Source organism: Solirubrobacter soli DSM 22325 (assembly GCF_000423665.1).
Taxonomy (GTDB): Bacteria; Actinomycetota; Thermoleophilia; order Solirubrobacterales; family Solirubrobacteraceae; genus Solirubrobacter; species Solirubrobacter soli.
Map to the genome: position 1 here is coordinate 1 of NZ_KE384072.1, position 108581 is coordinate 108581.

General features: G+C 71.5%; 121 protein-coding genes (1 of these 121 running past the window's edge). 37 read left to right on the forward strand and 84 right to left on the reverse strand.

Going from position 1 to position 108581, the window contains the following annotated elements; translation table 11 throughout:
- Positions 1-750: CGNR zinc finger domain-containing protein (locus tag G569_RS64990; protein ID WP_053227662.1), on the forward strand; the 750-nt coding region annotated here is incomplete at its 5' end.
- A gap of 64 nt (positions 751-814) precedes the next feature.
- Complete coding sequence (locus G569_RS0138805) at positions 815-2512, forward strand: hypothetical protein (RefSeq protein ID WP_028067392.1); 1698 nt, start codon at positions 815-817, stop codon at positions 2510-2512.
- Here the strand turns inward: G569_RS0138805 and G569_RS0138810 are convergent.
- From G569_RS0138810 to G569_RS55320, 7 genes are read right to left on the reverse strand one after another with little or no spacing between them, the layout of a single operon-like run.
- Positions 2499-4091: an AMP-binding protein gene (locus G569_RS0138810; RefSeq protein ID WP_053227663.1), complete on the reverse strand. Its 1593-nt coding sequence runs from the start codon at positions 4089-4091 to the stop codon at positions 2499-2501. The two genes, G569_RS0138805 and G569_RS0138810, sit on opposite strands and share 14 nt — an antisense overlap.
- Positions 4092-4095: 4 nt before the next feature.
- On the reverse strand, positions 4096-4839 hold the full coding sequence (locus G569_RS0138815) for an SDR family NAD(P)-dependent oxidoreductase (protein ID WP_028067394.1): 744 nt from the start codon (positions 4837-4839) through the stop codon (positions 4096-4098).
- Positions 4836-6677: a flavin-containing monooxygenase gene (locus G569_RS0138820; protein WP_028067395.1), complete on the reverse strand. Its 1842-nt coding sequence runs from the start codon at positions 6675-6677 to the stop codon at positions 4836-4838. Before G569_RS0138820 ends, G569_RS0138815 begins: the two co-directional genes overlap by 4 nt.
- Entirely contained in the window at positions 6674-7282 is a 609-nt protein-coding gene (locus G569_RS0138825) for a TetR/AcrR family transcriptional regulator (RefSeq protein ID WP_028067396.1), read from the reverse strand. Before G569_RS0138825 ends, G569_RS0138820 begins: the two co-directional genes overlap by 4 nt.
- Positions 7279-9243 (reverse strand): hydantoinase B/oxoprolinase family protein, encoded by a 1965-nt coding sequence (locus G569_RS0138830; RefSeq protein ID WP_053227664.1) that lies wholly within the window; start codon positions 9241-9243, stop codon positions 7279-7281. The genes G569_RS0138825 and G569_RS0138830 overlap by 4 nt, the downstream gene beginning before the upstream one ends.
- Complete coding sequence (locus G569_RS0138835; RefSeq protein WP_028067398.1) at positions 9240-11270, reverse strand: hydantoinase/oxoprolinase family protein; 2031 nt, start codon at positions 11268-11270, stop codon at positions 9240-9242. The genes G569_RS0138830 and G569_RS0138835 overlap by 4 nt, the downstream gene beginning before the upstream one ends.
- Positions 11270-11491: a hypothetical protein gene (locus tag G569_RS55320; protein WP_037502434.1), complete on the reverse strand. Its 222-nt coding sequence runs from the start codon at positions 11489-11491 to the stop codon at positions 11270-11272. The genes G569_RS0138835 and G569_RS55320 overlap by 1 nt, the downstream gene beginning before the upstream one ends.
- A gap of 99 nt (positions 11492-11590) precedes the next feature.
- Between G569_RS55320 and G569_RS0138850 the strand changes: the two genes are divergently transcribed.
- The gene (locus tag G569_RS0138850) at positions 11591-11833 is read left to right on the forward strand and encodes a hypothetical protein (protein WP_157592611.1); all 243 of its coding nucleotides are present in this window, start codon (positions 11591-11593) and stop codon (positions 11831-11833) included.
- A 703-nt stretch (positions 11834-12536) separates the two neighbouring features.
- On the opposite strand, the gene G569_RS0138855 is transcribed toward G569_RS0138850, so the two are convergent.
- The gene (locus G569_RS0138855; protein WP_169542347.1) at positions 12537-14117 is read right to left on the reverse strand and encodes a S1 family peptidase; all 1581 of its coding nucleotides are present in this window, start codon (positions 14115-14117) and stop codon (positions 12537-12539) included.
- Between the two features lie 98 nt (positions 14118-14215).
- Between G569_RS0138855 and G569_RS0138860 the strand changes: the two genes are divergently transcribed.
- Positions 14216-15439, forward strand: a complete 1224-nt coding sequence (locus G569_RS0138860; protein ID WP_053227665.1) for an alpha-hydroxy acid oxidase — start codon at positions 14216-14218, stop codon at positions 15437-15439.
- On the opposite strand, the gene G569_RS63390 is transcribed toward G569_RS0138860, so the two are convergent.
- The gene (locus tag G569_RS63390) at positions 15432-15596 is read right to left on the reverse strand and encodes a hypothetical protein (RefSeq protein ID WP_157592612.1); all 165 of its coding nucleotides are present in this window, start codon (positions 15594-15596) and stop codon (positions 15432-15434) included. The genes G569_RS0138860 and G569_RS63390 overlap by 8 nt on opposite strands.
- Before the next feature lie 136 nt (positions 15597-15732).
- On the opposite strand from G569_RS63390, the gene G569_RS0138870 reads away from it, so the two are divergent.
- On the forward strand, positions 15733-15972 hold the full coding sequence (locus G569_RS0138870) for a hypothetical protein (RefSeq protein WP_028067402.1): 240 nt from the start codon (positions 15733-15735) through the stop codon (positions 15970-15972).
- 239 nt (positions 15973-16211) lie between these two features.
- Positions 16212-16655 (forward strand): VOC family protein, encoded by a 444-nt coding sequence (locus G569_RS55325; protein ID WP_053227666.1) that lies wholly within the window; start codon positions 16212-16214, stop codon positions 16653-16655.
- Here G569_RS55325 and G569_RS0138880 read toward each other — a convergent pair.
- On the reverse strand, positions 16636-18117 hold the full coding sequence (locus G569_RS0138880) for an APC family permease (protein WP_028067403.1): 1482 nt from the start codon (positions 18115-18117) through the stop codon (positions 16636-16638). The genes G569_RS55325 and G569_RS0138880 overlap by 20 nt on opposite strands.
- Before the next feature lie 103 nt (positions 18118-18220).
- On the opposite strand from G569_RS0138880, the gene G569_RS0138885 reads away from it, so the two are divergent.
- Positions 18221-18676 carry a hypothetical protein gene (locus G569_RS0138885; RefSeq protein WP_157592613.1) on the forward strand — a complete coding sequence of 152 codons (456 nt, stop codon included), beginning with the start codon at positions 18221-18223 and terminating at the stop codon, positions 18674-18676.
- 172 nt (positions 18677-18848) lie between these two features.
- Here G569_RS0138885 and G569_RS0138890 read toward each other — a convergent pair whose 3' ends face one another.
- Together G569_RS0138890 and G569_RS63395 are read right to left on the reverse strand one after the other, a co-directional pair.
- Complete coding sequence (locus G569_RS0138890; RefSeq protein ID WP_028067405.1) at positions 18849-19535, reverse strand: 2OG-Fe(II) oxygenase; 687 nt, start codon at positions 19533-19535, stop codon at positions 18849-18851.
- 34 nt (positions 19536-19569) lie between these two features.
- Complete coding sequence (locus tag G569_RS63395) at positions 19570-20076, reverse strand: PadR family transcriptional regulator (protein ID WP_053227667.1); 507 nt, start codon at positions 20074-20076, stop codon at positions 19570-19572.
- Between the two features lie 57 nt (positions 20077-20133).
- Here G569_RS63395 and G569_RS55335 point away from each other — a divergent pair, with 57 nt between their 5' ends.
- From G569_RS55335 to G569_RS0138915, 4 genes are all read left to right on the forward strand, one after another.
- Positions 20134-21513, forward strand: a complete 1380-nt coding sequence (locus tag G569_RS55335; protein WP_037502437.1) for an MFS transporter — start codon at positions 20134-20136, stop codon at positions 21511-21513.
- Positions 21514-21577: 64 nt separating this feature from the next.
- On the forward strand, positions 21578-22507 hold the full coding sequence (locus G569_RS55340) for a LacI family DNA-binding transcriptional regulator (RefSeq protein ID WP_053227668.1): 930 nt from the start codon (positions 21578-21580) through the stop codon (positions 22505-22507).
- A 93-nt stretch (positions 22508-22600) separates the two neighbouring features.
- A complete protein-coding gene (locus tag G569_RS0138910; RefSeq protein ID WP_028067406.1) occupies positions 22601-22810 on the forward strand; it encodes a hypothetical protein in 210 nt (69 codons plus the stop codon).
- A gap of 41 nt (positions 22811-22851) precedes the next feature.
- On the forward strand, positions 22852-23865 hold the full coding sequence (locus tag G569_RS0138915) for a hypothetical protein (RefSeq protein ID WP_028067407.1): 1014 nt from the start codon (positions 22852-22854) through the stop codon (positions 23863-23865).
- Position 23866: 1 nt separating this feature from the next.
- Here G569_RS0138915 and G569_RS0138920 read toward each other — a convergent pair whose 3' ends face one another.
- The 5 genes from G569_RS0138920 to G569_RS66200 are packed head-to-tail and all read right to left on the reverse strand — an operon-like array spanning position 23867 to position 28723.
- Positions 23867-24466, reverse strand: a complete 600-nt coding sequence (locus G569_RS0138920) for a DUF5666 domain-containing protein (protein ID WP_028067408.1) — start codon at positions 24464-24466, stop codon at positions 23867-23869.
- Positions 24467-24482: 16 nt separating this feature from the next.
- Entirely contained in the window at positions 24483-25118 is a 636-nt protein-coding gene (locus tag G569_RS59985) for a hypothetical protein (protein ID WP_157592615.1), read from the reverse strand.
- A 2-nt stretch (positions 25119-25120) separates the two neighbouring features.
- The gene (locus tag G569_RS0138930; protein WP_028067409.1) at positions 25121-26338 is read right to left on the reverse strand and encodes an ABC transporter permease; all 1218 of its coding nucleotides are present in this window, start codon (positions 26336-26338) and stop codon (positions 25121-25123) included.
- Positions 26325-26999 carry an ABC transporter ATP-binding protein gene (locus G569_RS0138935; RefSeq protein ID WP_028067410.1) on the reverse strand — a complete coding sequence of 225 codons (675 nt, stop codon included), beginning with the start codon at positions 26997-26999 and terminating at the stop codon, positions 26325-26327. Before G569_RS0138935 ends, G569_RS0138930 begins: the two co-directional genes overlap by 14 nt.
- Before the next feature lie 38 nt (positions 27000-27037).
- Complete coding sequence (locus tag G569_RS66200) at positions 27038-28723, reverse strand: efflux RND transporter periplasmic adaptor subunit (RefSeq protein ID WP_169542348.1); 1686 nt, start codon at positions 28721-28723, stop codon at positions 27038-27040.
- 153 nt (positions 28724-28876) lie between these two features.
- Here G569_RS66200 and G569_RS0138945 point away from each other — a divergent pair, with 153 nt between their 5' ends.
- Both G569_RS0138945 and G569_RS0138950 read left to right on the forward strand, forming a co-directional pair.
- Entirely contained in the window at positions 28877-31078 is a 2202-nt protein-coding gene (locus G569_RS0138945) for a methyl-accepting chemotaxis protein (RefSeq protein ID WP_028067411.1), read from the forward strand.
- Positions 31079-31252: 174 nt separating this feature from the next.
- Positions 31253-32110 (forward strand): TIGR03560 family F420-dependent LLM class oxidoreductase, encoded by an 858-nt coding sequence (locus tag G569_RS0138950; protein WP_053227672.1) that lies wholly within the window; start codon positions 31253-31255, stop codon positions 32108-32110.
- Here the strand turns inward: G569_RS0138950 and G569_RS55355 are convergent.
- Complete coding sequence (locus G569_RS55355; protein WP_169542349.1) at positions 32107-33933, reverse strand: M1 family metallopeptidase; 1827 nt, start codon at positions 33931-33933, stop codon at positions 32107-32109. The two genes, G569_RS0138950 and G569_RS55355, sit on opposite strands and share 4 nt — an antisense overlap.
- Before the next feature lie 49 nt (positions 33934-33982).
- On the opposite strand from G569_RS55355, the gene G569_RS0138960 reads away from it, so the two are divergent.
- Genes G569_RS0138960 through G569_RS0138970 form a run of 3 tightly spaced genes read left to right on the forward strand, consistent with a single transcriptional unit; the run spans position 33983 to position 36804 of the window.
- Positions 33983-35377 carry an MBOAT family O-acyltransferase gene (locus tag G569_RS0138960; protein WP_028067413.1) on the forward strand — a complete coding sequence of 465 codons (1395 nt, stop codon included), beginning with the start codon at positions 33983-33985 and terminating at the stop codon, positions 35375-35377.
- A 30-nt stretch (positions 35378-35407) separates the two neighbouring features.
- A complete protein-coding gene (locus G569_RS0138965; protein WP_028067414.1) occupies positions 35408-36403 on the forward strand; it encodes a DUF459 domain-containing protein in 996 nt (331 codons plus the stop codon).
- 32 nt (positions 36404-36435) lie between these two features.
- Positions 36436-36804, forward strand: a complete 369-nt coding sequence (locus G569_RS0138970; protein WP_028067415.1) for a hypothetical protein — start codon at positions 36436-36438, stop codon at positions 36802-36804.
- Here the strand turns inward: G569_RS0138970 and G569_RS0138975 are convergent.
- Genes G569_RS0138975 through G569_RS63400 form a run of 4 tightly spaced genes read right to left on the reverse strand, consistent with a single transcriptional unit; the run spans position 36801 to position 39553 of the window.
- On the reverse strand, positions 36801-37715 hold the full coding sequence (locus G569_RS0138975) for an SGNH hydrolase domain-containing protein (RefSeq protein WP_028067416.1): 915 nt from the start codon (positions 37713-37715) through the stop codon (positions 36801-36803). The genes G569_RS0138970 and G569_RS0138975 overlap by 4 nt on opposite strands.
- Positions 37716-37727: 12 nt before the next feature.
- Entirely contained in the window at positions 37728-38198 is a 471-nt protein-coding gene (locus tag G569_RS0138980) for a carboxymuconolactone decarboxylase family protein (RefSeq protein ID WP_037502447.1), read from the reverse strand.
- A 39-nt stretch (positions 38199-38237) separates the two neighbouring features.
- Positions 38238-39173 (reverse strand): hypothetical protein, encoded by a 936-nt coding sequence (locus G569_RS0138985; RefSeq protein ID WP_157592616.1) that lies wholly within the window; start codon positions 39171-39173, stop codon positions 38238-38240.
- A 29-nt stretch (positions 39174-39202) separates the two neighbouring features.
- Entirely contained in the window at positions 39203-39553 is a 351-nt protein-coding gene (locus tag G569_RS63400; RefSeq protein ID WP_028067419.1) for a hypothetical protein, read from the reverse strand.
- A 14-nt stretch (positions 39554-39567) separates the two neighbouring features.
- On the opposite strand from G569_RS63400, the gene G569_RS0138995 reads away from it, so the two are divergent.
- Positions 39568-40011: a DUF3592 domain-containing protein gene (locus tag G569_RS0138995; RefSeq protein WP_028067420.1), complete on the forward strand. Its 444-nt coding sequence runs from the start codon at positions 39568-39570 to the stop codon at positions 40009-40011.
- Here the strand turns inward: G569_RS0138995 and G569_RS0139000 are convergent.
- The 24 genes from G569_RS0139000 to G569_RS0139115 form a co-directional block, all read right to left on the reverse strand.
- The gene (locus tag G569_RS0139000) at positions 39992-40951 is read right to left on the reverse strand and encodes a cation diffusion facilitator family transporter (RefSeq protein ID WP_037502450.1); all 960 of its coding nucleotides are present in this window, start codon (positions 40949-40951) and stop codon (positions 39992-39994) included. The two genes, G569_RS0138995 and G569_RS0139000, sit on opposite strands and share 20 nt — an antisense overlap.
- 12 nt (positions 40952-40963) lie before the next feature.
- Complete coding sequence (locus G569_RS0139005; protein WP_037502654.1) at positions 40964-42061, reverse strand: threonine synthase; 1098 nt, start codon at positions 42059-42061, stop codon at positions 40964-40966.
- 2 nt (positions 42062-42063) lie between these two features.
- Positions 42064-42960, reverse strand: a complete 897-nt coding sequence (locus tag G569_RS55360) for a hypothetical protein (RefSeq protein WP_053227674.1) — start codon at positions 42958-42960, stop codon at positions 42064-42066.
- Between the two features lie 39 nt (positions 42961-42999).
- Complete coding sequence (locus tag G569_RS0139015; RefSeq protein ID WP_028067423.1) at positions 43000-43398, reverse strand: VOC family protein; 399 nt, start codon at positions 43396-43398, stop codon at positions 43000-43002.
- 528 nt (positions 43399-43926) lie between these two features.
- A complete protein-coding gene (locus tag G569_RS0139020) occupies positions 43927-44349 on the reverse strand; it encodes an ester cyclase (protein ID WP_028067424.1) in 423 nt (140 codons plus the stop codon).
- 36 nt (positions 44350-44385) lie between these two features.
- Positions 44386-44967: a nucleotidyltransferase family protein gene (locus G569_RS0139025; RefSeq protein ID WP_028067425.1), complete on the reverse strand. Its 582-nt coding sequence runs from the start codon at positions 44965-44967 to the stop codon at positions 44386-44388.
- Positions 44951-45811, reverse strand: coding sequence for an XdhC family protein (locus tag G569_RS0139030; protein WP_028067426.1), 861 nt, complete (start codon positions 45809-45811; stop codon positions 44951-44953). The genes G569_RS0139025 and G569_RS0139030 overlap by 17 nt, the downstream gene beginning before the upstream one ends.
- Entirely contained in the window at positions 45808-48144 is a 2337-nt protein-coding gene (locus tag G569_RS0139035) for an aerobic carbon-monoxide dehydrogenase large subunit (RefSeq protein WP_028067427.1), read from the reverse strand. The genes G569_RS0139030 and G569_RS0139035 overlap by 4 nt, the downstream gene beginning before the upstream one ends.
- Complete coding sequence (locus G569_RS0139040) at positions 48141-48392, reverse strand: hypothetical protein (protein WP_028067428.1); 252 nt, start codon at positions 48390-48392, stop codon at positions 48141-48143. Before G569_RS0139040 ends, G569_RS0139035 begins: the two co-directional genes overlap by 4 nt.
- Before the next feature lie 4 nt (positions 48393-48396).
- Positions 48397-48819 carry an SRPBCC domain-containing protein gene (locus G569_RS0139045; protein WP_028067429.1) on the reverse strand — a complete coding sequence of 141 codons (423 nt, stop codon included), beginning with the start codon at positions 48817-48819 and terminating at the stop codon, positions 48397-48399.
- A complete protein-coding gene (locus G569_RS0139050; protein ID WP_028067430.1) occupies positions 48820-49323 on the reverse strand; it encodes a YceI family protein in 504 nt (167 codons plus the stop codon).
- Positions 49320-49763 carry a molybdopterin cofactor-binding domain-containing protein gene (locus G569_RS63405; protein WP_028067431.1) on the reverse strand — a complete coding sequence of 148 codons (444 nt, stop codon included), beginning with the start codon at positions 49761-49763 and terminating at the stop codon, positions 49320-49322. Before G569_RS63405 ends, G569_RS0139050 begins: the two co-directional genes overlap by 4 nt.
- Positions 49756-49899: a hypothetical protein gene (locus G569_RS63410; RefSeq protein WP_157592618.1), complete on the reverse strand. Its 144-nt coding sequence runs from the start codon at positions 49897-49899 to the stop codon at positions 49756-49758. Before G569_RS63410 ends, G569_RS63405 begins: the two co-directional genes overlap by 8 nt.
- The gene (locus G569_RS55365; protein WP_053227675.1) at positions 49896-51203 is read right to left on the reverse strand and encodes a vWA domain-containing protein; all 1308 of its coding nucleotides are present in this window, start codon (positions 51201-51203) and stop codon (positions 49896-49898) included. The genes G569_RS63410 and G569_RS55365 overlap by 4 nt, the downstream gene beginning before the upstream one ends.
- Positions 51200-52084, reverse strand: coding sequence for an AAA family ATPase (locus G569_RS0139070; protein WP_028067432.1), 885 nt, complete (start codon positions 52082-52084; stop codon positions 51200-51202). The genes G569_RS55365 and G569_RS0139070 overlap by 4 nt, the downstream gene beginning before the upstream one ends.
- Positions 52081-54444, reverse strand: a complete 2364-nt coding sequence (locus G569_RS0139075; RefSeq protein WP_028067433.1) for an aerobic carbon-monoxide dehydrogenase large subunit — start codon at positions 54442-54444, stop codon at positions 52081-52083. Before G569_RS0139075 ends, G569_RS0139070 begins: the two co-directional genes overlap by 4 nt.
- Positions 54441-54911, reverse strand: coding sequence for a (2Fe-2S)-binding protein (locus tag G569_RS0139080; protein ID WP_028067434.1), 471 nt, complete (start codon positions 54909-54911; stop codon positions 54441-54443). Before G569_RS0139080 ends, G569_RS0139075 begins: the two co-directional genes overlap by 4 nt.
- Positions 54908-55771, reverse strand: coding sequence for an FAD binding domain-containing protein (locus G569_RS0139085; RefSeq protein ID WP_028067435.1), 864 nt, complete (start codon positions 55769-55771; stop codon positions 54908-54910). Before G569_RS0139085 ends, G569_RS0139080 begins: the two co-directional genes overlap by 4 nt.
- Positions 55749-56303, reverse strand: a complete 555-nt coding sequence (locus G569_RS0139090; RefSeq protein WP_028067436.1) for a hypothetical protein — start codon at positions 56301-56303, stop codon at positions 55749-55751. The genes G569_RS0139085 and G569_RS0139090 overlap by 23 nt, the downstream gene beginning before the upstream one ends.
- On the reverse strand, positions 56303-56626 hold the full coding sequence (locus tag G569_RS0139095; RefSeq protein ID WP_028067437.1) for a hypothetical protein: 324 nt from the start codon (positions 56624-56626) through the stop codon (positions 56303-56305). The genes G569_RS0139090 and G569_RS0139095 overlap by 1 nt, the downstream gene beginning before the upstream one ends.
- Positions 56623-56883 carry a hypothetical protein gene (locus G569_RS0139100; RefSeq protein WP_028067438.1) on the reverse strand — a complete coding sequence of 87 codons (261 nt, stop codon included), beginning with the start codon at positions 56881-56883 and terminating at the stop codon, positions 56623-56625. The genes G569_RS0139095 and G569_RS0139100 overlap by 4 nt, the downstream gene beginning before the upstream one ends.
- Entirely contained in the window at positions 56880-57155 is a 276-nt protein-coding gene (locus G569_RS0139105) for a hypothetical protein (RefSeq protein WP_028067439.1), read from the reverse strand. The genes G569_RS0139100 and G569_RS0139105 overlap by 4 nt, the downstream gene beginning before the upstream one ends.
- Positions 57152-57397 (reverse strand): hypothetical protein, encoded by a 246-nt coding sequence (locus G569_RS55370; protein ID WP_037502456.1) that lies wholly within the window; start codon positions 57395-57397, stop codon positions 57152-57154. The genes G569_RS0139105 and G569_RS55370 overlap by 4 nt, the downstream gene beginning before the upstream one ends.
- 1 nt (position 57398) lies before the next feature.
- Positions 57399-58277, reverse strand: coding sequence for an FAD binding domain-containing protein (locus G569_RS0139115; RefSeq protein WP_028067440.1), 879 nt, complete (start codon positions 58275-58277; stop codon positions 57399-57401).
- Positions 58278-58357: 80 nt separating this feature from the next.
- Here G569_RS0139115 and G569_RS0139120 point away from each other — a divergent pair, with 80 nt between their 5' ends.
- Together G569_RS0139120 and G569_RS0139125 are read left to right on the forward strand one after the other, a co-directional pair.
- A complete protein-coding gene (locus G569_RS0139120; protein WP_028067441.1) occupies positions 58358-59335 on the forward strand; it encodes a LysR family transcriptional regulator in 978 nt (325 codons plus the stop codon).
- A gap of 7 nt (positions 59336-59342) precedes the next feature.
- On the forward strand, positions 59343-59789 hold the full coding sequence (locus G569_RS0139125; protein WP_028067442.1) for a nuclear transport factor 2 family protein: 447 nt from the start codon (positions 59343-59345) through the stop codon (positions 59787-59789).
- Here G569_RS0139125 and G569_RS0139130 read toward each other — a convergent pair.
- Positions 59786-60214 (reverse strand): DoxX family membrane protein, encoded by a 429-nt coding sequence (locus G569_RS0139130; RefSeq protein ID WP_028067443.1) that lies wholly within the window; start codon positions 60212-60214, stop codon positions 59786-59788. The two genes, G569_RS0139125 and G569_RS0139130, sit on opposite strands and share 4 nt — an antisense overlap.
- A gap of 92 nt (positions 60215-60306) precedes the next feature.
- On the opposite strand from G569_RS0139130, the gene G569_RS0139135 reads away from it, so the two are divergent.
- From G569_RS0139135 to G569_RS0139145, 3 genes are all read left to right on the forward strand, one after another.
- A complete protein-coding gene (locus G569_RS0139135) occupies positions 60307-60942 on the forward strand; it encodes a helix-turn-helix transcriptional regulator (protein ID WP_028067444.1) in 636 nt (211 codons plus the stop codon).
- Between the two features lie 77 nt (positions 60943-61019).
- On the forward strand, positions 61020-61499 hold the full coding sequence (locus tag G569_RS55375) for an ester cyclase (protein WP_053227676.1): 480 nt from the start codon (positions 61020-61022) through the stop codon (positions 61497-61499).
- A gap of 71 nt (positions 61500-61570) precedes the next feature.
- Positions 61571-62074 (forward strand): hypothetical protein, encoded by a 504-nt coding sequence (locus G569_RS0139145; RefSeq protein ID WP_157592619.1) that lies wholly within the window; start codon positions 61571-61573, stop codon positions 62072-62074.
- A 3-nt stretch (positions 62075-62077) separates the two neighbouring features.
- Here G569_RS0139145 and G569_RS0139150 read toward each other — a convergent pair whose 3' ends face one another.
- The 4 genes from G569_RS0139150 to G569_RS55380 are packed head-to-tail and all read right to left on the reverse strand — an operon-like array spanning position 62078 to position 66151.
- Entirely contained in the window at positions 62078-62545 is a 468-nt protein-coding gene (locus G569_RS0139150; RefSeq protein WP_028067446.1) for a (2Fe-2S)-binding protein, read from the reverse strand.
- A gap of 10 nt (positions 62546-62555) precedes the next feature.
- Complete coding sequence (locus tag G569_RS0139155; RefSeq protein ID WP_028067447.1) at positions 62556-63941, reverse strand: GMC family oxidoreductase; 1386 nt, start codon at positions 63939-63941, stop codon at positions 62556-62558.
- A 9-nt stretch (positions 63942-63950) separates the two neighbouring features.
- Positions 63951-64712 (reverse strand): DeoR/GlpR family DNA-binding transcription regulator, encoded by a 762-nt coding sequence (locus G569_RS0139160; RefSeq protein WP_028067448.1) that lies wholly within the window; start codon positions 64710-64712, stop codon positions 63951-63953.
- Entirely contained in the window at positions 64709-66151 is a 1443-nt protein-coding gene (locus tag G569_RS55380; protein ID WP_053227677.1) for an APC family permease, read from the reverse strand. Before G569_RS55380 ends, G569_RS0139160 begins: the two co-directional genes overlap by 4 nt.
- 143 nt (positions 66152-66294) lie before the next feature.
- On the opposite strand from G569_RS55380, the gene G569_RS0139170 reads away from it, so the two are divergent.
- The 4 genes from G569_RS0139170 to G569_RS55390 are packed head-to-tail and all read left to right on the forward strand — an operon-like array spanning position 66295 to position 69522.
- Positions 66295-67281, forward strand: a complete 987-nt coding sequence (locus tag G569_RS0139170) for an SIS domain-containing protein (protein WP_169542350.1) — start codon at positions 66295-66297, stop codon at positions 67279-67281.
- Positions 67278-68132: an ROK family protein gene (locus tag G569_RS55385; protein WP_037502460.1), complete on the forward strand. Its 855-nt coding sequence runs from the start codon at positions 67278-67280 to the stop codon at positions 68130-68132. The genes G569_RS0139170 and G569_RS55385 overlap by 4 nt, the downstream gene beginning before the upstream one ends.
- A complete protein-coding gene (locus G569_RS0139180; protein ID WP_037502462.1) occupies positions 68120-68935 on the forward strand; it encodes a zinc-binding dehydrogenase in 816 nt (271 codons plus the stop codon). The genes G569_RS55385 and G569_RS0139180 overlap by 13 nt, the downstream gene beginning before the upstream one ends.
- Complete coding sequence (locus tag G569_RS55390; RefSeq protein ID WP_037502466.1) at positions 68935-69522, forward strand: molybdate ABC transporter substrate-binding protein; 588 nt, start codon at positions 68935-68937, stop codon at positions 69520-69522. The genes G569_RS0139180 and G569_RS55390 overlap by 1 nt, the downstream gene beginning before the upstream one ends.
- A gap of 161 nt (positions 69523-69683) precedes the next feature.
- On the opposite strand, the gene G569_RS0139190 is transcribed toward G569_RS55390, so the two are convergent.
- Positions 69684-70103, reverse strand: a complete 420-nt coding sequence (locus G569_RS0139190; protein ID WP_028067451.1) for a universal stress protein — start codon at positions 70101-70103, stop codon at positions 69684-69686.
- Between the two features lie 9 nt (positions 70104-70112).
- A complete protein-coding gene (locus G569_RS0139195) occupies positions 70113-70943 on the reverse strand; it encodes a helix-turn-helix transcriptional regulator (protein ID WP_028067452.1) in 831 nt (276 codons plus the stop codon).
- Positions 70944-71045: 102 nt separating this feature from the next.
- Between G569_RS0139195 and G569_RS0139200 the strand changes: the two genes are divergently transcribed.
- A complete protein-coding gene (locus G569_RS0139200; protein ID WP_028067453.1) occupies positions 71046-71792 on the forward strand; it encodes an SDR family NAD(P)-dependent oxidoreductase in 747 nt (248 codons plus the stop codon).
- Here G569_RS0139200 and G569_RS0139205 read toward each other — a convergent pair.
- Positions 71772-72521 (reverse strand): class I SAM-dependent methyltransferase, encoded by a 750-nt coding sequence (locus G569_RS0139205; protein ID WP_028067454.1) that lies wholly within the window; start codon positions 72519-72521, stop codon positions 71772-71774. The two genes, G569_RS0139200 and G569_RS0139205, sit on opposite strands and share 21 nt — an antisense overlap.
- On the reverse strand, positions 72508-73119 hold the full coding sequence (locus G569_RS0139210; RefSeq protein ID WP_028067455.1) for an FMN-binding negative transcriptional regulator: 612 nt from the start codon (positions 73117-73119) through the stop codon (positions 72508-72510). Before G569_RS0139210 ends, G569_RS0139205 begins: the two co-directional genes overlap by 14 nt.
- A 24-nt stretch (positions 73120-73143) precedes the next feature.
- Here G569_RS0139210 and G569_RS55395 point away from each other — a divergent pair, with 24 nt between their 5' ends.
- Positions 73144-73737 carry a TetR/AcrR family transcriptional regulator gene (locus G569_RS55395; RefSeq protein ID WP_053227678.1) on the forward strand — a complete coding sequence of 198 codons (594 nt, stop codon included), beginning with the start codon at positions 73144-73146 and terminating at the stop codon, positions 73735-73737.
- 233 nt (positions 73738-73970) lie between these two features.
- On the opposite strand, the gene G569_RS66205 is transcribed toward G569_RS55395, so the two are convergent.
- The gene (locus G569_RS66205; protein WP_084286219.1) at positions 73971-75275 is read right to left on the reverse strand and encodes a helix-turn-helix domain-containing protein; all 1305 of its coding nucleotides are present in this window, start codon (positions 75273-75275) and stop codon (positions 73971-73973) included.
- Positions 75276-75396: 121 nt separating this feature from the next.
- Between G569_RS66205 and G569_RS0139225 the strand changes: the two genes are divergently transcribed.
- Entirely contained in the window at positions 75397-76890 is a 1494-nt protein-coding gene (locus G569_RS0139225) for an aldehyde dehydrogenase family protein (protein WP_028067456.1), read from the forward strand.
- 42 nt (positions 76891-76932) lie between these two features.
- Here G569_RS0139225 and G569_RS0139230 read toward each other — a convergent pair whose 3' ends face one another.
- The 12 genes from G569_RS0139230 to G569_RS0139285 are packed head-to-tail and all read right to left on the reverse strand — an operon-like array spanning position 76933 to position 88044.
- The gene (locus tag G569_RS0139230; protein WP_028067457.1) at positions 76933-78315 is read right to left on the reverse strand and encodes an NAD-dependent succinate-semialdehyde dehydrogenase; all 1383 of its coding nucleotides are present in this window, start codon (positions 78313-78315) and stop codon (positions 76933-76935) included.
- Between the two features lie 34 nt (positions 78316-78349).
- Positions 78350-79705, reverse strand: a complete 1356-nt coding sequence (locus G569_RS0139235; RefSeq protein WP_028067458.1) for an aldehyde dehydrogenase family protein — start codon at positions 79703-79705, stop codon at positions 78350-78352.
- 13 nt (positions 79706-79718) lie between these two features.
- Positions 79719-80003, reverse strand: a complete 285-nt coding sequence (locus G569_RS0139240; RefSeq protein ID WP_028067459.1) for a hypothetical protein — start codon at positions 80001-80003, stop codon at positions 79719-79721.
- Between the two features lie 36 nt (positions 80004-80039).
- Entirely contained in the window at positions 80040-80855 is an 816-nt protein-coding gene (locus G569_RS55405; protein WP_053227680.1) for an aldo/keto reductase, read from the reverse strand.
- Positions 80856-80866: 11 nt separating this feature from the next.
- Complete coding sequence (locus G569_RS0139250; protein ID WP_028067460.1) at positions 80867-81799, reverse strand: substrate-binding domain-containing protein; 933 nt, start codon at positions 81797-81799, stop codon at positions 80867-80869.
- Positions 81796-82491, reverse strand: coding sequence for an ABC transporter permease (locus tag G569_RS0139255; RefSeq protein WP_028067461.1), 696 nt, complete (start codon positions 82489-82491; stop codon positions 81796-81798). The genes G569_RS0139250 and G569_RS0139255 overlap by 4 nt, the downstream gene beginning before the upstream one ends.
- A complete protein-coding gene (locus G569_RS63415) occupies positions 82491-83402 on the reverse strand; it encodes an ABC transporter ATP-binding protein (protein WP_053227681.1) in 912 nt (303 codons plus the stop codon). The genes G569_RS0139255 and G569_RS63415 overlap by 1 nt, the downstream gene beginning before the upstream one ends.
- Entirely contained in the window at positions 83381-84064 is a 684-nt protein-coding gene (locus G569_RS55415) for an ABC transporter permease (RefSeq protein ID WP_053227682.1), read from the reverse strand. Before G569_RS55415 ends, G569_RS63415 begins: the two co-directional genes overlap by 22 nt.
- Positions 84061-84390 (reverse strand): DUF2149 domain-containing protein, encoded by a 330-nt coding sequence (locus G569_RS55420; protein ID WP_037502471.1) that lies wholly within the window; start codon positions 84388-84390, stop codon positions 84061-84063. Before G569_RS55420 ends, G569_RS55415 begins: the two co-directional genes overlap by 4 nt.
- The gene (locus tag G569_RS55425; RefSeq protein WP_064750563.1) at positions 84387-85013 is read right to left on the reverse strand and encodes a MotA/TolQ/ExbB proton channel family protein; all 627 of its coding nucleotides are present in this window, start codon (positions 85011-85013) and stop codon (positions 84387-84389) included. Before G569_RS55425 ends, G569_RS55420 begins: the two co-directional genes overlap by 4 nt.
- On the reverse strand, positions 85010-86416 hold the full coding sequence (locus tag G569_RS59995) for a PKD domain-containing protein (RefSeq protein WP_028067462.1): 1407 nt from the start codon (positions 86414-86416) through the stop codon (positions 85010-85012). The genes G569_RS55425 and G569_RS59995 overlap by 4 nt, the downstream gene beginning before the upstream one ends.
- 2 nt (positions 86417-86418) lie before the next feature.
- The gene (locus G569_RS0139285; protein WP_084286220.1) at positions 86419-88044 is read right to left on the reverse strand and encodes a substrate-binding domain-containing protein; all 1626 of its coding nucleotides are present in this window, start codon (positions 88042-88044) and stop codon (positions 86419-86421) included.
- Between the two features lie 101 nt (positions 88045-88145).
- Here G569_RS0139285 and G569_RS0139290 point away from each other — a divergent pair, with 101 nt between their 5' ends.
- Positions 88146-88448, forward strand: coding sequence for a hypothetical protein (locus tag G569_RS0139290; RefSeq protein ID WP_028067464.1), 303 nt, complete (start codon positions 88146-88148; stop codon positions 88446-88448).
- On the opposite strand, the gene G569_RS0139295 is transcribed toward G569_RS0139290, so the two are convergent.
- Positions 88387-89073: a collagen-like protein gene (locus G569_RS0139295; protein WP_028067465.1), complete on the reverse strand. Its 687-nt coding sequence runs from the start codon at positions 89071-89073 to the stop codon at positions 88387-88389. The two genes, G569_RS0139290 and G569_RS0139295, sit on opposite strands and share 62 nt — an antisense overlap.
- A gap of 115 nt (positions 89074-89188) precedes the next feature.
- Positions 89189-89713, reverse strand: a complete 525-nt coding sequence (locus G569_RS0139300; RefSeq protein WP_028067466.1) for a PadR family transcriptional regulator — start codon at positions 89711-89713, stop codon at positions 89189-89191.
- A gap of 57 nt (positions 89714-89770) precedes the next feature.
- On the opposite strand from G569_RS0139300, the gene G569_RS66700 reads away from it, so the two are divergent.
- The gene (locus G569_RS66700) at positions 89771-90706 is read left to right on the forward strand and encodes a homing endonuclease associated repeat-containing protein (RefSeq protein ID WP_028067467.1); all 936 of its coding nucleotides are present in this window, start codon (positions 89771-89773) and stop codon (positions 90704-90706) included.
- Here G569_RS66700 and G569_RS0139310 read toward each other — a convergent pair.
- The 3 genes from G569_RS0139310 to G569_RS0139320 form a co-directional block, all read right to left on the reverse strand.
- Positions 90703-91470: an MBL fold metallo-hydrolase gene (locus G569_RS0139310; protein WP_028067468.1), complete on the reverse strand. Its 768-nt coding sequence runs from the start codon at positions 91468-91470 to the stop codon at positions 90703-90705. The genes G569_RS66700 and G569_RS0139310 overlap by 4 nt on opposite strands.
- 74 nt (positions 91471-91544) lie before the next feature.
- On the reverse strand, positions 91545-93725 hold the full coding sequence (locus G569_RS0139315) for a 3-hydroxyacyl-CoA dehydrogenase NAD-binding domain-containing protein (RefSeq protein ID WP_028067469.1): 2181 nt from the start codon (positions 93723-93725) through the stop codon (positions 91545-91547).
- Positions 93725-94942: an acetyl-CoA C-acetyltransferase gene (locus tag G569_RS0139320; RefSeq protein ID WP_028067470.1), complete on the reverse strand. Its 1218-nt coding sequence runs from the start codon at positions 94940-94942 to the stop codon at positions 93725-93727. The genes G569_RS0139315 and G569_RS0139320 overlap by 1 nt, the downstream gene beginning before the upstream one ends.
- 85 nt (positions 94943-95027) lie before the next feature.
- Between G569_RS0139320 and G569_RS0139325 the strand changes: the two genes are divergently transcribed.
- Positions 95028-95642 (forward strand): TetR/AcrR family transcriptional regulator, encoded by a 615-nt coding sequence (locus G569_RS0139325; protein ID WP_028067471.1) that lies wholly within the window; start codon positions 95028-95030, stop codon positions 95640-95642.
- Here G569_RS0139325 and G569_RS55435 read toward each other — a convergent pair.
- Together G569_RS55435 and G569_RS0139335 are read right to left on the reverse strand one after the other, a co-directional pair.
- A complete protein-coding gene (locus G569_RS55435; protein WP_157592622.1) occupies positions 95617-97086 on the reverse strand; it encodes a TIGR03118 family protein in 1470 nt (489 codons plus the stop codon). The two genes, G569_RS0139325 and G569_RS55435, sit on opposite strands and share 26 nt — an antisense overlap.
- A 131-nt stretch (positions 97087-97217) precedes the next feature.
- Positions 97218-97664 (reverse strand): nucleoside deaminase, encoded by a 447-nt coding sequence (locus G569_RS0139335; protein ID WP_028067472.1) that lies wholly within the window; start codon positions 97662-97664, stop codon positions 97218-97220.
- 126 nt (positions 97665-97790) lie between these two features.
- On the opposite strand from G569_RS0139335, the gene G569_RS0139340 reads away from it, so the two are divergent.
- The gene (locus G569_RS0139340) at positions 97791-98693 is read left to right on the forward strand and encodes a type IV toxin-antitoxin system AbiEi family antitoxin domain-containing protein (protein ID WP_028067473.1); all 903 of its coding nucleotides are present in this window, start codon (positions 97791-97793) and stop codon (positions 98691-98693) included.
- On the opposite strand, the gene G569_RS55440 is transcribed toward G569_RS0139340, so the two are convergent.
- Both G569_RS55440 and G569_RS0139350 read right to left on the reverse strand, forming a co-directional pair.
- Positions 98602-99210 (reverse strand): sugar phosphate isomerase/epimerase family protein, encoded by a 609-nt coding sequence (locus tag G569_RS55440; protein ID WP_053227684.1) that lies wholly within the window; start codon positions 99208-99210, stop codon positions 98602-98604. The two genes, G569_RS0139340 and G569_RS55440, sit on opposite strands and share 92 nt — an antisense overlap.
- Before the next feature lie 3 nt (positions 99211-99213).
- A complete protein-coding gene (locus G569_RS0139350) occupies positions 99214-100284 on the reverse strand; it encodes an FAD-dependent oxidoreductase (RefSeq protein WP_028067474.1) in 1071 nt (356 codons plus the stop codon).
- Positions 100285-100414: 130 nt separating this feature from the next.
- On the opposite strand from G569_RS0139350, the gene G569_RS55445 reads away from it, so the two are divergent.
- Complete coding sequence (locus G569_RS55445; protein WP_053227685.1) at positions 100415-101185, forward strand: universal stress protein; 771 nt, start codon at positions 100415-100417, stop codon at positions 101183-101185.
- Here the strand turns inward: G569_RS55445 and G569_RS0139360 are convergent.
- Positions 101176-102588 (reverse strand): GAF domain-containing sensor histidine kinase, encoded by a 1413-nt coding sequence (locus G569_RS0139360; RefSeq protein ID WP_169542351.1) that lies wholly within the window; start codon positions 102586-102588, stop codon positions 101176-101178. The genes G569_RS55445 and G569_RS0139360 overlap by 10 nt on opposite strands.
- 25 nt (positions 102589-102613) lie before the next feature.
- Here G569_RS0139360 and G569_RS0139365 point away from each other — a divergent pair, with 25 nt between their 5' ends.
- Entirely contained in the window at positions 102614-103264 is a 651-nt protein-coding gene (locus tag G569_RS0139365; RefSeq protein ID WP_028067476.1) for a response regulator transcription factor, read from the forward strand.
- Here G569_RS0139365 and G569_RS0139370 read toward each other — a convergent pair.
- From G569_RS0139370 to G569_RS64280, 3 genes are all read right to left on the reverse strand, one after another.
- Entirely contained in the window at positions 103250-103564 is a 315-nt protein-coding gene (locus G569_RS0139370; RefSeq protein ID WP_028067477.1) for a response regulator transcription factor, read from the reverse strand. The two genes, G569_RS0139365 and G569_RS0139370, sit on opposite strands and share 15 nt — an antisense overlap.
- Positions 103565-103735: 171 nt before the next feature.
- Positions 103736-104101: a hypothetical protein gene (locus G569_RS0139375; protein ID WP_028067478.1), complete on the reverse strand. Its 366-nt coding sequence runs from the start codon at positions 104099-104101 to the stop codon at positions 103736-103738.
- Between the two features lie 43 nt (positions 104102-104144).
- Positions 104145-104603 carry an AAA family ATPase gene (locus tag G569_RS64280; RefSeq protein WP_028067479.1) on the reverse strand — a complete coding sequence of 153 codons (459 nt, stop codon included), beginning with the start codon at positions 104601-104603 and terminating at the stop codon, positions 104145-104147.
- A 59-nt stretch (positions 104604-104662) separates the two neighbouring features.
- Between G569_RS64280 and G569_RS64285 the strand changes: the two genes are divergently transcribed.
- Positions 104663-105226, forward strand: a complete 564-nt coding sequence (locus tag G569_RS64285) for an LmbU family transcriptional regulator (protein ID WP_037502713.1) — start codon at positions 104663-104665, stop codon at positions 105224-105226.
- Here the strand turns inward: G569_RS64285 and G569_RS0139390 are convergent.
- Complete coding sequence (locus tag G569_RS0139390; RefSeq protein ID WP_157592623.1) at positions 105223-106038, reverse strand: hypothetical protein; 816 nt, start codon at positions 106036-106038, stop codon at positions 105223-105225. The two genes, G569_RS64285 and G569_RS0139390, sit on opposite strands and share 4 nt — an antisense overlap.
- Positions 106039-106141: 103 nt before the next feature.
- Here G569_RS0139390 and G569_RS0139395 point away from each other — a divergent pair, with 103 nt between their 5' ends.
- The gene (locus G569_RS0139395; RefSeq protein WP_157592624.1) at positions 106142-106855 is read left to right on the forward strand and encodes a hypothetical protein; all 714 of its coding nucleotides are present in this window, start codon (positions 106142-106144) and stop codon (positions 106853-106855) included.
- Positions 106856-106880: 25 nt separating this feature from the next.
- Here the strand turns inward: G569_RS0139395 and G569_RS55455 are convergent, their stop codons facing one another.
- Both G569_RS55455 and G569_RS0139405 read right to left on the reverse strand, forming a co-directional pair.
- Positions 106881-108362: a phytoene desaturase family protein gene (locus G569_RS55455; RefSeq protein WP_037502476.1), complete on the reverse strand. Its 1482-nt coding sequence runs from the start codon at positions 108360-108362 to the stop codon at positions 106881-106883.
- Positions 108355-108581: the 3' portion of a hypothetical protein gene (locus G569_RS0139405; protein ID WP_028067482.1), read on the reverse strand. 829 nt of this gene lie beyond the right edge of the window; the window shows 227 of its 1056 coding nt (coding positions 830-1056); its start codon lies off the right edge, out of view; its stop codon occupies positions 108355-108357. Before G569_RS0139405 ends, G569_RS55455 begins: the two co-directional genes overlap by 8 nt.

Below are 108581 nucleotides of genomic sequence, written 5' to 3' on the forward strand. Positions count from 1 at the left end.
TTCGGCCTCGACCACGCCCCCGGCGGCCTCGTCCTCGCCCAGGACCTCGTCAACACGTCGCTGATCGACCCGGCGATGGGCGTGCCCGACCTCCTCGCGACGGTCGAAGAGGCGCAGCGGTGGCTGGACGCCGCGCTGGCGGCGTGGGCGCGCGCGGCGCCCTGCGGCGCGGCGGCGCCCGGCGGCGCAGCGGCGCCCGGCGGCGCAGCGGCGCCCGGCGGCGCGGCGGCGCCCGGCGGCGCGGCGGCGCCCGGCGGCGCGGCGGCGCCCGGCGGCGCGGCGGCGCCCGGCGGCGCAGCGGCGCCCGGCGGCGCAGCGGCGCGCGGCGACGCGGCGACGCCCCGCGGCCCGCGCGCGGCGCCCGCCGGCGGGGCGGCGCCCGTCGTCACGCTCGCCGCGGCCGACCTCCCCCGCCTTCGGGCACTCCGCGAGGCCGTGCGCGCGGTCCTCCTCGGCGGCGACGCGGCCGAGGTTCCCTCGCAGATCGTCGAGCTCGAGCTCCGTGACGGCGTGGTCACCTACCGGGCGACCGGGGCCGGGTGGCGGGCGGTGGCGGCGCTCGTGCACGTCGAGCTCCTCCTCGCGCAGCACACGGGTGTGCTGGAGCGGTTCCGCAGCTGCGCGAACCCGGCGTGCGGCGCGGCGTTCTACGACCGCACGCGCAACGGGAGCCGCGTGTGGCACGACGCGAAGACGTGCGGCAACGTCATGAACCTGCGGGCGTCACGAGCGCGCCGCGCCCGTGGCTGACTACTGACCACTTTGCGTGGTTGCAGCGGAGGCGGGCATCGCGTCGCGTTGCTCACATGGAGGGATGTTCCGCGTCCTCTGCGCCATCGCCGTACTGGCCGTGGCGTTCGTCGCGGCGCCGGCGGCGGCCGCGGCGCCCGCGGACGACGCGGCGTCGATCGTCAGCGCGTTCGCCGCGCTGCCGCAGGGCGATGGCGGGAACGTGGTCGATCCGCTGCTCAAGGGCAACGCATACCCGTACTCGCAGGCGATGCTGGGCGAGGCGGCGCTGAGGACGTGGCGGCGGGATGGCGACCCGGCCGCGCTGGCGTTCGGCGAGCGGATGCTGCGCTGGGTGAGCGAGCACCCGTCGGGGCCGAAGCCGTCGTTCTTCGCGCTCGGTGCGACCGCCCGCGCCTTCGAGCTGCTGCCCACGAGGTCGCCGGTCCGCGACGCGGTCGCGCGCTGGCTGATCGCCTTTCCCGTTCCCACCCAGGAACTCGTCGACTACCACAGCAACAAGGACCTCGTGCTCGCTGAGGCGCTTACGACACTGTGCCGGCTCGCGTTGCGGCCGGATACGGCCGCTGTGTGCGCGACCGCGGCCCACCTGCTGGACGTCCATCTGACAGCGCGAGCCGCCGGCTACAGCGTGGGCCCTTCGGGCCGGCGGATGACGATCCTCGTCGACCCGCCGTACGCTCCGCCCGCCTACCAGCATCTGGTGCTCGGCTATCTCGCCCACATCGTCCAGAACGCGCCGCGGCACGACCGGGCGATCGAGCGTCAGCTCATCGCGGCGGCGCGCGGCTCGGTGGCGATCGTCGCGCCCGACGGGGACGCGGCCTATTGGGGCCGCTCGCAGGAGCAGTCGTGGGCGGTCGTGCTCGGCGCCTACGGACTGCGTGTCGCCGCGAGCCTGGACCGCGATCGCGCCGAAGCCGCGCAGTTCCGGAGCGTGGCGGACGCGATGGTCGGACGCTTCGACCGCGTCCACCGCGGCGGGCCGTACGGCGTCTGGATCGTCCCGGCGCTTCGCGAGGACCCTGCGTCGCGGCCGCCGGCGCTCGACGACTACGCGAACCTCGCCACCTACGCCGGGCTGACCGCGGTCGCCCTGACCTGGCTCGACCTGGCGCCGGTTGGTCGGGCGAACGGGCGCGGGCGACCGGTGGCGGCGGTGTTCGACGTCGGCGAGGACGCGTTCGCGACGGTGCGCCGCGGCGACGTCTGGTTCGCCGTACGCGAGCACTGGGCACGCGCGCACGACGGCGACCTCCGCTCGGACTTCGGCCTCCTGGCGGCGGAGCGGCGGGGCGCGGACGGCTGGCGAGCGCTCGTCGCCGTCCGACCGCTGACGGCGAGCGGCATGGACAGCGGCGGCCCGGTGCTGCGCACGCGGTCCGGGCAGGTCGGCTATCCCGATGGCACGGCACTGCGGGTGGACCGGCATCGGGCGGTCATCGTCACGGGCGGCTGGCGTGACGCGGGCGGTCGCCTTCTTCGCCGGGGAACGTTCCGCTTCAGCGCCGTCCCCGGCGGCGTGCGGCTCAGCTTCCCGGTGCGGGGCGGCGATCGGATCGAGTACTCCGTCTTCGGCGGCGCGCTCAGCGGCACCGCGGACGGCGTGAGGAGCGAGCGCGCGCGGACGACGGTGTCGCCGGGTGCCGTCACCATCGCGACCGCGGCCGGCTACGCCTCCGGCGACACCTCGAAGCTGACGCGCGGAACGCTCTCCGTGACCGCGCCGCGAACGGGGCGGCTCACCATCACGGTGCGGTAGTCACCCCGTGGCCGGACGCAAGCTCACGCAGGAGGAAGCGCTGGATCTTGCCGGTGGCGGTGAGCGGCCAGTCGGTGACGAACTCGATGTGGCGCGGGACCTTGAAGTCGGCCAACCGGCCCTTGCAGAACGCCGTGACCCCGTCGCGGTCGAGGTCGGCGCCGCGGCGCAGCTCGACGAACGCGAAGCCGACCTCGCCGAGCCTGGGATCCGGCACGCCGACGACGTAGGCCTGCTTGATCGCCGGGTGCTCGCTCAGCGCGCGCTCGATCTCCGCCGGGTAGGCGTTGGAGCCGCCGACGATGAACATGTCGGACTTGCGGCCGGTGATGGCGAGGTAGCCGTGCTCGTCGAAGTCGCCGAGGTCGCCGGTGTGGAACCAGCCGTCGGCGTCGATCACCGCGGCGGTCGCCTCGGGGTTCTCGTAGTAGCCCTGCATGACAAGGTGCCCGCGCACGCACACCTCGCCCTCCTCCCCCGCGCCGAGCTCGTCACCCGTCGCGGTGTCGACGACCTTGAGCTCGAAGTCGCTCACCGGGAAGCCGCGGCCTGAGGTGATGACCTCGGGTGGATCGTCGAGCTTCGGGATCGTGGTGATCGAGGTCGTCTCGGTCATGCCATAGACCGGGAGGATGCCCTTCATCCCGAGGCGGTCGACGATCGCCTGGATGACCTCCGGCGGGTTGTTGGCCCCGCCGATCCAGCCGGTCTTGAGCGAACTGACATCGGCGGTGTCGATCGCGTCGTGGTTCAGGAGGTCGATGAAGTGGGTCGGGATGCCGCTGAGCACCGTCACGCGCTCGCGCTCGATCAGGCGGAACGCCTCGGCGACGTCCCAGCGCTCCATCAGGATCATCGCGCCGCCGGTGATCAGTGGCGGCAGCACCCCGGTGCAGGCGCCGGCGATGTGGAAGAACGGCATGTGGTTCATCACCCGCGACGACGCGTCGATGTCCATCGCCTCGGAGATCGAGCACTCGTTGCGGAGCACGCGGCTGGAGTGCACGGCGCCCTTCGGGTAGCCCGTGGTGCCGCTCGTGTAGACGATGAAGCTCGGGTCGTCGTAGGCGATCGCGTCGACGTCGATCTCGGTCTCCGTCGCGTCGAGGAACGCGTCCCACTCGGGCGTGCCGATCACGACCACGTCGCGCAGCTCCGGCAGGTCCTCCTCACGCAATCGCTCGAGCATGGCGAGATAGTCGATCCCGACGAACTCCCCGACCATCACGAGCAGCTTCGCGTCGGACTGCCTGAGGATGTAGGCGACCTCCTCGGTCTTGTAGCGGGTGTTGACCGCGACGACGACCGCGCCGATCGAGTTCGCCGCCAGCCAGAGCAGGATCCACTCGATGTGGTTGGGGACCCAGACCGCGACGTGGTCGCCGCGCCCGACGCCCGCGGCGCGTAGCGCGCACGCCACCCGGGTCACCTCACGCTGGGTCTCCGCCCAGGACAACCGGCGGTCGCCGAACACGAGCGCGTCGCGATCCGGATGCGCGTCCGCCGTCAGCGCCAACTGCTGCGCCAGGGTGATCGGCCGCCACGGGTAGCGGTCGCCGGCCTCTCCTCGCACGATCATCGCGTCAGTACCCCTTGCCCGAGACCCACCCGCCGTCGACGCACAGCACCTGCCCGGAAACGTACTCCGCGCCCGGGCCGCAGAGGAACACCGCCGCGCCGTGCAGGTCCGACGTCTGTCCCCAGCGCCCCAGCGGCACGTTGTCGCGGATCAGCGCCGCGAACGTCTCGTCCTCGAAGTAGGTCGCGGTCAGCGAGGTCTCGATGACGCCCGGGCCGATCGCGTTGACGCAGATCCCCTTCTCTCCCAGCTCGAACGCCATCGCTTTGGTCATACCAATCACACCCGCCTTGGTGGTGCTGTAGGCGATTCGGTTCTTGAGCCCGAGGACGCCCGCGATCGACGCGATGTTGACCACCCGCCCGCCGGGCGCCATCCGCCTGATCACCGCCTGCGAGCAGATGAACGCGCCGGTGAGGTTGACGTCGAGCGTCCGCCGCCACTCCGCGAGGCCGTGGTCGAGGAACGCCGCCTGGTGGCGGATGCCGGCGTTGTTGACGAGGAAGTCGAGTTGCCCGAACTCGTCGTGGATCGACGCCACCGCCTCCTCGACGGCGTCGGCGTCGGTGATGTCGACCCCGAACCCGGGTCCGCCGAGCTCGTCCGCCGCGCGCTCGGCGCCCTCGGCGTCGACGTCCAGCACCGCGACCCGCGCGCCCTCGTCCACGAACGCGCCCGCGAGCGAGCGCCCGATGCCACCCGCCGCCCCGGTGATGATCCCCGCCCGCCCTTCAAGCTGTCGGCTCATCGGGCGACCTCCTTCCGCCGCGCGGCCTCGACGACGTAGTCATCGAGGTTCGCCGCGCGGGTCATGTGCCAGTAGTCGACGACGCGGAACGGCGTCGTCACGACGACGCGCCCGCGCGAGTTGCGGTAGTACGTCTCCATCGCCGGGTGCGTCCACACCATCCGCTCGTGCGCGGCGTCGACGCGCTCGTTGTAGGCGTCGTAGACATCCTGGCGAACCTCGATCGCGCCTGCGCGGGCCGCCAGCATCCGCTCGAGCAGGTCGAGGATGTAGTGCAGCTGCGCTTCCGCGCTGCCGATCAGCGACCCGCCGTGCCCCGCCTGCGTATTCGGCCCGTAGACCATCAGCAGGTTCGGGAACCCCGGCACGGTCGTGCCCAGGTAGGCGCGCGCGTCCTCGTCGTCCCACACGTCGTGCAGCGCGATGCCACCCCGCCCGCGGATGTCCATCGGCGCCAGGAAGCGCACGACGTCGAAGCCGGTTGCGCACACGAGCACGTCGAGCTCGACGCCATCGACGGCATGCGTGGTCACCGACGTGATCGGGTCGGTGATCAGCGTCACGTCGTCACGCCGCAGGGCCGCGTACCACCCGTTGTCGAGCAGGATCCGCTTGCCGAACGGCGGGTAGTGCGGCAGCACCTTCGCCATCAGGTCCGGCCGGTCGCCGAGCTGCGACTCGATGTAGCGCGTGAAGAACTCCCGGTGCCCGTCGTTGACCCGGTTGACCGAGCGCTCGGGATGCTCCCACGCCGGGTCCTTCTGCAGCGCCGGGTGGACCTTGTCGTTGAAGGTCCAGCCCGAGCGCAGTCGATACCAGCGGCGGTACAGGTCGACGTTGCGCATCAACCAGCGCTCGCCCTCGGGAACGGTCTCGTGGAACTGGTCGAATGGCGCCGCCCACTGCGGCGAGCGCTGGAAGACGGTGACGTGCGCCGCCTCCTCGCAGACCGCGGGCACCAACTGCATCGCCGACGCGCCGTTGCCGATCACCCCCACCCGCTTGCCCGCGAGTGAGAGGTCGTCGGGCCAGCGCGCGGTGTGGACCACGTCGCCCGCGAAGGCGCGCAGATCGAGCGCGGGCCACTTCGGCTTGTTGAAGCCGCCCACCGCGGTGATGACGACGTTCGCGCGCTCCTCCCCGGCGGAGGTGGTCAGCACCCACTCCTGCGCGTCCTCGTCGTAGTCCGCCCGGGTCACCTCCGTGTCGAAGCGGATCCGCTCGCGCACCCCGAACTGGTCCGCGAGGTCCTCGAGGTACTGGTGCAGCTCGTCGCGCAGCGCGAAGTACATCGTCCAATCACGCGGAGCGAACGAGAACGAGTACAGCGCGCTCGGCGTGTCGACGCCGGCGCCCGGGTAGTCGTTCTCGAGCCAGGTGCCGCCGACGGTCGGGTTGCGCTCGATGACGGCGTGCGGGATGCCGGCCTCGGCGAGCTTGATCGACGCGGCGATGCCCGAGACGCCCGCGCCCACGATGATCGCCCGGAAGCCTTCAGGCACCCGCTCCGGTGCGCGCGGCGGAGCGCCCAGCCCGAGCTCGTCGGCGATCATCGGCCCGTACTCGGGCGGGACCTCCTCACCCATCGCGACGCTGAGCATCCGCACCAGCTCCGGGTGCGACGGGCGCGGGAGGCGCGGCTCGCCGGCGCCGATCGCCACTTCCGCCGCCGCCCGGATCTCGGCCTGGATCGCCGGCGGCAGCCCGCCGTCGTGGTTGTCGTCGAGCCCCTTCTGGCGCGCCGGGGCGTACGGCGGGTGCAGCCACTTCTCGTCGCCCGTGTACATGACGAGCGTCGGGATCAGCGCGGGGATGTTCGCCTCGTCGAAGGCGCTCATCGCCGCAGTCCGTCCAGGATCATCTCGGCGTAGAGCTCCCCCACCTCGCGCTCGCCGCCGCGCGTGGGGTCGAACCAGTGGTACGTCCACATGGTCATGCCGACGATGCCGAACGCGACGACCTTCGGATCGCCGCGGTCGGCCAGCACGCCCTCGGCGATGCCGCGCTGGACGACCTCGATCACGTAGCCCTCGAACTCGTGCCGCTTGCGCAGCACCGCCGCGTAGCGCTCGCCCTCCAACTGGCGGCGCTCCTGGTAGAAGATCTCGATGTCGTTGCGCCAGCGGGCGGCGCCGACGACGAGGATGTCGCGCACGAGCCGGCGAACCAGCTCGTCGGCGGGCACGTCCGGCTCGGCCAGCAGCTCGCGCATGCGCTCGAGGTGGTAGTCGATGAAGCGGTCGTGGATCTCGTGCAGCAGCGCCTGCTTGGACGCGAAGTGGTGGTAGAAGCCACCCTTGGTCACCTGCGCGCGATCGACGATCGACTGGACGGACGTGGCATCGAACCCCGCCGTGCCGAACAGCTCGGTCGCCGCGTCGAGCAGGGCCTGCCGGGTGGCCTCCGGGTCGCGCGTCCTGCGTCGGGGCTCCGCCTTCGTCACTTCGCCCGCTGGGCCCGCGCCCGCTCGGTCGCCTCGACGTCGATCGTCAGGCCCTCCGGGTCGTGCTCGGGGTCGCCGACGATCACGACGCCATAGTCGCGCAAGGCGCCCTCGATCGTCACGTAGCCATCGCGCACGTCGATCTTGACGCGCTCCGGCTCGCGTTCGAGCGGGTCGCCCCACCCGCCGCCGCCGTTGGTCAGGTAGCGGAAGATCGTGTTCGGCCGGGTGTCCCACATCGGCACGCGGGCGAAGTAGAAGTACTCGCCGTCCGGGTCGGGCAGCTTCGTCTCCGGGTCCAGCGTTCCGGCGACCGGCGTGATGCCGTCGGGGGAGTCCTTGCCGGTGAGCGGGAGCTCGTGCCGCTGCGAGACGTCGAACGCCTCCGGCTCGATCACCCACGTCCCGCCCGTCGGCCCGTACTCGCCGCCGTTGACGCCTGTGCCGCTCGGCTTCTTCAGATGCAATGGCATCGAGAAGTGGTGCGACTCGCGCAGGAACATCGTGTCCTTCAGCACCGCCGCGCCGCCGCGGTTGTAGCCCGCGCCGCTCGTGTCCGGCGCGTACTCCTTTCGCAGCACGACCGCCGGCATGTCGGCCTCGATCGCCTCGGTCGCCGGGTCGAGGTTGTTGGCCAGGTAGAAGACCTGGTAGCTGTCGGCGTCGCCCTCGCGGGTCGCGCCCCACGGGCCGTGCTCGCCGCCGACCTGTGCGACGGACAGCCACGGCGTCCCGTCGTCGAGCGCGCCGTGGGCGTTGTGGATGCTCAGGGAGCCGAAGTCGCCGCCGACCGCGCGCTCGCCCATCGGCTTGTCGAGCGCGCGCAGGATCGCGTTCAGCAGCGTCTGCGAGCTCTCCCAGTAGAGGAAGATCGGGCCGTCCGGCGGGTAGGCGTTGGCGACGCTGGCCTCCGGCAGCACGATGTCGATGTCACGGTACGCCGCGCTGGTGAACGGCGAGCGCGGGTCGAACAGCATCTTGAACGCGACGCCGACCGCGGTCTTGGTGTCCAGCCAGCCGGCGTTGATCGTCGTCGGGGCCTGGCGCGAGGAGCCGGAGAGGTCTACCTCCACGCGGTGCCCGCGCTTGGTGATCTTGACCTTGATCGTATAGCCGCCCTCGGAGTCGTCGATGCCATCGGCGTCGAACATGTCCTCGGCCTCGTAGACCCCGTCCGGCAGCAGCTCGGTGATCGCCTCGCGCATCGTCTCGGCGGACACGTCGCACGCGTAGCGCATGCTGCCGTGCACGGCGTCGAGGCCGTAGCGGTCGATGGTCTCGGACAGCTGGCGCTCACCGAAGCGCAGGTTCTCGCAGATCGTCTTGATGTCAGGCAGCAGCAGGCCGCCGAAGCGGGCGTTGTCGAAGATCAGCGACCACGCGGACTTGACGGGCTTGTCGCGGCTGTAGAGCAGCTGCGGCGCGATCACCAGGCCGTTCTCGAAGACGTCCTTCTTGGTGCCGGCGAAGCCGCCGGGGACGACGCCGCCCATGTCGAGCATGTGCGCCTGGAGGTTGACGAAGCTGACGATCGTCCCGTCCTGGAACACCGGCCGGATGAAGCACACGTCGTTGACGTGGGTACCGATCCGGTACGGGTCGTTGACCATCAGGATGTCGCCCTCGTGCAGGTTCTCCGGGCCGTACTCGACCACGGCGGAGCGCACCGCGTCGGTCATCGTGCCGATGAACAGGACGAGCGAGTTCGACAACGCCGGCATCGAGTACTCGTGCTCGGGCGGGCCGGAGATCGTCGCGGCGAAGTCGTACCAGTCGCGCAGGATCACGCTGAACGCGTTGTTCAGCAGGCCCGTGCACATGTGCTGGACGATGTAGCGGTAGCGGCTGCCGAGCACGGAGGCCGTGAAGCGCTCGCACTGGTAGCGCTCCTCGAACTCGGCGTCGCTCAGCTCGCGGATCAGCTTGTTCGGCTGCTCGTACAGGAGCTCGGTGGCCGTCATGAGTTCCTCTCGATCACGATCTCGCCGTAGCGGCCGACGGTAGCGCGCTGGCCCGGGCAGACCTGGGTGGTGGAGAGCTCCTCGCGGATGATCGCCGGGCCCTCGATGACATCGCCGGACTGGAGCTTGGCGCGGTCGTACTCGCGCGCCGTCACCTCCTCGCCGTAGATGTACTTCAGGGTGATCTCGCGGCCGGCGTCGGGCGCGCCGCCGTTGCGGCGGTCGATCGGCGGGTAGGCGACCTTGTCGATCGGCACCTTGGCCTGCACGCGGTAGGTCACGCCCTGGACGGGCAGCGCGTCGAACCGGTTGCCCGTGCGCTGCTGGTAGGCGACGTGGAAGCTCTCGATCATCGTCTCGATCGCGTCGGCGTCGATGCGACCGCCGGGCACGTCGATGAACGGCGTCTCCCAGGTCTGGCCGACCAGGCGGGCATCCATCGAGCGCTCGAACTCGACGCCCTGCACGCCGTCGCCGAGCTCATCGCGCAGCCCCTCCTCCATCTGGGTGAAGAGGTCGTCGACGGCTTGCGCCGTGTCGTCGCTCAGCACCTGGTACGAGCTGCGGCTGTCGGCGTAGACGAGATCGCTCGAGAGCAGGCCGAGCGCCGAGAACAGGCCCGGGTGCGGCGGGACGATGACGCTCCGCACGCGGGTCTCGTCCAGCAGCGCGGGCAGCATCATCGGGCCGGCCGCGCCGAAGGCGAGCAGGCTGTAGTCGCGCGGGTCGACGCCGTGGCCGATCGAGATGTCGACGATGCCCTCGGCGATGTTGTTCAGGCCCATCCGGTAGGCGTAGGCGACGCGCTCGCCGAGGTCGAGGCTCGAGTCGAGCGTCTCGAACGCCTCGCGGGCGAGGTCCTTGTCGAGGGTCAGGCTTCCTCCCGCGAAGCGGCCGGGGTCGAGGATTCCGATGAGCAGGAAGGCGTCTGACATCGTCGGCTCCGTGCCGCCTTTGCCGTACGCGGCCGGGCCGGGGTCGGCCCCTGCGCTGCCGGGGCCGACCTGGATCTCGCCCGCCCGATTGATCGAGACGATCGAGCCGCCGCCGGCGCCCAGGGAGGAGATCTCGGTGGAGAGCGCGTTCACGACGAGGTCGTGCTCGAGCTCGAACGTCGTGTTCACGGTCGGCTGGCCGTCGGTGACGATGCTGATGTCACAGCTCGTGCCCCCGACGTCGGCGCAGAGCAGGTTCGGTTGCTGGATCCGCTCCCCGAAGTGGGCCGCGGAGACCGTTCCCGCCGCGGGGCCGGAGAAGACGACGCGGAACGGCGCCGCCATCGCGTGGTCGCGGGCGACGAGCTGCGCCGCGCAGTCGGCGAAGTTCAGCTGGCCGGGGAAGCCGAGGTCGGTCAGGCCGGCGGCGAGCCGGTCCGAGTACTTCGTGTAGATCAGCTTCATGAACACGTCGACGACGGTCGTCGACGCGCGCGGATACTCCTTCGCGAGTGGTGACACCTCGGCGCTGATGGAGACCGCCACGTCCTCGCCCAGCACCTCGTGGGTGAGCTGGCGCAGCCGCTCCTCGTGCTGCGCGTTGACGTAGGCGTTGATCAGGCAGATCGCGACGCCCTCCACGTTGCAGCGTTTGAGGACGGTCAGCTGCTCGCGGGCGTGGGCTTCGTCGAGCTCGATCAGCGTGTCGCCGGTCGCCAGCAGGCGCTCCTTGACGCCCCGCCGGAGGTAGCGCGGGACGAGCGGACGAGCCGCGTCCCCGAACGAGCGCCGCCACCCGGGGTCGGTCAACGCCTCCAGCGGCCGCCACGTGCGGCCCACGTCGAGGATGTCGCGATGACCCTCGGTGGTCAGAAAAGCGATCTTCGGAAGCTTGCGCGTGATGATCGCGTTCAGCCCCACCGTGCTGGCGTGGTTGAACACGGTCGCGTCCTGCACGCCCACTCGCTCCGCGCCGGTGAGCACCGACCGCTCGGTCTCGGTCCGCAGCGTCGGGACCTTGGTGGTGATGATCCGCCCGTCGCGGACCGCGACCACGTCCGTGAACGTGCCGCCGACGTCGACGCCCAGCATCAGACGGCGTCGATCAGCAGCTGGATCCCGCCGAGCAGCGGGCCGGGCTCACGCTTGACCGAGCACAGGCAACGCTGGCACTTGGTCACGTTCCACCAACCCCCTTCGGAGAGCACCGGATACGCCTGGAGCGCGGCCTCCCCGCACTCGGGGCACTCGCCCTCGACGTCCTCCCTGGGAACGTCCACGTGCTTTTCCGTCGGCCGCGGATACACCTGCATCAGCTCGCTCCTCCTTCATTCCGACCGGTCGGTATGTTCTAGCGCCGGGTCCCCGATCCGTCAAATCCCACGTGAGAGCGAGGCGAGGCCGCGACGTGTGTGGTGGGCGGGCGCGGCGCCGCGCGGGCGGCGCGGCGTGAGGCGGGCGGAGCGGGCGGCGCGGCGCGGGCGGCGCGGCGCGGGCGGCGCGGGCAGCGCGGCGTGAGGCGGCGCGGCGCGGGCGGCGCGGGCGACGCGGGCGACGCGGGCGGCGCGGCGCGGGCGACGCGGGCGGCGTGGCGCGGGCGGAGCGGCGCGGGCGGCACCCCGCGGCGCGGCGCGATCTCGGCCGGGGGTGGGTGACGAGAAGGTCCACATTGGACCCTCTCGTCACCCACCCCCAGCAATGCGCCAACTCGAACAGAACGAACGTGATCGATATGCCTTCACAGAGGCCACTACGAAGCACGATCAGCCAATAGCGCACCCAGGCGGCGCCGGCGAGCCGATCGCGCGCGACGCGGCGCGACGACGGCGGGCGTTCGCGAGCAGGGCCACCGCACGGGGGCGTCGCAGCGCGCGGCGCTGGGTGGCGCGGCGTGTGTGCGCGGCGGCGAGGCGCGGGGCGACAACGGCGGCTTGGGGGAGCGGCGCGGCCCGCAAGGCCGTCGCGGCGCGCGGCGGCGCGGCCGCAAGGCCCTCGCGGCGCGCGGCGACGGTGGCGCGGCGTGGTGCGCCGCGGCGAGGCGAGGCGCGCAGTGTGGTCCGCGGCGGCGAGGCGCGCGCCGGCGGGGCGCGCCGCGCGGCGTGGTGCGCCGCGGCGAGGCGAGGCGAGGCGCGCAGTGTGGTCCGCGGCGGCGAGGCGCGCGCCGGCGGGGCGTGGTGCGCGGCGTGGTGCGCCGCGGCGAGGCGAGGCGCGCGGTGTGGCGAGCGGCGGCGTGGCGCGCGCCGGCGGGGCGCGACGCGCGGCGTGGCGAGCGGCGGTGCGGCGCGCGGCTGCGAGGCGTGGTCCGCGGCTGCGGGGCGCGGGGCGCGGGGTGGCGTGCCGGCGGCCGCGTCGGCGCGGTCAGCCGTGGATCTTCAGGGAGCGGTGGCTCGCGGCGTACGGGACGCCGTCGGAGGTCAGTTTCGGGGCGATCACGGTGAGGCGGACGACTCGGGCGCGGGGGACGCGCGGGGAGTTCAGCCGCGTCAGGGCGGCGAGCTTGCGGTGCACGGACACGTGGCGGGCCTTGCAGGTGCGGCACTTGGCGATCCGCCAGCGCAGGGTCACGCGCTTGCCGATCAGGCCCGGCGAGGTGCGCAGGGCGACGCGCCAGAGGCCGTGCCAGCGCTTGACGGAGCGGGTGTCGACGAGGCTCGCGGACTTGCCGGCGACCACCCACGCCTGGCACGCGGAGCCGGCGACGAAGGTGGTCGTCGGGTCGGACTGGATGCAGACCTGGTAGCGGCCCGCGGGGAGCTTGGGGACGGTGACGGGCTTGGAGAGGTCGAGGCCGTAGGTGTTGACGACCGCGCCGGCGCGGTTGTAGACGACGAGGCGGGTGAGCGGGGCCGCCTCGTTCGCCCGCGACAGCGCGAGCACGCCGCTCGGCGCGACCTGCAGGCCGAGTCCGGGGTCGTACATCGTCACTGGGGCGGACGCGAGCGCTTCGGCGCTCCCGCCGGCGTTGCGGGCGACGACCACGCAGGTGATCGGGTGCCCGAGGTCGGCGGGCGCGGGCTTGTACGTGGCCGGGCCGGACTGCAGCAGCGCGCCGGTGTCGGCGGCGATGAAGTCGAACGACACCTGCGGACTGCCGGTCCAGGCGGGCGACTGGCACGTGAGGGGATCGCCGGGCGCGAGCGCCGCCCGCGTCGAGGCACGCGGGCCGATCGGCGGGTTGGGGTCACCGGCCAACCAGGAGGCGATCGCGGGGGCGGTGACGTCGATGTAGCCGGTGCGCTCGCCGGGGTCGCAGTCGGCCTCGTCGTCGTCGACGATGATCGACTCGACGCCGACCAGCTTGCCCCCGGCCACGAGCCCGCCACCGCTGTCGCCGAAACAGGTCGCGCCGGAGAGCGTCTGCCCGCACAGCATCGCCGGGACGCCGCTGACGCACCGGTAGGCGCGGACGAGGCCCTGGTCGAGCGAGTGCAGCCGGTCGTCGCGGGCGGTCTCGCTCGTCTGGCCCCAGCCGTACACCCGCCCCGGGCTCGCGGGAGCGGAAGCGAGCCCGATCGGGCGCACGGCGGCGCCGCTGACGTCGAACGGCGTCGCGACGGTCAGCACGGCGACGTCGTAGCCGCGCAGGGCGGGGTCGTAGCTGGGGTGCACGGAGATCGCGGACGCCCTGCGGGTCTGGATTCGCGACCAGTCGCCCCACAGGTGCCCGTCGACGATGCCCGCGACGACCGAGAGCGCTCCGGGCGGGCGCTGCTTGCCACGATCGAGAACGCAGTGCGCGGCGGTCAGGATGCGGTCGGCGGCGATGATCGTCCCGCTGCAGAGCGTCGCGCCCTCGCCGTTGACCGCGGACACGGACACCGACCACGGCGCCTCCTCGGGCGACGTGACAATGTTCCCGCCGACGATCTGCTTCGGCTTGCCCTGGGCGTGCGCCTGCGGCACCGCGCCGAGCAGCACGACGAGTCCAACCAGACACACCCATTGCTGAGCACTTCCCCACCTACGAAGCCCGCCCATCGGGACTACCGTAACCCGGCGCGGGGTGGCAGGTCAACATTCCGGGTACGCCCGAGGCCGTGAACGCGTTCACCGACCTCGTGCTCCGCCAGCTCGCGGCGGACCTCAAAACCGCCCCCGAGGCGCTCCGGCGGCGGTTTTCGGACGAGGGCCGCGCGGCACGCTGCCACACGATCGACGACCTGCGGGCGATGGCGAAACGAACCGTGCCCCAACCCGTGTTCGAGTACGTCGACGGCGCCGCTTGGGGTGAGGTCACGTACCGCCGCAATCGCACCGGTTTCGAGCGCTTCGAGCTGCAGCCGCGCATGCTCGTCGACGTCTCGGACATCGACATGGCCACGACGGCGCTCGGCCGCGAGATCGCGCTGCCGATCATCGGCGCGCCCACCGGGATGACCGGCCTCAATCACCACGACGGCGAAGGCGCGGTCGCGCGCGCCGCCCACGCCGCCGGGACGATCTACACGCAGTCGGCGCTCTCCTCGCTCTCGATCGAGGAGGTCAGCGCGGCGGCGCCCGGGCCGAAGTGGTTCCAGCTCTACGTGATGAGGGACCGCGGGATCGCCCGCGACCTGCTCGCGCGCGCCTCGGCCAACGGGTACGAGGCGCTCGTGCTGACCGTCGACGTCGCGGTCGCCGGCGTGCGTGAGCGCGACGTCCGCAACCGCTTCTCGGTGCCGCCGCGGCTGACCTTGAAAGCCGCGGCACAAGGCCTCACCCGCCCACGGTGGTCGGCCAACTTCATGGTCCGCCCACGGCTGACGACCGGCAGCGTCGGCTACGGCGGCGGCGCGGTCAGCCATGCGGCGTGGGTGAACAGCCAGTTCGACCCGACCGTGACCTGGGACGACCTCGCCACGTTCCGCGAGCACTGGGACGGCCCGTTGCTGCTCAAGGGCGTCATGCGCCCGGACGACGCCGTCAAGGCGGTCGAGCACGGCGTCGAGGGCATCATCGTCTCCAATCACGGCGGCCGGCAACTCGACCACGTCTCCTCGACGATCGAGGCGCTGCCGCCGATCGCGGACGCCGTCGCCGGCCGCGCCGAGCTCTACCTCGACAGCGGCATCCGCCGCGGCACGGACATCATCACCGCGCTGGCGCTGGGCGCGCGCGCAGTCCTGATCGGCCGGCCGCTCGTCTACGGCCTGGGCGCGGCGGGTGAGGCAGGCGCCCGGCGAGCGTTCGAGCTCCTGCGCGGCGAACTGGCCACGGCGCTCGCGCTCGCGGGCTACCCGCGGATCTCAGACCTCGGACCCGAGGCCGTCAAAGTCAGGTGAAGTCGCCGTCCTCGGGCTGCCAGTTGGGCACCCCGTCGGGGCGGTCCTCGTACTGTTGCTCCGCGAACTCCAGCGGAACCTGGGGTGAAGCGGCGTGGTGCGGGAAGGGCGGCGCGTCGTTGTGAGACGTGGCCGGCTGAGCTGATTCGGGAGTCATCACCCGACAAACCTTGAACGTCGCGGCGGCGGATCCGCGTTAACAACGGTGATGTCCCCCCGTGCGGGGGGTGCGACTCAGGAACCTCCAAGGGTCTTCGCAGGCCGCTCCAAGCGCCCGCGGCGAAGGTGGCGACATGACCAACGATCACCTTCGCCAGCGTCTTCCCAACCGGCGCTTCCGCCGGCTCTTCCCGGCCGCCGTGGCCGCGGTCACGATCGCCGCGAGCGCTCCGTTCGCCGCGTCCGCCCACGCCGACACCCACCCGCGCCCGAAGCCGAAGGCCGCCCACGTGGACTCGCCCGGCAAGATCCCGGCGACGCTGAAGGCGAGCACGATCCGCGGCGACGAGGTCGCGAGCGCGGGCGAGGTCTAGTCGCGGCGACGCGGACGCAGGGCGGGCGGCGCATCCGTGCGGCGGCGGGCACCGCGCGGGCGCTCGGGGGAGCGCCGGTAGCGGTCGAGCATGCGGCGCACCTCGTCCAGTTGCGGGGCGGGGCGCGAGGACTTGGGTTCAGGTGTCGGGTCGGGCACGGCGCGGGACTTACCCGGCGGCCCTGATTTTCACCGGGTTTCGTTTGTGAACTGACCACGGCATCCGGCAGACTGGCGGGAATGCGCCTGGATCACGGAGGTCTGCTGGTATCGGACGTCGAGCGCGCCGCCCGGTTCTATGTCGACGCGCTCGGCCTGGAGCGCATCCCGCGCCCACCGACGTTCGACACGCCGGGGGCGTGGCTGAACGTCGGCGAGCACCACCAGATCCACCTGATCGGCGAGACCGAGCCCGGCCGGGCGCTGCACATGAACCCGGGCCTCGACGGAGCCGAGATCGCGATCGGCTACGGCAACCACCTGGCGCTCGTGGTCGACGACCTGGACGCGGCCGTCGCGCGCGCCCGCGCAGCGGGCGTGGAGCCGGGCGGCGAGATCATCGCCCGCGGCGACGGCGTCCGCCGCACGTTCGTCACCGACCCGGACCGCAACATGATCGAGCTGATGGAGTTCGGCGTCCCCGTGACGGGCGAGGAGCCGCGGCTCACCGCCCCGCAGCGCTAGGTACCGCGTCCCCCGCCGGCGAGGTCCCCCGTGCGTAAGGGCGCCCGGCGAACATGTAGAGCAGACCCGAGCCGACGACGATCGCGCAGCCGATCACGACGATCCACTTGTCGGTCCACGCCACGTCGTCCCCGCCGCGCGGCCAGGCGAGGTTGAGCGCGCCGCCGACGCCGTAGACGAACGCCGCGATGTTCACCGGCCAGCCCCACCTGCCGAGCGTGAACTTGCCCTTCGGGACCCAGCCGCGCGAGCGGGCGATCAGCGCCGCCAGGACGACCAGCTGGAAGGCGATGTAGATGCCGGCGGCGGCGAACGAGATGACCTTCAGCAGCGCGCTGTCGGAGATGATCTCGGCGATCGCGACGATCGCGGCGGGCACGACGGCGGCGACGGTCAGCGCGACCGGCGGGACGTGGCGGGCGGGCGAGAACCGCGACAGCGCGTCGGATGCGAACACCATCTTGTCGCGGGCGTAGGAGTAGATCAGCCGCGAGGCCGCAGCCTGCAGGGAGAGCACGCAGGACACGAAGCTGATCAGGACGATCACCGTGATGATCTTCGAGCCGACGGTGCCGAAGACATCGGTCAACACCGCACCCACCGGGTCGGCCAGCTCGCCGCTGAGGATCGCGTTGAAGTCCGGCTGGGCGAGGATCAGCGCGCACGTGATGAGCAGGCTGGCGGCACCGCCGATGTAGATCGTGCGGCGCATCGCGACCGGGATCGTCTTGCCCGGGTCCGGGACCTCCTCGGCGACGTCGCCGCAGGCCTCGAAGCCATAGAACAGGTACAGGCCGAGCAGCGCGGCGGCGAGGAACGCGCCCAGGTAGCCGCCGTCGTCGCCCGTGCCGAGCCCGTCAAAGAGCACGCCGAAGTCGTGGTGGCGCTCGAAGAGCAGCAGCCAGAGGCCGACGAACAGCGCGCCGATCAGCTCGGCGACGAAGCCGGCCATCGCCACCCGCCCGAGCGTCCTCGTGCCGCTCAGGTTCACGAACAGCGCGATCAGCATCAGCGCGGCGGCGATGAGCACGGTCGTCGTCCGGCTCGGTGTGAAGTCGAACAGCGAGCCGATGAACGGCACCGCGCCGGTCGAGACGCTGGCGACGGTGGCGATCAATGCCCATCCGTAGATCCAGCCCGTGATCCACGCCCAGCGGCGGCCGATCAGCCGCCGCGCCCATGGATAGATGCCGCCCGCGACGGGGAACTGCGCGACGATCTCGGCGAACACGAGCGCGACCAGCAGCTGACCGAGCCCCGCGATCACGACGCTCCAGATCATCGGCGGCCCACCGGCTACGAACGCGAGCGCGAACGTCGAGTACACGCCGACCACCGGCGACAGGTACGTGAAGCCGAGGGCGAAGTTCTCCCACAGCCCCATCCGGCGCTCGAAATGACTCTCGTAACCGAGCTCCGCGAGTTGCGCGGCGTCGTCCGTCTGCACGCTGGTGGTCGTCATGTGCGGAACGCTACAACCCCCGTCGGACCCCGAATGGGACACCGATCAGGTGGGTAGTCCGCCTTCCTGTACATCGAACGGGAGGTTCGCAGTGCGGCGCTTCATGCTCATCGGTCTGATCGTCTCCACCGCGCTCGTCGCGGGACCCGTCACGGCCCGCGCGAGCGATGACTCGCTGCGCCAGGTCGTCAAGGACCAGGCGGCCCGGCAGATCAAGCAGGACAAGAAGTTCAGGGCGGCGGTCAAGAACATCAACAGCCGCGAGAAGGCCAAGAAGGCACGGACGGCCACGATCCGGCAGCAGAACTCGGTGGAGACGTTCCGCAAGGCCGTCCGCGCCGAGCAGGCCGACACCGATCAGGTCAAGGCCGGCCGCACCGAGTTGCTCGAGGGCCTGGCCATGTACAACCACGGCCTCGACAAGTTCCGGACCGCGTTGACTCAGGCCATCAAGACCAACGGCCGTGGCGGCGCCGCCTCGGCGCGGGCCGCGTTGAAGACGATCGACAAGGCGCTGGAGAAGGTCTCGAGCGCCGCGAAGAAGATCGGCGTCAGCTAGGGAGCCCGTCGGAGCATTCCGGTGCGCCCGCTGCGGCACATCCGCGGCGTCTCGCGCCACCCGCGCTGCTCACGGCCCAGAGGGCCGCATCGCGAGCGCGCTCGGGGTGGGCGGGCACGGCGTCACTGGCGGCTGCACCACACCGGTCGGACCGACCATGTCCGACGAACTCCTAACGAGCGTCGTGGAAGATCACGCCGAGCGCGGTCCGGCTCCCCGCCGTCACCGTGCTCACGCCGTGACGTAGGCCGACCTTGTAGTAGCCGCGCTTGCCGAGCTCCGGTCGCTCGCGGGTGGGGAAGATCACGAATGCGCCCTTGGGCGGGCGCAGCACGTGGGCGCGGCTCTGGGCGCGCGGGCGGTTCTCGAGCAGGACGAACTCGCCGCCCTCGTGCTCGTCGGTCAGCACGGTGAGGATCTGGAACGGGAAGTAGACGTCGCCGTAGAGGTCCTGGTGCAGCGCGTTCCAATCGCCCGCGCCGTAGCGCAGGATCAGCGGCGTCGGGCGTTCCTGGCCGGCCTCGCGGCAGCGCTCGATCAGCTCCGCGTGCCGCAGCGGGAACGTGTCGCCGCCGATCCGCTCCGCCCATGCGTTGGCGATCGGCGCCAGCCGCTCGTAGAACGCGACCCGCAGGCCGGCGATCGTCTCCGGGAGCGGGTGCGAGAAGTAGCGGTACCGGCCGTCGCCGAAGCGATGGCGGGCCATGTCGATCGTCGAGCGGAAGTGCCCGCCGTCGAACAGGCCGGCGAGCTCGGCGCTCTCGGCGTCGGTCAGCAGCGGGGCGGTCACGGCGAAGCCGCGCTCGTCGAGCTGCGAGGTCAGGTCATCCCAGTCAAGGGCCTCGACGCGTGCGTTCATACCCGTGCAACGCGACGGGCCGGCGATCCGTGAGCTACTTCGTGGCCTCGATCTGGTCGCGCAGCCAGGAGATCATCGCGGGGTCGACCCGGGCGGCGAGATCGAGCACCGGGCGGAAGCCGCCGGTCTTGCCCTCGGCGTCCAGCGCCGCGGCGAGGCGCTCCCGTTCAGCCGCCGCGGCCTCGACGAACGCGAGCTCCTTCTCGAGCACGACGCGGCGGTCCTCGGGGTCCAGCCGGAAGACCAGGAACCAGCGCAGCGCGGTCTCGTTGCGCTGGGCGCGGTTGGGCTCGGTCTCGAGCAGCCAGCGGCGCAGCTCGTCCTTGCCGGCGTCGGTCACGGCGTAGGTCTTCGAGCGCCTCGCGCCCTCCTGGACCACCTCCGCCAGGCCTTCGGTCTCGAGCTTGCCGAGCTCGGGATAGATCTGGCTGTGGCTGGCGTGCCACGCGTGCTGGAGCGAGCTGTCGAACCACTGCGTGAGCTCGTAGCCGGTGCACGAGGTGACGCTCAGCATCCCGAGGACGGCGTGGCGGAGGGACATACCTCGAAGTGTAATGACGAACTTGACATGTCGAATTCGACATGTACATTCCGACATATGACCGCTGATCTCTCCCCAACCCGTCGCCGCTGGCTGCTCGCCGCGGTCATGTCCGGCCTGCTCCTGGCGATGCTCGACCAGTCGATCGTCGGTACCGCGCTGCCGAAGATCGTCGAGACGCTCGGCGGGAACGACCTCTACGTGTGGGTCGCGACCGCCTACCTCGTGCCCGCCACGGTCATGCTCCCGATCTACGCGCGGCTCTCGGACCGCCACGGCCGCCGCAACCTGCTGCTCATCGGCATGGCGCTCTTCCTGCTCGGGTCCGGGCTCGCGGCGACCGCGCAGAACATGGAGCAGTTGATCGGCTACCGCGCGCTGCAGGGCTTCGGCGCGGGCGCGCTGGAGGGCCTGTCGTTCATCCTCGTCGCCGACCTGTACGCCGGCCGCCGCAACGCCGCGCTGCAGGGCGCGCTCGCCGGCTTGATGGGCATCGCCTTCATCGCCGGGCCGCTCGCGGGTGGCTTCCTCACCGACCACATCGGCTGGCGCTCGGTCTTCACCGTCAACCTCCCGATCGGCGCTGCGGCGCTCGCGGTGGTCGCGATCGTCCTCCCCGCCTCGGTCGGGCGCTCGGAGCGGCGCGGCACTCCGCTCGACCTGACGGGCATCGCGCTGCTGACCGCTGGTGTGGGCCTGCTGCTCGTCGGCCTCAACGAGCGTCATGTCTGGCTGATCGCGGGCGGTCTCGTGGTGATCTTCGGCTTCATCGCGGTCGAGCGTCGCGCGGTCGCGCCCGTGATCCCGCTGAAGCTGTTCGCGGACCGCAAGGTCGCCGCGATCATGATCGCCGGCGCGACCTCGACGTTCGGGCTGTACGCCGGCGCTCTGCTGCTGCCGCGCTACTTCCAGCAGGTGCGCGACGTCAGCGCCACCCACTCCGGCCTTCTGATCTACCCGTTGCTGATCGGCATCCTGATCTCGGTCAACGTCGCGGGCATGCTGATCTCCAAGCGGTTGGAGTTCCGCGGCACGGTGCTGGCGGGCGCGGGCCTGGCGGCGCTCGGCGCGCTCGGCTTCGCGACGTTCGACGCGAACACCCCCGACTGGCAGTCGCTGCTGTTCATGGCGCTGATGGGGCTCGGGATCGGGCCGGCGCTCTCGGGCCTGCAGATCGCGCTGACGCGCACGCTGCGGCCGCAGCAGATCGCCGGCGGCATGGGCGCGCTGCTGTTGCTGCGGCAGGTCGGCGGCGCGATCGCGCTGGCCGGAGCGGAGACGGTGTACCGCTCGAGCCTGCATTCGCACACGCCCGCGGTCTCGACCGGCACCGGCGTCCTGGCCATCGGCCTGGTCGGCTCGCTGATCGCCGCGCTGGCGCTCGCGTCGCTCCCGCGCGGCGCCGGCCGACTCCCCGCAATGGCCGTACCGGCGTGACTTCGCCGCGTCGCGCCATAGGATTGTCTGACAGGTGCAGACTGGACGTCCCAATGGCCGACGCGTGACGAGTGCGGATGTCGCCGCCGCCGCGGGTGTCTCTCGCGCGACGGTGAGCTACGTGCTCAACGGCGTCCACGGCCGGATCTCGGAGCAGACCCGCGCGCGGGTCTACGACGCCGCCGAGCGGCTCGGCTACGTGCCGAACGCGATGGCGAGCGCCCTGCGCGCGGGGCGCACAGAGATCGTCCTGCTCGCGCTGCCGTCGTGGCCGCTCGGCCCGGCGGTGGCGGAGTGGGTGACCGCCGGGGTGACCGAGTTCGAGCGGCTCGGCTACACGCCGCTCGTGCACTTCCAGCACATCGGGGACGTCGGGAGCTTCGCCCGGGCGTGCGACCGCGTGCGGCCGGTGGCGCTGATCGCGCCAGGCGCGGATCTCCCACCCGCGCGCGTGAGCACGCTGCGGGAGAACGGCACGCGGGCGGTGCTGGCGATCGCCGACCGCCCGCTCGAGCACGTGGCCACGTTGGTGGTGGACCAGACGCTCGTGGGTGAGGTCGCGGTCGGGTATCTGGCCGAGAAGGGACACACGGACGTGATCGCGCTGATGCCGACCGAGCCCGAGTTCACCGAGATCGGGGCCGAGCGGCTCGAGGGCGCGCGGCGGATCGAGGGTGTGACGATCCACCCGGTTCTCGCACCGTGCGACGCCGAGTCGATCGCCGCCAAGCTCCCGGACGGCCCGACCGCGCTGTACGCCTTCAACGACGAGTTCGCGCTCGCGGCGATCGAGGCGGGGTTCGACAAGGCGATCATCGGCACCGACGACAGCGCCGCCGCCCGCCGCACCAAGCTCACCACGGTCCGGCTCGGAGACCCGAGCCACTGGGGTCGGATCGTCGCCCGCCTGCACGCGACGATCGAGGGCGAGCCGGACGATCGCAGCGCGCTGTCAGAGCGCCCGCGGGTGGTCGAAGGCGCCACAACGATTTGAGCCGCCTCTGCTGGGCGGCTCACTTTCCGTATCGGCCGGTCCGCGCCCGAACTTGACCTTGCCGACCCCGACCACTCCGGATACGGTGCGTGTGTGAAGGAGCCGGAGTCACGATTCGGACCGGTCTCGGTCAGTGACATCGAGGAGGAGTCGAGCGACGGGCATCCGGAGTGGTGCTTCTCCGTTCGAGGTCTGGACGAGACGGTCCAGGCCGCCCGGTTCGCCACCCGGCGTGAGGCCGAAAAGGCCCACAGGCGCTTCCAGCGCGCGATCGAGCTCCTCTCGCGCAAGCCGGCGTCCTGACTCTTCGAGTCGGTTAAGGATCCAGGTCTAGCTTCGGCGGCATGCTCTCCGCAGGCCGCGTCGCGGCGCTCTCGATCCCCGCGCTGCTGGCGTTCCCCGCCGCCGCCAGCGCGGAGCCGTTCAAGGACAAGGTCATCACTGGGACGCTCGCGCACGCCTCGCAGATCCAGGGCACGACGCAGAACTACCCCACCGGCGACGGCGTAACGAACATCCCGGTCACCATCGCCTCGTCCTGGACGGGCGATCCGGCCGTCGCGCAGAACTACGCGACGTTCCTCGGCACGCTCCCCCATGGGTCAGAGCTCGCCGATCTGAAGGTGACGGTCCTGCCCTCGTCGGAGATCGCCAAGGCGTGTGGCGGGGACCCGAGCGAGGGCATCCTCGCCTGCTACGGCGCCGACGAGCAGCGCATGTACGTGCCGGGCGACCAGGCGGCCGACAGCGACGTGTCCGTCAATTACGTGATCGCCCACGAGTACGGGCACCACATCGCCGCGCACCGCTCCAACGCGCCGCTCGCCGCGCTCGACTTCGGGCCGAAGAAGTGGGCCTCCTACGAGCTCGTGTGCGCGAACACGCTCGACGGCAAGCTCGCCCCCGGCGACCAGGGCGTCAACTATCTGTCCAACCCGGGCGAGGCGTGGGCGGAGTCCTACGCGCGGCTGATCTACCCGACCGAGGCCTGGCGCTTCACGCCGATCCTCGCGCCGACCAAGGGCTCCGCGCTCGCCGCGATGGCCGACGTCACGGACCCGTGGACCAAGCGTGTGAGCCAGACCTTCACCGGCACGGGCACGAAGACCTTCAAGCTGCCGATCACGCTCGACGGCGCGTTCACGCTGTCCCTCGACGGCCCGGCGAAGGCCAACTACGACCTGATCGTCCGCTCGGGCGGCAAGGTCGTCGACCGCACCACCCGCAAGGACTCCAAGGACCGCATCAACTACCGGATCGCCTGCCGCGACAAGCGCACCGAGACGCTGCGGATCACGGTGATCAAGCGGTCAGGGCCGGGCGGGCCCTACACCCTGACCGCCAAGTACGCCGGCTGAGCTAGCTCCCCGCCGTCTGCGGCAGGATCGTGATGCTGCGGGCGGCGCCGCCCTGTTGCTGGCCGCCGAAGCCGCCGAGGACCATCACGCTGTCGCCCTTCTTGATGTCGGAGGCGCTGGCGCCGGAGGACTTGCTGACGGTGGTGCTCGAGTCGATCTTGACGGTGGTGGAGCCGTTCGGGCCCTGGACGGTGATCGAGTCGGGGCTGACGGCCGTCACCGTCTGACCGCCGAAGCCGCCGCGCCCGCCGAAACGTCCGGCCTGGCCTTGGCCGCCGCCGGCCTGGCCGGCCGCGCCCGGGTTGCAGATCGCGCGCAGGAAGAACGTGCCCCCGCCGCCCGCGGGCGGACCGCCGTTGGCATCGGGCGTACCGGCTGGGGTGGCAGCGGCGTTGCCGGTGTCCCCGCACGGGAGATCGCCCTTCTGGGCGGCCGTGACGGCGTCGGCGAGCGTGGCGGGACCGCTGTCGCCGGCCATCGCCTTGCCGGCGAAGAACGCGCCGGCGATCAGGGCGAGCGCGACGACGACGGCGATGACGATCCGCCCCGTCCAGCTCTCTTCGTAGGTCTCGAACTCCACCTCGTGGGTGTCTTCAGCCACTTCTGGTTCTCCTTGTCTATCCGCCGAAGCCGCCGAAGCCGCCCGCCGTGCTCGAGGTGGCGCGGATCGTGCTCGCCACGACCGTGCCGCTGTCCGCCGTCTCGCCTTGGACGATCACCGTGTCGCCGGGGTGGATCTCGCTCGCCTTGGCCGTCGCGGTGCGCGTGACCTTGCCGCCCTTGGCGAGCTTGACCTTGACCGTGGTGCCGCTCTGCTCGTCGACGTAGATCGTCGAGCCGTCGACGCTCGCGACCTGGCCGATCGTCGCGCCGGCGAAGGCACCGCCGGCCGCGCCGGGGGCCGCGCCCGCGCCGCCGGCCTGGCCGCCCGGAGCCGCGCCGGCGCCCGTCTGGCCGCCGCCCGCGGTCGCTCCCGCGCCGCCCGCGCCCGTCTGGCCGCCGCCGAACTGCCCGCGGCCCGCGCCGGCGCCTCCCGCGGCGCCCTGACGTGCGCCACCCGCGCCCGCGAACCCACCGGCGAAGGCGCCGGTGCCGCCACCTGAGTCGCCTCGCGACTTCTGCACCTGCACGCCGCCGAAGAACCCGGCCGCCGCGATCGCCACGCCCGCCGCGATCACCCCCGCGGGCGTGACGAGCCGACGCCGCTCGCGCCGCGGCAGCTCCTCCTCGAGATCGAGCATTTCAGTGGTCATCGTCATTCGAACCTCAGGGCGTCGATCGGGCGCATGCGCGCGGCGCGGCCCGCTGGATAGGTGCCGAAGAACAGGCCCGCGAGCACCGAGGCGCCGAAGGCGAGGAAGACGCTGTAGAGCGCGATCGCGGGCTGGACGCCGGCGATCTGGAACTGCGAGCCGACGATCCCGACGATCACGCCCGTCACCCCGCCGAGCGCGGAGACGAGCACCGCCTCGGTCAGGAACTGGGCGAGGATGTCCGCGCGCCGGGCGCCGATCGCCTTGCGGATGCCGATCTCGCGCGTGCGCTCCGTGACCGAGACCAGCATGATGTTCATCACCCCGATCCCGCCGACGAGCAGCGAGATCGCGGCGACCGCGCCGAGCAGCGTCGTGAAGACGTCGGTCGAGGCGTCCGAGGCTTCGCGCACCGCGCCCTGGTTGATCACCTGAAAGCCCGGGTTGGTCGGGTCGGAGACGTGCTTGCGCTGGGTCAGGATCGAGGTCACCTCGGCCTGCGCGGCGTCCAGCGCGTTCCCGTCGACGGCCTCGACGGTGATCGACGACAGCCCGCTGCCGTAGCCCGTGATCGCGTCCTGAACGGCGGTGAGCGGCGCGAGCGCGATGTCGTCCTGGTCCTGGACCCCGTTGGAGCCCTTGGACTTCGTCACCCCCACGACCTGGAACTGCGTGCCGTCGATGCGGACGCTCGAGCCGACGGGGTCGGCGCCGCTGAACAGGTTCTGCACGACCGTCGGGCCGAGCACCACGACCCGGTTGTGGCGCTTGACGTCGTCGGCGGTGAACATCGCGCCGGTCGCGATCTCGAAGTCGCGCGTGGTCGCGTACGCGGGGACGGTCCCGGTCACGCTCGACGGCTGGTAGGAGGTCGAGCCGTACGTGAACGTCGTGCCGGTCGCGTTGACCACGGGCGAGACCCGCTTGACGTCGGGGGCGTTGAACGTGTCGGCGAGGGCGTCCGCGTCCTTCTCGGTGAACGACACGCCTCCCGCGGCCCCACCCGGCCCGAACCGCCCGCCTTGCGGCTGCACGAGCAGCACGTTGGAGCCGAGCGCGTTGATCCGCTCCTGCACCGCCTGCTTGGAGCCGTTGCCGACGGCGACGAGGATGATCACGGCGGCGACGCCGATCGTCATGCCGAGGATCGTCAGCCCCGAGCGCAGCTTGTTCGCGCCCACGCCCGCGAGCGCGATGCGGAGGATCTCAGGTCCGGACATCGCTCAGGATCTCGCCGTCCCCGAGGCGGATGACGCGCCGCGCGCGCGCCGCGACGTCCTCCTCGTGGGTGATCATCACGACGGTGCGGCCCGCGTCGTTGAGCCGCGCGAAGACGTCGAGGACCTCGTGCGTCGAGTGCGAGTCGAGGTTGCCGGTCGGCTCGTCGGCGAGCACGATCGCGGGGTTGGTGACGATCGCCCGCGCGACCGCGACGCGCTGCTGCTGGCCGCCCGAGAGCTTGGACGGCTGGTGGTTGACGCGATCGCCCATCCCGACGGCCTCGAGCGCCGCCAGCGCGCGGCGCCTCCGATCCGCCCGCGCCAGCCCCGCGTAGGTCAGCGGCAGCTCGACGTTCGCCAGCGCGCTCGTGCGCGGAACGAGATTGAAGGCCTGGAAGACGAACCCGATCTTGCGGTTGCGCAGGTCGGCGAGCTCGTCCTCCGGGATGTCGTGGACGTCGGCGCCGTCGAGCAGGTAGCGACCCGACGTGGGCGCGTCGAGGCAGCCGACGATGTGCATCAGCGTGCTCTTGCCGCTGCCCGAGGAGCCCATGATCGCGACGTACTCGCCGCGATCGATCCGCAGTGAGACAGCGCGCAGCGCGCGCACGACGATGTCCTCCCCCACGCGGTACTCGCGCGAGATGGCGCGCAGCTCGATGACCGCCGTGCCGACCGCGACCGGCGCGTCGAGCGTGCTCACCCGCCGGGCCCTCCCGGAGGAACGGCGAACCCGCCGCCGCCACCGCCGGCGCGGAACCCGCCGCCGCCGAAGCCGCCGCCCCCGAAGCCGCCCGCACCACCCAAGCGGCCGGTCTGCTGCGTGTTCTGACCGGACGCGGTGCGCCCGGAGAGCGCGCTGGTCGAGGTGACGATCACCTCGTCCCCCGCCTCGAGGCCGGACAGGATCTGCGTCGAGCTGTCGCCGACGACGCCCGTCTGGACGCGCACCGTCGAGCGCTTGCCGTCGCGCTCGACCGTGACCGTCGAGCCGCGCAGCGCCTGGCTGGGCACCGAGATGCCACTCGCGCGGGCGACGACGATGTCGGCGGTCGCGCTCATCCCGGCCTTGATGCCGTCGGTCGACTGGTCGAGCGTGATCGTGACCGGGTAGCTGACCGCGCTGCTGGAGCCGCTGGAGCTGTCGTTCGCCAGCACGCCCACGTCGGTCACGTGGCCGGAGACGTCCTCGCCCGACGCGGCGTTGATCGTGATCGTCGCGCTCTGGCCGACCTCGACCTTGCCGATGTCGGACTCCGAGAGCGCGACCTCGAGCTTGAGCTTCGAGAGCGCCGCCAGGACGATGAACCCGCTGGACGAGCTCGAGCTCGAGTCCGAGGCGTTGCCGCCGCCACCGCCGCCCGTGGAGCCGGTGCCGACGGTGTCGCCGACCTCCCCGGAGATCGACGCCACCGTGCCGGCCATCGGGGCGCGCAGGACGGTGTCGTCGAGCGCGTTCTTCGCGTCCTCGAGCGCGAGCTCCGCGCTGTCGACGGCGGCCTGAGCGGATTCGACGGACTGCGTCGAGCCGCCGCCGGACGAGGAAGAGCCGGAGCCGCCGCTGGACGACGCGCCGCCGCCGCCCGACGGGGCGCCGCTGCGTGAGCCGCCCCCGCCGCCCGACGGCGCCGTCGCGGTCGGCGAGGGGGTCGCGGACGCGCGCGGGGTGGGCGTGCCGCGCGGCGTGGCGGTCGCGGTCGGCGTGGGTGAGGCGTCCGCGCCGGGCGTGCCGGTCGGCGTGGGCGTGGGGGTCGGCGTGGGCGTCTCCTGCGCGCGGTACGCCACCGCGATCGCGCGGGCCGGGCGACCCGCGGCGCTCGCCGCGCGCGCGATCGCCACGCCGGCGCTCGCCGTGGCGGCGCCGGTCGCACTCGCCCGCGCGGCGGTTGCCGTGGCGGCGCCGGTGACACTCGCCGTTGCGGCGCTCGCCGTGGCGGCGCCGGTGGCACTCGCCGTCGCGGCGGTCGCCGTGGTCGTGTCGGCGACCGTCGACGACGTCCCGCTCGCCTCGGCGTCCTGCGCCTTGGTCAGCGCGTCCTGGGCGTCGACGAGGTCGGCCTCGGCCTTCGCGACGTCGACCTTCTGCGAGCGGTTGTCGACCCGGGCGAGCAGTTCGCCCTCGCTCACGTGCGCGCCCGTCTTCGTGTAGATCTTGGTGACCGTCCCGGAGGTGGCGAAGTCGACGTTGGTCTGCTTGGCGGGCGCGAGGTTGCCCGAACCGGAGACCACGGTCTGGATGACGCCCTTGCTGACCGTCACCGTGCGCTCGGAGACGGTCGCCGCCGGGGCGCTCTTCAGGGACAGCACCGCCGCGACCACGGCGCCCGCCGCGACCACGACGAGGAGTGCGGTGAGCGCGCCTGGGCGGCGGCGTGGCGTGCGCACCTGGCGCTCAGGGCGCGGGCGCGGCTTGGAGGCAGGTTTGACCGGTCTGCGGCGAGTACGTGTCGGCATCGGCAGCGCGTGAAAGGTGGCGCTCGCGCCGAAGAAGCAGCGAAGAACTACAGCGCGGTCCATAGCCGCCGATCACCCGGGCCGATGTCCAGCCTGCGCCTCACCTCCGTCAAGCAGCGGATGCTCGTGTTCCTGCTGCCGCTCACCGCCGTCGCGGTCCTCGTCGTCACGGTGCTCGCCCTCAACCGCGCGGGGAGCGCCGAGAAGACATCGCGCTTCGCCGAGATGACGAGCCAGGCGCAGGCCGGGGCGAACGAGTTCACCGCCGACGTCGAGAAGCACCAGGGCATCGGGCGCACGCTGGCCGGCGTGGCCGAGGGGCTCGACGGCAAGGCCGACCGGGCCACGGTCAACGCGCTGGTCCGTCGCGTGATGGATCGCAACCCGGACGTGGTCGGCGCGTACGTCGGGTACGACCGGAACGCCTTCGACGGCGCCGACGCCGCCCACAAGGGCGAGCCGGGCTCCGACGACAAGGGCCGTTACGGGCCGTACTGGAACAAGATCTCGGGCAAGGTCACCCTCGACCCGCTGGTCGACCAGGAGATCAGCGACTATTGGAACCAGCCGAAGAAGACCCTCGCGGACTCGGTCATCGAGCCGTACCTGTACGACGGCCTGCTGATGACGAGCTACACGTCGCCGATCGAGCGCGACGGCAAGTTCGTCGGGATCGGCGGCGTCGACGTGGCGCTCGGCTCGATCAACGAGGCGATCGCCAAGCAGAAGGTCCTCGACACGGGCTACGCCATGCTCGTCTCCAAGACCGGCATCTTCGTCTCCGCCCGCGACAAGGCGCTGATCGGCAAGAAGAAGCTCGGCGACCTCGCCAAGAGCAAGAACAACCCGGTGCTCGCCCGCGCCGCGAAGGACATCGCGGCCGGTCGTGGCGGCCAGGCCGAGACGACCGACCCGTTCACGGGCAAGGACGTCGTCCTCACGTGGGCGCCGGTCCGTGCGGGCAGCTGGGGCTACGTCACGAGCGCGCCGATCTCCGAGGTCATGGCGCCGGTCGCCAAGCTGCGCACCGCGACGATCTGGACCAGCCTCGTGCTGATGCTCCTCGTCGGCGCCGCGATCTGGTGGTTCGCCAAGCGCCTCAGCCGCCCGATCGTCGAGGTCACCGAGGCCGCCGAACGCGTCTCCCGCGGCGACGTCGACATCGCGCTCGAGGTCAAGGGCCACGACGAGGTCGCCCGCCTCGGCACCGCCTTCCAGCACACCGTCGGCTACCTCCACGAGATGGCCGGCCACGCCGACCGCATCGCCCAGGGCGACCTGACGCACGAGGTCCAGCCGCGCTCGGCCGAGGACCGTCTCGGCGTCGCGGTGCGGGACATGCGCGTCAAGCTCGCCGATCTCGTCAGCGCCGTCTCGGACTCCTCGAAGCTGCTCTCGAGCGCCTCGCAGGAGATGGCCTCGACCTCCGAGGAGGCCGGCCGCGCCGTCGGTGAGATCGCTTCCGCGGTGTCCGACGTCGCCCAGGGCGCCGAGCGCCAGGTCCGCGCGATCGAGGCCGCCCGCAGCGCCACCGCCGAGGTCGGCGCCGCCACGACCTCCAGCGCCGAGTCCGCGCAGGAGACCGCCGCCGCGGCCGCCGAGGCACGCCAGATCGCCGCCGAGGGCCAGCAGGCCGTCGCCGAAGCCACCGAGACGATGCGCCTGGTCCGCGAGAACTCCGGCGAGGTCACCCAGGTCATGCAGCAGCTCGCCGTCAAGAGCGAGCAGATCGGCGGCATCATCGAGACGATCACCGGTATCGCCGGCCAGACCAACCTGCTGGCGCTCAACGCCGCGATCGAGGCCGCCCGCGCCGGCGAGCAGGGCAAGGGCTTCGCCGTCGTCGCCGAAGAAGTCCGCAAGCTCGCCGAGGACTCCCAGCGCGCCGCCGCGACCATCGCCGACCTCGTCCAGGAGATCCAGGCCGAGACCAACCACGCCGTCTTCGTCGTCGAGGCGGGCGCCGAGCGCTCCGAGCAGGGCGCCGCGACCGTCGAGCAGGCCCGCGACGCCTTCGAGCGCATCGGCGCCTCGGTCGACGGCATGAGCACCCGCGTGGACGCGATCGCCGCCGCCGTCCACCAGATCGCCGCGAGCGCCGACCGCGTCCAGGAGGACATGACCGAGGTCGCGGCCGTCGCCGAGCAGTCCAGCGCCTCCTCCGAGCAGGTCTCGGCCTCCACGCAGCAGACGAGCGCGTCCGCCCAGGAGATCGCCGCCTCCGCCCAGCAGCTCGCGGGCACGGCGAATGAGTTGGAGAGGCTGGTCGCGCAGTTCCAGGTCTAGTGCCCTGAGTCGGACGCTCGCGCGCTCATAGCGGCTCGCATCGTCGTGGCTGGGGGTCGCCGGTGATCCGGTGCATACTGGTGGTACGTGCGGGATCGCCGGCGGCCGCCAGGCGCGGCGAGGCGCCCGGTAGGGGCCCGCGAGCGTTTGACGCAGGGCACTAACGTGGACCGGATGGGTCTGCGTTTCGGAATCCACTCAGGGCCACAGAACGCCTCCGGCTTCGACGAGTACCTGGGCATCTGGCGGTACGCCGAGGAGGTCGGGCTCGACTGGGCCTCGGTCTTCGACCACTTCCAGCCCATCCAGTCCGACCCCGACGGGCCGTGCTACGAGGGCTTCACGCTGCTGGCGGCGATGGCCGCGCACACCACCAGGTTGGCGTGCGGGATCATCGTCTCCGGCGTCACCTACCGCCATCCGGCCGTCGTGGCCAAGATGGCGGCGACGATCGACCATGTCTCCGGCGGGCGGATGGAGTTCGGGGTCGGTGCCGCGTGGAACGAGGACGAGCACGGCGAGTACGGCATCCCGTTCCCGCGGATCGGCGTGCGGATGGACATGCTCGACGAGGCGTGTCACGTGATGCGCAAGCTGTGGACCGAGCCGCGCGCCAACTTCGCCGGCGAGCACTTCACGCTCACCGACGCCCGCGCCGAGCCGAAGCCGCTGCAATCCCCGATGCCGTTGTGGATCGGCGGGTCGGGCGAGCGGCGGACGCTGCGGATCGTCGCCGAGCACGCGACCGGCTGGAACACGTTCCACGGTGATCCGGCGGAGTATCGGCACAAACTGGACGTGCTCGAGCGCCACTGCGAGGCCGTCGGGCGCGACCCGGCGACGATCCGCAAGCAGATCGTCGCCCGCGGGCCGCTCACGACCGAAGACGAAGCGCGGCGGCTCGCCGAGGCGATGCTGCCGCACAAGGCGATGGGCGTCGAGGACTTCCTGATCTCGGCCCGCCCACCGGCCGACCGGCGCACGATCGAGCTGTTCGCGCGCGTGGTCGGCCCGGCGGTGAGAGCCGGTTAGGGCTGCGTCGTCGAGAGCGTGAAGGTCAGCGTCTTCGAGTAGGTCCCGGTGCGCAGGGCGTCGGTGGCGCCGATGTGCTGCTTGAAGTCGATCGTGACCGCCTCGTTGGCCGTCGGGGCGGTCCACGCCGACTTGGAGAACGTCACCTCGAGCGGTGACGGCAGCGCGTACGTGCCGTTCATCAGGCGGCCCGGGTCGGACACCGTCAAAGCCGCGTTCTCGGCGGACGAGATCACGTTCGCGGTGGTCGAGGTCGTGTAGTCCTTGGCCACGCCCGGCACGAACGGCGCGAACGGCGGCGGCGTGCCGATCGTCAGCGCGAGCGTCGCGCCCACACTGCCGCCGACGGTCGAGGTGTTGGTGGCCGGGGCGACGCAGTAGCAGTAGGTCTCGTTCGGCTTGCCGGGCGTGTAGAGCCACTGCTTGAAGAAGTCGCGCAGGTCCTGGCCGGAGTCGCGCTGCGCGATCGCCATGAAGTCGTCGGTCGACGCGGTGCCGCCGCCGAACGTGGCCACGTAGTCCTTCAGCGTCTGGAAGAACTTCTCGTCGCCGATCTTGGACCGCAGGGCCTGCAGCGTCATCCCGCCGCGCGTGTAGACGGTGGCGTTCTGGTACTGGTTCTGAACGCCCGGGTCGAACACGGTGTTGTTCCAGAACGTCGTGTTCGCGGCGCGGGCGTACTGGGTGTTGAACGCCGCCTGGGCCGTGGTGCCGCCGGTGTTCTCGACCCACAGCCAGTTGGCGAACGTGGCGAAGCCCTCGCTCAGCCACACGTCGCGCATCCTGCGCACGGCGACGTGATCGCCGAACCACTGGTGGGCGAGCTCATGGGCGAGCGCGCTGAGCCCGTTGGCGGACGTGAACTCCGGCCGCGTCTGGGTCTCCATCTGGTAGCCGGCGTTGGTCACGTCGACGATCGCGCCGACGCTCGAGAACGGGTACTTGCCGAACCGCGTGCCGAAGAAGTCGATGATCGGCCCGATGTTGTTCAGCCGCGTCCGCGCGGTGTCGGTGAGCTGGTCCGGGCGGATGCCGTTGATGACCGGCACGCCGGACGCGGTGGTGTCGCGCAGGATCGTGAACTTGCCGATGTTGACCGTCGCGAGGTAGGTCGCCATCGGCTCGGTCTCCTCCCAGATCCAGGTCGAGGTGCCCGCCGCCTCGTCGACCGTGTTGGAGATCAACTGGCCGTTGGACATGACCTGCCGATCCGCTGGGACCGTCACATTGAACGTAAAGGTCGCTTTGTCGTTGGTGTTGTTGTTGCAGGGGTACCAGGTGTCGGCGCCCTGCGGCGGGGTCGACGTGTAGGACCCGTTCTCGGTGTAGTTCCAGCCGTCGATGAAGCCGTCCGGGTCGACCGGGGCCGGGCCCGGCTCGCCGTGGTAGACGACCTCGACGGTGAAGCCGTGGGAGGCGACGAGCGGCGTCGCGGGCGTGATGATCAGCTCGCGGCCGTCGCGGGTGTAGGCGGCGGCCGCGCCGTCGACCTTGACGCTGTCGACGTCGAGCTTGCGCAGGTCGAGGTTGAAGCGGCAGAGGTTCTGCGTCGCGGCCGCGGTGATCGTGGCGACGCCGTTCAAGACGTGCGTCGTCGGGTTGTAGCCCAGCTTGAGGTCGTAGTGGGTGACGTCATAGCCACCGTTGCCGATGCCCGGGTAGTACGTGTCCCCCAGGTCGGCCGACCCGTTCATGCAGGCCGTGGGCGGCGCGGCGGCCGCACTTCGGGCGGGCAGCACATCGTCCGGTTTTCCGGTGCCTCCGGCGCCGGCGGCGAACGCGGCCACCGCCGCGACGACGACCAACAACAGACCCCTACGCATCCCGTCCCCCTCAGTCGAGACTTGCCAGGGACGGTAGGTTGCCGGACTCGTGCTGTTCCCGACAGTCCAATTCGCGATCTTCTTCCCGATCGTGCTGGCCATCTCCTGGGCGCTCATGGCGCACCAGAAGCTCTGGAAGCCGTTCATCGTCTTCGCCAGCTACTTCTTCTACGCCTGCGCGAACCCGAAGTTCTGCCTGCTGCTGGGCGGGATCACGCTCGGCAACCAGGCCGCGGCGAAGCTGCTGCACCGCACCGATGACGAGCAGCGCCGCAAGTGGATCGTCGGCGGCGCGGTCACGCTCGACCTGCTCGTCCTGGCCATCTTCAAGTACTACGGGTTCTTCACCCAGAGCATCGCCGACACGCTGAACGGCGTCGGGCTCGGGATGCCGCTGCCGCTACTGACGATCGCGCTGCCCGTCGGGGTCAGCTTCTTCACGTTCCAGGCGATCTCGTACGTGGTCGACGTCAAGCGCCGCCTCGTCGAGCCCGCCAGCACGATCGACGTCGCGCTGTACCTGAGCTTCTTCCCCCACCTCGTGGCCGGCCCGATCGTCCGCGCCCGCGAGTTCCTCCCGCAGCTGGAGTCGCCGCGCGACCCGAACAAGGTCGCGGTCGGCTCCGGCCTGGCGCTGATCGGGCTGGGCCTGATCAAGAAGGTCGTGATCGCCGACTACCTCGCGCGGACGATCGTCGACCCGGTCTTCGCGGTGCCCGAGTCCTACCACGCGCCCGACGTGTGGATGGCCGCCTACGCCTACACCGCGCAGATCTACTGCGACTTCTCCGGCTACACGGACATCGCGATCGGCCTCGCGCTGCTGATGGGCTACGTCTTCCCGCAGAACTTCCTGTCGCCCTACCGGTCGCTCGGGTTCCGCGACTTCTGGCGCCGCTGGCACATGACGCTGTCGAGGTTCCTGCGCGACTTCCTCTACATCCCGCTCGGCGGCAACCGCAAGGGCAAGTGGAAGACCTACCGGAACCTGTTCCTGACGATGCTGCTCGGCGGCCTCTGGCACGGCGCGGCGTGGACGTTCGTGCTCTGGGGCGCGTTCCACGGTGCCGGCCTCACGCTCGAGCACGCGTTCGCCGATCGCTGGGAGAAGGTCTGGAAGTGGCTGCGCTGGTTCATCACGTTCCACCTGGTCGTGTTCGGGTGGATCCTCTTCCGCGCCCAGAGCCTCGACCAGGCGGGGAGCTTCATCAGGCAGCTCTTCTCCCCCGGCCCGGCGACGCTATGGTCCGGCGCGGTCATCGCCGCGGTCGTGATCGTGATCGGGCTCCAGCTGCTGCCGGGCCGGAGCGTCGAGGAGTTCCAGTTCCGGCTCGAACGCCTCAAGCCGGTCGTGATCGCCGTCGGACTCGCCATCCTGATCCTGTTCGTCGGCGCGACCGTGCCCAGCCAGGGCGTCGCCCCGTTCATCTACTTCCGCTTCTAGATGTCCAAACCCCGCCAAGACGACAGCCTCATGGGCCGCTTCGAGCAGCACGGCCTGTCGCGCTTCAAGGCCCGTGACGCGATCTGGACGACGTTCCTGGTCGCGGCGGCGCTGATCGTCACCGCGGGCGACTCCGCCCGGCGCGCGGGCGAGCAGATGAACCCCGGCGCCGGCCGCGACGTCGTCCTGTTCTTCGGCAAGCCCGCGGGCGCGATCGCCGACGCGCTCCCGTTCGCGAAGCTCGCCGACGACGCGACCGCGTGGGTCCGGCCGGACGACGACCTCGGCGGCGAGGGCTCGTTCGCGACGCTCGCGCTGCAGACGACGGGCGTCCCGCCGGTCACGCCGGAGGCGTTCGATCCGGCCGCGCTGGGCGAGAAGCCGCCCGCGCCGAAGCCGTTGAAGACGCTGCTGGTCACCGGCGACTCGTTGTCCACCCCGCTTGACACGAGCCTGGCCCGCGACCTCGCGCCCTCCGGCGTGAAGGTGCTGCGCGAGCCGCACCTCGGCTCCGGCATCTCCAAGACGTTCCTCGTCGACTGGGGCCAGCTGTCCGTCGACCAGGTCCGCAAGGACAAGCCCGACGCCGTCGTCGTCTTCATCGGCGCCAACGAGGGGTTCCCGTTCGAGGTCGAGGGCGGCAAGAAGATCGAGTGCTGCGGCGCCGACTGGGCGGCCGAGTACGCCAACCGCGTGCGGGCGATGATGAACACCTACCGCGCGAAGGGCGCGGCCCGCGTGTACTGGGTGAAGCTGATGACGCCGCGGTCCAAGGCGCGCGCGGACATCGGCCGGGTGGTCAACGCGGCGATCGACGTCGCCGCCGAGCCGTGGAAGACCCAGGTCCGGCTGATCGACACGATCCCGATCTTCACCCCGCAGGGCTACCGCGACGCGATGCCGATCAACGGCGAGGACACGATCGTCCGCCAGCCCGACGGCATCCACCTCAACGACACGGGCGCCGCCTTCCTGGCCGACATCGTCGTCAAGCGCATCGGTCAGGACTTCGCCATAAAGCGTTGACCATGTCCGGTCGCGGCACTACCGTCCGCGCCGTGTTGTCACGCTTCTACATCCCCAGCGCCCTGCTGAGCGTCATCGTCGCGCTGACGGTGTCCGCCGGCGCGTCCGCGAGCCCGATCGCCTCGGCCGCCAAGACTTGTACCCCGCCGAAGTACCCGGGGTCGGGCTACTTCACATCGCTCTCGGTCACGAAGGTGTCGTGCGCGACCGGCTCGAAGATCGCCAAGGACTACTACAAGTGCCGGACCAAGACCGGCCCGAAGGGGCGTTGCGTCAAGAAGGTCGACGGCTACTCCTGCAAGGAGACGCGCGAGTCGATCGCCACCGAGATCAACGCCCGCGTCACGTGCAAGAACGGCTCCAAGGTCGTCAAGCACTCATATCAGCAAAACCTGGACTAGAGCCCCAGGTCGAGGCGCCGTATCTCGCGTTCGAGGTACGGCGCCAGCGTCTTGCCGTACTCGCTGGTGATGTGGGTGAGGTCCTTGTAGACGAGGACGCCGCCGATCACCGGCGGGCAGCTCGTCGGGTCGCAGAAGTAGCGCGACATGTCGATCACGTGGATGCGCTTGGAGCCCATCCGCCGCGCGGCGGTCGAGGGCGGGTCCTTCGGCAGGCTCGTGCTGCGCTTGCGGGCGCACGCCGGCCCGGGCGCGACCTTGTCCCCCAGCGCCTCGTAGATGCACGGCGGCGTGTCCGCCTGCATCCGCGGGTTGTCGCGGATCACGATGATGTTCTTGACCGTGCGCGGCAACCGCTTCCACTGCTTGCGGAAGCCGTTGACCTGCGTCTCGAAGCCCGGGGTGGGGATCGTCGCCGAGACCACGAACACGGTCGTCACCTCCGGATGGCGCGTGAACCAGGCGACGGTCTGCTCGTTCCAGTCGCGGCACTCGTCCGCGCGTGACTTGGGCGTCAGGCTCACCACGGTGCTGAAGGCGCAGCTCGTGAGCGTGTTGGAGATCCCGCGCCACTTGCGCTTCTTGCCGATCGGGGAGAGCACGGCGCGCCACGCGGAGGCATGGCTGTCGCCGACGAGCGCGACGGTCGTCTTGGAGTGCTTCGCGCGCGCTCCCCACCAGCACGTCCGGACGAGGTCCTCGACGTGCAGGCGGTTGCAGATCGAGTTCGGCCGCAGCAGCGCCTGGTTCGGCGTCGGCGTGACCGTCAGCCGCAGGTTCGGGTTCGTGCAGGGTTTCTGTGGATCGCGAGAGGCGGCGCCGTAGCACCGGGGCTTGTCGGCGGCCGCCGCGCTCGCGACCCCGATCAACAAGAGGGCGGCGAGCGTGACGCGGATGAGGCGGGTGAGCACCGCGGCATTGTGTCAGCCGAACATGCCGGGAACGTAGTGGCCGGCCTCGGTCCGGACGGTCACGTTGAGCCGGTTCCAGACGTTGATCTGCGCGATGGCGAAGATCACCTGGCCGAGCTCTTCGGGATCGAACTCGTCCTCGGCCTGCTCCCAGACGTCGTCCGGGACGCCGCCGTCGGCGATCAGCGTGATCGCCTCGGTGAGCGCGAACGCGGCCCGCTCACGGGCGTCGTAGCAGTTGGCCTCGCGCCACGCGGAGATCATGTACAGCCGCTCGTCGGCCTCGCCGAGCGCCTTCGCGTCCTTCCAGTGCATGTCCAGGCAGAACGCGCAGCCGTTGATCTGCGATGCCCGGATGTCGATCAGGTTGCCGAGCTTGGGGTCGATCGGGTTGGCGGGGGTCATCCGCAGCAGCGCGCCCATCTGGCGCGGGGCGACCTCGGCGAGTTGCAGGCGGTGGGAGGGAATCGTCGGGGAGCTCATACGGACTGGACGCCGTGGAGGCCCGAGATGTGACAGGCGCTAGCCGACTGCGCCGTAGAGCCAGACGGTGCTCTTGAGCGTGCCGCCACGGAACGTGTTGCCCGGGCCGGCTCGCAGGGCCCAAAGGCGCCGGCCCTTCATGGCGATGATCGTGCCGTCATCGACCATCACCTCGTCGGTGCGGGCGCGGATGCGCTCCTGCACCGCCCCTGCCAGGTCGAGCACACGCACCTCGTCAGCGGTGGTGACCACGAGCCGGTCCGGGGCCAGCCAGTCGGCGGGCGCGCCCTCGATCGGTTGCACCGTGCCCGCGGTCAGGTCCAGCAGCGAGTAGCGGTTGGGGCCGTTGACCTCGTACGTGGTGACCGCCGCGTATCGGCCGTCCGGCGACGGCGAGAGCCACGACGCCCAGTCCACCGCGGGGTAGCGACGCTCGATCCGCATCGACGGGATCGAGCGCACGTACAGCCCGCCCGTCCGCTCCTCGGCGAAGAGCTGGGTCTGCGTGATCAGCGGGATCTCACCGTCGAAGCGCAGGATCCGGCGGTCGCTGTGGCGGGTGACGAGGTGCACGGACTTGGTCGCGTCCATGCCGCGGCTCACCAGGACGCGCCGCCCGTCCGGATCCAGGCACGCGACCTCGTCCGTGCCCGCCGCCACCGGGATGCGTTGCGTCCAGCGCGCCCGGCCGTCGAGGCCGCGCACCACGACGCGCGAGCCGACGACGCTGGTGAACCTGCGCCCGCCAGGGCAGATCGCGGTGCTCTCCGCGGCCTCGAACAGGCGCCGGATGCGCGCCTGGGCGTCGAGCAGCATCCCCTGGTCGCCGTCCACGGCCAGGAGCTCGGGCGGGCCCGCGTGCGGGTCGACACGCAGCGGCGGGGAGGGTGGGGCGGCGTAGCTCCCACTGTCAGTCGTCGCTCCGCCGCCGCACCCCGCCACACATATGCAGAGGGCTGCCAGACCCCAACGCATGCCGGGCAGGGTCACACGGGCGCGTTGGCTTACGGTTGCGTCCCCGCCAACGTTGCGTGAACGTAGAGCGCACCGGGGATTGAGTGGTCAACGCGCGCGCGGGCGACCATCAGCGGGCTCGACCAGTGGATGACGGTCACGTCGCCGTCCCTGCGGCCGGCGATGAAGCCCTGGCGGCCGCGCAGGGGCGCCAGCTCGACCGGCTCGGTCGTCAGGAGCACGACGCCGCCGTCGGCGGGTGGGTCCGAGAGCGCGGCGTAGCGCGGCTGGACGTCCTCCCTGATCGCGCGCAGGAGCGCGGTTCCGTGGCGGGCCGCCGCGGTCCAGGCCTCGCGGAATGAGGCCTCGTCGGCATTTCTCACATCGAAGAATTCGACCATGGCAGGATCGCCGGATGGTGGTGTTCGGCATCGGGCTGATCGTGATCTCGCTGGGAGCCATCGTGGCGGGTCGCGGGTACATCCGCATCGCCAAGCGGATGCGGGGGTACGCGACGACGCGCGGACGCGTCCTCAAGCGCGAGCTGGCGCGGACGTCCGGCGGCCGCGAGGGACAGTTCGGCAAGGGCGGCAACTACCGCCCGCAGGTCACCTACTCCTACGTGGTCGATGGCGTCGAGCACACGTCGGACAAGGTCAGCTACGCGCACCGTGGCGTCAGGGAGTCGATCGCGCTCGAGCAGCTGCGCGCGATCCCGGACGACGTCGACGTCTTCTACGACCCCGCGGACCCCGACCAGGCGTACTTGGAGACGCACTCGCCGAGGATCGGCTACTGGTTCGTGGGCGGCGGGACGTTCGGCGTCCTGCTCGGCCTGATCATGCTGGTTCCGGCTTAGGCGCTGCAGCTTCCGCGACCGTCTCGGGCGTGCCCACATCCGGCTCGACGTAGATGCGCGCGGTGCCGATGCCCTCGATCGCGCGCACGCGGACCTCGGCGGCGTTGATCGCGTCCACGATCTGCTGGGTCGTCAGGTCGGGCGCGAACTCGACCTTGGCCGCGATCAGGATCTCGTCCGGGCCGATGTGCTCGGTGAGCGTGTGGATGACGCGGACGATCTCGGGTGCGCGCTCGATCTCCTGGTCGATCTTGCGCTCGAGCTCGGGCGAGGCGGACTCGCCGATCAGCAGGCTGCGCATCTCGCGCGCGAGCACCGCGGCGATGCCGAGCAGGACGAGGCCGATCGCGAGGGTGCCGATGCCGTCCCAGATCGGGTCGCCCGTGATCACCGCCATCAGCACGCCGGTCAGCGCGCAGATCAGGCCGATCAGCGCGCCCGAGTCCTCGAGCAGCAGCACCGGCAGCTCGGGCGAGCGTGACTGGGTGATGTATTGCGTCCAGGTGCGGTTGCCGCGGTGCGGCTTCGCGTGGCGGACCGCCGTGCGCAGCGCGAAGGCCTCGAGGACGAACGCGACGACGAGGATGCCGATCGCGATCCCGGCCGACTCGAGCTCGTGCGGGTCGTGGATCTTGTGGTAGCCCTCGTAGACCGAGAACAGGCCGCCGAGCGAGAACAGCACGACCGACACGACGAACGCCCAGAAGTAGCGCACGCGACCGTAGCCGAACTGGTGCAGCTCGTCGGGCTTGCGCGTCGCCTGGCGCCCGCCGAGGAACAGCAGACCCTGGTTGGAGGAGTCCGCGACCGAGTGGATCGACTCCGCCAGCAGCGAGCTGGAACCGGTGATGATGAAGCCGACGAACTTCGTCGCCGCGATGCCCATGTTGGCGGCGAACGCCGCCGCGATCGCTCCGCCGCTCTCGTGGTCGCCCGCCATTGGGCGCGGAGCCTAGCGGTCGAGGATGCGGGCCATCGCCGTTGCGGCTTTGAGCCCTGAACCCGTTAGGACGGCGACGACGGTGTCGGAGCGCTCGATCGCGAGCTGGTCGAGGGCGGCGACGATGATCGCGCTCGTCGGCTCGGCGTACAGGCCGCGGGCGGCCAGCGCGCGGACGGCGGGGGCGATCGCGTCCTCTTCGACCGCGACGATCGTGCCTCCGGACTCCCGCACGGCCTGGAGGACCTCACGGTCGCGGACGGGTCGCGCGATCGACGTGCCCTCGGCGATCGTGGGTCGCCAGTCACCGTCCCGCGCTTCGTCCGTTCCGGTCGCGAACGCGCGCGCCAGCGGGCTGCAGTTCGCGGGCTGGACGACGAGCAGGCGCGGCAGGCGCTCGATCTCGCCGGCGCGCTTGAGCTCGTTGAAGCCGATCGAGCACCCGAGCGCGAGGCTGCCCGCGCCCGTCGGCATCAGCACCGCGTCGGGCGCTCGGAACCCCAGCTGCTCCCAGATCTCGTACGCGATCAGCTTCGTGCCCTGCAGGAAGAACGGGTGCCAGTTGTGGGACGAGTAGAAGCGTCGGTCCGATTGGCGGACGGCCTCGTCGGCCGTGGCCTGGCGCGGGCCGGGGACGAGTTCGAGCTCGGCGCCGTGCGTCCGGCTCTGCAGCAGCTTCGCCTCCGAGATCGACTCAGGCGCGAGGATCTTGGCGTGGATGCCGGCCGCCGCCGCGTAGGCGGCGACCGAGGCGCCGCCGTTGCCGGAGGAGTCCTCGAGGATCGCGGGGATGCCCTGGTGGGCGAGCAGGGAGACCATCACGGACGTGCCGCGGTCCTTGAAGCTGCCGGTGGGGTTGAACCATTCCGGCTTGAGCAGGAGGTCGACGCCTGCGATCCGCGTCGGCAGCAGCGGCGTCCAGCCTTCGCCGAGGGTGATGGGTTCGAGCGCGAGCGGGAGTGCGCGGGCGTAGCGCCAGTGCGAGCGGACGGACACGTCCACGTCCGCCCGCCTGATGCCGGCGAGCGGCTCGACCAGCAGCGGCGAGCCGTCCTCGCCGCGCCAGCGCGGCTCGTCGAGCGGGTACCGCCGCCCGTCGCGCCCGATCAGGCTCACCACACCCCGTCCACCACCTCGTCCACGCTCTTGACCTTGGCGAGCGCGCCGGACGGCTCGATGTCGCCGAGGTGGTCGTCGTAGAGGTCGAACCACGGCAGGCCCGCGTCGATGTAGCTGTGGACGTCGACCGGGGTCGACGGCAGCGGCTCGCCCGTGATCCGGGTCCAATCGGCGCTGTTGACGATGTGCACGAACACGCGCCCGTAATTGTCCTGATCCCAGGTGTCGATGCCGTGCGGGTCGGGATAGATCTGCTGGCGCATCCGCCCGCCGGCCGCGAGGCCCATCTCGGCGGCGCCGCCCGCGCACGCCGCCGCCGGCGCGCACGCGGCGATCGCGAACTCGCGCGGTATCGCGGGCGGCTGCTCCGGGAAGCGGCCCGGCTTGGGCTCGAAGCACACGAGCTGGAGGCCGCCGTGGACCTCCTCGCCCGTGATCTGGCCCTCGATCGTGGTCCCGCTGCCGAGCGGCATCGCCACGAACTGCTTGATGTACCCCGCGCCCGCGTTGATGCCGTCCAGCCAGGGCTGCGGCGGCGTGACCACGTAGTCCTGCTCGGTGGGCTTCAGGCGCGGCTGATAGGTCTCGCCGGACAGCGCGTTGACCTTGCCGACCGCGACCTTGAGCGCGTTCGGACGCCAGTGCGCGGCATGGAAGTTCAGCCACATCGCCTCGCGCTGGTACATCGGGATGAAGACGCCGCCGTGCTCGAGCCAACCTGCGGGCACGCGGTCGCGGTGATCCTCGACACGCCGGATCGGAAAGTGCCCGAGCGACGGCGGGAGCGGGTACGTCCGACCGTCGTCCGGGATGCGCAGCGTGCGCTCGAACGTGACGGCGAAGTGGCGCCCGATCTGGACGCGGTCCTGCTGGATGGTGACGGTGAGCATGACCGTTCAGTCGCGCCGCGCCCACCGAACCTGACAGCGCTAGTTGAGGCGGGCTTCCTCGATCGTCGGCTGAAACAGCTCGACCGGGTTCCCGGACGGGTCCTCGACGAGGATCTGCCGCCCGCCGCGCCCTTGGACGATCTCGTTGCGGAAGCGCGCGCCCGCGCCGTTCAGTCGGGCGACCGTCGCGTCGAGGTCGTCGACCTCGAGCGCGAACCGGTTCCACCCGCCCGGCGTGGGAAGCGCGCCGTCGGGCATCGCCTGCCCTCCCCCACCCCCGCCGCCCGGCGAGCTGAGGTTCAGGCGAAGGTCGCCCCGCACGAGCATCGCGAACGCCGGGGCCGGATGCATCACCTCGGTGAACCCGAGGTGATCGCAGTAGAACCGGATCGCCGCGTCGACGTCATCGACGAGGTACCGGATGCTGACGCTGGCCATGCCCGCAGGAATACCACCCGCGAGCGGGTCGCCTCATGAGATCGTCAGCAGCCGTGCGCCTGGCAGCATCCGGGTCATGGAGGACTCGCCGTTCGCCGGCTCCGACGTCTCCTGGCTCGCCGTCGACGCGGACGACCACGTTGCCTGGCTTGTCGTCAATGACTCGGGAACCGTCCCGCGTGCGTTCTGGTCCGAGCCCGACCACCTCTTCCGCAGGAGCCCGCGTTGGCCGCCTGGATCGGGCGCCGCGGGCATTCCTTCGCGTTCGGCGGCGCCGAGTTGTGGGAGTCGGCGGCGGTCTGCGGCTTGTACGCCTACGACTGGAAATCGGATCGCGCGCGTCTACGAGCTTGTGGCCCGTCCGGCGACGCCGATCCTCTCCGGCGAGTTGAGCGTGGTCCCGCCGCCGTTCCGCCTCCACGGCATCCGATTCGCCGGGTCGACGCGCCTGTCCGCGTCGGATATCGATGGGGGTGCGGTACCGGACTCCCGCCAGGCGGGAGCGAATTAACACACCCCCTTGCGAACTCAGCCCGCCGCGGCGACGTGGGCCGGCGTGAGCTGTCCGACGAGCGACTCCATCGACATGTAGATGCGCAGCGCGGTGATCCTGCCGTCGGCGACGCCATAGAAGACGGAGTACGGCACTCGGACCGTGGCGCCGGTGGCGGGGATGCCCGCGAACTCGGCGATGTGCTTGCCGGCGAAGACTGCTTCGATCGCCGCTCCCGCCTCGTCGACGAGGACGTTGACGAGTTCCGGGTTGGCGTCGAAGGCCACCTCGTGGAGGTAGCGGATCGTCTGCTCGGCGGCGGCCGCGCCGTCGGCGATCTGATCGGTGCCCATCACCTCCAGGTGGATGTCGTCGGAGAAGAACCGACCGTAGTCGCCGCGGGCGAGCAGCACCTCCGCGTAGGCGTTGAGCACGTCGCGGACCTCGGCAGCAGACATGACGGCCTCCTGGTGGTGGGAGCCGAAACTCCCACGTCAGCCGAGGCGCGTCAAGGCCGCCTCGTAGTCCTCCCACGTGTCCACGTCGGGCGGCACCGCACCGGGGACCGGGACCTCGACGACGGCGTCGCCGGCGCGGTCGATCAGCTTCCAGACGCCCTTGTCGCCGTGCAGCGCGGCAAGCGCCCCGAACATGGAGCGGGCGAACGCGAACGGGTGGCCGCGGCCGTCGTCGTAGCGGCAGACGGCGAGGTCGGCGTCGCCGCGGCCGGCGAGCAACGTGCGCACGGACGAGGGCGAGACGCCCGGCTGGTCGCCGAGGAGCAGCACGAGCACGTCGCCGGTCACGACGTCCAGCGAGGCGGCGATCGAGGAGGAGCAGCCGGACCCGAAGACCTCGTTGACGACGACGTCGATGCCGTGAAGATCGACGACGGCACGCACCTCGTCCGCGCCGCCACCCAGCACGCACACCAGCTGGTCGAACCCGCACGCCCGCGCGACGCCGAGCGTGTGGTCCAGCAACGTCGCGCCGCCGAACGGCAGGAGTTGCTTCGGCTGCCCGAGCCGGGACGAGCCGCCCGCCGCCAGCACCAGCCCGCTAACCCGCGACCGCATGCTCCGTCGCGTAGGTCGTGCGGCAGCCGTCGCAGCAGAAGTACACGCGCTCGTTGCCGACGCACAGGTTCGGCGTCGACTCGCTCACCATCACCTGCATGCCGCAGACCGGGTCGATCGCGGTCTCGGGCGCGGCGACCGGCAGGTGGGTGGTGCGCTCGGCGATCATCTGGGCGAGGATCGAGATCGCGATGTCAGACGGCGAGCGGGCGCCGATGTCGAGCCCGGCGGGCGTCCGGACCTGGCCGCGCAGCGCGGGATCGACGTCGAGCGAGTCGAGCACGGCCGCGCCGCGCTTCGGGCTCGCCACCAGCGCCACGTAGCCGACGCCGGCCTCCAACGCGCGCGTCAACGCGCTCGGCTCGAGGTCGTCGCCGTGGGAGGCGACCACGACCGCCGCGTCGGACGCATCGGGCTGCTCGTCGTGCGCGACCGAGTATCCGGCGGCCCGCGCGACGTCCTCCAACGCCCGCGCGATCGGCGTCTCGCCCACGACGACGATCCGCGGCGCCGCGAGCTGCGGGTCGAGGAAGATCTCCAGCGAACCGCCGCTCAGGCACGGGTTGTGGGCGACGACGACGCCGTCGGCGACATCGTCCTCCCCCGCCCCCGGCACCAGCTTCAACAACACGGCGTCGCCGGTCTCCAACGCGCGGGCGGCATGCAGCCGGACGGACGCCTGCGCGCACACGCCCCCGACGAACCCCTCGATGGTGCCGTCATTGAGCACGACCGCGGCGTCGCCGGGACGCACCGAGGTGGGCTTCGCCGCGCGGACCACGGTCGCGGTGACGAACGGCACCCGCTCCGCCACCAGCCGCGCCACCAGATCGGCCTTGATCATCGCATCGCCTCCCAGACTCGCGACGGTGTGCACGGCATGTCGACGTGACGTACGCCGAGCGCGTCGCAGATCGCGTTGACGATCGCCGGCGGCGAGCCGACGGTCGCGGACTCACCGATGCCCTTGGCACCGATCGGATGGTGCGGGGACGGCGTCACGGTCTCGCCGGTCTCCCAGTCGGGGACCTCGACCGCGGTCGGGATCAGATAGTCCATCAGCGACGCTCCCAGGCAGTTGCCGTCCTCGTCGAACGCGATCAGCTCCATCAATGCCATCCCGACCCCATCGGTCAGGCCGCCGTGGATCTGCCCTTCGACGATCATCGGGTTGATCCGCACGCCGCAGTCGTCGACCGCGATGAACCGCCGCACCTTCACGTGCGCGGTGCCCGGGTCGATGTCCACGATGCAGACGTAGGCGCCGAACGGGAACGTGAGGTTCGGCGGGTCGTAGACCGCCTCGGCGTCCAACCCCGTCTCGACGCCCTCGGGGAGGTCGACGGAACCCCGCGCGGCGGCCGCGAGCTCCGGGATCGACGCGCCCTGCGACGGATCGCCCTTGACCGACCAGCGTCCTTCGCCCCACGAGAGGTCCTCGGGCGCGACCTCGAGCAGCGCGGCGGCGACGATCCGCGCCCGGTCGCGCACCTTGCGCGCCGCCAGCGCCGCCGCGGCGCCGCTCACCGGCGTCGAGCGCGACCCATAGGTCCCCAGGCCGTAGGGCGTCGTGTCGGTGTCACCGTGGATGACCTCGACCTCGTCGATGCTCAGCCCGAGCTCGGCGGCGACGATCTGCGCGAACGTCGTCTCATGCCCCTGCCCCTGCGTCTGCACGCTGATCGACAGCTGCGCCGTCCCCGTGGGTGACATCCGCAGCGACGCGCCGTCGTTCATCGCCAGCCCCATCATGTCCATGTGCTTGCGCGGGCCGGCGCCGACGGCCTCGGTGAAGAACGACACGCCGATCCCCATCAGTTCGCCCCGAGCGCGCCGCTCGGTCTGTTCAAGCCGCAGCGCGCCGTAGTCCGCCAGGTCGAGCGCCTTGCGCAGCGCGGCCTCGTAGTTGCCGCTGTCATAGACCCAGCCGGTCTTGGACTCGTACGGGAACTGCTCCGGGCGGATCAGGTTCCGCAGTCGCAGCTCGACCGGATCGATCCCCAGCTCGGCCGCCACGCAGTCGACGCAGCGCTCGACCAGGTAGACCGCCTCGGCGATCCGGAACGAGCATGCGTATGCCACCCCGCCCGGCGCCTTGTTGGTGTACACGCCGGTGACGGCGCAGTGCGCGGCCTCGACGTCGTAGGAGCCGGTGAAGACGCTGAAGAACCCCGCCGGATAGCGCGTCGGCTGCGCGGTGGCGTTGAACGCGCCGTGGTCGGCGATGACATCGACCGCGACCGCCAACAAGCGGCCGGACGAAGTGGCCGCGATCCGCCCCTTCATCCAGAAGTCCCGCGCGAACCCCGTGGACATCAGGTTCTCCGAGCGGTCCTCCATCCACTTGACCGGGCGGCCCAGTTGGCGCGCCGCGAAGATCGCGCAGATGTAGCCGGGATAGACCGGCACCTTGTTGCCGAACCCGCCGCCCACGTCGGGAGAGACCACCCGGATCCGGTGCTCGGGCAGTCCGGTGATGAGCGAGTAGAGCGTGCGGTGCGCGTGCGGCGCCTGGGTCGTGCACCAGACGGTCAGCTTTCCCGACACCCGGTCGAACGCCGCCAGCGCGCCGCAGGTCTCCATCGGCGCGGGGTGCGAGCGCGGGAACTGCATCTCCTGCTCGACGATGACCACATCGTCGCGCGCGAAGACCGCCGCGCACGCGTCCGCGTCGCCCGCCTCCCAGTCGAAGATGTGGTTGCCGCCCTCGCGCACGTGCGGCGCGTCGACGTCGAGCGCCTTGCGGGACTCGACGACCGCCGGCAGCACCTCGTACTCGACGTCGATCAACTCCAGCGCGTCGCGCGCCGAATAGCGGTCGTCGGCGACGACGAACGCCACCTCCTGCCCCTGGAAGCGCACCTTGTCGGTCGCCAGCACGGCCTGCTCGTCGGCCGACAGCGTCGGCATCCACGCCTCCGAGCCGAGGTCCTCGCCGGTGATCACCGCATGAACGCGCGGGTGCTGCAACGCGGCGCTGACATCGATGGACACGATCCGCGCGTGGGCCACCGGCGAGCGCAGGACCGCGCCGTGCAGCATCCCGGGGAGCTGCAGGTCGTCGACGTACTGCCCCTGCCCGCGGATGAAGCGCGCGTCCTCCTTGCGCGGAACGCGGCCGAACGCGCTCGGCGCGCCCGCGCCGTGGGCGCCCGCGGGGCGCGGCTGGGCGGTCATGTCTCGCCCTTGTGGTCGTAGACGGCGACGTTGATCGTCCTGCAGCGTCCGCACTTGATCCGCACGCGCTTGTTCATCTGTTCCAGGCCCATCGCGGCCGCGAGCAGGTTCCCGCACTCGACGCAGACGTAGTCATACGGGCCGTGGCCGCGGAAGACCGGACGGCCGGGGTCGTCCTGCAGGGCGGTGCCACCATCGGGCGGCACCTCTCCCGGCCGGATCGCCCGCATGACCATCCGCTCCGCCATGGCGCTAGATCGCCGCCAGCTTGGTCGTGAAGTCCTTGATCAGCGCGTCGAGCACGGTGGCGACGACGCCCTCGCCCATCGAGGCGGCCTTGCCGCTGATCTTGGCCTGGGTGTGGATGGTCCCCCCGCCGTCGTTGACGTCGAAGCGCACGTCGGCGTTCGCGTAGCCCGATCCGCCGGTGTCCTTGGACTTGACCCGCAGCACGGCGCTGCTGCCGTCCTTGGAGGCCACCTCGACGGTGCCCTTGAAGGTCATCGACATCGCGCCCATCTTGACCTTGATCTCGGCCTTCGCCAGGTCCTCGGACTCGCGCTCGAGGACCTTCCCGCCCTCGACGCACGGGATGATCCGGTCGAGGTCGAGGACGGCGTCGAGGTTGTAGTCCGCCGGCTTGCCGGTCGAGAACGAGTGGTCCAGTTCAACCATCTAGGTGCCTTTCGGGAGGGTCGCGTCGATCGAGACCTCGACGACGTCGGCGACCTTCAAGGTCCCGAAGAGCGCCGAGTAGGGCTTGATGCGCCAGTCGGTCTGCTTGACCTCGGCGGAGCCGGTGAGGCGGGTGCCGTCCACGGACAGCGAGAACGAGAGCGGCGCGCGGATGCCGAGCAGGTCGAGCTCGCCTTCGACGTCATAGCCGCCGTAGCGGGCGGTGACGGAGCTCGAGCGGTACGAGATCGTCCCGCCCTTGAGCACCTCCTCGACGATCGTCTGCGCGATGCCGGCCTTCTCCTCGTCCCCGAGCGGCGAGATGCCACCGCTGCCGGACACGACGCGGAGCGAGTCCGCGTCGGCGTCGAGCGTGACCGCGTCGGGCGTGAGCGAGCCCTGCCAGCGCTGCACCTCGAGCACGAGGTTGTGGCCGGCCTTGGCCGCGGCGCCGCCCTTGCCGGTGCGGACCGTCAGCGTCCCGTCGCCCGGACCGAGCTTCACCTGTAGACCGCCTGCGCGTCGAGCCCGCCTTCCACGCCGGGCGGCAGGTCGCCGGAGCCGTGGGCGTAGAGGGCGATGTCGGCGATCGTGCGCGCGCCCGCCGAGCCGACGAACACGCCGTCCTCCCAGGCCAACGACTCCGCGTCCGTCTCGAGGTCCGCGCCCGCGAGGAGCTTGGCCTTGTCGCGGATGCGCGCCGTCGCGGTGGCGATCGCGCTCGGGACGCCGTCGTTCGGCGCCGTGTTGAACCCGTGGCCCGCGCCGAAGCGGCTCTCGTCGGCCGGGACGACCTTGACGTCGAGCGGCGGGACACCGAGCTCGGAGGCGACGAGCTCGGCGTACCGGCCCTCGTTGCCATCGGGCTCGGTCGTCAGGCTGAGCACCATCTTGCCCGTCGGGTGGACGCGCAGGAACACCGCGCGGTAGGCCTCGTCAGCCATTCTCCAGCTCCTTTCTCCTCTGGTGCGCGGTCAGCGCGTTGTGGTCCTCGCGGTCGCAGAAGGCCGAAGGCGGCCCGCCGGCGTCGTGCGGGCCGACGACCGGGCGCTCGCAGCCCGGGTAGATGCAGGTCTTCACTTGACCCTCCCGTACGGCATCGGCACCGAGCTGCCCGGCACCGGCGTCGCGCTCTCCCATGTCTCCTCCTCCGGTTCGGGCACGTCGACGACGTAGTCCCGCCCGCCGATCGCCTCGGCCACCTGGCCCAGCGCCGCCAACGAATGTCCGGAGACGAGCGCGTCGATGTACGGCAGCGCCGCGACCATGCCACCCGCCCGCGGCACGAAGCCCGCGGCCGCCACGCGCGGGTTCACCCACACGATGCGATACGCGAGCCGAGACAGCCGCGCCATCTCGCGCCCGACCAGCTCGGGCTCGCCGCGCTCCCAGCCGTCGCTCAAGATCACTACGACCGCCCCGCGCGCCATCCCACGCCGACCGTGCCGGTCGTTGAACGTCCGCAGCGCCTCGCCGATCCGCGTCCCGCTCGACCAGTCCGGCGCCGCGGCCGCCGCCCGCTGGATCGCGCGCTCGGGCGACCGCGTCGCCAGCGCCCTCGTGATCCGGGTCAACCGCGTCGCGAACACGAACGCCTCGGACTCGGCGCCCGCGCACGTCAGGAACTGCAGGTAGGCGCGGGCGTAGGGCTCCATCGAGCCGCTGATGTCACACAGCAGCACGAGCCGCCGCGGGACGACGCGCCGGCGCCGGTACGCCAGCGAGATCGGATCGCCGCCCGTCCGCAGCGACCCGCGCAGCGTGCGCCGCAGGTCGACGTGCTCGCCACGCCTCGCCCGGTCGGCGCGGCGGGTCACGCGCGTCGGCGTCGCCACCCGCAGGCGCGTCATCAGCGCGTAGATCTGGGCGAGCTCCCCCGGCTCGAGCGCGTCGAAGCGCTTCTCCCGCAACCGCTCCTGGTCTGAGGCCGCGACCGGGATGAGGGCGTCGGCGCCGCCCGTGCCGGGCTCGCCGGCGTGGCCGTGGGCCGCCCCGGCCCCCGGGGCGCCGGAGCTGCTGTCGCCGGGCCGCGGCTCGTCGCCGGCACCGCCCTGGCCGGGGACCTCGCCCGGGGCCGACGGACGGTCGTCCTCGCCTGCCGCCCCGCCGCGCGCCGTCTCGCGGCGCTCGTCGGCCGCGTCCACGCGCGACCCGAAGACCGCGAAGAACACGCGATCGAACGCGGCCACCTGCGCCTGGTCGGAGACCAGCACGGCGCGCGCCGTCCAGTACAGGCGCGTGCGCGACACGGGCCGCGTCAGCGTCAGCGCGCTCGCCAGCCGCGCGGAGCGCTCGGCGGTCACCGGCACGCCCGCCGCGTGCAGGCGCCGCCCGAACGCCGCGACGAGCGGCGCCAGGTCCAGTTCGACGGTCTCGAGCCTCACACCAGCGACTCCAGGCCGGCGGCGCGGACCACGTCCTGGTCCTCGCCGTACTTCAAGACGCTGCCCAGCGTCCGCCCGATCGTCGCCGCGTCCAATTCGACGACGCCCAGCAACTCGAGCGCCTTCAGCCAATCGATCGCCTCGGCGATCCCCGGCGGCTTCTGCACGTCGCCGTCACGCATCTTCGCGACCGCGGTCACGACCTGGACCGCCAGCGTCTCCGAGGCGCCACGCACCCGCCGGCGCACGATCTCGACCTCACGCTGCGCGTCCGGGTAGTCGATCCACTGGTAGAGGCAGCGGCGCTTGACCGCGTCATGCAGGTCGCGGGTCCGGTTCGAGGTCAGCACGATCGCCGGCGGGTGGGTCGCGGTCACCGTGCCGAGCTCCGGGATCGTCACCGACGCCTCGGCGAGCAGCTCGAGCAGGAACGCCTCGAAGTCGTCGTCGGCACGGTCGATCTCGTCGATCAGCAGCACCGCCGGCCGCGGCCCCGGGTGCTGCAGGGCGCGCAGCAGCGGCCGCGCGACCAGGTACTCGGGCCCGAACAGCGCGTCCTCGGTCAGCTCCGCCGACTGGGCCTCGGCAAGGCGGATCGACAACAGCTGCCGCGGATAGTTCCACTCGTAGAGCGCCTCGCTCGCGTCGATCCCGTCGTAGCACTGCAACCGGATCAGCGGCGTGTCCAGCACCGCGGCGAGCGCCTTGGCGGCCTCGGTCTTGCCCACCCCCGCCTCGCCCTCCAGCAGCAACGGCTGCGGAAGGCGCAGCGAGAGGAACAGCGCCGTGGCCAGCCCCTCGTCGACCAGGTAGTCGACGGCGGCCAGCCGCTGCGCGAGCGTCTCCACGTCGGGAGCGAGGTGTGCGAGTTCGGATGTCACTGAGGGGGTGCGGCGTTGCCCTGCATCGCGGCCCAGACGCGCGCCGGGGTCATCGGCATGTCGAGGTGGTCGACGCCGTGGGTCTCGTACAGCGCGTCGATCACGGCGTTCACCACGGCGGGCGGTGAGCCCACGTTCGGCGACTCGCCCACGCCCTTGGCGCCGAGCGGGTGGTGCGGGCACGGCGTGACGGTCTCGCCCAGCTCGAAGTCGGGGACCTCGAGCGCCGTCGGGATCAGGTAGTCCATGAACGACCCGTTGAGGCAGTTGCCCTCGTCGTCGAACGTGATGACCTCCATCAGCGCGATGCCGATGCCCTCGGCCAGCCCGCCGTGGATCTGCCCTTCGACGATCATCGGGTTGATCCGCACGCCGCAGTCGTCGACCGCGATGAAGCGGCGGACCTTGACCTCGGCGGTCTCGGGGTCGACGTCGACCACCGCGATGTACGCGCCGTAGGGGTACGTGAGGTTCGGCGGGTCGTAGATGACCTGCGCGTCCAAGCCGCCCTCGAAGCCCGCCGGCAACTCCTCGCCGCTGTAGGCGCGCTTGGTGATGTCGAAGATCGACACGCCCTGCTCGCGATCGCCCTTGACGTACCAGCGGCCCTTCTCCCACGCGAGGTCCTCGGGGCGCGTCTCGAGCATCGTCGCCGCGATCGCCCGCGCCTTGTCGCGCACCTTGCGCGACACGACCGCCACCGCGGCACCTGACACCGGCGTCGACCGCGACCCGTAGGTCCCGAGCCCGTACGGCGACTTGTCGGTGTCACCGTGGCGGACCTCGATGTCCTCCGGCGGGATCCCGAGCTCCTCGGCGACGATCTGCGCGAACGTCGTCTCGTGCCCCTGGCCCTGGGTCTGGGCGCTCAGCGACACCACGGCCTTGCCACTCGGATGGACGCGGAGGTCCGCGCCGTCGTTCATCGAGAGCCCGAGGATGTCCATGTGCTTGCGCGGCCCCGCGCCGACGCCCTCGGTGAAGAACGACACGCCGATGCCCATCAGCTCGCCACGCGCCCGCTTCTCCGCCTGCTCGCGGCGCAGGTCCTCGTAGCCCGCGATGTCCATCGCGACCCGCATCGTCTTGTGGTAGTCACCCGAGTCGTACGTCCAGCCCGTCGTCGTCTCGTACGGGAACTGGTCGGACCCGATGAACGAGCGCATCCGCAGGTCGATCGGGTCGACCTTCATCTCCAGCGCGAGCGCGTCGACCATCCGCTCGACGAGGTACACGGCCTCGGTGATGCGGAACGAGCAGCGGTACGCGACGCCGCCCGGCGCCTTGTTCGTGTAAACCGCCTTGACCTTCACGTGCGACGCCGCCAGGTCGTACGAGCCGCAGACGATGTGGAAGAAGCCGGCCGGGAACTTGGTCGGCTGCGCGGTCGAGTCGAACGCGCCGTGGTCGGCGATCACGTCGACCCGCAGGCCGGTGATCTTGCCGTCCTTCGCGCACATCTCCGAGCGCATGATGTAGTCGCGGGCGAACCCCGTCGACATCAGGTTCTCGCTGCGGTCCTCGATCCACTTCACCGGCACGCCGGCGACGATCGAGCCCGCGATCGCGCACACGTAGCCCGGGTAGACCGGCACCTTGTTGCCGAAGCCGCCGCCGATGTCACCGCAGCGGATCCGGATCATGTGCTCGGCGAGGCCGGCGACGTGCGCGTACACCGTGCGGTGCGCGTGCGGCGCCTGGTTGCCGTTGTAGATGTCGAGCTGCCCGGTCTCCGGGTTGAAGTCGGCGATCATCCCGCACGTCTCCAGCGGCGCCGGGTGGCAGCGCGGGTAGATGATGTCGCGCGAGACGACCGTGTCGGCCTCGGCGAACGCGCGGTCGGTGGCGTCCTCGTCGCCCGCCTCCCAGGTGGGCGAGGCGAGGTTGTCGGTCTGGCCCTCCTTGTCGTCGCGGATCAGCGGCGCATCAGGGTCCAAGGCCTTACGGGCGTTGACGACCGCATCCAGCGGCTCGTAGTCGACCTCGATCAGCTGCAGCGCGTCGCGGGCGATGTACTCGTCGGTCGCGATCACCGCCGCGACCTCCTGGCCCTGGAAGCGGACCTTGTCGCCCGCGAGCACGGCCTGCGTGTCGTAGGAGATCGTCGGCATCCACGCCAGCCCGAGCGTCTCGAGATCCTTCGCCGTGATCACGGCGGCGACGCCCGGGAGCGCGAGCGCTGCCGACGTGTCGATCGAGTTGATCCTCGCGTGCGCGAACGGCGAGCGCAGGATCGCCATGTGGACCATGCCCGGCAGGCGGATGTCGTCCAGGTAGTTGCCCTTGCCGCGGATGAAGCGCGCGTCCTCCTTGCGCTTGAGCCGCCCGAAGCCGATCGGCCGGTCCTCGATGGCACTCATCGCGGTGCCCTTTCATGCTCGGCCGCCCACCGTGTGGCGGCGACGATGTTCTTATAGCCCGTGCAGCGACAGATCGCCCCGGAGATCGCCACTCGGATCTCCTCCTCGGTGGGATCGGGGTTCTCGTTCAGCAGCGCGCGCGTGGTCATGAGCATCCCCGGCGTGCAGAACCCGCACTGCAGCGCGTGGCACTCGTGGAAGCCCTGCTGGATCGGGTCCAGCTCGCCGTTGCGTTCCAGCGACTCGACGGTCGAGATCTCGTGGCCTGCGCACATCGCGGCCAGCGCGGTGCAGGACTTCAGCGGCTTGCCGTCCATCAGCACCACGCAGGCGCCGCAATTCGACGTGTCGCAGCCCCAGTGGGTGCCGGTCAGGCCCTCGGTGTCGCGGATGAAGTGGACGAGCAGCGTGCGCGGCTCGACGTCGCGCGTCACCGTCTCGCCATTGATTGAGATGGAGATGTTCATGACAGTGCCCGTGCCGCCGCCTTCCGGAGTGCGCGTTTGGTGAGGACGCCCGCGAGGTGGCGCTTGTAGTCGACGGGGCCGCGCCCGTCGGGGATCGGCATGCAGTCCTCGGACGCGATCGCGCCCGCCTGCTCGAAGAGCGCCTCGCTCGGCACCTGTCCGCGCAGCAGCTCCTCCGCCCGGGTGACGTCGATCGTCGTCAGGCCGACGGCGCTCAGTGCGATGCCTGCGTCGGCGATCGTCGACCCGTCCAGCCAGAGCGCGGCGGACGCTGCCGCGATCGCCCAGTCGCCCGCGCGCCGCTCGACCTTCTCGTGCGCGCTGCCGGCACCCGACCGGACCTTGAACCGCACCTCGGTGAGGATCTCGCCCTCGCCGACCGCGGTCATCCACGGGCCGAGGTGGAACTCGCTCATCGGGACGCGCCGTTCACCTTCGGCGCCGCGGATCACGACGACGCCCTTCAGCGCCGCCGCGACCGCGGAGAGGTCCTCGGCCGCGTCGGCCTGGCAGAGCGAGCCGCCGATCGTCCCGCGGTTGCGCACGACCGGGTCGGCGATCACGTGCTCGGCATCGCGGAACGCGGGGAACCTCTCCCACAGCAGCTCGGAGTCGAGCAGCTCGCAGTGGCGCGTCAACGCGCCGATCGCGATCTCGTCGCCCTCCTCGCGGATGTACTGCAGCTCCGTGAGGTCGTTGATGTCGATCAGCCGCGACGGGCTGGCGAGCCGCAGCTTCATCATCGGCAGCAGGCTGTGCCCGCCGGCGACGACGCGCGAGTCCTCGTGCTCGCGCAGCGAGGCGATCGCTCCCTCGAGGCTCGTCGCCCGCTCGTAGTCAAACGGCGCTGGGGTCTGCATCTGGAGCCTCGTATTGGACGGGGGCGTCGGTGCCGATGACCGGCGAGCGGCCCGGTCGGTTCGCGGGATAGAGCGCGCGCGCCGCCAGGCTGCCGCCGAGCACGTTGCGCAGGACGGGACCGCCGACGGGGCTGGCGGCCGCGATCGGCGCCTCGCGGCCGAGCCGCGCGAGCGTCAGCGTGCCGCGCGTGTAGACCTCGCCGATGCGCGGCGCCTTGGCGGTGCCGAACTCGCGGAAGCCCACAGCGCCGGCACCCGGGTAAAGGCCTTCGACGAGCCCGATCGCATCCGACATGCCGGCCTTCTTGACCAGCAGGCCTTCCAGCGCGCCGACAGCGGCGTCGAGGTTGGCGTTGATGTCGTCGACGACGGGCTTGACCGGCTCGGTCTTGGCGACGATCTCGCCGACGGCGGAGATGGCCTCGTCGAGGCCGGTCGAGATCTTCTGCAGCGCGACGATCACCGACACCAGGTAGAAGACCAGCGCGAAGATGATCCCCACGACGCCGATCAGCAGGATGACGGCGGCCATCACGCATCGTCTCCCGAAGCCACAACCGGAACCCCCGAAATCGAAACGTCGGTCCCTCGGGACCGGTGGCCGGGGTCGTCATCCAGGATCACGTCGAGCGAGCCGCCGTACGCGGCGACGTTCTCGACCGTTTCCTTGACCTGCCGCTGCGTGGTCAGCAGCAGCGGGACCGCGTCCAGGTCGGATGACCCGGCGCGGGCGGCGTCACGGATGCGCCCGATCGAAGGCACGATCGCGTTGGCCTCGTCGAGCACGCCCTTGAGCAGGAAGATCACGACCGGCAGCACGACGAACGTGACGACGATGGCGACGACCCAGGTCATCGCGGCCTCCTCTCGGCCACGATCGCGGCCTTGGCGCCGATGCCCGGCAGGGCGGACAGGACGATGTCGAACTGCGCGTTGATCGCCTTGACGGCGGGCTCGAGCGGCTTCAGGTGCTCGTTCTCGACCATCTCGAGCGCGCCCGCGAGCGTGGCCAGGCCGGTGGAGATGTTGCGCAGGCGGGTGCGGACCTCGATCAGCGCGCCCGCCAGCACGGCGACCACGACCACCGCGAGGATGATGCTCAGCGCGGTCATACCTTCACCCCGTAGCCGTCGGTGAGCGCGTTCATGTAGCCGTCCTGCACGACGGCCTCCTCGATGATCAGCCCGAGCACCGGCGCGGTCGCCTCGAGCTGCGGGATGTTCGCCGTATTGCCGGCGACGGCGGTGGCGACGTCGAGCAGCCCGTTGACGGAGCTCTCGATGTCGCGCACGGCGCGGATCAGCATCAGCAGCAGCCCGGCGACGATCAGCGCCGCGACCAGGCCGATGATCAACGCGAGCGTCCAGGCGTCGTCGTTGGTCATTTGCCCACCGCCACCTTCCGCAGTGCGCGCGCGGAGTGCAGGATGCGCACGCCGGAGTCGTTGATGCGCCCGATGTCGTTGAGCTCGACCGTCTGCTGCTTGACGACCCCGACACCCTCGACCGCGGTCCGCGCCTGCGTCGCGATCCGCTGCGCCAGCCGGACGATCGTGACGACGATCACCGCGGCGATCAGGATGACCAGCACGCCGAGCACCAGGCCGACGGTCCATCCGGTGGACATCTCACTCCTCCTTCATCAGTAGTGCGCGCTCGGTGGCGCGCCTGAGGACGCGCTCCGTGAGGACGCCGACGACGTGCCTTTTGTAGTCCGCCGATCCGCGTTGATCGGACACCGGTTCGCATGCGGACTGTGCGAGCTCCGCGGCTCGGGCGAAGACTTCCTCGGTGGGTGGCCGGCCCACCAGCGCGGCCTCCGCGGCCGCGACCGTGATGTCGCCGCCGACGGCGGCGAGCGCGAGGCCCGCGCCCGCGATCTCGCCGCCGTCGAGCTCGATCGACGCGCCGGCGGCGACGACCGCCCAGTCGCCGACGCGGCGGTCGACTTTGAGATAGGCGCTGCCGCTGTTGCGCCGAAGTGGGACGCGGACCTCGACCAGCATCTCGGCCTGGCCGACCGCGGTCTCGTAGGGGCCTTTGTGGAACGCGTGCATGTCGACCACGCGCTCCTCGGTGCGTCCGCGGATCACGAGGCTCGCCTTGACCGCGGCACAGACCGCCGACAGGTCCTCGGAGGGGTCGGCCTGGCAGAGCGCACCGCCGATCGTGCCGCGGTTGCGCACCACAGGGTCCGCAATTACACGCTCGGCGTCCGTGAAGATCGCGAGCCGGTCGGCCAGCAGCGACGACTCGAGCAGGGCGTTGTGGCGCGTCATCGCGCCGATCCGCACCTCGTCGGGACGCTCGTCGACGTACCCGAGGGCGTCCGCGAGCGGGTCGATGTCGATCACGTACTCGGGCGAGGCCAGCCGCAGCTTCATCATCGGCAGCAGGCTGTGCCCTCCGGCGAGCAGCCGCGCATCCGGGCCGTGCTCTTCGAGCAGCGCCAGCGCCTCTTCGACGCTCGTGGCTCGCTCATACCCAAACGGTGCTGGGACCTGCAGAACTCCTCCTTGGTCTCTCCTCCATTTGGCAGATTGGCGTTGGTATGGTCGCCCTGTCAACCCGAGTTAAGTGATCGCTTATGACCCTCGCCCAGCTGCAGTCCTTCGTGCTCGTCGCGCGACACGGCTCGGTCAAGGCGGCCGCCGCCGAGCTCGAGGTCACCGAGCCCGCGGTGTCGGTCGCGGTCTCCGCGCTGCGCAAGGAGCTGGGTGACGAGCTGTTCGTGCGCAGCGGCCGCGGGATCGCGCTGACGCCCGGCGGCCGGCGGCTCGCCGCGCTCGCGACGGAGATCCTCGGGCTGGCCGAGCAGGCGCGCCGCTCGGTCGCCGCATCGGGCGAGACGCGCCGGCTGTCGGTCCTCGCGACGCCGCTGGTCGCCGAGCACATCGGCCCGATGCTCGAGCTCTTCTCGGGCCGTGACGAGGCGCTCGAGATCACGGTGGCGACCGAGGCGTCGGCGTCCTTCGCGGAGGCGCTCGAGCACCGGCGCGCCGACATCGCGCTCGGGCCGGCGCCCGGGGCCGCAGCTTCCTCGGTCGCCTCGGCGCCGTTCCTGCGCTGCCGCTTCATCCTCGTCGCCGCCCCCTCGCACCCGCTGGCGGCCACGCGGGCGCTCGCGCCCTCCGCGCTGGCGGCGCAGCGCTGGCTGGTCGGCCCGCCAGAGCTCGATCCCGGTGAGGCGACGGGGAGCTTCCTCGCCCGCCATTCGCTGGCACCGGAGCATCTGACGACCTACTCGAGCGGGGCCGCCGCGGTCGACGCCGCCGTCGCCGGCGAGGGGATCATGCTCGTGCTCTCCCACGCGGTCATCGATGAGGTCAGACGGCGTCACCTCGTGCGACTTGACGTACGGGGAACGCCGATCGTCGAGATGTGGCACGCCTCCACGCTCGGCTTGGGCCGCGCACTCCCGGCCGCGCTGGCGCTGCAGCGGTTCGCCACCACGTCCGAGGCGACACAGGCGATCTCCTCCGGTCGGGCGGGCGCCGTCTCGACTACCGTGCGCCCGAAGGTCCACACGACGCTCTGGCAGTCCGTAGCCGCGCGAGGAGGTTGATCTCAAGATGCGCCCGCCCGTCCCACCGTTCACCGAGGAGACCGCGCGCCAGAAGGTCCAGGCCGCCGAGGACGCGTGGAACACGCGCGACCCCGACAAGGTCGCCGCCGCCTACACGGTCGACTCCGTCTGGCGCAACCGCGACGAGTTCATCACCGGTCGCGAGGAGATCGCCGCGTTCCTGCGCCGCAAGTGGGACCGTGAGCTCGAGTACGCGCTGCGCAAGGACCTCTGGGCGTTCGCCGGGAACCGGATCGCCGTGCGCTTCCAGTACGAGTCGCGCGACGCGAGCGGCCAGTGGTGGCGTTCGTACGGCAACGAGCAGTGGGAGTTCGACGACGAGGGCTACATGCGCCGCCGCGAGGCGTCGATCAACGACGTCGCGATCGACGAGTCCGAGCGGCGCATCTTCGGCGCGCGCAGCGAGCCGGGCGGCGAGCAGCCGCTGCGCTAGGACTTGTCGTAGGCCAGCGCGAGCCGGAACAGGGTCAGCGCGCCGAGCATCAGCCCGAAGTCGCGCAGCGCGACGTCGTAGTACCCGGGGCCGGTCAGGAGCGTGAAGATGATCCCGGCGAGCCAGGCCGCTACGACCGGCGCGCCGTAGCGCGGCCGGAGGGCGACGAGCAGGCCGGCGACGATCTCGATCGCGCCGACCGCGTACATGAAGTCCTGCGCGCTGCCGGGCATGAGGTCGTCGACCCAGCCGGCGAGGTACTGCGGCCAGTCGGTCAGGACGTTGAAGAACTTGTCCAGGCCGAACGCGATCGGCGCGATCGCGAACGCGATCCGGAGCATCACGAACGCGTCGTGCCCGGCGTCGCGCTCCGCGAGCGCCGTGGCGCGCGACGACGTGGGGGTGGTGGCGGCGGCAGTGGCCATGCGATTCCTCCTCGCTTCTAAAAACAACTTTCGTTGACAACGTACGCCCGCCCCGGGTTTTTGTCAATGAAAGTTGTTGTTAGAGTTCGGGCATGGACCCGCTCGGAGCGTTGAGCTCACTCGGGGACGCCACGCGGCGCCGGATCTACGACGTGGTCGCGGCCGCGCCGGCCGCGCTCACCCGCGACGAGGTGGCCGCCGAGGCCGGAATCGGGCGCACTCTTGCCGCGTACCACCTCGACCGGCTCGCGGCCGAGGGCCTGCTCACGGTCGCGCGGGAACGGCGGACCGGCCGCAGCGGCCCCGGCGCGGGGCGGCCGGCGAAGGTCTACGCGCGCTCGCAGGAGGAGGTCGCGGTCAGCGTCCCGCCACGCGACTACCACGTCGCGGCCCGCCTGCTCGCCGATGCCGCCGCGGCCGACGCGTCCGGTGAGACGCGGCGCGCGCTCGCCGACGCCGCCGCCCGGCTCGGCCACGAACTGGCCGACCAGGGCGGTGAGCTGGAGACCGTGTTGCGCGAGCGCGGCTACGAGCCCTACGAGGACGAGCCGGGCGTCCACCGCCTGCGCAACTGCCCGTTCCACGCCGTCGCCCAGCGCCAGCCCGAAGTCGTGTGCGACATGAACCTCGCGCTGCTCGGCGCGCTCGTCGAGGGCCGCGACGTGACGGCCTCGCTCGAGCCCGGCCCGGGCCGCTGCTGCGTCGCGCTCCGCGTCAACTCCACATAAGCGCCGCGTCGCGCTTGAGCTGGGCTTGATGTTGCTCCACAGGAAACGTTGAGCTTTCCCTTCCAACCTCGCCGTTCATGAACCACAACACGGGACGCAAGCGCCGGACGCCACCGGCGCCGACGCGGTCGCGCCGCGGACCGCGCTGCGCCCGCCTTCGCGACCAGGAGCTCAAGCGGATCGTCCACCGCTACTACCACGAGGTGCTCACGCTGCGCCGCGTCGACGTGCTCGACGGGCTCGTGGCGGCGGACTTCACCGGCCACGACGGTGCGGGCGCGCTGATGGACCGCTACGGCCTGCAGGAGGCCGCGGAGATGCTGCTCGACGCGTTCCCGGACCTGATCGTCACGGTCGAGGACCAGGTGGCCGAGGGCAACAAGGTGAGCACGCGCTGGTGGGCGTCGGGCACGCACGCCGGCACGTTCGCCGGCATCTCCCCCACGGGTCGCACCGTGACGATCTCCGGCATCGACATCCACCGCGTCGAACGTGGTCGGATCGCCGAGCTCTGGGAGGAGCTCGACGTCGCGAGCCTGCTCGCCCAGATGCTCTAGGTGGCAGCGGCCGAAAGACCAGGGCGCCGTCCCGATTGCGCGGACCCGACCGCAGGCGGTTGGGTCGGCGCATGCTCAGTATCCACCCGCTTCGGGCCCTCACCGTCATGCTCGCGCTCGCCGGCGCCACCTTCGCGATCGCCGCACCTCGCGCCTCGGCGCTCGGCCCTGAATGCAACTACGACGGCTGGAGCTTCAACGCCTGTCTGACCCTCACGGGCTCGACCTCCTACTTCTACTGGGACGCGCACGTCGGGATCGACGTCAAGCTGCCGGAGCAGTACGGTCGCGAGGTCCTCGCCTGCGGCGCCGACTTCAAGGCATCGCTGTGGGGCGACGACGGCGGGTCCGGCGACGACTTCATCCGCAACCTGACCCTTGCGCCGGGCTGGCCCGCCGCCGGCCCCGACGGCATCGGCGCCGAGTTCACGGCCCGCCTCATCGACAGCGCCGACCTCGACGAGGACGACGGCAACGACGAGGTCTACGCCCGGGTCTCCTACAGGGACTGCCACACCGGGTTCATCCGTCCCTTCCGCACAGGCGCCTTCACCGGGGGTGACTTCCGCCGTTGAGCGTCAGGCGCCGTCAGGGTGGTCGGCCGCCCAGCGGACCGACCGCACGATCATCGCGTAGCCCGTGCAGCGGCAGATCTGGCCGGAGATCGCGGTGCGGATCTCGTCGTCGGTCGGGTTCGGGTTGCGGTCCAGCAGCGCACGCGCGGTGAGCAGCATCCCGCTCGTGCAGAACCCGCATTGCAGGCCGTGCTCCTCGTGGAAGCCCTGTTGGACGGGATCGAGGACGCCGTCGCGCTCCAACCCCTCGACGGTCGTGATCTCGTAGCGCTCGGCGGTGGCCGTCAGCACCGTGCAGGACTTCACCGGCTCGCCGTCCATCAGCACCACGCAGGTCCCGCAGTTGGAGGTGTCGCAGCCCCAGTGCGTGCCGGTCAGTCCGAGCTCGTCGCGCAGGAAGTGCACGAGCAGCAGCCGCGGCTCGACCTCGCGCGTGTACTCGACCCCGTTGACCGACAGCGTCACCTGCAAGTCGTGGAAGCTAGCGGAGCGAGCGGGCGATCCCGGCGGCGAGCACCGCGACCGGGAGGTTCGGGTTGCCGCGGGTGATCGTCGGCATGATCGAGGCGTCCGCGACGTGGAGGCCGTCGACGCCTCGAACGGCGCCGCTCGAGTCGACCGCTCGCGCGCACGACCCCGCGGGGTGGCAATAGTTGACGACGCGGGCGCGGATGTCGAAGTCGGCCGGCGTGACCCGCTCGCCAAGGAAGGCGGCGAACGGCGCGTGTCGGACCATCCGTTCGAGCAGGTCGCGCGCCTCGGTCAGAACCTGGAGGTCGTGTTCGTCCGAGAGGTAGCGGTGGTCGATCAGCGGGAGCGAGGTGGGATCGGCGTCGCGCAGCGTCACGCGCCCCTGCGAGCGGGCGCGCATCGCGCCGCCGTAGAGCGAGATCGGCGGCAGGCCGGGGTGACCGGTGTTGGCCCCGGCGACCAGGAAGACGTGGATGTCGTAGGGCCCGTCGTCGCAGCGGGACGAGCGGGCGCGGCCGACGGTCTGCTCGTCCGGGTGATACGGCGTGCTCGCGAGCGTCTCGCGGAAGCGTTCGGAGCCCGCGTAGTCGAGCGCGACGCACGGGTGGTCGAGCAGGTTCTCGCCCACCGGGAGGTCGGCGACGACGTCGATCCCGAGCGTGTGGAGGTCGTCCGCCGGACCGATCCCGGAACGCAGCAGGAGCGCGGGCGACATGTATGCCCCGCCGGCGACGATCACCCGCCGCGCGCGCACGGTCTCGCCGCCGACGACGACGCCGCGGGCGCGGCCGCCTTCGATCAGCACCCGCTCCACGAGCGTGTCGCCCTGGATCGTGAGCCTGTCGCGTACGCCGTCCAGGAACGCGAACGCGGCGTTGTAGCGAACGCCGTCGACCACGTTGACCGCCATGGGGCCGATGCCGACGCCCGCGGTCAACTCGTGCAGGTCGTGGGCGAGCGGCAGGCCCTGCTCGATTCCCGCGTCGACGAATGCGCGCTGGACCGGGGTCAGCTCGTCGAGCGTGAGCGCGCGGACGCGGAAGCGCTCGCGGACGAGGTCGATCAGCGGCTCGACGTCGGTCAACCCCCACTCCTCCCAATCCGCGTGCGCGCCAACCGCGGCGGTGCAGCCGTTGTGCGCCGAGCAGCCGCCCACGATCTTCGCGCGCGGGAGGTCGAGCACGCGGTCGGGGTACGTCGTCTCGCTCGTGTGGCCCCAGTCGTGCGAGGTGGGCACGACGCGGGCGTCGAGCATGTCGGCCGGCCAGCTCTGGCTCTGCGGTCCGTAGTCCGGACCCGCCTCGAGCAGCAGGACGTCGGTCCCCTGCTCGGCGAGCAGGCCGGCGACGGTCGCGCCGCCGGTGCCGGCGCCGACCACGATCGTGTGCGTATCCATGAAGTCCTCTCAGGCGACGACGACTTCGACGCCCGCGGCGCGGAAGTCGTCGAGCAGGCCCTGCGGCGCGGCGTCGTCGGTGACGAGCACGTCGAGCTCGTCGATCGTGCAGACGCGGGCGAAGGCCGTGCGGTTGAGCTTGGTGGCGTCGGCGACCGCGATGCGGCGCCGCGAGCTGGCGAACGCGGCGCGCTTGACCGCGGCGTCGTCGAGGTTGTACTCGGTCACGCCGCCCGCGACGTCCACGCCGCCGACGGTCAGCACGACCGTGTCGAAGTAGAGGTCGGCGAACGGCTTCTCCGCCAGCGCGCCGATCAGCGAGCGCTCGCCGGGGCGGATGATCCCGCCGCCGATCATCGTCGTCAGCCCGGGCTCGTCGGCGAGCACGGCAGCGATGTGGAGGCTGAGCGCGAACACGCGCAGGTTGCGCCGCCCCTGCAGGGCGCGGGCGACCGCGAGCGTCGTCGTCCCGGCGTCGAGCACCACGGTCTCCCCCTCGTGCAGCAGCCGGGCCGCGGCGGCGCCGATGCGCTCCTTGGCGTCCAACTGGCGCGCCGCGCGCAGGGCGAACGGGGGCTCGTAGGCCTGCGATTGCGCGGTGACGGCGCCACCGTGCACGCGGCTGAGCGCGCCCGCCTGCTCGAGCGTCTCGAGGTCGCGGCGGATCGTCATCTCCGACACGCCGAAGCGGGTGGAGAGCTCGGAGACCAGCACTTTGCCGTCCGCTTCGAGCAGGTCGACGATCTGGAGGTGGCGCTCAGGCGCGGTCACGCGTGGGCGAGGTCCGGTTCGGGCGTGGGCACGGGCGCACCATCATCCTCGACCATGATCTCGCGCGACATCGTGCGCCACCCGTCGTTGCCGGAGCGGCGCAGCGCGAGCAGGGTCACGAGGCCGAAGACGAGCCACAGACCCGCGACGATCGGCGCGTAGCGGACCGGCGCCGCGGGGAGCGGATTGAGCGACTTGTACGCGACCCAGAAGAGCGAGATTGTCGAGACCGCCGGGAAGACGACGTGCAGGAGCGGGCTGAAGTCCTGCCGGCCGCGGAAGAACCGCACGACGCCGACGTTGCCGAGGAAGTACACGAGCACGTAGATCAGGGTGCCGACCAGGCCCATGACGAAGAACGATTGATCAGGGCCGACCCAGGCCCCGACGCCGAGGCACACGGCGAGCGCGAGCGCCGTCTGGGCGAGCACGGCGTTGGCGGGCGTGCGGTAGACCGGGTGGATGTGGTCCAGCGCGCGCGGGAAGGCGCCCGAGCGGGCCATCGCGTACCAGTTGCGCGTCGAGTCGGTCGTGCAGGCGATGCACACCGCGATGCCGGAGTTCAGCAGCGCGAGCAGGACGAGGATCCAGGCGCCGCCCCAGAGCCGGTGGGCGACGACGAAGGCCGGGTTCTCGGACGAGGCCGCGAGCGTGTCGAGGTGGTCCACGCCCCAGCCGACCTGCAGCCCCCACGCGCAGGAGACGTAGAAGACACCGAGGACGACGACCGAGCCGATCAGGGCGCGCGGGATCGCGCGGCGCGGGTCGCGGGTCTCCTCCGCCACGGCGGCGGCGGACTCCCACCCGGTGAAGGCGAAGATGCTGAACACGACGGCGAGGTAGAACCCGTTGAGGCTGGATGAGTTGGCCGGGTTGAAGCCGGCGAGCGTCATCCCGCCCTCGCCGGGCGAGAGCAGCCCCGAGACCGCGAGCGCGAGGATGATCGCCATCTCGATCAGCGAGAAGATCATCAGCGCGCGGCCGGAGATGCGGATGCCGCGGTAGCCGACGAACGCGACGACCGCGAGGATCGCGACCGCGAAGACGGGCCAGGGGATGTTCACGCCGTACTGGTCGTCGAGCTCGCCGTGCAGGACGAAGCCCGTGTAGGCGGCGAGCGCGCCGGGGATCGCGGCGACGAACCAGCTGTAGAGCCAGCCGACCATGAACCCGGCCTCAGGGCCGACGGTGCTCGAGACGTACGTGTAGAAGCCGCCGGCGGACGGGAGGTGCTTGGCGAGCTGGCCCAGCGCGATGGCGCTCACGACCGCGATCAGGAACGCCACCAGGTAGGTCGACGGCGCGCCGAGGCCGGCGAGGTCGGTGTTGAACGCGATCGTCGCCAGGATGCCGACCGCCGGAGCGATCTGGGCGACGCTCTGCATCAGGACGGTGGGCAGACCCAGCGCTCCGCGCTCGAGTCCGGTGTGAGATGACACGACGGCTCCTCTCTCGTCAAACGCACATCACTGCTGTGCGATCTAACAGTATCCATGTTTGAGCGAGCGTGTCAAGTCCTTGCTCGTCGCCGTTTCGTTGCCGGGGGTTGCGTTCGATTCGAACATGTGTCATGTTCGAATGCATGTCCCCGTACTTGAATGACATCCTCGACCAGCCCCGAGCCCTGGCCGCGTTCACCTCTCAGGCGGCCGCCGAGATCGCGCCGGTGGCGGCGCTCGGCCGCGGCGAGCGCGTCGTCCTGACGGGGATGGGCGCGTCGCTGGCGGCGCTGCGGCCGGCGTGGATGACCCTCGTCGCGGCCGGCGTTCCCGCGTGGTTGATCGAGACGGCCGAGCTGCTCAACGACGCGCCGGGGCTGCTGGAGGGCGACGTGTCGGTCGTCGCCGCGTCGCAGTCGGGGCGCAGCGTGGAGGCGGTGGCGTTGGTGGACGCGGCGCCGGGTCGGCTCATCGCGCTGACCAACGATGCGCTGTCGCCGCTGGCGGGCGGCGCGGACGTGACGGTCGAGATCCATGCCGGCGTCGAACATGCCGTCAGTACCCGGAGCTACGTGAACACGCTTGCCGCGGCACAGCTCGTGGGCGATGCGCTGGCGGGGGTGCGGGTGACGCGGCCGTACGAGGCCGTGGCCGACGCGCTGGCGGGGTATCTCGCGTCCTGGGAGGACCGCGTGGCGGCGTTGAAGTCCTCGGTCGGCGTTCCCGAGCGGCTGTACCTGCTGGCGCGCGGCGCCTCGCTGGCCGCGGCGTCCTGTGGTGCGCTGATCGCGAAGGAGGCGGCCAAGCGGCCGGTCGAGGCGATGAGCGTTCCACAGTTCCGCCACGGTCCGCTCGAGCTCGCCGACGAGCGGCTGACCGCGATCGTGCTGGCCGGGACCGGCCCCGATCGCGAGCGCAACCGGCGCCTGTACGAGGACCTCGAACGGCTCGGCGCCGCGGGGCTGTGGGCGGACGCGGACGGCGATCTGCCGCTGGCCGACGTGCCCGCGGATGGCCTGCCGATGGCCGAGATCGTGCTGCTGCAGCTGCTGACGGTCGCCCTGGCGGAGCTGACCGGCGTGCCCGCGGGCGAGTTCCGCCACCTCGAGAAGGTCACGACCGTCGAGTGACCGTCGTCGCCCTCGACATCGGTGGGACGAACATCCGCGCCGCGCGGGTCGATGCGGACGGGACGATCCTGGCACGGCGCGTGGCGCCGACCACGCGCGAGCCGGCGCTGGACGCACTGGTGGCGGAGCTTGCCGACGAGCAGGTTGCGGCGATCGGCGTCGGCGTCACCGGGCCGGTCGTGGACGGCGTCGTTGAGAACCCGCACACGCTCCCGGGCTGGGAGGGGCTCGACCTGCGGGCCGCTCTGCGCTCGTTCGGCGTCCCGGTCGTCGTCGACAACGACGCGAACGCCGCCGCGTTGGGCGAGTGGTGGCTGGGCGGGCGCGCTTCGCGGCTGGCGATGGTCACGTTCGGCACCGGGATCGGCGTCGGATCGGTGGTGGACGGCGTCGTCCAACGCGGCCCGGCCGGTGTGCACGGCGAGGCGGGCCACATGGTCCTCGACCCCGCCGGGCCGCCGTGTTACTGCGGCGCGCGCGGCTGCTGGGAGCAGCTCGCGGCGGGTCCCGCGCTGCCGCGGCTGGCGGCGTCGGCCGGGCTCGATGTCGCCACCGGCGCCGAGCTCACCGCGCTCGCCCGTGCCGGCGACCCGCGTGCGTTGGAAGCCTTCGCCGAGTTGGGCCGCTGGATCGGCCTCGGTCTGCTCAACCTGACCGCGGTCTTCGCGCCGGACGTGATCGTGCTGGGCGGCGGGCTCGGCGCCGAGCACGACCTGTTCGCGGCCTCCATGACCGCCGCGATGGCGAACGCGATGGTCCCGACGGCGAGCGTGCGGGTCCGCCCCGCCGCCCACGGCGACGACGCGGGGCTGCTCGGCGCCGCCTACGCTGCGCTCGAATGCTCGCTCTGACGACGATCGCGACGCCACCGTACGTCGAGCTGCGCGAGGTTCCCGACCCGGTGCCGCTCGCCGGTGAGGTGCTCGTGCGGGTGCGGGCGGTCTCGCTCAACCGCGGCGAGGTGCTCGATCTGCCGGGCAAGCCGCCGGGAACCGTGGCGGGGTGGGATCTCGCCGGGGTGACCGAGGACGGGACGCGGGTCGTCGGGTTGCTGCGCTCAGGTGCGTGGGCGCAGTTGGCGGCGGTCCCGCGCGCGATGCTCGCTTCGATTCCCGACGGAGTCAGCGACGCCCAAGCCGCCGCGCTGCCGACGGCGGGGCTGACCGCGCTGCGCTCGCTCGAGCTCGGCGGGCTCCTGCTGGGGCGGCGGGTGCTGGTGACGGGCGCGACCGGCGGCGTCGGGCGCTTCGCGGTCCAGCTCGCTCGGGCCAGCGGCGCGCGCGTCACCGCGCTGGTCCGGGGAGAGCCGATCGAGGGCGACTTCGACCTCGTCGTCGACGCGGTCGGCGGCGCGACGTTCGGCAGCGCGATCGAGCACCTCGCGCCGCGAGGGCTGCTGGTCAACCTCGCGACGCCCGAGGATGAGCCGGACGTCACGTTCACCGCGGCGCGCTTCGACCGCTCCTTCGGCGCGCGGATCTACACGCTGAACCTGGTCGACGAGCTCGCCGGCCACGCGACGCGCGACCTCGAGCGGCTGCTTGCGCTGGTCGCGGACGGACGGCTCGACCCGCGGATCGACCACGAGTCCTCATGGCGCGATTTCGCGGCGGCACTCGCGCGTCGGGGCAAGGTCGTGATACACGTCGCGTGATGCGGGTGTTCGCCGCCGGGTCGCTGCGCCCCGCCTTCGAAGGCCTCGAGGCCGAGTTCGTGTTCGACAACGCGCGCGAGCTGGCGGCGCGGATCGAGGCCGGCGAGCCCGCGGACGTGTTCTGCTCGGCCAGCCCGGCCCACCCGCGTCGGCTCCACGAGCTGGGCCTCGTGCGCGAGCCGGTCGCGTTCGCGTCCAACCGCCTGGTGATCGCGGTGCGCCACGAGGTCGGCGTGTTCGACCTCGACACCGCGCGGTTCGCGATCGAGGTCGAGGGCGTCCCGCTCGGCGACTACACCCGCGAGCTCTTCAAGACGGTCCCGGTCCTGCCGGAGCAGATCGCGTTCCAGGAGACGGTCGTCGACGCCGTCGCCGAGCGGGTGCTCAACGGCGACGCCGACGCGGGCATCCTCTACGCCACCGACGTCGACTTCCGCCCCCGGCTGCGGGCGATCGAGGTGCAGCCGGCCGTCCGCGCCGTGTACGTCGCGGCCGTCGCCTCCGAGCATCCGGAGGCGCAGCCGTTCGTGGACAGCCTGCTCGGCCACCCGGCGTTGCGTCGGGCGGGGTTCGACCTCCCCTCCTAGGAGCCCGTCGAAGCATTCCGGTGCGCCCGGTGCGGCACATCCGCGGCGTCTCGCGCCAACCACGCTGCTCACGGCCCAAAGGGCCGCATCGCGAGCGCGGCCGGCCCGAGCCACTGGCGGCTGCACCACCCCGATCGGACCGACCATGCTTCGACGAACTCCTAGCGCACGATCAGCAGGCTCGTCTGGGCGTGGTGGGTGAGCTTGGACGCGACGCTGCCCACCATCGCGCGGTTGTGGCCCGGCGTTCCACCGGCCCCGATCACGATCAGGCCGGCGTTCTGTTCGCCCGCGACGTCGAGGATCGTGTTCGCGGGGTCGCCTTCGCGCACGTGCTTCTCGATCGCGAAGCCGGCGCCGTCGAAGCGGTGCTCGTCGCGCGAGACGATGTCGTGCGCGACGCCGCGCAGGTCGACCGGATCCACCTTGGCCGCCAGACCCAGCCGCTCGAGCGGCGAGCGGCCTGGGTAGGCGCAGACGAGGTGCACGGTCGCGCCGGTGCCCTCCAGCAACTCGACGACCTTCTGAATGGCGGCCTCGGAACCCGGCGAGCCGTCCGTCCCAACGACGATCGCGTTCATGCGCCGACTTTACGCCGTCGCGAACTGCGTGCCGATCACCGACAGCATCTCGAGCCGCTTGGCGTCCTCGCTCCCCGGCGCCGCGGTGAAGACGACGAGGCGCTCGGTCTGGTTCTCGGCGGTCAGGATCTGGCAGTCGAGCTCGATCAGCCCGACCTGGGGATGCTGCACGCGCTTGTGGGTGTCGGTGCGCTGCGCGACCTCGTGGCGCTCCCACAGGGCGGCGAACTCGGGGCTGGCTTCGAGCAGCGCGTGGACGAGCGGTTGTGCCGCGTCGGGGTCGCGCCCGTGCGCGACGCGCAGCGCCGCGGCGTAGCTGCGCGAGTGCAGGCCGTAGTCCTCCTCGGGAAAGCGGTCGCGCTCGTGGGGATCGACGAACCAGCGATAGAAGACGCTGCGCGCGAGCCCCGTGAACTCGGTCTGCGAGCCGAGCAGGGCCTCGGCGAGCGGGTTCTGGACCAGCACCACGCCGAGATCGGACACGACCTGCGCGGGGGTGTCGAGCCGGTCGAGCAACCTCAGCAGCGCCGGCGTCACATGGTCGGAGCGAAATCCGCGCGGCGGCGCGGCGTGGCCCGCGAGCTGGAAGAGGTGGTCGCGCTCGTCCTGGGTGAGCCGCAGCGCGCGGGCCAGCGCGCCGACGGTCTGCTCGGACGGCCGCGAGCCGCGCTGCTGCTCGAGGCGGGCGTAGAAGTCGGTCGACATGTGGGCGAGGAGCGCGACCTCCTCGCGCCGCAGCCCGGCGGTGCGCCGGCGTCGCCCCTGGCTGAGGCCGACGTCCTCGGGCCGCAACGCCTCGCGGCGGCGGCGGAGGAAGTCGGCGAGGCCTTCGCGGTCCATGTCTCGCAGTATGCGCCGCGGCCGGCGCGTTACCCAGGGACAGCGTGTCCCTGGGTAACGCGACCGCTTTTGCCGGGTGGGTGCGAGCGGCACGGTGTCGGCATGACCTCCATCGCACTCATCACCGGCGGGAACCGCGGCATCGGGCGCAGCACCGCGCTGGCACTCGACGGCGTCGACGTGATCCTCACCTACCGCTCGAACGCCGACGAGGCCGCGGCCGTCGTCGCCGAGATCGAGGCGAGCGGCCGCCGGGCCGCCGCGCTGCAGCTCGACGTGGGCGACGTGGCGTCGTTCGACGCATTCGCCGATGCCGTGCGCGACGTCCTTCGCGGGTGGGACCGCGACACGTTCGACTTCCTCGTCAACAACGGCGGGATGAGCCGTGGCGGGTCGGTCACGGACGTCACCGAGGCCGACTTCGACGCGCTCGTGAACGTCCACTTCAAGGGCGTCTTCTTCCTCACCCAGGCGCTTGTGGGGCTGCTCGCCGACGGCGGCGCGATCGTGAACCTCTCGAGCGGCCTGGCGCGGTTCACGAGCCCGGAGCGCGCGATCTACGGCTCGGTCAAGGGCGCGGTCGAGGTGCTCTCCCGCTACCTGGCCGCGGAGCTCGGTCCGCGCGGTATCCGCGTCAACGTGATCGCGCCCGGCCCGGTGGCGACCGACTTCAGCGACGGCGTGGTGCGCGAGACGCCGGCGCTCCAGGAGCACCTCGCCTCGATGACCGCGCTCGGCCGGATCGCCTATGCCGACGACATCGGTCCCGCGATCGCCGCGCTGCTCGGCGCCGGCAACCGCTGGGTCACCGGCCAGCGCATCGAGGTCTCAGGCGGGATCCACCTGTAGGAGCCGCAGCGCGCCGATGTACTCCGGCTGCGTGCGCAGGTGGCCGTGGCGGGCGTCCCACGCGCCGGACTCGAGATCTCGCCGCAGGCGGTGCAACCCGCGTTCGACGGCTTCCGGGTCCGCGAACGCCCACACCGACTGGGCGGCCCGGATCGTCGGGTCGAGCAGCTTCTCGGGCCGCGCGTACCAGGCCTCGATGAAGCCGTCGACGCAGTCGATCGGGATCGGGACGGGGGTGATCGTCGCGTTGCCGCCGAGGATGCTCGCCACGCGTTCGACCCCGGGATCGCGGGCGTCCTCGGCCTCGAAGAGCTCGGGGATGTACGCGTCGAGCCAGAAGTCGTGCATCGCCGGCCCGTCGAACGTGAGGATCACGACCGGGCCTCTCGCGACCCGGCGCATCTCGCTCAGGCCCTTTTCGAGGTCCGGCCACTGGTGGATCGTGATCGTCGCCATCGCGGCGTCGAAGCTGTCGTCGTCGAACGGGAGATCCTCGGCGACGGCGTTCACCGCGGGCGTGCGGCGCTGCGCGCGCATCTGCGCCGACGGCTCGACCGCGACGACGTAGCGGTCCTCCGGCTCGTACGAGCCCGCGCCGGCGCCGACGTTGAGGACCGTGCGGGCGTCCCCCAGTGCGTGATGGATGCGGGCGGCGATGCGCGGGTCGGTGCGCCGCAGGTTGGCGTAGCCGGCGCCTTTGGCCTCGTAGTCGAAGTCACCCGCCGGCAAGTGCGCGCTCCATGTCGTCGGCGAGTGCCGGCTGCGAGTACGGACCTGGTCGGCGGAGGTGCTCGAGCACGTTCTGCTGGGAGACCGGGTCCTTGTCCTCGCTCATCTTGACCTTGCAGACGAAGCGGGTGATCGGCAGGCGGATGCCGACCGTCCCGCGCGCGATCCGGGCGCCGATCTCCTGGTCGAGGTAGAGCGGGTCGGTGACGTGCTGCTCGAAGTGGGCGACGAGGCGGGTGAGGACTTGCAGGTTGGTGTCGGGGTCGAGGATCTGCGGCGTGCCGTAGCAGTGGGCGACGCTGAAGTTCCACGTCGGGGCGGGCGTGGCGCCGGGCACGTACCAGCTCGGCGAGATGTACCCGTGCGGGCCGGCGACGATCAGCAGCACCTCGGACGTGCCGAGCGCGTGCAGTTGCTCGTCCGGCTTGCCGACGTGGCTGTAGACCGCCAGTTCCTCCGACTCCTCGTCGAGCAGGATCGGATAGTGCGAGGCGACCAACCCGTCGTGGTGACTGACGAACGTCGCCCACGGGTTCTCGCGGATCATCCGACGCACGATCGCCGGGTCGGTCACGGCGTGGTGTGGACTGTGCCGCATGTGCTCAGGCTAGCCTTGCGCCCCGTGCGCCGCACCCAGGCCGAGCGCCGCGCTGAGACCGAGCGGCGGCTGATCGAGGCGACGATGGACATCATCGCTGCTGACGGCGTGCGCGCCGTGACGATCGCCGCGGTGGGATCGGCTGCCGGGTACTCGCGGGGAATCGTCAATCACCAGTTCGGGACGCGCGAGGGGTTGATGGCCGCGGTGGCGCAGACCGCTCAGGCACGCTTCTCGCCCGTCACCGGCGGCGTGCGCGGGCGCGAGCGGGTGCTGTCCGACGTGGCCGCGTATCTGGCGGCGCTGCGCTCGGGCGCCCGCGACGCCCGCGTCTTCCTGCGGCTTTGGATCGCGGCGATCGGCGGCGAGGAGCCAGGGCTGCACGAGACCTTCGTCGCCCGCGACGCGTTCTTCCGCGATCACGTCGCCGCCGCGGTTCGCGAGGGGATCTCGGACGGCACGATCCGCGCCGACGTCGACCCGGCCGCGGCCGCGTTCGCGATCGTCGGCCAGCTGCGCGGCATCTCGCTCCAGCTGCAACTCGCGCCCGACGCCGCCGACCTGGACGCGCTCTCCGCCGAGGTCGGCGCATGGCTCGACCGCGCGCTCGCCCCGTAGCGCCCCGCCCCGGCCCCGGCGCGCCGCCACGCTACTCCTCGCGGCCCAGAATCGCCGGCTCCCACTACCGGACGATCACGAGCGCCTGGGTGACGAGGCCGAACGCGGCCGCGATGCGGACTAAGTGCGCGCTAAAGGGTCAGACCCCTTAGGTTCTCGTTAGGTGCAGATACGGCGCCAGGCCGTGCGCGAACCTAACGGCGAGATAAAGGGTCAGGCACCTTAGGTGGGGTTTAGAAAGTGAGGCGTTCGCGGGCGGCGACGACGCGCGGGGCGCGGGAGAGCGGGAGGAGTGGGAAGCGGGCGAGCGCGCGGGCTTCGTCGATGCGGCCTTCGGCGAGCAGCGTCTCGACCTCCGCGAGGTCGCTGGCGAACGGGACCGCCAAGCGGTACGGGCGGGCGCCGACCAGGCCGCCGAGCACGGAGCGCAGCCGCGACATCTCCGCCCGCATCGTCACCGGCTTGCCGCCGTCGGGATAGATCTCGTGGGTGAGCTCCTCGACCGTCAGGCCGTCGGGCGCGAGCAGCAGGGTGCAGAGGATCTCCGCGTGGCGGTTGGACAGGGGGATCGTCTCCCCGCGGCGCAGGAGGACCGGGCGCCGGCGCAGCAGTTCGAGCCGCACGCCCGAGCGCGACTCGGCGACGCCGCCCTTCGGCCGCTGCCAGACGACGAAGCAGTCGTCTTCGAGGGTCTCCACGTCGGCGACGCTGCCGTCGCCCAGCACGACCTCCCCCGCCTCCAGGACCTGCCCGCTGCCGAGCCAACCGCTCGGCACGCCCATGAGGACTTGCCCGTTGCGCCGCACGAGCGCGGTCCGCTGGCGCGCGCCCGCGACCCGCTCCAGGTACACCTCGCGCGAGCGCTCGTCGCGCCGGTCGCGGTCGTGGCGCAGGTACGCCTCGGCCATCCCGGCGGCGGCGGTGACCAACGACAACGTGTGCGGGTGCGCGGTCTTCAGGTGGCCGGTGAGGTCGATCACTCCGAGGATCTCGCCGGTCGCGGGGTCGTGGATCGGCGCGCCCGAGCACTGCCACGGGTGCACGCGCCGCGAGTAGTGCTCGGCGCTGAAGATCTGCACCGGGTGGTCGACGGCGATCGCGGTGCCGAGCGCGTTCGTCCCCGCTCCGCGCTCGCTCCAGTCCGCCCCGCAGACGAAGTGCATGTCGTGGGTGGCCTCGATCACCCGGTGGTGACCTTCGATCCACAGCAGCACGCCGTCGGCGTCTGAGATCACGAGCATGTGGCCGGACTCGCTGGTGGCGCTCGACAACAGATCGCGCAGAACCGGCAGCACCGGATAGAGCGGATGACGGTGCCACCGCTCGTCGATCTCGCGGTCGTCCATCAGGATCGGCGCACGGCCCGTCAGCGGATCGATGCCCGCGTCGCTCGACCGCGCCCACGACTGCGCGACCACCGCCCGCACGCTCCCGCCGACGTCGACGCCGGAGTGGAACGCCTCGTGCACGCGCCGGAGCGCCTTCGCCTGGGCCAGGCGATCGCCGAGCGGATTGACGGCCAACCAGGGGTTTCGCATGGATAGTCACAAACGAAACTACCGGAGTCCTTTAAATAGGCGTGCAACCTCGTTGCAACGTTGCGAAACGCTTGCCTGAGCGGCCTTAGTGTCGAAGGGACATCGACCAGGAGGAGCCCTCATGGCCATCGCGATCCCTGTATCCGAAGCGACCCGGCACTTCACGTCCTCACCGGGGCAACTGTTGATCGGCGGCCGATGGGTCGACGCCGCCGAGGGCGGCACGTTCGAGACGATCGACCCCGGTACCGGCGAGGTGCTGACCACGGTCGCGCACGGCACGGCGGAGGATGTGAACCGCGCCGTCGCCGCCGCCCGCAAGGCGCTCACCGGCACGTGGGCGAAGATGACACCCTCCGAGCGCGGTCGTGCCATCCACCGCCTCGGCGACCTCGTGGCCGAGAACGCGGACGAGCTGGCCGAGCTCGACTCGCTCGACAACGGCAAGGCCAAGGCCGTCGCCGCGGCCGCGGACGTCCCGCTCGCCGCCGACCTGTTCTGGTACATGGCCGGGTGGGCGACGAAGCTGCGCGGCTCGACCGTCCGCCCGTCGCTGCCGTACATCCCCGGCGCCGAGTTCCACGCCTACACGGTCAAGGAGCCCGTGGGCGTCGTCGGCCAGATCATCCCGTGGAACTTCCCGCTGTTGATGGCGGCATGGAAGCTCGGCCCGGCGCTCGCGACCGGCTGCACGATCGTGCTCAAGCCGGCCGAGCAGACGCCTTTGAGCGCTCTTCGCCTCGGCGAGCTCGCCCTGGAAGCGGGCATCCCCGACGGCGTGCTGAACATCGTCACCGGCTTCGGCGACGCGGGCGCGGCGCTGGCCGAGCACAACGACGTCGACAAGGTCGCCTTCACCGGCTCCACCGAGGTCGGCAAGCTGATCGCGCAGGCCGCGGGCCGCACCAACCTCAAGCGGGTCTCGCTCGAGCTCGGCGGCAAGTCGCCGAACGTGATCCTCGACGACGCGGACGTCGAGGCCGCGATCGCCGGCTCGGCCCAGGGCATCTTCTTCAACCAGGGCGAGGTCTGCACCGCCGCGTCGCGCCTCTACATCCACCAGAACCTCTTCGACGAGGTCGTCGAGGGCGTCTCCAACGCGGCCAAGGCGATCAAGGTCGGCCACGGCATGTCCCCGGACACCGAGATGGGTCCGCTCGTGTCCTCCGAGCAGTTCGACCGCGTCACCGGCTACCTGAAGATCGGCGCAGAAGAGGGCGCTCGCGCCGTCACCGGCGGCAGCGCGCTCCCCGGCCCGGGCTACTTCGTCCAGCCGACCGTCCTCGTCGATGCCACGAAGGACCACCGGATCATGCGCGAGGAGATCTTCGGCCCGGTCGTCGCCGCGACGCCGTTCGCCTCGATCGATGACATCGCCGACCAGGCCAACGACTCCGAGTACGGCCTCGCCGCGGGCGTCTGGACCCGTGACATCTCCAAGGCGCACAAGCTCGCCGCACGCATCAAGGCGGGCACCGTGCACGTCAACACGTACCACATCTACGACGCCGCGCTGCCCTTCGGCGGCTACAAGCAGAGCGGGTGGGGCCGCGAGATGGGCGAGGAGGTCCTCAACGCCTACCAGGAGACGAAGTCGGTCGTCGTCGCGCTGTGAGTGACCCGCGGGGCGCCGGCGCGACCGGCGCCCCGCGACACGTCAGGCGAGTTTGTAGGTGCGGATGTTGGTGAACTCGTGGAGGCCGACGGTGGAGAGCTCGCGGCCGTAGCCGGAGCGCTTGATGCCACCGAAGGGGAGCTTCGGGTCGGAGGCGACGAGGGTGTTGATCGAGACCGCGCCGGAGTCGATCCGGCGGGCGACGGCGTGGGCGCGGTCGGTGTCGGTGCTCCAGACCGTGGCGCCGAGGCCGTAGCGGGTGTCGTTGGCCAGCGTGATCGCCTCGTCCTCGGTGGCGAACGGGGTGATCGCCACGACCGGGCCGAAGGTCTCGTCGGTGAACGCGGTCATGCCGGGCTTGACGCCGCTCAACACGGTGGGCGGGAAGAAGTAGCCCGGGCGGTCGAGGCGGGTGCCGCCGGTCTTGAGCTCAGCGCCCTCCTCGATCGTGGCGGCGACCTGGCGCTCGAGCGTCTCGAGGATGTCGAGGCGGGCGAGCGGGCCGAGGCCGACGCCCTCCTCGCGCGGGTCGCCGATCTTGACCGCCTCCAGCGCCGCGACCAGCCGCTCCTCGAACTCCTCCGCGATCCGCTCGTCGACGAGGAAGCGCTTGGGCGCGATGCAGGTCTGGCCGGCGGTCATCAGGCGACCCTTGACCGCGTGGGCGATCGTGTGGTCGAGGTCCGCGTCGGCGAGCACGACGAACGGGTCCGACCCACCCAGCTCGAGCACGCTCTTCTTCAAAGCCGCCCCCGCGGCGGCGGCGACGAACGCGCCCGCCCGCTCGGAGCCGGTGAGCGTGACCGCGGCCACGCGCGGGTCGGCGATCAGCTTCTCGGACACCTCCGGCACGTTGCCCGGGGCAACGAGCAGGCTCGTGAACACGCCCGCAGGCGCGCCCGCCGCGGCGAAGACCTCCTCCAACGCCACCGCGGTGCCGGAGACGTTCGGCGCGTGCTTCAGGAGCGCGGTGTTGCCGGCGAGCAGCGCGGGCGCGGCGAAGCGGATGACCTGCCAGAGCGGGAAGTTCCACGGCATCACCGCGAAGATCACGCCGATCGGCTCGTAGGCGACGATCGAGGTCTCGTCGACGCGCTGCTCGACCAGCTCAGCGGGCCCGTGCGCAGCGAAGTACTCGCACGCCGACGCGCACTTCTCGACCTCGAACGCGGCCTCGGCCAGCGGCTTGCCCATCTCGCGGGTGATCAGGTCGCGCAGCTCCTCGGCGCGGGAACGCAGCTCGCCCGCCACCGCCCGCAGGACCTCGGCGCGCTCCTCGACCGGCCGCCGGCGCCACACACCGAACGCCTCGTGCGCTGCCGCCAGCGCGGCCTCGATCTGCTCAGGCGAATGCTCGGCGAAGCTCGCGACCTCTTCCTCGGTCGCGGGGTCTACGACAACGATGCTGGGCGTCTCGACAGTCATGATTCTCCTCGAAGGCAAACGCTTTCCATAGAGCTTAGGCGGTCGCCACGAAGACGTTCTTGACCTCCGTGTAGGCGTCCGCGGCGTCGGGGCCGAGCTCGCGTCCCACGCCGGACTGCTTGAAGCCGCCGAACGGCGTCCCCACCCGCACCGACGTGTACGAGTTGATCGCCAGCGCCCCGATCTCGAGCGCCCGCGCCAGCCGCAGCCCGCGCGCGCCGTCGGTGGTCCAGATCGAGCCCGACAGGCCGTAGATCGTGTCGTTGGCGCGCTCGATCACCTCGGCCTCGGTGTCGAACGGCAGCACCGCGACGACCGGCCCGAAGATCTCCTCGCGCACGGCGCGGTCGTCGTCACCCGCCGGGAAGAGAACGGTGGGCGGGAACCAGAACCCGCGCCCGCTCGGCGACGAGCCCTGCATCGCGACCGACGCGCCGTCGACGTACGACGAGACCCGCTCGCGCTGGCGCGCTGAGATCAGCGGTCCCATTTGCGTCTGCTCGTCGAGCGGGTCGCCGACCCGCAGCGACGTGACCGTCTCGTCCAGGTAGCCGAGGAACGCGTCCAGCGCGGAGCGCTCGATGAAGACCCGCGAACGAGCGCAGCAGTCCTGCCCGGTGTTGCCGAACACGGCGCCGGCGAGACCGTGCGCGGCGCTTCGCAGGTCAGCGTCGGCGAAGACGATCGACGGCGACTTCCCGCCCAGCTCGAGCGTCACCCGCTTCACACCCACGGCCGCCCGCGCCGCGATGTCACGCCCCACGACCGTCGACCCGGTGAACGCGATCTTCCCGACGCCCGGATGGTCGACGAGCGCACGCCCGACGCTCTCCCCCGTCCCCACCAGCACGGTCAGCAGGCCTTCCGGGAGGCCGGCGTCGTAGGCGATCGACTGCAGCTCGATCGCGGTCAGCGGAGTCAGTTCGGACGGCTTGTGGATCACCGCGTTGCCGGCGGCGAGTGCCGGCGCGATCTTCCACGACGCGATCGTCAAAGGAAAGTTCCAGGGCGTGATCACGCCGACGACGCCGATCGGCTCGCGGAACGTCATGTCGACGCCCCCGGCGACCGGGATCGTGACGCCCCCGAGCCGCTGCGGCACGCCCGCATAGAAGCGGAAGGTCGCCGCGGCGCCGTCGATCGCGCCCCGGGCGTCGGCGATCGGCATCCCGACGTTGCGCGCCTCGAGCTCCGCCAGGCGGTTCGCCTCGCGTTCGATCCCGTCGGCGATCGCGAGCAGCACCCGCGCCCGCTCGGACGGCGCGAACCCCGCCCACTTCCGCTGGCCTCGGCGCGCGTCGGCGACCGCGGCGTCCACGTCTTCCGGCCTCGCCCCGAGCAGCGAGGACAGCACGGCTTCGGTGGCCGGCTCGATCACGTCATGGCGCATGCTCAGATTGTGACTACGTGCGAAACCACGTAGTGATCTGCGCGAAGCCGATCACCGGGAGCTTCGGGCCTTCGACCCGGATCGCCAGCCACTTCTCCCCGCCACCGATCCGGGTGACGCGGAGCGCCCAACCGGCACAGAACGCCTCGATCTCATCGATCCGGCCGGCGGCGACCGTGATGATCGCGGTCGCCTGCTCGTCCGGGGCGGTCGGCGTCGCGTGGCGCTCGAGCCAGCCGAGCAGCATCGCGTCGAGCTGCTCGGTGAGGGTCAGGATGTTGTTGTCGAGCGCGGTCACGACATGCAAGACGCCGTGACCGCCCCCGATCTTCCCCTACCACCAGACGGATTCGCGGGCGGCGGCGGTGCCGCCGGTGTGGTCGAGCGCGTCCAGCGCCGCCACGTCCTCCTCGGAGAGCGAGAAGTCGAAGACCTGCGCGTTGGCCTCGATCCGCTCGCGGTGGGTGGACTTCGGGAGCACGATCAGGTCGCGCTCGAGCGCCCACCGGATCAGCACCTGCGCGGGAGTCTTGCCGAGCCGCTGCGCGATCTCCCCGACGACCGGATGGCCGAGGTGGCGGCCGGTGCCGAGCGGGCTGTAGGCCTCGATCGCGATCGCGCGCTCCTCGGACGCCTCCCACAAGCCGCGCCGGAACTCGAACGGGCTGAACTGGACCTGGTTGACGACCGGGTCGACATCGGAGATGCCCAGAAGCTCGTCGACCTCGCGGGCGCTGAAGTTCGAGACGCCGATCGAGCGCGTGTAGCCGGCGGCCTGGGCGCGCTGCATGCCGTCCCACGCCCACGTCGGCCCGCCCTGCGGCCAGTGGATGATGTAGAGGTCGACGTAGTCGAGGCCGAGCCGCTCGAGCGAGCGCTGCGCCTCCGCCTCCGGGTCGCTGCGGCCCGGATCGAACTTCGTCGTGATGTAGACGTCCTCGCGCGGGACGCCGCTCTCGCGCAGCGCCTTGCCCACGCTGCGCTCGTTGCGGTAGGCCTGAGCGGTGTCGATGTGGCGATAGCCGAGCTCGAGCGCCCAGTTCACCGCGTCTTCGCACTGACGCCCGTCGTCGACCTGCCAGACCCCGAGCCCGAGCAGCGGGATCTCATGACCGTCGGCGAGGACGCGCGTCGTTGTCGTAGCTGCCATGTCCGCCGATGCTACGACGCGGCGGCGAAGTCCTTCGCGAACACGTCCGCTTCAGGTGAGCCCTTCTTTATGAGCGTGACCCCGACCGTCGTCGAGCCGAGCTTCTTTCCCTGCGCGTAGGCGAGCGGAAGGTCGACGAGCGCGTTCGCGAGATCGGACAGGCGGGCGGCGGCGAGGGCGTCGACGCGACCCAGCGCGCGTGCGTCGCTCAGCGAGGGCGCACCGAGCCCACCGACGTAGCGATCACCCGCCACGTCCGCCGCTCCGACCGCGGTCAGGTCGTTCCAGCAGAGGATCAGGTCGACGTCGTTGTCGCGCAGCGCGGCCGCGACGACCGGCTTGGCGTCCGCCTCGGCCTGCGCCTCGACGGTCGCGGCGATGTCCACCATCCCGCCGATGGCGGCCTCCGCATCGGCGAAGCCGGGGGCGAACGGGAGCGGGACGGGCGGTTGTTTCGGCGGCCGGATGACGAGGGCGCGCTTGCCGTGCTTCGCCGCGTCCGCCGCCAGCAACCGCCCCGCTTCCGCGCGGTCGACGACGATCCCCGCCGACTGGTGCTCGAGCGGCGTGACGTAGCTCACGACCGCGACCCCGTTCTTGAGCGCCGCCGCCGCGATCGGCTCGACCTGCGCGACGTCGTACGGCGCGATCGCGACGACGTTGAAGCCGCCGCGGTCGCCCGTCCAGCTCTTGAGCTGCTTGACCTGCTCGCCCACGCCGTTGGCGTCGTTGGAGAACGTGAGGTCGGCGCCGACGGCCGCCGCGCGCGCCAGCGCGAGCCGCTTGAGGTCCTCGAACGGCGCGTAGAAGGAGGCGTAGTCGATCGCCACCGAGCGGCGCGCCTGGGCGCGGGCCTGGGTGTTCAGGCGCGGGTCGTCCTTCCCGCCCGCGCAGCCGGCGAGCACGGTCGCGGCGGTTCCGAGCAGGAACGTCCTGCGGTTCATCGCGCCGCCCGTTGCTGGGCGAACGTCAGCGCCGCGCCCACCACGAGCACGAGCAAGAGCAGCACGAGCACGTTGGCGGTCGCGCCGGCCGGGTCGGAGGCGGACAGATCGAGCAGCACGGTCGAGGCGAGAGTATTCGTGTGGCCCTCGATGTTGCCGCCGACGAGGATCACCGCGCCGACCTCGGCCAGGGCGGACAGCAGCGCCGCCATCACCGCGGCGAAGATGCCGACACGCGCCTCGCGCACCGCGAGGACGCCCCGGGCGCCGCGCGAAGCGCCGAACGCGCGGGCCTGGTCGATCAGTCCGAACGGCAGGCCGGCGATCGCGGCGGCGGAGATCGCGATCACGATCGGCAGCGCCAGCATCGCCTGGGCGATGACCATCGCGGTCATCGTGTTGGTCAGCTCCAGGCGGCCGAGCGGGGACGCCGGGTAGAAGGACACCGCGAGGTAGATCCCGAGCACGACCGGCGGGAGCCCCAGGCCGGCGTTGGCCATCACGATCCCGGCTCGCCGAACCGTCGTCGGCCGCTCGGTCAGCCAGACCGCGATCGGCAGCCCGATCAGCAGCGCCAGCGCGGTCGAGGCGAGCGCGAGCTCCAGCGTCCTCACGAGCGTCGTCCACACGTCGATGTCACCCGTGAAGATGCGCTCGAGCGCCTGCCGGAACATGACGAAGATGAACTCCACTAGAACACCACGCCCCCGTCGATGCGCACGCCCACCTCGTCGCCTTCGTCCGGGCCGGGATACGGCGTTCGGGCCTGCACGCTCCCGCCCTCGACCGTGATGTCACAGAGGACGCCGTCCTCCTCGGGGATACGCCGGGCGACGGTGCCGCGAAGCGGCGAGTCGGGGTCGAAGGCGACTTGGGCGGGCCGCACGCACCGCACGCCGCCGTTGACGCGTACCTCGCCCGTGAACCCGAGGAACCGGGCGACCTCGCGGGTGGGCGGCGACTCCAGGACCGCGCGCGGCTCGCCGGACGCGGCCAGACGGCCGTCGAGCAGGATGATCAGCCGATCGGCGAGCGCCCACGCCTCCGCGCGGTCGTGGAGGACGACGAAGGTGGCTCTCCGCGGATCGCGCAGAACGTCGGCGGCGTCGCGGAGCAGCGCGGCGCGGGTGGGTGCGTCGACGCCCGCGAACGGCTCGTCGAGGAGCAGCGCGTCGGCCTGCAGGGCGATCGCGCGGGCGAGGTGGACGCGGCGGGCCTCGCCCCCGGAGAGCGTGCCCGCCGGGCGTTGCGCGAGCTCGCCGACTCCCATCCGTTGCAACGCTTCATCGGCGCGGGCGGCGCGCTGCGCCTTCGGAACGCCCCACCAGGCGAGCGCGGCCTCGACGTTCGCCCGCACCGTGCGGCGAGCGAGCGCGGGTGCCTGCAGCGCGGCCGCGACGCGGCCGTCGACGGTCACCGTTCCGTCGATCGGCGGCATCAGGCCGGCGAGGGTGGCGAGCAGCGTCGACTTGCCGGCGCCGTTGGGGCCGAGCACGGCGACGAGCTCGCCGCGGGCGAGCGTCAGGTCGATCTCCGAGGCGACGGCGGTCCCTCCCCGCCCGACGGCGAGGTTCGCGGCCGTCAGGACCGGACCGGCAGCCACCGCGGGCGCTGTCCGTGTTGGACGGTCGTCAGCACCGCCGCGACGACGAGGAAGATGCCGAGCATCGCGGTGCCATACGCGACGGCTTCGGCGTTGTAGCCGCCCATGCGCCAGACAACGAGGGTCGCGGTGGGCAGTGTCTGCGCGTCGGCGAGGTTGCTGACGACCAGGAGCGCGCCGATCGACGCCATCGTCGTGCCGAGCGCGGCGATCAGCGCCGCCAGGACGCCCACGCGTGCCTCCCGCAGCGCGAGTGCCGCGACCGCCGTCGCCTTCGCGCCGTACGCCCGCGCCTGGTCCAACAGCCCGATCGGGACGTTCTGGACCGCGGCGCTCGTCAGCGCCACGATGACCGGCAGCGCGAGCAGCGTCTGGCACAGGATCGCGGCGTTGAAGGTATAGATCCAGCCGAGGCCCGAGAGCGGGCCGCCTCCCCACTGCGAGCTCGGCCACATCAGCAGCCACAGCAGGTGGCCGAGCGCGACCGGCGGGATCCGCAGGCCGGCGTTGAAGACGCTCAGCGTCGTCTTGCGGCCGCGGAAGCGCCCAAGGCCGAGCGTCACCCCCAGCGGCACGCCCATCACCGCCGCGATCGCGGTCGACTCGAAGCCGATCCGGAGCGTCTTGAGCGCCAGATCGACCGTGTCGTACTGGAAGCTCATTTGCTCTCGTCGTAGACGAGGCGACCGTCCGGCAGGCGGTAGACCGACCCGACCCGCTCGCCGACCCCCGCGGCCCGCCGGCCGGAGAGGTTGACCGTGCGGACCTTGTCGCCTTCCTTGATCACGACCGTCTGCCCTTTCGCCGTCTGGCGGACGATCGTGACGTCCTTGTTCGTCAGCAGCTCCGTGAGGTTGACCGACTGCAGCGCGGCGAGCAGGAACGCCACCGCGAGCACGATCCCGAGGTCGAACATGTTCACGAGCCCGTCGAGCGGGTCGCCGTTGTTCTCGGCACGGTTGCGCGCGCGGGGCGTGACGCGGGTCATGACTCCTCCAGGAGCGCCGCGACGAACTCGAGGTCGGACAGGTCCTGCGCGTACAGCCGGTCGCGCACCAGAGAGATCGCGAACGCCACGGCACCGACGAGCAGCCCGAGCACGGTGATCGAGAACGCCACCCGCAGGTTGTCAGTGAGCTGGTTGACGTTGCCCGCCTGCAGGCCGGTCAGCGCGGGCGAGAGCGGGATCAGCGTCCCCATCAGCCCCAGCGCCGGTCCCGCGCGGACGAGCATGCGCGTGCGCTCGAGCCGCCTGAGCGACTGCAGGTCGTAGTCCGCGAGGCTCTTCGCGATCCGCGTCTCCGCCCCCGGCCCTCGCGCCTGCCCCGCGACCCGCACGAACGTCGCCGCCATCAGGTCGCTCGACGCGGCACCCCGGAGCGCGCCCAGCGCGCGGTTGCGCGCCTCGTCGGAGTCCGCCGTGCGGGTGGCGACCGCGGCCCGTTCGAGCACGTCGCTGTCACGCCGCCGTCGTCGCACCAACTCGGCGATCAGCCCGCCCAGTTCGACGATGACGAGCGCCAGCGCCCCCAGCGCCAGCACCAGCACCGGGATGCGCAGAACCGTGGACGCGTCATAGACGACGTCCTCGACCGATGCGACGACATTCATCGCCGTCTGACCCCACCCTCGCGCACGGCGCCCAACAGCAGGAGACAGATCAACCCCGCAGTCCCCCCGATCCACCCCGCGACAGATGCCTCGGCGCCTCCGCCGCGGCGCGCGCGGGAGCGCTCCTGCGCCAGGGGCTGAGACGATTGAGCGGCCGCGATGACATCGGCGACCGTGCCCGAGGACGCGAGCAGGATGCCCTCGACGTGCTCACCCTTCGCGCCCGTCGAGGGGGCCGCGACCGTGGGCGCGGGCGTCGCCGTCGCGGCGGCCGTTCCCGTGGGCGCAGCCGTGGCCGCGGGCGCCGCCGAACCGTCGCCGCCGTCGTCGCCGGAGCCCGAGCCGGACCCCGAGGCCCCCGGCGTCGCGGTGGCCGTCGCGGACGGATCGCCCTGCTTGCCGCCCTCCGACCGGCGCTCGCCGGTGCCCTTGCTCCGCGACGGACCGCTCGACCGATCGTTCTTGTCGCCCTCGCCGCCGCCGGACTTGCCGTTCCCACCGGCCCCGCCCCCGCGCCTCCCGCGCCCGGTGGGCGTGGCGCTGGGCGTGGGCGTCGCACTTGCGACCGGGGTCGGCGACGGCGTCGGAGTCGGCGTGGCGGGCGCGGGCGTGCCGACCTGGACCCCGTCCTCGTACACGCGGACGCCTGTCGACCCGTCGTCGCCGATCACGGTGACGCTCGGCTGGTAGAAGCCGTTGTCCGCGTACGCATGCGGAACCGATGGTCCGCCTACGGTCGTGGCCGTATGGCCGTCGCCGAAGTCCCAGTTGTAGGTCCACGCGATCCCGCCCAGGTCCTGCGGCACGCTTGCGGTGAACACAACCTCGGTGTCCTTCGGGGGCTTGGGGTCACTCACGTCCAGACCGACCGTGCGGATGTTCTTGCCCTTCGTCTCGACACTCACGTCAAGCGGGTCGCGGACTGTCGCGACCCTCGACCGGACGTAGTCGAGGCCGTTCTCGTCGGTGGGGCTCGCCATCGGACGGATGAACTCCATGCCCTGCCCCGACTCGGTACCGAACGTCGCCCGCCGCGGACCTTGCGGATCCCCGGTGTAGAAGGCCGAGATGTGGTCCTCGTCGATCACCACGTCGCCTGTGCCGGAATCGTTGGCGACTCGCAGTTCCTTCACCTGATCCGGCGGCATCCCGATGAGCTTCATGAACTGGAACACCGACACGCCTTCGACGGTCCGGGGGTCTTGGTTGGTGCCGAACCGCCGCAGGGTGAAGTTCGCGTTGGGGCTGACGACGTCGTTGTTCTGCTCGAGCCGGCCCATGTCGATGAACAGCCGGCCCGGGTCGCTGTCGAACCGCACCGAGACGCCGTCAGCCGCGCTTGCCACAGGGGCGAGCGCGGCCGTGACGAGGACGGCTATCACGAGGGCGCGGAGCGCCCGCACGACTAAATCAGGGTGAAGTTCCGAGTCAGTTCCCGTTTGTTGCCGGCGAGGTCGGTGGCCGTGATCTGGAGGCGGTACTTGCCGGCCTTCAGGGCCTTGTGGGTGCCCTTGACGGTCTTGGCGGCGGTCGACTTCAGGGTCACGGTCTGGACCTTGGTGAACTTGTTGCCCTTGGCGGCCTTGCGTTCGATGACGAGCTTGATCGTGCCGCCCTCGGAGATCTTCAGCGAGACACCGCGGCGGGTCAGCGACACGGTGCTGACGGTCGGGCGGGTGGTGTCCTTCGGCGGGACGACCGTCGGGGTGGGCGTGGGCGTCGGGCTCACCGTCGGCTGGGGCGTCGGGATCGCTACGACGCCGAGATCCTGGGTCGACGGGCTGAACTGGTTGTAGGTCGACGCCGGGGCCGCGCCGGTGGAGAACCGGTAGCGGGTCGTCCTGCCGATCGCGGTCGTGAGGCTGAAGGCGCCGTTGGCGTCGGTCTGGACGGGACCGCCGATGTTCTTCCAGGTGCTTCCGTCGTCGGTCGACTGCTGGAGCTGGACCGGCAGGTCCTTGATGTTCACGACGCCGCTGACGCCGCCCGGGAGACGGTTCTTGGCGACGCCGTCGAGCTCGATCGTGTCGCCGGGCGCGGCCACCTGCGGCAGCGGGGTGTCGAGCGTCAGCGACGGGAACGCGTTCGGCAGGAACGCCGGGTCGACCGCGTTCGGGAACCCGAGCAGCGATGCCTGGAAGCCGGGCGAGACGAGGAAGTTGACGAAGCGGGTCGCGGCCGCGACGTTCGGGATCGGCGGCGCGGCGAACTTCGCCGGGTTGACGATGTAGACGCTGAACGGGTTGATCAGCAGGTTCTCGCCGCCGCGCACCGCCGCCGTGTTCTTCTCGGCGACGATCTTCAGGTGGGTGACGACGCCGTCGTTGACCTGCTTGTTGAACGTGCCGCGGTCGAGCATCGTGTAGCAGCCGTTGCCGGCGACGACGCAGGCCTCGACGCGGCCGAGGTTCTCGGCCTGGCCGCCGCTCTGGCGCACGTACCAATCCGGGTAGGTGCCGCCCGTTCCGGGCTCGAAGCGCGTCGTGTCCAAAGCGGGCGCGTTCGACGCCTTCTGCTTGGTGATCGTGCTCAGGCCCCACATGATCTGCTCCTGCACGTTGGTGCCGGAGTTGTCGGCGCGCGAGCGGAAGCGGACCTTCGTCGAGTCGGCGGCGCCGGCGGCGGCGATGTCCTCGAACGCGCCGACCGCGTCGTGCGGGTGCTTGGCGGCGACGCCCGCGGGATCGTCCTTGGGGCCGACGATCACGTAGTCGGAGTAGAAGATCTGGCGGCCGAGACCGAGGCTGTAGCCGTCCTTCACGAACTGGTCTTCGAGCGATGGGGCGTGGGTGATGACGACGTCCGCGAGGCCGTTGCGGGCGTTGGTGAGCGCGGCGCCGGTGCCGACGGCGTGGTAGGCGATCGTGTCGCCCGGTTGCGCGGCCTTGTAGGCGTTCTCCAGCAGGCCCGTGACGAGGCCGGCATCGACCGTGTCGGTCGTGCTCTCGATCCGGATGTTGTCCGCGCTCGCCGCTGTGGGCAATGCGAGCCCAGCGGCCATCACGGCCGCGACCCAACCACTTCGTCGCATCCCTACGTCCTCCCCGACACTAGTCCGGTTTTGAATTCAATCGTGGACTACCGGCGCGAGTCAAGCCGTGAGTAGTCAGTCTTTGACTATTACTCACCCTGATGACCTACCGCGTGACCCAGGAGTTCCAGAGTGGCGACGAGCCGCTGACCCAGGAGGCGGCGGACCGCCTGCTCGCGCGCCTGCGCGCGACCGCGCCCGAAGCCGAGGCCGAACTCGAGCTCGGGCTCGGCCGCTTCATGGTCAGCCTGACGTTCGAGGCCTGCGACGAGGAGACGGCGATCAGCCTCGCCCGCACGACGGCGGCGACCGCGCTCGGCGGTCGCGCCGTCGGAGTCGAGATCAGGCCAGTCGAACGGCGAACGCCTGAGATCCCACACGCAGCGTGTAGCGACCCTTCGTAAGCGTCCGCGTGGCCTTGAGCGAGCTCGCGATGCCGCGCGCGTAGACGCGACCGTTGCGGGTGAGCGTCGCCTTGCGGTTGGCGTACTTGACCGTGCACTTGACCTTGGTGCGCCCGGTGCTCTTGCACGTCACCTTGGCGTCGCGGCCGGCTGCACCCTGGTCGCCCTTGTCACCCTTCGGGCCGGCCGGGCCCTGCGGACCGGGCGCGCGCGGGGAGGCCTGCGTGGTGGGACCCGGGTCGCCCTGCTCGCCCTGCGGACCGGCGGGACCCACGGGACCGGTCGGACCCGCGGGACCGGGCACGGTGCCGTTGGAGTCATCCGACGAGGCCAGCCGCAGGTCGCGGATGCAGCTCACGTAGCGCCCGCCCTTGACGTCGCCGGGCACGATCAGCCGCGGCCCGACATTGCCCAGCGAGGCGTACTGCGAGCCCGCGACGTCGTCGTTGCGCTCGTCGTAGGCGATCAGGATGTCGCCGCGGTTGCCGAAGTTCGGGTCGATGTCACCCCACGCGATGATCGCCGCGTACGCGTCGGCGCCCGTGGCGGTGCGCGAGCCGGCCGCGCAGCTTGAACGTCGCGTCGGTGCCCGCCGCGTGGTCGTCCACGCACGGGTCGGCAGCATGCGCCGGGCCCGCGAGGACGGCGCTGGCGAGCAGCGCGCCGCAGGCGACGGCGAGTCGGGACCGGAACATCGCAACTCCTCCGCTAGTCAGAACGTGACTAGCGGAGCCTATGGGTCAGCTATGCAGTGCGTCAACGAAGCGCACCGCCGCGGCGGTGTTCTCCACCCGCCACAGCGCAAGCGTGCGCGAGAAGCCGTCGGAGGCGTCGAGCACCCCGCGCAGCTGGCGCTCCTGCTCGCGGAAGCGTTCGCGCTGGGCGTCGAGCAGCGCGTCCGGCGTCATTCCGCGCCGGTCGAGGAAGAGCAGCTTGAGCATCAGCTCCGAGCGGGCGTCGCGGACGTGCTCGACCGGCTGCTCGAGCCACGCCTGGACCTTCTCCCGCCCTTCCGCGGTCACCTCGATCACGGTGCGCTGCGGGCCGGCGGTGCTGGCCTCGGTCCCGGCGCTGTGCGTGAGCTCGCGGTCCGCGAGCACGTCGATCGTGCGATAGACGAGCGGCCGGCGCATCGACCACACCCGGCCCACCTCGCCACCGGGCTCGAGGGCGCGTGCGACCGCGAACCCGTGCGTCGGGCCTTCCTCGACGAGGGCGAGCACCGCCCACTCCCCGGTCGCGAGCTGGTCTGGACGCCGCCGCATGACATCTCGGACCGTACCGGCTTGCACCGATAGTCAACGTTTGACTATCTTGTCGCCATGGCCGCCGTCACCCTCGCGCGCCGCCCGTACCGGCCCCAGGCCCACCCAGGGCGGCGCGACCGCTGGTCACCTCCCGCGATCCTCGCGGCGCTGCGCGAGTGGGTCGAGCTGACCGGCCGCCCGCCGCGCCGGCAGGACTGGTCGGGGGAGCGTCCGGGCCGCGCGGGCGAGAGCCAGCGGCGCTGGATGCGCGAGCACCCGCGCTGGCCGTCGAGCTCCTGCGTCGCGCGGCACTTCGGCTCCTGGAGCGAGGCGCTCGAGCAGGCGGGCCTCGAGGCACGGCGCCTCACCTTCCCGACGACGGTGTCCGAGCGCGTGCTGGCGGCGCGGGCGCTGGCCGAGGCCGGGCACGGGCTGAGCGAGATCGCGCGCCGGCTCGGCGTCTCGCGGTCGAGCGCGTACAACTACCTCTGCGCCCGCGACTGCCCGGGCTGCGGCGCGCCGCTCCCCTCCCCCACGGCTGACGCGTGCCGGGAGTGCACGCGTCACCTTCCCTCGGTCGCGCGCGCGTGGACGCGCGAGGATGCGCTGGACGCGATCCGCGACTGGACCGACGAGCACGGCCGCCCGCCCACCTACCGGGACTGGACGCCCTCACGGCACCAGCCCGGCCGCTGGGAGGCCGAGAGCCCGCGCTGGCCGAGCGCGGCCGCCGTCTGCGCGTGCTACCCGGACAGCGCGGAGCCCTGGCTCACCGCGCTGCGCGACTCAGTCGGCCACGCCGACGATCACATCCGACGCCTTGACGATCGCCGTCACCTTCGTTCCCTCAGCGAGCCCGAGCTCGCGCGCGGCCTCGACGGTGATCGAGGCGACGAGCCGGATGCCGTTGCAGTCGAGCTCGACGTTGGCCGTCGCCGGACCCTCGGTGATCCCGGTGACGGTGGCGGGCAGCTGGTTGCGTGCGCTGAGCTTCATGGGTCAGCAGCCTAGACCTCGACGGCTTCTCCGATCGGCACCCAGCGGAACCGGTCCCTGATGCCCGCGGGGGCGGTCGCCAGCTCCGCCTCGATCGCCTCGCGGCCCTGCTTGAAGTGCGACCAGCCTTCGTAGTGGATCGGGATCGCCACGGTCGGCTGGACGATGTCGACGAGCTCGATCGCCTCGCGCGCGGTCAGCGTGTAGCGCAGCGGTCCGGTGACCGGGAACTGCACGCCGCCCATGTGCAGGATCGCGACGTCGATCCCCCAGCGCCCGGCCATCGCCTTCACGCCCTCGTAGAGCACCGTGTCGCCGGAGATCCAGATCACCCGGCCCTCGTGGATCAGCGTTAAGCCGATCACGTCGCCCACGATCGGGTGGCTCAACGGCGGACCGTGCCGGCACGGCGTCGCGATCACCTCGATCGGCGACTTCCCGGCCTCCTCGAGCCGCGTCCCCTCCCACGCCTTCAGCCCCTTGGCCGCGCCGCCGAGGCGATAGGCGCCCGAGGCCGTGGTGATCACGGTCTTCGCGAGCGGCAGCACCGCCCGACCGGCCGCATCGAGGTTGTCCTCGTGGTGGTCGTGGCTGAGCAGCACCGCGTCGATCGGCGGCAGGTCCCCCACCGCGATCGCCGGCCCGGCGACCTTGTCCGACGAGGTCCCCCAGCCGAAGTTGTAGTGCCCGCCGGGCGCGTCGAACGTCGGGTCGGTGAGCAACGTCCAGCCGCCCAGTTCGATCAGCGCCGTCGGTCCGCCGATGTGGGTGAGTTTCACGGCGCCAAAACTACAGGGGGGTGGGCGACGCGGAGGTCCACAGCGGACCCTCCTGTCGCCCACCCCCGCGCGGATTACGCCGCGGCGAGCACCTCGCCGTCGAAGTACGCCTCGCCCGCCTCGGCGCGGGCGACCAGGGATTCCGGCGGCGTGAAGCGCTCGCCGTACGTCTCGGCCAGCTCACGCGCGCGGGCGACGAAGCCCGGCAGGCCGCCGTCGTAGCCGTTGATGTACTGGAGGACGCCGCCCGACCAGCCCGGGAAGCCGATGCCCATGATCGAACCGATGTTGGCGTCGGCGATGGACTCGATGACGCCCTCGTCGAGGCACTTCACCGACTCGATGGCCTCGATGAACATCATGCGCTCCTGCAGGTCGCGCAGCGAGATCGACGACGGGTCGGCGACCGGCGGGAACGCGTCGCGCAGGCCCGGCCACAGCCGCGTCCGCTTGCCGCCCTCGTACTCGTAGAACCCGGCGCCCTCGACCTTGGCGGGGCGCTTGAACTCGTCGACCATGCGATCGATCACGGCCTCCGCGGGGTGTGCGGTCCACGAATCGCCGGCGGCGTCGCGCGACGCGTTGCGGATCCGCTGCATGAGCTTCATGTTCAGCTCGTCGCTCAGCTGCAGCACGGGCGCCGGGTAGCCGGCCTGCGAGGACGCCTGCTCGATCGTCGGCGCGGGGATGCCCTCGGCCAGCATCGAGATGCCCTCGTTGATGAACGTGCCGATCACACGGCTCGTGAAGAAGCCGCGGGAGTCGTTGACCACGATCGGGGTCTTGCCGATCTGCTTGGCCAGGTCGAGCGCGCGGTAGACCGCGGCGTCGCTCGTCTTGGCGCCCTTGATGATCTCCAGCAGCGGCATCTTGTCGACGGGCGAGAAGAAGTGCAGGCCGATGAAGTCGGCGGGGCGGCTCACGTTCTCCGCCAGCGAGGTGATCGGGAGCGTGGAGGTGTTGGAGCCGAGCAGCGCGTCGGGGGCGAGGTGCGGCTCGATCTCGGCCATCACCTGGGCCTTCACGCCCGGGTCCTCGAAGACGGCCTCGATCACGAGGTCGGCGCCGGCAGCCAGAGACGCGTCCACGGTCGGCGTGATGCGCGCGAGCAGCGCGTCGCCCTTCTCCTGCGTGGTCTTGCCGCGGGAGACGCCCTTCTCGACCAGCTTGACGCTGTAGTCCTTGCCGCGGTCCGCCGCGGCCTGGTCGACGTCCTTGAGCACGACCTCGATGCCCGCCTTCGCGCACACGTACGCGATCGCGGCGCCCATCATGCCCGCGCCGAGCACGACGACCTTCTTGACGCTGGTCGGCTCCAGATCGTCCGGCCGCCCGCGCTTGCCGCCCACGGCCTGCAGGTCGAAGAAGAACGCCTGGATCATGTTCTTCGCCACCTGGCCGGTGACCAGGTCGGTGAAGTAGCGGCCCTCGATCTCGATCGCGGTGTCGAAGTCGACCTGCGCGCCCTCGACCGCCGCGGCCATGATGTGGTGCGGGGCGGGGTAGTTCGCGCCCTTGATCGTCTTGCGCAGGTTCGCCGGGAACGCGGGCAGGTTGGCCGCGAACGACGGGGTCGACGGCGTGCCGCCCGGGATCTTGTAGCCCTTGACGTCCCACGGCTGAACGGCCTCGGGGTTCTCCGCGATCCACTTCTTCGCGGCGGGCAGGAGGTCGTCGACCGTCGGCACGACCTCGTTGACGAGGCCGAGCTCGAGCGCCTTGGCGGGCCGCAGACGCTGGCCCTGCAGGAGCAGCTGGAGCAGCGCGTTGGCGATGCCGAACATGCGCACGGTGCGCGTCACGCCGCCGCCGCCCGGCAGCAGCCCGAGCTGGACCTCCGGGAAGCCGAGCACGGCCTTGGAGTCGTCGACGATGACCCGGTAGTGGGTCGCGAGCGCGATCTCCAGCCCGCCGCCCAGCGCCGCGCCGTTGATCGCCGCGACGACCGGCTTGCCCAGCGTCTCCAGCCGGCGCAGCTGCGACTTGAGCTCGCGCACCATCTGCGCGACCTCCGCCGCGTCCTCCTTGCGGGCGCGCTTGAGATCGTTGAGGTCGCCACCCGCGAAGAACGTCTTCTTCGCGGAGGAGATGATGACCCCCGTGATTGCGTCCTTCTCGCTTTCCAGCCGCTCGACCGTGGCGGCCATCGAGGCCTTGTAGGCCTCGTTCATCGTGTTCGCGGACTGGTTCGGGTCGTCGAGGATCAGGTTGACGACGCCGTCGGCGTCCTGCTCCCAGCGGATCGTGTTGCTCATCAGACGCGCTCCACCACGGTCGCGATGCCCATGCCGCCGCCGATGCACAGCGTCGCCAGCCCGTAGCGCTTGTTGGTGCGCTCGAGCTCGTCGATCAGCGTGCCCAGGATCATCCCGCCGGTCGCGCCGAGCGGGTGGCCGAGGGCGATCGCGCCGCCGTTGACGTTGACGCGCTCGAGGTCGATGTCCATGTCCTTGGCGAACCGCAGGACGACCGCGGCGAACGCCTCGTTCATCTCGATCAGGTCCATGTCGTCGATCGTCAGGCCGGCCTTCGCGAGCGCCTTCTTCGACGCGGGCGCGGGGCCGGTGAGCATGATCGTCGGGTCGGCGCCGCTCACCGCGGTGGCGACGATGCGGGCGCGCGGCTTGAGGCCCAGCTCCTCGCCGATCTTCGCCGAGCCGATCGTCAGCAGCGACGCGCCGTCGACGATGCCGGAGGAGTTGCCGGGCGTGTGGACGTGGTCGATCGCCTCGACCCAGTGGTACTTCTGCAGGGCGACGGCGTCGAACCCGCCGTGCTCGCCCATCATCGCGAAGGAGGGCTTGAGCGTCGCGAGCGTCTCGACGGTCGTGCCGGGGCGGATGAACTCGTCGTGGTCGAGGACGACGTTCTCGTTGATGTCGTAGACGGGGACGACGCTCTTGGCGAAGTAGCCGGCTTCGCGAGCCGCCGCGGCGCGCTCCTGCGAGCGGACCGCGTAGGCGTCGACGTCGTCGCGCGAGAAGCCCTCGACGGTCGCGATCAGGTCGGCGCCGATGCCCTGCGGGACGAAGCTCGTGTCGTAGGCGGTCTCGGGGTCCATCGCCCACGCGCCGCCGTCGGAGCCCATCGGGACGCGCGACATCGACTCGACGCCGCCGGCGAGGACCAGGTCCTCCCAGCCACTCGCCACCTTCTGCGCCGCGATGTTCACGGCCTCCAGGCCGGATGCGCAGAAGCGGTTGAGCTGGACGCCCGCGACGGTCTCAGGAAGTCCCGCCTTGATCGCCGCGGTCTTGGCGATGTCCGCGCCCTGGTCGCCGATCGGCGTCACACAGCCGAGGACCACGTCGTCGATCCGGTGCGGATCAAGCCCGTTGTGACGGCTGAGGGTCTCGTGCATCAGCCCGACCACGAGGTCCACGGGCTTGGTCGCGTGCAGCGACCCGTTGCTCTTGCCCTTGCCCCGTGGGGTGCGCACTGCGTCGAAGACCAGTGCTTCCGTCGCTGCCATGTTCGTCCTCCGGTCCAATCGCGAGGAATCAATTCTAGGCCAAACATTCGTTCATGAACGCAAGTTTGTGGCAACCTGATCACACATGAGTTCGGTTCGTCGCAGCCAGGCCGAGCGCAGCGCCGCCACCCGCGAGGCGCTGCTCGACGCGGCCATCTGGTGCCTGGTCGAGGAGGGCTACGCGTCGACGACGACCAACGCGGTGGCGGTGCGGGCGGGGGTCTCCCGCGGCGCGCACCTGCACCACTTCCAGACGCGCACGGCGCTGGTGGGCGCGGCGGTGGAGGAGCTCGCGCAGCGCTGGCTGGGCGAGCTGCGCGAAGCGACCCGGACGTTGCCCGACGGGCCGGAGCGCACCCTGGCGGGACTCGACCTGCTGTGGGCGCACTACGCCTCGCCGCTCTATCAGGGCGCGATGGACCTGTGGACCGACGCCCGCTCGGACGACGAGCTGCGCGAGGTCCTGATCGAGGTCGAGCGGATGCTGGATCGCGAGACGCTCGAGCTCGCCCACGTCCTGTTCCCCTCGCTGGTGGAGGACGACGACTTCGAGGCGCTGCTCGCGCTCGCCGTCGCGACCGTCCGCGGCCTGGCGGTGCTCGACATCCTCCACCCGGGGGGCGAGCGCAACCGGCAGCAGTGGGCGGACTGCCGGTTGCGGCTCGCGGCGCTGTTTACGGCGTCGTCGTCGACAGCGTGAACGTGAACGTCTTGCTGTAGGACCCCGTGCGCAGCGCTTCGTTGGCGCCGATCGTCTGCTTGAAGTTGATCGTCACCTGGTCGTTGCTGGTCGGACCGGTGTAGGTCAGGAGGTTGGTCGGCGCGGCGCTGCCGCCGACGGCCCCACCGGGCGCGGCGGTGCCGACCGCGCTGGTCGCGCTGGCGTTGACCGCCTGCGCGAGCGTGAACGTGCCGTTGACGAGCTTGCCCGTGTTGGTCGCGCTCGGGTCCGAGACGGTCAGCAGCGCGTCACCCGCGCTCGAGACCACGTTCGCGGTCGTCGAGGCCGTGTAGTCCTTGCCGACGCCCGGCGTGAAGGCGCCGAAGCTCGCCGGCGTGCCCAGCGTGAGCGAGAGCGTCGCGGGAACGCTGCCCCCCGCCTCGCCCGGGTTCGGGATGATGCGGCCGAACAGGCCCGCGGTCTCGCCGTTCGGGCCGGCGGTGAAGTACAGGTGGTTGCGCTGCCCGTTGTTCGCCGCGCCCGAGCCGAACTGGAGCGCCCACAGGCCGCCGATCGTGAGCGGCTGGCCGTCGAGGCCCTTGAGGGTCCCGCTCGGCGTCCACGTGCCGTTGTCGTTCTCGTGGAACGCGTTGATGCGGCCGTCGCCGAAGTTGCCGACCAGCAGGTCGCCGCCGAAGGCGCCGAAGTTCGGGTCGGCCTTGGCGATGCCCCACGGCGCGTTGAGCACGCCGCCCGAGGCCACGCGGGCGAGGAAGTTGCCGTTGAAGTCGAACGCGCTGACGTACCCCTTGCCCGCGCCCGGGCGCTCCCGCAGGCCGACCGGGGCGTGCTCGGCGTAGGTGACGAAGATGCGGTTGCCGATCGTCTGGATGTTGTACGGGCCGTAGCCGGCGGGAAGCGTCGGGTCGACGAACTTGCCCGTCATGTCCACCGGCGCCCACTGGGCGTTGACGACCTCGATGCGGTTGTTCTTGAAGTCCGACGAGTACAGCTGCGGGCCGGTCGGCGTGACGGCCAGCGCCAGGCCCATGTAGAACGCGTCGTGCGCCGGGACCTTGACCTCGGACACCGTGCCCGAGCGCCAGCCGGAGACCGCGCCGGACATCGTGTTGAAGATGAAGTTCGACTGGCCGCCCGTGATCGGGAACGCGCCCGCCGTGCCGTTCCAGACGATGCCCGTCGGACCGCCCGCGACCTGGACCACCGTGTTGTTGATCGCGCCCGTCGCCGGGATGATCGTCGACGTGTTCGTGCCGTTGTTGGCCGGCCACCACGGCGACGTCGGGCTGCTCACGAGCCCCCACGCGTTCTTGATGTTCGCGTCGACGCGATCGGCCGGGACCAGGGCCGTGCTCGACACGAGGTTGCGCACTATGTATTGATCGCTCGGCGCTGCTTTTGCCGTGCCCACGAGCGCGAGGCTCGCGAGCGCGGCGGCGAAGATGACCCTTGAGGCTTGCACAGCGATACGGCCTCCTACCTCGACGCTGGACCGGACGACGGGTACTACGCACGCGCGTGTGAGAGGTTCGGAGATCCGCGAAGCGATCTCCAAGCGACCGAAGCAGCGGCGCGGCCGCTCGCGACGATCGCTCACTCGCCAATGTCTTCGTCCCAGATCTCGGGGTGCGCGTCAATGAACGCTTGTAGGAGCGTTGCGCAGGCGTCGGAGTCGAGGTCGATCACGGTCACGTGCGCGTCGTCCCGGAGCCAGTCGATCCCGCCCTGGAACGTCCGCGACTCACCCACCACGACGGTGCCGATCCCGAACTGCCGGATCAGCCCGCTGCAGTACCAGCAGGGCGCGAGCGTCGTCACCATGATCGTGTCCTTGTAGGACCGCCGCCGGCCCGCGTTCTTGAACGCCGCGGTCTCGCCGTGCAGCGACGGGTCGCCGTCCTGCACCCGGCGGTTGTGCCCGCGGCCGAGGAGGTTGCCTTCGGCGTCGAACAGCGCGGCGCCGATCGGCACCCCGCCTTCTTCGGCCCCCGCACGAGCTTCCTCGAGGGCGATCTGGAGCATCCGGTCGTAGTCAGCCATTGCCCGGCGCATAATCCCCGACTTCGCGCCGACTGAGCCGGATGTGACGAAGTTGGTTCACTTTTGGCACAGTTTTGTGACAGTTCGGTGTAGATCCGTTGCAGCGGTCGCGTCGAGACTTGCGGGGTGCTCGCCTCGCTCGTCTCGCTCGCCGCCTCACAGCACGGTGTCCTCACCGTCGCGCAATTGCGCGCCGCCGGGTTGACGGGGAGCGTCGTCAGCAAGCGCGTGCGGCGCGGCGAGTTGCATCGTCTCCACCACGGCGTATATGCGCTCGGACATCCGGCGCTATCGCGGGAGGGCGTGTGGCTGGCGGCCGTGTTCGCGGGCGGGCCGGGCGCGGTTCTCAGCCACTTGTCGGCGACCGCCTTGCTGGTGGTCCTCGACCGGTTCCGGCTTGGGCCGCCCGACGTGCTGGTGCCATCGAACAGTCACCGGCGTGTGGAGGGTGTGCGCTTTCGCAAGTGCACATCCCTCGATCCGCGGGATGTCACCGTCGCGAACGGCATCCCGGTGACCACCGTCGCTCGCCTGCTCGTCGACCTCACGGACCTGCTGACGCCCCATCAGCTGGTCTACGTGATCAAGCAGGCGGCCTACCGCAAGCGCCTGGACCTGGCGGCCACGCGACGCGCCATGGAGCGGGCGAACGGACGGCGCAACCTGACGGCGCTCACGCGGGCGATCGACCTCTACCTCAACGGCAGCGCGGGCACGAAGAGCCCGCACGAGGACGCGTTCCTGGCACTGTGGGGCGCACGTCGCCCAGAACCGCTGGTCAACACGCAGCTGGCGGGCTTCGAGGTCGACTTCCTCTGGCCCGAGTCGATGCTCGTCGTCGAGATCGACGGCGGCGGTCACGGGCGACCCACGGCGCAGCGCAAAGATGCGCTCGAGGACCGCGTGCTCAGGGGCGCCGGCTACACGGTCCTTCGCTTCACCGACATCGACCTCGAGCGGCGGCCGACCGACGTGATCGATCGGGTGACGGCAGGGGTGGGCGACGTGGAGGTCCACAGTGGACCTTGATGTCGCCCACCCCCTCCCGGTAGAAGCGGACCGCGCTGAGGTAGTCGAAGCCCGCCGTCGCCGTGGGCAGCGGGTTCGCGCCCGCGTCGTCGCGCTCGACGATGTACTCGTGCTCGCGCGGGTTGCCCGCGGCCGCGCAGATGCGGGCGAAGTCGATCACGCCCGTGCCGACGTCGGCGAAGGTCGGCGCGTGGTTGGCGTCGTACTTCATGTCCTTGACGTGGAACTGGCGGATGCGATCGCCGAGCTGGGCGAGCGGGCCGGCCGGGTCGCGGTGGGCGAACCAGGCCCAGTAGAGGTCGACCTCGAAGTGGACGAGGCGCGGGTCGGTGTCGGCGACGAGGATGTCATAGCCGGTGAGCGGGGAGTCGTCGTCGAGCGTCGCCCACTCCCAGAAGTGGTTGTGGAAGCCGAAGCGCAGGCCGGACTGGCGCGCGATGGCGCCCGCCTTGTTCAGATCCGCCGCGTAAGCCTTCCAGCGGCTGCGGTCGTGAGGCCCTTGAGGATGACGGGGCACGTGTCAACGCAGAGTGATGGGCTCCAGGGTCTTGAGGTAGCCGGCGAGCTCGCGGCCGGCGATCTTGCTCGGCGGCCAGGACAGCCCGCGTGTGGCGAGGGTCGACGCGCCGCCGCTCGGCTTCAGGTAGCGCGCCCAGTGTTCGGTCAGCAGCAGGCCGCGCAGCTCGGGCGTGAAGGGCTGCGGCCGGACCGGGGCGCCGGCGGACGCGGCGATCAGGGAGGCGGCGGCGTCGGCCTGCTGGCAGGCGATGCCACCCTGCTTGACCGGGTAGCTGGTGACATCGCCGGCGGCGTAGACACCGGCGGTCACACGGCCGAACTCGTCGGCGGCGAGGAAGCCGTTCTCGTCGCTCGGGAGGCCCGTGATCGCGGGGCCTTCCAGGCGCGGGAGCGTGATCACGCGCTGGACGTCGAGCATCCTGGGCGTCCACTCGAGACCGTAATGCGTCTTGATGCCCGCGAGGTCGAGCAGCCCGCGCAGCTCGTGCGAGACGGCCTCGCCGAAGCGCTCGAGCGGCGTCGACTCCGGCGTGACGAAGTGCAGGTCCACGGCGACGCCCATCTCGAAGGCGCGGCCGGCCATCATCAGGGCGAGCTCGTAAAGCGGCAGCGACCAGGTCGCACCGGGCGGGACGACGAACGCGAGCGAGCGGATGTACCCGCCCTCGACGTCCTGAACGATCCCGTGCAGGCGCTCCTGGTCGGTGATCGAGCCGCTGAACGGCACCGCGCCGCTGAACGGGACCACGGGCCGCGCGCCAGAGGCGATCAGCAACGCGTCGTACGCGAGCTTCTCGCCGGTCACGGTGTGGACCTCGCGCGACTTGGCGTCGACGCGCGCGAGGCGCCCGCGAACGTGGGTGAACCCCGCGTCCTCGGCGATCCGCTCGAGCGGATAGGTGATGCCGCCTCCCGCCGAGAACGGCTCCAGCACGCTCAGCGGGCGATAGATGAACTCCGCTTCGGGCGCGAGGACGGTGACGTCGACCTGGTCGGCGGCGAGCCGATGCAGGGCGAGCGCGGCTTCGAGGGCGGCGGGTCCGCCACCGATGATCAGGACGTTCGTTCGCATGTCTCAAAGCTAGGTCCGCGCCGAAGATGCCACGTCCGTGCGTCTCGCGCTCGCGGCTGCGGGAAACCCGCAGAGACGCGGCGCGCAACCCCGGATGGAGGGGCGAAAGCCCGCCCATACCGTCCGCCCCATGAACACGATCATCGTCGGAGCCGATGCCACCGACCGCGCACGCGACGCCATCGCCTTCGCCCGCCGCCTCGAGCCCGGCGAGCTGATCCCGGCGATCGCCGTGCCGCCCGAGCTGAGCCCGCCCGCGGAGCTCGAGCCGGGCACGCATGTGATCGCCGACAGCTCCCCCGCCCGCGCGCTGCACACGCTGGCCGAGACCCGCGGCGCCGACCTCGTGGTCGTCGGTTCGACCCACACCGGCAAGCTCGGCCGGGTCTTCCCCGGCTCGACCGGCGAGAAGCTGTTCCATGGCGCACCGTGCGCCGTCGCGGTCGTCCCGCTCGGGCACGAGGACCGGCCGATCGCCCGGATCGGCGTCGCCTACGACGGCACCGACGAGGCGAAGGCCGCGCTCGCGTACGCCGCGCCGCTGGCGAAGCGCTTCGGCGCGGAGCTGCAGCTGATCGGGGTCGCGGGCCTGGACTGGTACGCCGGCCCGGCGCTCGTGGGCGGCGCCGGGTATGAGATGGAGACGCTGCGGGTGGAGACCGAGAAGCGCATCCAGGCGGCGCTCCACGAGGCCGCGCAGGAGCTCGACATGCCGTCGGAGACCGTGCTGCGCGATGGCGACCCCGCCGAGGAGCTGGCGGAGCAGACCGAGGAGCTCGACCTGCTCGTCACCGGCTCGCGCGGCTACGGGCCGCTGCGCGCCGTGCTGATGGGCGGCGTCGGTGGGCGTCTGATCCGGCTCGCCCGCTGCCCGGTGATCGTGGTTCCGCGTCAATCGTGAGGGATCAGCGCACGCAGCGTGGTGCCGCCGCCGGGAGCGGTCTGGATGTCGAGCGTCCCGCGCACCAGCGCGAGCCGCTCGCGCATCCCGACCAGGCCGAACCCGGTCGAGCGGCGGTGCGGGTCGAAGCCGGCGCCGTCGTCGCGCACGAGCAGCTCGATCGCTGCGTCGGCGTCGCGCACGCGGACGAGCACCCGCGACGCCGCCGCGTGCTTGGCCACGTTCGTCAGCGCTTCCTGGACGACGCGGTAGATCGTCGACTCGAGCTCGGCCGAGGGGCGTTCGGTCAGCGAGATCTCGAGGTCGACCTCGACATCGGACGTCCGCTCCGCCAGCGTCTCCAAGGCGGGCGCGATGCCGAGCTCGTCGAGCGCCGCCGGCCGCAGATCCGCGATCAGCGAGCGCAGGTCGCCGATGCCGGTGGTGAGTTGCTCGAGGGCGTCGTGCAGCGCGCGGTCGATCCGCTCGCGATCGCCGGACCGGCGGGCGCCCGCGAGCTGCATCCGCAGCCCGGCCATCTGCTGCAGCGTCTCGTCGTGCAGCTCGCGCGCCCAGCGCGAGCGCTCCGCCTCGGACGCGTCCAGCGAGCGCCGCAGCGCCTCTTCGGCCGCGTTCTGGGCGGTCGCGACGGCGGTCGCGGCGCTGGCGGCGAGCGCCGTCAACAGGCGCTCCGCGTCCTGCCCGAACGGGCCGCCCCAGACGCGCAGCTCACCGAGCGGCCGGTTGCGGAACGTCAGCGGGGCGGTCAGGACCGGGTCGGGCGCACCGGAGTCACCGTCGAGGACCAGCTCGGCGGACTCCGCCCGCAGCAGCGTCTGGGTGCGTTCGGTCACCAGCTCGAGGACGCGGCCGAGGTCGGTCTCGCCGCCGAGCGCGCGCCCGACCTCGCTCGTGGTCTCGAGGACGCGGAACAACCGCGCGTGCCCGATGGCGATCGCGGCCCAGTCGGCGAGCACGACCGCGGCCTCCTCGTCGGAGGCGCTGAACTGCTGCCCGGCGGCCTTCTCCGTCAGGTAGAGGTTCCCCCAGGCGCGCCCGTCGATCACGATCGGCACGCCGAGGAAGGTGTGCATGGGCGGGTGCGACGGCGGGAAGCCGTAGGAGTCCGGATGCGAGGAGACCTCCGCGAGCCGCAGCGGGCGCGGGTCCTTGATCAGGACACCGAGCACGCCGCGGCCGCGCGGCGGGTCGCCGATCGCGAGCCGCTCATCGTCCGGGATCCCGGCGGTCACGAACCGCTCGACCGTCTCGCGCGTGAGGTCGAGGACGCCGATCGCCGCATACCGAGCACCGGTCAGCTCACGGGCGACCTCAAGCAGCCGTTGCAGGACGATCTCGAGGTCCAGCACGCCCACGAGCGAGCGCCCGACGTCGAGCAGACGCTGCAGCCGGACCTCATCCACCGCCGGGAGGCTACCGTTGCGGGTCATGTCAGCCGCTGAGCGTGCCGATCGCGACCAGACCACCGTGGTCATCGCCGACGACCACACGGTCGTCCGCCAGGGTCTGCGGATGCTGATCGACAACGAGGAAGGCCTGCAGGTGATCGCGGAGGCCGGCACGGTTCCCGACGCGGAGCGCCTCACCCGCGCCCACCGCCCGACCGTGCTCGTGCTCGATCTCAACATGCCGGGCGGGTCGAGCCTGGAGGCGATCCCGCGCCTGAAGGACGAGACCGCCGTCGTCGTGCTCACGATGCAGGATGACCCGGCGTTCGCCCGTCAGGCCCTGCAGGCGGGCGCCCGCGGCTTCGTGCTCAAGGAGGCCGCCGACGAGGAGCTGCTGGAGGCGATCCGCCTCGCCGCCGCCGGCGACATCTACCTCAACCCGCGTCTCGGCGCGAAGATCGCCGCCGCCCCGCCGGAGCCCGAGGGCCCGCCGGACGACCTGACCACGCGCGAGGTCGACGTCCTACGCCTGATCGCGCTCGGCCACACCAACGTCGAGATCGGCGAGCAGCTCTTCCTCTCGACCCGCACCGTCGAGACCCACCGCGCCCACATCCAGCAGAAACTCCGCCGCTCGACCCGCGCCGAGCTCGTCCGCTACGCGCTCGAGCACGGCCTAGTCGACCTCTGAGCGCTCGACGACCCGCGCCACCTCGGTGCGCGAGGACACGTCGAGCTTGTGGAAGATGTTGCGGATGTGCGTCTCGATCGTCTTGGTCGAGAGGAACAGCTCCGCCGCGATCTCCGCGTTCGTCCGCCGATCGACGATCAGCCGCGCGATCTGCAGCTCGCGCCCGGTGAGCGCGTCGACGGCGCCCCCGTCGCGCCGCCCGGCCGCCGACCGCCGGTGCGCCTTGCGGTAGCCCAACCGCCGCAGCTCCCGCTCCGCGGCGTCGCCGCGCCGGACCGCGCCGGACCGCGCCGCGAGCATCGAACGCGAGAGCGGCGGCGCTGAGCTCCGCGGCGGCCCGCTCGCTGTGCCCGTCGGCGGCGAGGGCGAGGCCGGCGACGACGCGCGACTGGGCGGCCTCGAGCGCCGCGCCGGCCGCCTCGGCGTGGGCCGCCGATGCGAGGACGAGCGTGACCGCGGTGGCGGGCGGCGTCATCGGCCGAGGGCGAGGCAGCAGCGGGCGCGGAGCTCGGAGCGGGCGGCGCGGCGGCCCGCTTGGATCAGCGCGAGGTCCGGGCCCGGCCACGCGTCCAGCGTCTCGAGCGCGGCGGCCGCGTCGCCCGCCTCGAGCCGCGCCGCGGCGAGCGCCGTACCCGCCAGCGCGGAGCCCCAGCTGCGCGACAAGGGGCGCAGCAGGTCGGTGCTGTCGAGCGCGATCGCGAGCGCCGCCTCGGTCTCGCTCGCCGCGGTCGCGACGAGCGCACGGTTGCCGAGGTTCCAGCCGAGACCGAGCGTGTGGCCGACCTCGGTGGCGCGATCGAGGACCTCGGCCAGGCAGCCCTGCTCGCGGCGGACCAATGATCGAGCGACGCGCCGACCAGCTCGCGCGCCTCGGCGACGCTCAACGGGCCGACCTCGACCCGCGTGCCCCGTTCCAGCGCCGCCAGGAGCCGGTCCGGCGTCGGGTGCGGCCAGAACGCCAGCGCGAGCAGCACGGGCGCCGCGGGCAGGCGGCGCAGCGACGCGCCGAGCAGCTCGATCGTCCCCGCGTCGGCCCAGTGGACGTCGTCGAGCCCGCCAGGCGGCGCGGCTCGAGCCCTTCGAGGTACTCGTCGAGCGCGTCGACGAAGACCCCGAACGGCAGCCCGGCCTCGAGCTCGGACGCACTGCCGGAGCGCACGAGCAGTCCGCGGGCGTCCGCCCGCGCGGCCAGTTCGGCCAGCAGCCGGGTCTTGCCCATGTCCGGCTCGCCCGCGAGCGCGGCGATCGCGGCGCGCCGCCCGGCCACCGTGTCGAGCGCGTCGTCGAGCGCCGCGAGCTGCGCGGAGCGCCCGACCAGGTTCGCGGCCGCCGGTGCCACCCGGCGAGGATAAAGGCGACGGACGTATCCGCCGGGCTCCGCGATCGCTCTCACCGAATATGAGTGCGGATACCTTCCAACTCCGCCCGGGCATGAGCTTCGGGGACTGGGCCGCCGTCGGACGACGGCTGTCGCACGTCTCCAGTCGTGCGACCTGGGCGCTTGGTGACTGGCTGTTGTTCGGGGAGCGGGCCTTCGGCGGCCGCTACCGGACGGCGGTCGAAGCCACCAACCTCGACTACCAGACCCTGCGCAACTACGCATGGGTCGCGGGCAGCTTCGCCCCGCATCGCCGTCGCCCGGAGCTCAGCTTCCAGCACCATGCCGAGCTCGCCGCGATGACCGAGATCGAGCAGGACCTCTGGCTCAACCGTGCCGTCACCGGCCGCTGGTCGCGCAACGAGCTGCGGCGCCGGCTGCGCGCGAAGCGCAACGGCGGCGACGCCGAGCGCCCGGCGCTCGTCGTGCGGGTCGAGTTGACGCCGGAGGACGAGTTCCGCTGGCGCCAGGCCGCCGACAGCACGCAGCTGGACCTGATGGCCTGGCTGCGCGCCGTGGCGGACGCGGCGGCGGATGCGGCGCTGCGGCCGATGGCCGAAGCGCCGCTCCGTGCGGCGGCTTAGGCGCCGAGGACGAAGCCGAGCCGGCCGCTGCGCATCAGGAACCTCTTGAACTGCGAGGGGTTCGTGATGTCACCGGTCAGCTCGAGCTTGGCCATCGCGGCGGCGACGGCGGCCTTGGACTTCGGGCCGTAGTCGCCGTCGATCGCCAGCGCGGTGTTGCCGAAGATGTGCTTGCAGATCGCCTGCACGAGCTTCACCGTGGCTTCCGAGCCCGTGTCGAACGGGAACGAGCCGCCGTTGTCACTGTGGAGATGGTCCCGGTGCGGGGCGTTGTACTCGCCGTGCAGCAGGTACGCGGAGTGGCTGCGCATGATCGCCGCCAACGCCCAGTAGCGGCGGCGGCGCTTGATGTCACTCGAGGCGTGGTCCCCCTTGAACGGGTGGATGTCGATGTTCTCGAACTGCCACCGGTCGTGATCCATCGCGCGGGCCTTGCCGTGCATCAGGTCCTTGGCCACGAACGTGCCCGCGGTCGTGATGCGCTTCAGCTTGCCGTACGAGTCCGGCACGCGGAAGCGGACCGACCGGATGATCGCCACGCACTCGTCGTGGAACGTCGGGTCGAACGCGAACGAGTGCTGCGCCGGCGCCCCCGGTCCGCGGGCGTAGAACAGCGGCACGCCGTCGAGCTGGTTGACGGTGATCATCGCGGGCGCCGCCTCGACGGCGGCGGTGGGCGCCGCCTCGACCCCGTCCGGCGCGGGCAGGCACGCGTCCTGCTCGGCGACGGGCTCGCCCTCGAGCTCGCGCTCGGCGGAGATGACCTGGAAGATCACCTCGTCGTCGTCGTCATACATTGGCGCTGCGGCCATCGTCGATCCTCCCTACAGAGTGGATGTGTCACCAATCTGGAGGGAGAGATGAGTCGCCGTGATACGACTTGACTTGAAGTGACATCGACGGGACCGTCTTGCCATGACGAGAGTTACCGGCATGTGGGTCTATCAGACCCTCGGCGCCCGCCCGGACCCAGATGTGGTGACCGGGCGCGCCAAGCAGCACCGCATGACATGGATCACCGCCGAAGCGGTCTCCGGCGATCGCGTGCTCGACCACGACTGGCTCAAGGCGATGCGCAAGGCCGCCACCCAGCGTGGCCTGCGGCTGGGGGTGCACGGCTTCATCGGCAACCACGGCGGCCCGAAGCCGAAGGCAGAGGCGCAGGCGTTCGCGCGGGCGATCGACGTCGCCGACGCCGACTTCGCGATCGTCAACGCCGAGATCCACTACGAGCGGTCGCCCAACCCCGACTCGAAGACGTTCGTGAAGCGCTACCGCGAGCTCAAGCCGGACGTGACGTCCTACTTCTCGTCCTTCGGCCGTCCCGCGCTCCATCCGGACCTGGACTGGCAGGCGTGGGCCGACGGCGAGTTCAAGGGCATGCCACAGGCCTACGAGAACCTCAACCGCGAGGCGCTGCGGCCGAAGCGGTGCGTCGACGACTACGCGCGGTTCTTCGACCGCGACGGCATCCGCCCGACGCTCGGGTGCTTCGGCGAGAACGGCCACGGCCACCTGCCGGTCGAGCGCCTGCTCGAAAGCGTGAGAGAGGTCCCCGGGCTCCGGTTCAACGTGTTCCGTCAGGGGACGGTCACGACCGCCGAGCTGCAAGGGCTCGCCACGCTCTAGATGCGTGTCCCGCCACGCGGGACACTCATCTCAGGGCCGCGCGTGCCGCGGCGTCACCCGGCACGCCGTGCACCGCCCCGCCCGGGAACGTCGCGGCGCTCCCGATGAACAGCCCCTTCAGCGGCGTCGAATACGGCGTCAGCTTCGGGATCGGCCGGAACACGACCTGGCGCAGGCGGTACGAGCCGCCGCCGACGTCACCGCCGACGAGGTTCGCGTTGCGGGCCTCGAGGTCGGCCGGACCGAGCACGTGGCGCGCGAGGATCCGGTCGCGGAAGCCGGGCGCGAAGCGCTCGACCTGCGCCTCCATGCGCTCGGCGACGACCGCGGTGGACGCGGTCCAGTCGACGCCCTGCTGGGGCCCGTGGGTGTACGCCCACGCGGTGTGCTTGCCCTCCGGCGCGCGTGTGGCATCGGCGATCGACTGCTGCCCGAGCAAGAGGAACGGATGCTCGGCGAGCCCGTCGTGGGCCTGGCCGACCGAGCGCATGAACTCGTCGCGGCCACCGGCCACGTGCACGGTTCCGGCGCCGGTCACGTCGGCGTTCGTCCACGGGATCGGCCCGTCGAGCGCCCAGTCGACCTTGACCGTCGCCGCGCCCATGACGTAGGTCTTGACGGCGCTGCGATACCAGCCGGGCAGATCGGCCATCCGCGCCAGCGCGGCCGGCATCAGGTCCGCGATCACCGTGTCCGCGGCGAACCGCTCGTCCGCGCTCGCCACACCCGTGACGCGCCCGCCCGCGCTCAGCACGCGCTCGACCCGCACGCCGCAGCGCAGCTCCCCGCCGAGTGATTTGAAGTACGACACGAGCGCATCGGTCAGCCGCTCCGCGCCGCCGCGCGGCGAAGGCCAGCCGACGGCGTGCCCGAGCAGGTTCAGGTAGAACGCGGCGATGCCGGAGCCGGCGCCGTCGGGCGGCGTGTCGCCGTGCATCGCGGCGCCGTACAGCCACGCCTGCGAGCCGCCGTCCTCGAACAGCCGGTTCCCCAGCCCGACGGCGGAGCCCGGGAGCATCCGCGCGAAGTCCAGCAGCCGCAGCGGCCCGGCGCCCCCGAGCAGCTTCAGCGGGCCGCCGACCGGCGGGAAGCCGGTGAGCATCGTCGCCCGCACGGCGTCGAAGTTGTCCAGGAACGGGCGCACGAAGTCCACCCACTTCGAGCCGTCACGCCCGCCGAGCGACGCGGCGGTCTCGTCGAGGCCGCGGTAGAGCAGCTTCGCCTCGCCGTCGGGCAGCGGGTGCGCGTACGCGGCCGCCGGATGCACCCACTCGAGGCCGTGCTCGGCCAGCGGCATCCGCGCGAAGACGGGCGAGGCCGCCGACGCCGGGTAGACCGACGAGAACGTGTCGTGCTTGAAGCCCGGCAGGGTCAGCTCCTGGGTGCGGACCGCGCCGCCGGGCGCGTCCGCCGCTTCCAGCAGCAGCACGGACCGCCCGGCCTCCGCGAGCCGGATCGCCGCCGCCAGCCCGTTCGGGCCGGCGCCGATGACGATGGCGTCAGGCAACGGCCTTGGCCAACTGACGCAGCAGGCTCAGCTCCTCTTGGCCCCAGAACGCGTGCTGGGCCTCGTAGCCGGCCTTCTTGTAGGCCTTGTCGAGGTGCCACGGCATCGGGTCCCAGGTGCCGGCGGCCTTCACCCACGCCTTGCCCTCGTGCGTGTAGAGGATCAGGCGGTTGTGCCCGGAGCCCATGAAGTGGCCGCGGTGCGTCGTCAGATCGAAGC

What these genes read in the sequence shown, in the direction of transcription:
- G569_RS0138815 (WP_028067394.1), bottom strand. Translation starts at nt 4,839, where the DNA reads ATGAGCCGACAGCTTGAAGGGCGGGCGGGGATCATCACCGGGGCGGCG.
- G569_RS0139200 (WP_028067453.1), top strand. Translation starts at nt 71,046, where the DNA reads ATGACCTCCATCGCACTCATCACCGGCGGGAACCGCGGCATCGGGCGC.
- G569_RS55360 (WP_053227674.1), bottom strand. Translation starts at nt 42,960, where the DNA reads ATGCTCACCGTCACCATCCAGCAGGACCGCGTCCAGATCGGGCGCCAC.
- G569_RS0139030 (WP_028067426.1), bottom strand. Translation starts at nt 45,811, where the DNA reads ATGATCAAGGCCGATCTGGTGGCGCGGCTGGTGGCGGAGCGGGTGCCG.
- G569_RS66700 (WP_028067467.1), top strand. Translation starts at nt 89,771, where the DNA reads ATGGCCGCCGTCACCCTCGCGCGCCGCCCGTACCGGCCCCAGGCCCAC.
- G569_RS0138980 (WP_037502447.1), bottom strand. Translation starts at nt 38,198, where the DNA reads ATGAGCTCCCCGACGATTCCCTCCCACCGCCTGCAACTCGCCGAGGTC.
- G569_RS0138930 (WP_028067409.1), bottom strand. Translation starts at nt 26,338, where the DNA reads ATGTCCGGACCTGAGATCCTCCGCATCGCGCTCGCGGGCGTGGGCGCG.
- G569_RS0139295 (WP_028067465.1), bottom strand. Translation starts at nt 89,073, where the DNA reads ATGCTGCCGACCCGTGCGTGGACGACCACGCGGCGGGCACCGACGCGA.
- G569_RS0139095 (WP_028067437.1), bottom strand. Translation starts at nt 56,626, where the DNA reads ATGACCTGGGTCGTCGCCATCGTCGTCACGTTCGTCGTGCTGCCGGTC.
- G569_RS0139145 (WP_157592619.1), top strand. Translation starts at nt 61,571, where the DNA reads ATGCTCAGTATCCACCCGCTTCGGGCCCTCACCGTCATGCTCGCGCTC.
- G569_RS0139290 (WP_028067464.1), top strand. Translation starts at nt 88,146, where the DNA reads ATGACCTACCGCGTGACCCAGGAGTTCCAGAGTGGCGACGAGCCGCTG.
- G569_RS55390 (WP_037502466.1), top strand. Translation starts at nt 68,935, where the DNA reads ATGCGGGTGTTCGCCGCCGGGTCGCTGCGCCCCGCCTTCGAAGGCCTC.
- G569_RS55335 (WP_037502437.1), top strand. Translation starts at nt 20,134, where the DNA reads ATGACCGCTGATCTCTCCCCAACCCGTCGCCGCTGGCTGCTCGCCGCG.
- G569_RS0138965 (WP_028067414.1), top strand. Translation starts at nt 35,408, where the DNA reads ATGGGCCGCTTCGAGCAGCACGGCCTGTCGCGCTTCAAGGCCCGTGAC.
- G569_RS55425 (WP_064750563.1), bottom strand. Translation starts at nt 85,013, where the DNA reads ATGAATGTCGTCGCATCGGTCGAGGACGTCGTCTATGACGCGTCCACG.
- G569_RS63405 (WP_028067431.1), bottom strand. Translation starts at nt 49,763, where the DNA reads ATGGCTGACGAGGCCTACCGCGCGGTGTTCCTGCGCGTCCACCCGACG.
- G569_RS0139025 (WP_028067425.1), bottom strand. Translation starts at nt 44,967, where the DNA reads ATGCGGTCGCGGGTTAGCGGGCTGGTGCTGGCGGCGGGCGGCTCGTCC.
- G569_RS0139365 (WP_028067476.1), top strand. Translation starts at nt 102,614, where the DNA reads ATGTCAGCCGCTGAGCGTGCCGATCGCGACCAGACCACCGTGGTCATC.
- G569_RS0139080 (WP_028067434.1), bottom strand. Translation starts at nt 54,911, where the DNA reads ATGAACATCTCCATCTCAATCAATGGCGAGACGGTGACGCGCGACGTC.
- G569_RS0139085 (WP_028067435.1), bottom strand. Translation starts at nt 55,771, where the DNA reads ATGCAGACCCCAGCGCCGTTTGACTACGAGCGGGCGACGAGCCTCGAG.
- G569_RS0139370 (WP_028067477.1), bottom strand. Translation starts at nt 103,564, where the DNA reads ATGCTCGCGGCGCGGTCCGGCGCGGTCCGGCGCGGCGACGCCGCGGAG.
- G569_RS0139390 (WP_157592623.1), bottom strand. Translation starts at nt 106,038, where the DNA reads ATGGCCGCAGCGCCAATGTATGACGACGACGACGAGGTGATCTTCCAG.
- G569_RS0139235 (WP_028067458.1), bottom strand. Translation starts at nt 79,705, where the DNA reads ATGCGCCATGACGTGATCGAGCCGGCCACCGAAGCCGTGCTGTCCTCG.
- G569_RS0139105 (WP_028067439.1), bottom strand. Translation starts at nt 57,155, where the DNA reads ATGACCAACGACGACGCCTGGACGCTCGCGTTGATCATCGGCCTGGTC.
- G569_RS0138870 (WP_028067402.1), top strand. Translation starts at nt 15,733, where the DNA reads ATGACCAACGATCACCTTCGCCAGCGTCTTCCCAACCGGCGCTTCCGC.
- G569_RS0139155 (WP_028067447.1), bottom strand. Translation starts at nt 63,941, where the DNA reads ATGGATACGCACACGATCGTGGTCGGCGCCGGCACCGGCGGCGCGACC.
- G569_RS59985 (WP_157592615.1), bottom strand. Translation starts at nt 25,118, where the DNA reads ATGACCACTGAAATGCTCGATCTCGAGGAGGAGCTGCCGCGGCGCGAG.
- G569_RS0138890 (WP_028067405.1), bottom strand. Translation starts at nt 19,535, where the DNA reads ATGAACGCACGCGTCGAGGCCCTTGACTGGGATGACCTGACCTCGCAG.
- G569_RS0139040 (WP_028067428.1), bottom strand. Translation starts at nt 48,392, where the DNA reads ATGGCGGAGCGGATGGTCATGCGGGCGATCCGGCCGGGAGAGGTGCCG.
- G569_RS0139125 (WP_028067442.1), top strand. Translation starts at nt 59,343, where the DNA reads ATGCGCCCGCCCGTCCCACCGTTCACCGAGGAGACCGCGCGCCAGAAG.
- G569_RS64285 (WP_037502713.1), top strand. Translation starts at nt 104,663, where the DNA reads ATGAGTGCGGATACCTTCCAACTCCGCCCGGGCATGAGCTTCGGGGAC.
- G569_RS55355 (WP_169542349.1), bottom strand. Translation starts at nt 33,933, where the DNA reads ATGCGTAGGGGTCTGTTGTTGGTCGTCGTCGCGGCGGTGGCCGCGTTC.
- G569_RS0139120 (WP_028067441.1), top strand. Translation starts at nt 58,358, where the DNA reads ATGACCCTCGCCCAGCTGCAGTCCTTCGTGCTCGTCGCGCGACACGGC.
- G569_RS55420 (WP_037502471.1), bottom strand. Translation starts at nt 84,390, where the DNA reads ATGACCCGCGTCACGCCCCGCGCGCGCAACCGTGCCGAGAACAACGGC.
- G569_RS0139285 (WP_084286220.1), bottom strand. Translation starts at nt 88,044, where the DNA reads ATGCGACGAAGTGGTTGGGTCGCGGCCGTGATGGCCGCTGGGCTCGCA.
- G569_RS0139320 (WP_028067470.1), bottom strand. Translation starts at nt 94,942, where the DNA reads ATGGCAGCGACGGAAGCACTGGTCTTCGACGCAGTGCGCACCCCACGG.
- G569_RS55445 (WP_053227685.1), top strand. Translation starts at nt 100,415, where the DNA reads ATGAACACGATCATCGTCGGAGCCGATGCCACCGACCGCGCACGCGAC.
- G569_RS0139045 (WP_028067429.1), bottom strand. Translation starts at nt 48,819, where the DNA reads ATGGTTGAACTGGACCACTCGTTCTCGACCGGCAAGCCGGCGGACTAC.
- G569_RS0139300 (WP_028067466.1), bottom strand. Translation starts at nt 89,713, where the DNA reads ATGCGGCGGCGTCCAGACCAGCTCGCGACCGGGGAGTGGGCGGTGCTC.
- G569_RS0139190 (WP_028067451.1), bottom strand. Translation starts at nt 70,103, where the DNA reads ATGAACGCGATCGTCGTTGGGACGGACGGCTCGCCGGGTTCCGAGGCC.
- G569_RS63400 (WP_028067419.1), bottom strand. Translation starts at nt 39,553, where the DNA reads ATGGTCGAATTCTTCGATGTGAGAAATGCCGACGAGGCCTCATTCCGC.
- G569_RS55375 (WP_053227676.1), top strand. Translation starts at nt 61,020, where the DNA reads ATGAACCACAACACGGGACGCAAGCGCCGGACGCCACCGGCGCCGACG.
- G569_RS0139020 (WP_028067424.1), bottom strand. Translation starts at nt 44,349, where the DNA reads ATGTCTGCTGCCGAGGTCCGCGACGTGCTCAACGCCTACGCGGAGGTG.
- G569_RS0138915 (WP_028067407.1), top strand. Translation starts at nt 22,852, where the DNA reads ATGCTCTCCGCAGGCCGCGTCGCGGCGCTCTCGATCCCCGCGCTGCTG.
- G569_RS55415 (WP_053227682.1), bottom strand. Translation starts at nt 84,064, where the DNA reads ATGAGCTTCCAGTACGACACGGTCGATCTGGCGCTCAAGACGCTCCGG.
- G569_RS55320 (WP_037502434.1), bottom strand. Translation starts at nt 11,491, where the DNA reads ATGCAGGTGTATCCGCGGCCGACGGAAAAGCACGTGGACGTTCCCAGG.
- G569_RS0139100 (WP_028067438.1), bottom strand. Translation starts at nt 56,883, where the DNA reads ATGACCGCGCTGAGCATCATCCTCGCGGTGGTCGTGGTCGCCGTGCTG.
- G569_RS0139015 (WP_028067423.1), bottom strand. Translation starts at nt 43,398, where the DNA reads ATGGCCAGCGTCAGCATCCGGTACCTCGTCGATGACGTCGACGCGGCG.
- G569_RS0139075 (WP_028067433.1), bottom strand. Translation starts at nt 54,444, where the DNA reads ATGAGTGCCATCGAGGACCGGCCGATCGGCTTCGGGCGGCTCAAGCGC.
- G569_RS0139130 (WP_028067443.1), bottom strand. Translation starts at nt 60,214, where the DNA reads ATGGCCACTGCCGCCGCCACCACCCCCACGTCGTCGCGCGCCACGGCG.
- G569_RS0138810 (WP_053227663.1), bottom strand. Translation starts at nt 4,091, where the DNA reads ATGATCGTGCGAGGAGAGGCCGGCGACCGCTACCCGTGGCGGCCGATC.
- G569_RS66205 (WP_084286219.1), bottom strand. Translation starts at nt 75,275, where the DNA reads ATGCGAAACCCCTGGTTGGCCGTCAATCCGCTCGGCGATCGCCTGGCC.
- G569_RS0138835 (WP_028067398.1), bottom strand. Translation starts at nt 11,270, where the DNA reads ATGCTGGGCGTCGACGTCGGCGGCACGTTCACGGACGTGGTCGCGGTC.
- G569_RS0139000 (WP_037502450.1), bottom strand. Translation starts at nt 40,951, where the DNA reads ATGGCGGGCGACCACGAGAGCGGCGGAGCGATCGCGGCGGCGTTCGCC.
- G569_RS0138880 (WP_028067403.1), bottom strand. Translation starts at nt 18,117, where the DNA reads ATGACGACCACCAGCGTGCAGACGGACGACGCCGCGCAACTCGCGGAG.
- G569_RS55405 (WP_053227680.1), bottom strand. Translation starts at nt 80,855, where the DNA reads ATGGCAGCTACGACAACGACGCGCGTCCTCGCCGACGGTCATGAGATC.
- G569_RS55370 (WP_037502456.1), bottom strand. Translation starts at nt 57,397, where the DNA reads ATGTCCACCGGATGGACCGTCGGCCTGGTGCTCGGCGTGCTGGTCATC.
- G569_RS0138995 (WP_028067420.1), top strand. Translation starts at nt 39,568, where the DNA reads ATGGTGGTGTTCGGCATCGGGCTGATCGTGATCTCGCTGGGAGCCATC.
- G569_RS0139135 (WP_028067444.1), top strand. Translation starts at nt 60,307, where the DNA reads ATGGACCCGCTCGGAGCGTTGAGCTCACTCGGGGACGCCACGCGGCGC.
- G569_RS0139180 (WP_037502462.1), top strand. Translation starts at nt 68,120, where the DNA reads ATGCTCGCTCTGACGACGATCGCGACGCCACCGTACGTCGAGCTGCGC.
- G569_RS0139225 (WP_028067456.1), top strand. Translation starts at nt 75,397, where the DNA reads ATGGCCATCGCGATCCCTGTATCCGAAGCGACCCGGCACTTCACGTCC.
- G569_RS55325 (WP_053227666.1), top strand. Translation starts at nt 16,212, where the DNA reads ATGCGCCTGGATCACGGAGGTCTGCTGGTATCGGACGTCGAGCGCGCC.
- G569_RS0139035 (WP_028067427.1), bottom strand. Translation starts at nt 48,144, where the DNA reads ATGACCGCCCAGCCGCGCCCCGCGGGCGCCCACGGCGCGGGCGCGCCG.
- G569_RS63390 (WP_157592612.1), bottom strand. Translation starts at nt 15,596, where the DNA reads ATGACTCCCGAATCAGCTCAGCCGGCCACGTCTCACAACGACGCGCCG.
- G569_RS0139335 (WP_028067472.1), bottom strand. Translation starts at nt 97,664, where the DNA reads ATGGCTGACTACGACCGGATGCTCCAGATCGCCCTCGAGGAAGCTCGT.
- G569_RS0138805 (WP_028067392.1), top strand. Translation starts at nt 815, where the DNA reads ATGTTCCGCGTCCTCTGCGCCATCGCCGTACTGGCCGTGGCGTTCGTC.
- G569_RS0138985 (WP_157592616.1), bottom strand. Translation starts at nt 39,173, where the DNA reads ATGCGTTGGGGTCTGGCAGCCCTCTGCATATGTGTGGCGGGGTGCGGC.
- G569_RS0139195 (WP_028067452.1), bottom strand. Translation starts at nt 70,943, where the DNA reads ATGGACCGCGAAGGCCTCGCCGACTTCCTCCGCCGCCGCCGCGAGGCG.
- G569_RS0139090 (WP_028067436.1), bottom strand. Translation starts at nt 56,303, where the DNA reads ATGGCCGCCGTCATCCTGCTGATCGGCGTCGTGGGGATCATCTTCGCG.
- G569_RS0139395 (WP_157592624.1), top strand. Translation starts at nt 106,142, where the DNA reads ATGACGAGAGTTACCGGCATGTGGGTCTATCAGACCCTCGGCGCCCGC.
- G569_RS0139230 (WP_028067457.1), bottom strand. Translation starts at nt 78,315, where the DNA reads ATGACTGTCGAGACGCCCAGCATCGTTGTCGTAGACCCCGCGACCGAG.
- G569_RS0138820 (WP_028067395.1), bottom strand. Translation starts at nt 6,677, where the DNA reads ATGAGCGCCTTCGACGAGGCGAACATCCCCGCGCTGATCCCGACGCTC.
- G569_RS0139350 (WP_028067474.1), bottom strand. Translation starts at nt 100,284, where the DNA reads ATGCGAACGAACGTCCTGATCATCGGTGGCGGACCCGCCGCCCTCGAA.
- G569_RS0139210 (WP_028067455.1), bottom strand. Translation starts at nt 73,119, where the DNA reads ATGCGGCACAGTCCACACCACGCCGTGACCGACCCGGCGATCGTGCGT.
- G569_RS0139250 (WP_028067460.1), bottom strand. Translation starts at nt 81,799, where the DNA reads ATGAACCGCAGGACGTTCCTGCTCGGAACCGCCGCGACCGTGCTCGCC.
- G569_RS0138830 (WP_053227664.1), bottom strand. Translation starts at nt 9,243, where the DNA reads ATGACGGCCACCGAGCTCCTGTACGAGCAGCCGAACAAGCTGATCCGC.
- G569_RS0138945 (WP_028067411.1), top strand. Translation starts at nt 28,877, where the DNA reads ATGTCCAGCCTGCGCCTCACCTCCGTCAAGCAGCGGATGCTCGTGTTC.
- G569_RS0139315 (WP_028067469.1), bottom strand. Translation starts at nt 93,725, where the DNA reads ATGAGCAACACGATCCGCTGGGAGCAGGACGCCGACGGCGTCGTCAAC.
- G569_RS0138950 (WP_053227672.1), top strand. Translation starts at nt 31,253, where the DNA reads ATGGGTCTGCGTTTCGGAATCCACTCAGGGCCACAGAACGCCTCCGGC.
- G569_RS63395 (WP_053227667.1), bottom strand. Translation starts at nt 20,076, where the DNA reads ATGTCCCTCCGCCACGCCGTCCTCGGGATGCTGAGCGTCACCTCGTGC.
- G569_RS0139325 (WP_028067471.1), top strand. Translation starts at nt 95,028, where the DNA reads ATGAGTTCGGTTCGTCGCAGCCAGGCCGAGCGCAGCGCCGCCACCCGC.
- G569_RS0139170 (WP_169542350.1), top strand. Translation starts at nt 66,295, where the DNA reads ATGTCCCCGTACTTGAATGACATCCTCGACCAGCCCCGAGCCCTGGCC.
- G569_RS0138885 (WP_157592613.1), top strand. Translation starts at nt 18,221, where the DNA reads ATGCTCATCGGTCTGATCGTCTCCACCGCGCTCGTCGCGGGACCCGTC.